Raw genomic sequence first — 115,343 nt, forward strand, 5'->3', positions numbered from 1 at the left:
GATCAGCGCGTAAACGGCTCCTTTGGCAAACAGCGCCCCGGCAACCAGCGGCAGCAGCGCCCCGCCCACAATGCTCATGATCACGAGCGACGACGCAATTTTCGACTCGGCTCCCAGGTTCTTGGTAGCCAGCGCGAAGATGGTCGGGAACATGATACTCTGGAAGAAATACGTGAAACTCAGCGCGATAACGGCCGTCAGCCCGCCCGACACCATGGCCAGAATGACCATCAGTACCGAACCCGCCGAGAACAGGGCCAGCACCTGGTTGGGCCGGATACGCGTCATCATCGATGTACCGACGAACCGGCCGAGCATGAACAGCAGCAGGGCAAACGACGCGTGAAAACCGGCCACCTGGGTCGGCGACAGATCACCCGATGCGCCCCCGGTCAGGGCGTTGATGCCGTTCATGTAGCCCTCGGCCAGCGCCCAGTGCCCATCGCGGGAGAAGTCCAGCTTCAGATCGACGAAATAGCCCCAGAGCGTAGCCTGAGCCCCTACGTTTACGAACTGAGCAATGACGCCCAGCGCCAGCTGCCGATGCCGCAGTACGCTGAAAATCGGAATCTTACCAGCCGCCTGCTCTTCTTCAGCACCGACCTCCGGCATTTTGGTGATCGCAAACAGAATGGTAACGAGCGCAATGATCAGCCCGATGGCCAGATAGGGGCCCTGCACCGAGAGCGCTTCCTGCACCCGAATGGCTTCGGCCTGGGCCGAGTCCATGGCGGTGAGCATTTCGGGGGTGTACTCCGTTTTCGAGAAGATAAACAGCGCCCCGATAATCGGTCCCAGAATGATGCTGATGCCGTTGAACGACTGCGAAAAATTGAGCCGCCATTCGGCCTTGGTCGGATCGCCGAGTACGGTTACGTAGAGGTTGGCGGCTGTTTCGAGAAAGGCAATTCCGCAGGCCATGGTAAACAGAGCGAACAGGAAAAAGCCGTATACCCGTACCTCGGCGGCCGGGTAGAACAGAAAGGCTCCGCCCCCGTAGAGCAGCAAACCGAACAGGATACCCCGCTTGTAGCCAAATCGACGCATGACATAACCGGCGGGTAAGGCCATGAAGAAATAGCCGAGGTAGAAGGCGAAATCGACAATGCCAGCCTGAAAGCGGTTCAGATCGAGCGCAATCTGAAACTGCTTGATCAGCGATCCGTTGAGACTGTTGGCCAGGCCCCACAGGAAAAACAAACTGGTGACCAGCGCAAACGCAATTTTGTAATTACCGGTAGCCTGACCAGGTTTCAGGGTAACGTTTTCGGTTGAAGGTCCGAGTGCCATTGGGTAGGGTTTAGAAATACAGAAAGCAGGAGCGCCGACCCGGCAGCGAGAGCCGCCCGAAGCCGACAGAAACAGTCAAATATAGGTCGGTTTTTGACAAACGCCGTAGCCCGGCCGTTAGTCGGTAATAGCCCGATCCAGGTGCGTATAGCCACCGTCGACGTGGATGAGCTGGCCGGTGGTGTGGCTCGACCGGTCCGAAAGCAGGAACGCCACCGCGTTGGCAATCTCTTCGGTGGTTGTCATCCGTCGCTCCAGCGGAATCTTCGAAACGATCTGTTGCAGCTTCTTATCCGGATCGGGCAGGGTTTTGATCCAGTTGGCGTAGAGGGGTGTCCAGCTTTCGGCCACAACTACGCAGTTGACCCGGATGCCGTACGGGAGTAGCTCAACGGCCCATTCGCGGGTGAGTGCGTTTCGGCCACCGTTGGCAGCGGCATAGGCCGAGGTGCCCCCCTGCCCCGTTTCCGCCACTTTCGAGCCTATATTGACAATGGCCCCTTTAGAAGCTTTCAGCGCGGGTAGCGCATGATGAACAATCAAATAATAGTGGACCAGGTTGCTGTGGAGCGATTTCATAAAAGCCTCGTACGAGCCGTTCTCCAGACTGACGCCGTCATTGACCCCGGCGTTGTTAACAACCCCATCGATCCGGCCGTACTGAGCCAGGACCTGCTCTACCGCCCGCCGACAGTCATCGGGTCGGCTGAGTTCGGCCGCAAACTGATGGGCCTGACCGCCATCGGCCCGCAGGGCGTCAACCATTTTGAGGTTATCGGCTTCGTTGCGGCCAATGATGACCGGAATGGCGCCTTCGGCTGCCAGCACCCGGCTAATGCCTTCGCCTATTCCTTTCGCCCCGCCCGTAACGAGGATGATTTTATCCTGAAGATTTAGGTTCATTACCAAAATGAATTAACAGTCATTCGTGGTCATTAAGTAGCGATTGCCCGTAAACTACTGAATGAGCACGAATGACTGTCCCGGTCAGGAAGGACTACCTGAGGGTGTCCGGCGCCGTTAGGGTACGTACGTTTCCAGCACGGTCATGTCGCCGTCGGGGACGAGCGTAACGTTCCGGACCGAAGCCGGAATCAGCACACACTGCCCCATTTTGAGCGAAACGCTATAGCCTCCGGGTGCATTGACGGTCAGCCCGCCCGATACGCAGATCAGGACAACGAACGAGTCGAGGTGGGTATAGTCGTGCTCGACTTCCTGGCTGAAGTTCAGCACGTTCGTGACGAAATAGTCGCTTTTAACGGCGTTGACGCTCTCGTTCTGCTTGCGCTCGTAGGCGGTCTTGTACTGGTCGTAATGGTGGTAGTCGATGGCATCGACGGCGAGTTCGGTATGGAGCTCCCGTTTCTGGCCGGTTGTGGCATCGACCCGGTCAAAGTCGTAGATGCGGTAGGTCGTATCGGACGTTTGCTGAATTTCGGCCAGCAGCAGTCCTTTCCCAATGTAGTGGACCCGGCCTGCGGGCAGGAAAAATACATCGCCGGCCTGGGCTTCTTCGATGTTCAGCAGGTCCTGAATGGTATTATCGGCAACGGCTTTTACGTATTCTTCCTGGCTGACCTCCCGGTTAAAACCCGAGTTGAGCCTGGCCCCTTCGTCGGCCTGGATGATGTACCACATTTCGGTTTTGCCGTAGCCGCTCCCGCGCTGCTCAGCCAGCTTATCGTCAGGGTGTACCTGAATAGACAGGTCGTCGTTGGCGTCGATGAATTTGATCAGCAACGGAAACCGGTCGCCATACTGTTCGTATACGCGCTGCCCTACCAGTTCTCCTTTATACTGCTGCACCAGTTCGCGCAGCGATTTTCCTTTCAGCGCGCCCTCCCGAACAACCGATACGTTGCCTTCAACGTCGGACACCTCCCAGGTTTCTCCGCAGTTGGGCAGGGGCGAAAAGTCTTTCCCCAAAACCGTTTTAATTTTCTGACCACCCCAGATTTTGTCTTTGAAAATAGTTTCGAACGTAAGCGGATACATATAAATAAGCTATGATTAACGATACATAGTGCGCCAAAGCCCGTCAGGAGATTGTCTGACAGTCGGGCTACCGTTCCTGCGGCCAGGTTTGGCATCAACAACGGACCGGCAAGGTACGGGGTTTGTCGATTCAATGGAAGACGGGCAACTTCAGGGTTAAAAGAATTAGGAAATAGCTACTTTATGACCCCTATTTTGTTGGTTTACCGGGTATTAATTAGCCAAAATCAAGATTTTAAATGTTTGTTTAAAAAAACTATTCAATCTTCTTGCGCGTTGTTTGACTAACACATACTTTTGACTGCCCAATGAAAAAAGCAATGAACTGTTTCCCATCCCAGTCTACCGAAGAGCGTATCAAGGAAGCTGCCCGGCAGGTATTCCTGGAGAAGGGATTCGACGGGGCCACTTCGCGCGATATTGCCGAAGCCGCCGGGATCAACATTGCCCTGACCAACTATTACTTCCGAAGCAAGGAAAAGCTGTTTGTCACCATTTTCGAGGAGATTACCGAGTTCTTCTTTACCGGCATGTCGGCCATTCTGAACAAGCCGATCAGCCTGCGCGAGAAAATTGCCGAACTGATCGAGCATGACTTCCGGATGCTGCGCGAAAACCCCCGCCTGATCAACTTCATCCTCAACGAGGTACATCGGAACCCGGAGCGGATGGGCAAGATGATTGGCCTGCAGAAAGTCCTCCACCACTCGATGCTGGACGAACAGGTTCAGCGGGAAGTGAGACAGGGCACCATTCGACCCATCAGTTCCATGCACCTCATGACCATGATGGTATCCAACATCCATTTCCTGTTCGTGAGCAAACCCATGACCACGCAAATCTGGAACATGACCGAAGACGAGTTCACGAAGTTTGCCGACGCGCACAAGAACCTCGTTATCGATATGGTAACCAACTACTTATTCGAATCAGAAAAGGCATAGCCTTTTTTTTGCCCTAATTTTAAACAAACTTTTAAAACGATTAATTATACGCCATGTTTAAAACAGAATCAAAATCCCGACGACTGGCCCGGTGGTGGCTCCCCGTTGCGCTGCTGGCCGCTGGCTCGTCTGTTCGGGCTCAGGAGTACACCCTCGATCAGCTCCTGGCCAAAGCCCAGACCAGCAGCTTTTCGGTTCAGTCGGCGCGGCTCGACGAGGTTAGAACAGAGGCCCGGATTGCCGAAGTGAAAGCCGGCGCCCGCCCCCAGGTGAACCTGGCCGGCGACTACAAACGGTACCTGAAAATTCCGGGGCAGGTTGTGCCCGCATCGGCCTTTGGCGGTCCGGACGGTACGTATCAGGTGCTGGCGTTTGGTCTGCCCTATAACCTGTCGACAACCGTACAGGCCGTTCAGCCGCTCTACAACCAGTCGCTGCTGATAGCCACCAAAGCCGCCAAAGCCAGCCGCGACCTGTCGGCCCTGCAAACCCAGAAAGTCAGAGAAGACGTCGCCTACAACGTATCGGCTACCTATTATAATCTGCAGACAACGGCCCAGCAGATCGCGTTTCTGCGGAGCAACGTAACGGCTACCGAGCGCCTGATTGGTATTACCGATCTGCTTCGCCAGAACCAGCTGGCCAAAGGCGTCGATGTGGACCGGCTGCGGTTGAGCCGCACCTCCTCCCAGACGCAGATCGAGTCGTTACAGGCTACGTACAATCAGCTGCTCAACACGCTCAAGTTCCTGGCAGGAATTCCCCAAACCGACTCGCTCACGATTCGCACCACCATCGACGAAACCACTCCTGTTGCGCCCGCCAACGAATACACCATCAACCGAACCGACCTGCAACTGCTCGATCAGCAGCGAACGCTGAACAGCCTGGAGCAGCAGAATATCAAAGCGGGCTTCGTGCCGACCCTGACGGCCTACGGCGTTGCCAACAGTACGGTATTTGCCGTGGGGGGTGATAACTCCTACCTCAAAAATGTACCAGGCTACTGGGTAGGTCTTCAGCTCAACTGGAACCTGTTCGACGGGTTGACCCGCAAGGCCCAGCTCAGCCAGAAACGCATCGACAATCAGCAGCTGGATGTTCAGTCGCGGCAGGTGCGGGAATCGATCTCGATGGAGATTGCCAACGCCCGCAACCAGTTTCTGGTGCAGCAGCAGAACCTGAGCACTACCCGCAGTCAGGTAACCCTGGCCGAGCGGGTCTACGCCCAGACCCAACTCCAGTTTAAGGAAGGCACCGTCGATGTTACGGACGTGGTGCAGGCCGAAAACACCCTCCGCGACGCGCAGAACAACTACCTCAACACCCTGGTCAGGCTCCGCACGGCCGAGCTGGACTGGAAAAAAGCAACCGGCAGCCTCGTTAGCCGATAAGCCGACCCGGTTTCTCACTCATCCGTTTTTCAGCACTCTCTTGCTTATACCGGCCGTATGACCAGCACCGCCCGGGTGGCTGCGACTGCCCTACCATCAAATACCACAATCCAAAAACGAAACAGGTTATGAAACGCATACTAACCGTACTGGCCCTCATCTCTACGCTGGGCCTGACCGCCTGGACGCTCCTCAACAACAAAGAGGCTGTAGAAGCCAGGGTCTACAAACCCAATCCCGATCAGAAAGTAGGCGTTCGCGCAGCCACGGCCGAACTACGCAATCTGACGCAGGCCAGCGAATTTCTGGGCTCGTTTTCGCCTAACCGCACCATCGAAATCCGTCCGCAGGCGGGTGGCCAGATCGTTCAGCTCCCCATCGAGGAGGGGCAGACGATAGGCGCCGGCCGACTCATTGCCAAGCTGGACGACGAACAGATCCGGTACCAGATCGAAGCCTTGCAGGTAACCCTCGAAGGGTATCAGAACGACCTCAAACGGTATGAGACCCTGGTGAAAGGCGACGCAACGCCGGCCATTAACCTGGAACGTACTCAGCTCAGCATCCGGGCCACCCAGGCGCAGATCAAGCAACTTCAGAAGCAGCTGGCCAATACCACCGTTACGGCTCCGTTTGCCGGTATCGTGACGGAGAAAATGGCCGAGCGCGGTTCGGTTGTGTCGGTAGGTGCCCCCATTGCCAAAGTAACGGACATCTCCAGCCTGAAGCTGGTCGTCGATGTACCCGAAAAATCGATCAATCAGTTCCGGGTGGGCCAGTCGATAGCCGTCGAAACGGAGGTCTATCCCCAGGTTCGGTTTACGGGCCGGGTCTCGATGATCAGCGCCGAAGGGGATGCGGCCCATAACTACCCCGTCGAAATTACCGTACGTAACTCAGCCGCCCATCCGCTGCGGGCGGGCATGTATGGCTCCATAGCCAACACCAGCCAGCTGAAAAGCCAGACGCTGGCCATACCCCGTCAGGCTATTGTCGGGTCGGAGAAGCAGCCCCAGGTGTACGTAGTTGAAGGAGGCAAGGCGGTACTGAAGCCGGTCAAAATTGGCGCTACGACCAATGACTACTACGAAATCATCAGCGGCCTCACGGCTGGCAGCCAGGTAGTTACCAGCGGTCAGATCAACCTCCAGAACGGCACGCCGGTAGTGGTTCAATAACGTAGCGGGCACCCGCACAGCGCGCTGGCCCTTTCACTCTTCCATCTACGATCATGAATTTCGTTGAAACGATCATCAAACGCCCCTCGCTCATTATCGTGCTGTTTGCGGTACTGACCATTGGTGGCCTGTTCTCCTACAATCTGCTGAGTTACGAGTTGCTGCCCAAATTTTCGGTACCCACCATTACGGTGACGACCGTTTACCCCGGCGCGGCCCCTTCGGAAGTAGAAACCGAGGTCAGCAAGAAAATTGAAGATGCCGTGTCGGGGCTCGACAACCTCGACGAAGTGACGGCCAAGTCATTCGAGAATGCGTCGGTCCTGATCGTGCAGTTCAAGCCCGGTACGGATATCGACGCAGCCATGCAGGATGCCCAGCGCGAGATCGACAAAATGGTCAGCGACCTGCCCGACGATGCCCAGCAGCCCTCGCTGTCGAAGATATCGCCCAGCGACCAGCCCATCATGCAGCTCCTGGCCACCTCGTCGCAGCCGAACGCGGTGTTCTACCAGCAGATGGAAGACCGCTACCTGCCCGTGCTGCAACAGATCAAAGGCGTTGCCGACATCGCGATGGTGGGGGGCGACAAGCGGGAAATCCGCGTGAACGTCGATGACGACAAGCTCAACTATTACGGGCTATCCCTGCTGCAGGTCACCCAGGCCATCAACCAGGCCAACCTCGACTTCCCGACCGGTAAAGTAAAAAACACCGCCGAAAACATGACCCTGCGGCTGGCGGGCAAGTTCACCTCACTGGACGACGTTCGGAAGCTGGTCGTGGCCACGCATGGACCCAGCGGCAGCCCCATCCGCGTCGGCGATGTAGCCAACGTAACCGACGGACTCACCGAACCCACCAGCATCAGCCGCTACAACGGTCAGAACGGGATCGGTCTGTTCATCAAGAAACAGTCTGACGCCAACGCCGTCGAGATCAGCCGGGCCGTGCAGGAAAAACTGGCGCAGATCGAAAAAGACAACAAGGCCGACAACGTCCATTTCGCCATTGCCTACGACAGCAGCGTGTTCACCCTGGCCTCGGTAGAAGCCGTTACGCACGATCTGTTTCTGGCCATTGGCCTGGTGGCGGTAGTGATGCTGCTGTTCCTGCACAGCGTCCGGAATGCCTTTATCGTCATGGTATCGGTACCGGCTTCGCTGATTTCGGCCTTCCTGTTCATGTATGTCATGGGCTACTCGCTCAACCTGATGACCCTGCTGGCCCTGTCGCTGGTAATCGGTATCCTGGTCGATGACTCGATCGTGGTGCTGGAAAACATTCAGCGCCACCTCGAAATGGACGGTCCGACGGGTCGGAAGAACCGCTGGCAGGCCACACTCGACGGCATGAAGGAAATCGGCTTTGCGGCCGTTGCCATTACACTCGTCATTGTGGTGGTGTTCGTGCCGATTACGCTGGTCAACTCGGTCATTGCCGATCTGCTGCGGCAGTTTTCGCTGACCGTAGCCTTCGCCACGATGGTCAGTCTGCTGGCCAGCTTCACCCTGACGCCCTGGCTGACGTCGCGGCTGGCCAAACTCGAACACCTCAATCCTAAAAACCCCTTCCAGGCGTTTCTGCTCTGGTTCGAACGGGGTCTGACCGCCCTCACGGCCTGGTATCACCGGTCGCTCGACTGGGTGCTGAGTCATAAGCTGGCCTTCACGGGCATCCTTGTCGCCATGTTTGCCTTCACGGGCTGGGTGATGAGCCTGGGCATTATCGGGTCGGAGTTCGTCGCCGAAGGTGATCAGGGCAAGTTTCTGCTCACCATGAAACTCGACAAGAGCGCATCGCTCCAACAGAATAACCTGGCCGCGCGGTCGATCGAAGATTACCTGCGCAAAAAGCCCGAGGTGCAGACCATTTTTGCCAACGTAGGGGGCGCCAGCACCGGTCTCAACAGCACCGGACAGGGCGAAACCAACCGCAGTGAGCTGACGGTACAGCTGGCCCCCGCCGACGAACGGCCCGGTCAGCAGCCTACCGAAGCCTATATGATTGCCGTTCGGCAGGAGCTTGCCCAGCGGTTTCCGGCCATCGAATTCAACTCATCGGTGGTGGGTATTGTCAACTCCGGTACGGCACCCATCGAGATTTTCCTCAGTGGCGACGATGTGAACCAGAACCTGGCCGCTGCTGAAGACCTGGCCAATCGGCTCCGCCGAACCCCCGGAGCCAACGACGTCAACGTATCCGTAGAATCGGGTAACCCCGAAGTACGGGTCGACATCGACCGCGAAAAAATGGCCCGGCTGGGTCTGAACATCCAGACCGTTGGCGCCACCCTGCAGAACGCCTTTGCGGGTAACGACGACTCCCGCTTCCGGGACGGTGGCGAAGATTACGACATCCGGGTGATGCTGGACGCTTTCGACCGCAAGAACCCCGACGACGTGAAGCGCATCAACTTCTACAGCCCCGCGGCCAACCGGACGGTGCGGCTGGCCGAGTTTGCCAACGTATCGCTCAGCAACGGCCCTTCGCTGCTGGAACGCAAAAACCGCCGGTCGTCCGTAACGGTAACGGCCAACACCCTCGGTACGGGATCGGGAACGCTCACGGGCGTCATTCAGGCCGACCTCGCCAAAAATCCGCTGCCCGCCGGGGTAACGATCAGCTGGGGGGGCGATGCCAAAAACCAGAGCGAAGGCTTCGGGTCGCTGGGGATCGCGATGCTGGCTGCGCTGCTGCTGGTTTATTTCATCATGGTGTTGCTCTACGATAGCTTCATCTACCCGCTGGTGGTTATGTTCTCGGTACCGGTGGCGGTAGTAGGCGCGTTGCTGGCCCTGGCGCTCACCTCGTCGGACATCGGCATTTTTGCCATGCTGGGGATGCTGATGCTGATTGGCCTGGTTATCAAAAACGCCATTCTGATCGTCGACTTCGCCAACCAGCAGAAAGCGCAGGGTGTGCCCTTCCGGCAGGCCATCCTGCACGCGGGCGAAGAGCGGCTACGGCCTATTCTGATGACGACCATCGCCATGGTTATCGGTATGATTCCCATTGCCACCGCCAGCGGAGCTGGGGCCGAGTGGAAAAACTCGCTGGCCTGGGTACTGATTGGTGGACTAACCAGCTCCATGGTGCTGACCGTCTTTCTGGTACCGATGGTCTACTACCTCGTTGACCGGACGCAGCAGTGGTTCAGCACCCGCTTCAGCCCCTCGAAGAAGAGCGAGCCCGTTGCCGACGTGCTGGTTTCCTGACCGTATCGACCTTGTTCGGATTATATCCGCCCGGTATAGTCCGAACTCATTCATTCTCATGTCCAAACAACCCAGCTAACTCATGACATCGCAGCAAATCGACAATCAGCTTCGTACTATCCTGACCAACACCGGCATCAGCACCACCGCCCTGACCGACCAGGCTCATTTCAGCCGCGACCTGGGCTTCGACTCGCTCGACATTACCGACTTATTACTCCAGGTAGAATCCGGTTTCAGCATACGGATTCCGGACGAAGACTGGTGGCAGCTTCAGACGCTCGGCCAGTTGAAGGATTATCTGAGAAATCAACTGACGTTTGGTGAAACGCAGCTCTTATAAAGCGTGTTAATCAGATGACCTCTTTACACGACCATCCGTTACACTGTGCTTGCCGGCCAACCGGCGGCAAGCACAGCTTTTTCCATCAACTCATATGGAAACGCTTATTGAAGAACCTATACGAAGGGAGCAGTCGCTCCGGTACCAGCTGTCATTCCGTCCGTTTCTCCGCTACCTGAACGCCCAGCGTCAGGCGGCCGGCTCAGGCAGTATGGCCCGGCTGTACACCTACCTCATCGAGCAGTTTGAGCCGGTAGCCACCCTGACGAGTCAGTCGCTCGACGCGCTGCCGGCCGATACGCTCAGCAACTACTTTCAGCTGGCTACCACGGCGGTTCTGCCGCTGGCCGACTCCAGCCAGTCTGTTCCGTACGCCTTTGGGCTTCCGATGCCCCTGCGGCTTTTTCATCATTCGCCCGCGCTGGAACGGCTGATCAGCCAGTTTCCTCAGCTGCTGGTTACCCCGCCCGTTCATGACGACCCGGCCAGCAAACAGCGGTTTCTGTACCGGCTTATCCTTGAGAAATGTTACGACGTATCGATGCCGTACAGTCCCGGCCTGTCGTTCCGGTTTCAGCAGGAAGTAAGCGGCCTGACAAAGTATTACCAGCTGGACGTCAACATATCGTTCGTTGAGCCGTATGCTACCGGTGAGCTGCCCCCTCTTCAGCCCGCCTGGATCGAGTTTGCCCGGGGTAGTGCGCCCCTGCCCGCCCAGGTCCAGCCGCTGCCGCTGGAGGAGTTCACCTTCGAAGGCTTTTCTTTTTTTCGGGTCGAAGACGTAACCGAGTCCGAGTCCATTCAGCAGCTGCGCGACGTGTTTGTGCACCTTACCTCTGCCACCGAGCCCGAATCCTATACCCATTTCGAGACGGCCCTGCGCAACCTTTGCGGTCAGCCCGGCCTCGAAATCGGGTTGTTGCCGCTGCCCAAAGTGAACGGACAGCCGGTCGTTCTGCCCGATAATCACGAGCGGAGCGTTTTTCTGCGATTCTCGGGCCTCCGCATGGACGACTGCGATGAACTCATGACCCAAACGATGGTCAGCGAGCTGAGCTGCAACCCCTGTCCGCACCTGGTCACCGACCTGAGTGCACTCCCCCAACCGGCTTATCAGCTACTGGCCAGCAAAGGGTTCCGCAGCTTTCTGCTCTACCCGATCGTGGTTGGCGGAGAGATGCTGGGGGTTCTGGAGATGGGAAGCCGGCAACCCAACGCCTTCGACGAGACCATGCTGGGGCATATCGAGCGGGTGCTGCCGCTGATTCAGGAACTCATCCGCTACCAGCTCCAGCAGTTTCAGGATAGGCTGGAGACGTATATCCGGACCAAGTTTACCTCGCTGCAACCGGCCGTTGAGTGGAAGTTCTACGAAACCGCCTGGGCCGAGATAAGCCAGCCCACCACCGACCCGGCCCATACGAGTCCGTTGCCGATCCGTTTTCCGCAGGTTTACCCGTTCTATGGGGCCGTCGACATCCGAAATTCGTCTGCCGAGCGGCAGAAAGCCATTCGCCAGGACCTGCTGAATCAGCTGAGCCTGATCGAAGAGATTTTATACCAGGTTCGACAACCGGCCGTCGGCGATCGCCACAACAATTTGATGCTGAGCAGCTACCAATGGCAGACTCACCTCACCAACGGACTTACGCCCGACCAGGAGCAAAGCATTACCCTGTTTTTTCAGGACGAAGTGGCGCCGTATTTACAGCGGCTGCAAACCGAACAGCCGGCCCTGACGGCAGCCATCAGCCAGTATTTTGCGCAGATCGACCCCAAAACCGGATTCGTGAATCAGGCGCTGTCGGCCTATGAACAAACCATGGATCGGCTGAACAACGTCGTCAACAACTACATCAACCAGGAAGAAAAAGAGCTACAGGCGCTGTTTCCCCATTACTTCGAGCGGTATCGCACCGACGGCACCGAGTATAGCATCTACGCCGGCCAGTCGATTGCGCCCGGTACCAGCTTCCCCGAAACGGTTCGGCAGCAGCTCTACCAGTGGCAGCTGAAGTCGATGGTCGATATGGCCCGGCTTACCCATCAGCTGCGTCCCGAACTTCCGTTGCCGCTACAGACCACCCAGCTGATTCTGGCGCATACCCAGGCCGTAGACATCAGCTTCCGGCGCGACGAACGCCGGTTCGACGTAGAAGGCTCCTACAGCATCCGGTACGAGGTGCTGAAAAAACGCATCGACAAGGTAAACATCCGCAACACGAACGAGCGGCTCACCCAGCCCGACACCATCGCGCTGGTATACACCTACTCCGACGAGATCGCTGAATACCTGCCGTTTATTGCCGAACTCCAGCGGCAGGGCAAGCTGAAGCCGGGCCTCGACTACGTTGATCTGGAACCCGTACAGGGGGTTGCTACCCTGAAAGCCCTCCGGGTAGCCATCCAGTATCCTGACTGACCGTCACCCCACCGGCATGAAATCACTACATAACATAGCCTGCGGGCTGGCCGTGCTGATTGGTCTGGTCGGCGGCTACCCACGGGCACTGGCCCAGACGGCCCCGCCCGACTCGGTTCGGCACCGGATTATCCTGATTGGCGATGCCGGTCGGCTTCGGCAGCAGCGCAACCCGGTTGTCGACGCCGTAACGGCCCGATACGACCTCAACAACGCCCGCACCACCCTGCTGTACCTGGGCGATAACGTATATCCGCGCGGACTACCCGACGAAGGCAGCCCCGACTACAGCGCCCAGACCGAGGTGTTGCGGTACCAGGCCCAGCCCGGCAAACAAAGCCGCATCCTGTTCATACCCGGCAATCACGACTGGGGCAAAGGCAAACCCGACGGCTGGGAACGGATCCGGCAGCAGGGCCGCTGGATCGACAGCCTGAAAGCGCCCAACATCCGCCTGCTGCCCGCCGACGGTTGCCCGGGTCCGGAAGAAATACACCTCAGCGATCGGCTGGTGCTGGTCATCCTCGATACGCAATGGTGGCTCCACCCCTACGACAAGCCCGGCACCGATTCCGACTGCGCCTGCAAAACCCAGGACGAGGTGCTGGTTCGGCTCCGCGATATTGCGTACCGCAACCAGGGAAAAGGGCTTATTCTGGCTACGCACCACCCGTTTCGGAGTTACGGTATCCACGGCGGCTACTATACGGCCCGGCAGCACCTTTTCCCGCTGACCGATTTTGCGCCCCGGCTGTTCGTACCCCTGCCCGGCATAGGGTCGCTGTATCCGCTGGTGCGGGGGGTGTTCGGCAACATTCAGGACCTGGCCAACCCGACCTACCGGCAGATGGTCCGTGCCATCGAAACCACGCTGGCCCAGGTGCCGAATGTCGTGTTTGTGTCGGGTCATGATCACTCCATCCAGCACATTGTCGATAACAACCGGTCGTATATTGTCAGCGGATCGGGTATTAACCGGGAGCGGGTGAAGTCCGGGAAACTGGCTCGCTTCGTCAGCCCGGACTGGGGCTACGTGGTGCTCGATGAGCTGACCAGTGGCAGCCTCAACGCCACCTTTCATACCGTCGACGAAGCCGCCACGGCTACCCAGGTCCATGCGGCTCCGATCTTCGGCCGGCTTCCGGCTATTGATTCAACCCGGACGGGGTCGGCTCGTTCCACCCGCTGGCCCGACAGCGTTACCGTAGCCATAGCCCCGGCCTACGACAGCGTAGGTGGCGTTCACCGGCTGCTGCTGGGCAACAACTACCGCCAGACCTGGGCCACCCCGGTTACCTTTCCGGTCTTTGACCTGACCCATACCCTGGGCGGCTTCACCATACTCCAGCGGGGGGGCGGTATGCAGACCAAATCGCTGCGGCTGGCGAATGTCGATGGACGCGAGTGGGTATTGCGGAGTATTCAGAAAGACCCGACCGGTGCCCTGCCGGTGGCCCTGCGCCAGACCATTGCGAAAGACGTGTTGCAGGATGAAATATCGGCCGGGTTTCCGTTTGCGCCACTGGCCGTCGCTTCCCTGGCCGAAGCCGCCGGGGTTCCCCACGCAACACCCCGCCTGGTTTACGTACCCGACGACCCCGCCCTGGGCATCTACCAGGCCGATTTCGGGCAGTCGGTAGCCCTGCTGGAAGAGCGTAATCCGGTCGATGGCAAGTCGGTCAGCACCGCCAAAGTCCTCGAAGCCCTGGCCGACGATAACGACAACCGCGTAGACCAGCGGGCCGTACTCCGGGCCCGGATGCTCGATCTGCTGATCGGCGACTGGGACCGGCACGAAGACCAGTGGCGGTGGGGCTCCCGCAAAACCACCGGCGGCAAAACATACTACCCCATTCCCCGCGACCGCGACCAGGCTTTTTTCAGGGCTGGCGGTCTGCTACCCTCGGTGGCGGCCCTGCCGTGGCTACAGCCCAAATTTCAGGGATTTGCCACGAAGCTGGGCAACGTAAACGGGCTGATGACGAACGCCCGCTACTTCGACCGGCTGTTCCTGCAGGAACTTTCCACGCGAGATTGGATAAACGAGATTACGGATCTGCAAACCACGCTGACCGACAGTGTGCTCCGCCAGGCCATCGGCCAGCTCCCCGAAGCGGTTCGGCAGCAGTCGGGCGATCGGCTGTTCGAGACGCTGCGGGCCCGTCGCGGCTGGCTGCTGCGCGAGGGGCTGACCTACTACCGGTTTCTGGCCAAAACCGTCGACATACCCGGTTCCGATAAAGCCGAGCTGTTTCGCGTCGACCATCGGGACGACGACCATGTAGCGGTTTCGGTGTATAAGATCGGCAAAGACGGGGCCGATGCCCGGCGGCTGTACTACCGCGTTTTCGACACGTCGGTTACGCGCGAGATCCGGCTGTACGGACAGAAAGGCAACGACCGCTTCGAGGTCGGCGGAACGCAGAAGGCCAACGTAACCATCCGGCTCATCGGCGGCAAGGGCAACGACGTCTTCACCGTTACGGGTACACCCGGCAAACCATTCATCTACGACCGGACAACCGAAGCCAATACCCTGCCGGAGCCCGGCCTGGCCCGGCTGCGGCCCGGCACCGACAAAGCCGTTAACCAATTTGATCCGCACGCATTCACCTACGACCGGCTGGCCCCGCTGCTGTCGGCAGGCTATAACCTGGATGACGGCCTGCTGCTCGGCGCGGGGGTGCAATGGAAAACCCACGGGTTCCGGAAAGCCCCGTTTGCGACCGACAACCGGCTCCTGATCAGCCGGGCGCTCGCCACCGACGCCGTATCGCTCCGGTACAGCGGCACCTTCACCGACGTAATCGGCCGAAACGACCTCGTCGTCAACGCCGTGGCGAAAGCGCCTACCAACGTCTCCAACTTCTTCGGCCCCGGCAACGAGTCGGCCTACGACCAGACCCGCCGGATCAGATACTACCGCACCCGTTATAACCTCATCACGGCGTCGGCCCAGCTCAGGCACGCGCTGGGTACGCACGCCAGTATATCGGCGGGGCCCGTCTTTCAGTATTTCAGCCTCGACCTGGCCGACAACCGGGGGCGGTTTATCGAGCGCTATCTGGCCGATCAGGGAACGGCGGCTTTTTTACAGCGGGAAAGTTATGGCGGTATACAGGCTGGTATAACCCTCGACACCCGCACCGATCCGGCGCAGCCGATCGGGGGCGTTTACTGGCACACCACCCTGCTGGGGCTACAGGGTTTCGGGCAGCAGGCCAACACCTTACGCAGCTTCAGTCGGCTTTTCATCTGTATACGCGCCTGGACCCGGCCGGGCGGCTGGTACTGGCCCACCGGATCGGGGGCGGCCTGACGTACGGCAACCCGGCCTTTTACCAACTGCTGTACCTAGGCGGGCAGGATAACCTGCGGGGTTTCCGAAACTTCCGTTTTGCGGGTAACCACATGCTTTACCACAGCCTTGAAGCCCGGCTCAGGCTATTCAGCTTTCAGTCATTCCTGTTTCCGGGCCAGGTCGGGCTTACGGCTTTTCACGACATCGGGCGGGTATGGTTCACCGGCGAGTCGTCGCACCGCTGGCATAACGGCTACGGGGGCGGGCTGTACGTGACCCCGGCCAGTCTGCTGGTCATAACGGCACAGGCCGGTTTGTCGACCGAGGGGGTGTTGCCGTACGTTTCTATGGGTTTCCGATTCTGATTTTTACTTCCAATCCCGCTGCCCTATGCAGGCCATCAATCTTCACCACCTAAAAAACTACGTGCACCGCTTCTTTCAGGAGCACCCCCGCCCCGAACTGGTCTACCATAATCTGGAGCATACCAAAGAGGTGGTCAACGCCGTCGATGAACTGGCACAGCATGCCAGCCTTAGCGAGTCCGATTACCTGGCCGTGATGGCCGCGGCCTGGTTCCACGATCTGGGCTACCTGACAGGCCCACCCGAGCAGCACGAAACCGCCAGCGCCGACCTGGCCGCGGCCTACCTGCGGGAAGCCGGGGCCGACGCCGACCTTATCGACCGGGTGCAGCGCTGTATTCTGGCAACCCAAATGCCGCAATCGCCCCAAACGCTGCCCGAAGAAATCCTGTGCGACGCCGATCTGTACCACCTGGGCTCCGACGCCTATAAAGACCGGCAGAAACGGCTTAGGAAAGAGCTGGAGCAACTGAGCAGGCAGTCGATTTCGGGCAGCTACTGGCGGCAGCAGAACATAGCCCTGCTCGAACAGCATCGGTATTTTACCCCGTATGCACAGCGGCACCTGCAAAAAGGACAGGCCGAGAACCTGGAACGGATGCGCGACAAACAGGCCGAAAAGGCAGCCGTCTCCCCGGCCAGTGCGGTTACGGAAGCCCAGCCGCAGCCAGCCGCTCCGGCCAGTGAACCCGAAAAAGGTCGAAAAAAAGACAAGGAGAATCGCCCGGACCGCGGGATAGAAACCATGTTCCGGACCACATCGACCAATCACCTGCGGCTGAGCGAAATTGCCGATAGCAAAGCCAACATCATGATCTCCGTCAACTCGATTATGGTGTCGGTACTGGTATCGGTACTGCCCCGCCGAATCGAAGAAAACCCGAGTCTGATTGTGCCCACGGCGCTGTTCCTGACCACGTCTATTCTGACGATCATCTTCGCTATCCTGGCCACCCGCCCCAACGTCACCCAGGGCACTTTCTCCCACGAAGACATTCAGCAGCGAAAGGGCAACCTCCTTTTTTTTGGCAACTTCCACCAGATGAGCCTGGGCGAATACGAGTGGGGCATCAGTGAGCTGATGCGCGACAGCACCTATCTCTACAGCTCCATGACGCGCGATATATATTACCTGGGCAGGGTACTGGGCAAGAAATACAAATTGCTACGGGTGGCCTACAACATCTTTATGTTTGGCTTTGTGGTATCGGTGCTGGCCTTCCTCGGCGTCTTTTTCTACTCCGGCAAATAACGACACCCAACCATCAATCGCCCCAACGCAGCCCGGGGGCACCTGCCTGCGTCTGTAAGCAGTACAAAAGCCCTCAGAGGTTGTTTGGGGAAGTCAGTTGAGAAGGTAAAGCCGTGATGAGACCCGATTTTATACCCCCCAGCCCATTCGAGCGGACTAACGTCAGCAAGTATCTTCCCCAAACAATCCCGTCAGGGGGTGATATGTCCATAGCCTCCCCGCAGCCAACGTGATCCATCTCCGGCGGGAGTGACATGTAAAAAGCCCCATGCTCTGCACGGGGCCTGTTTATTGTCGATCACTGACGGGCCGATAGCCGGGCCGTTGTTGATTATTTCTGGCTGATCTCCGCTTCGCTGGCCGATGCCTTGTACACACCAACTTCGGCCAGTTCAACGGGGCCACCGAGGCTCGTAAACGAGAACCGCAACCGCGAGGAACGCACTGCCGGAAACCGCAGCAGCCGCTTGTAGCCCACGGTGGTGAACGATTGCAGCGGCTGCCACGCACGGCCATCCCAGTACTCGACCCGTCCGCCCGATACGCGCTGCCCGCTGGCGATGTTTTCCTGGATGGAAATTCGGTCGAACGACGACTCGCCCGCCAGGTCGACCGTCAGCGACTGGCTGGCGGGCAGCGTCACGAACGTGTTCAGCTTTCGGTCGGTTAGTTTGGGATTCTTCGCCACGAGGTTGGTCCGGAAGGTTTCGTTCAGAATGGTGCGGAACGCTTTCAGACTGGCCACATCCGAATCAGACAGGAGCCCGTCGCGGTTAGGCGGCACGTTGAGCAGCAGCAGGCTGTTCCGCCCGACGGACTGGTAATACAGATTCACCAGATTGGCCCCCGAGCGGACTTTGCTGTCTTCGGCAGGGTGATAGAACCAGCCGGGCCGGATGCTCACGTCGGTTTCGGCCGGAATCCAGCGCTTACCCGCCGGGTCGCCCGTGTTCAGGTATTTCGAGTCGGCCACGCCCGGCGCCATGCCATCGGTATTGATCATCGACCAGCAGGTTTCGCCCGCATTACCGGCTTCGTTGCCGACCCAGCGCACATCGGGTCCGGCGTCGGAAAACATAACCGCGTTGGGCTGCAACTCGCGAACCAGTGCCCAGTAACCGTCAAAATCATAGGTCATGTCTTTGGCATTCTCGCCCTTGGCCCCATCGAACCAGACTTCCGACACCTCTCCGTAGTTGGTCAGCAGTTCGCGCAGCTGCGCCTTGTAATAGTCGTTGTAGGCGGCCGTGCCGTAGCGTGGCTCGTGCCGATCCCAGGGCGACAGGTAAACGCCGAATTTCAACCCGAACTCGCGGCAGGCATCGGCTACCTCCCGAACAACATCCCCTTTGCCACCCTTCCACGGACTGCCCTTTACCGAATGGTCGGTCAGTTTGGTTGGCCACAGGCAGAAGCCATCGTGGTGCTTGGCGGTAATGATGGCCATTTTGAATCCCGCATCGCGCAGGGCCCGCACCCACTGCCGGGCGTCGAGTTGGGTCGGGTTAAAAATAGCCGGGCTTTCGGTACCATCGCCCCACTCTTTATCGGTAAACGTGTTGACCGTAAAGTGCAGAAACGCCGTGGTTTCCAGTTGCTGCCAGTTTAGCTGGCGGGGGGTTGGTTTGGGTTGGGCCTGGCTGACCGTACCCGAAAGAAGGCTCGCCAGCAGGAGGGCGGTTACATACGTCAATTTCATGCAGGGAAACAATCAGTAGTCAATAGTCCTGCAAAGAAGCCAATAAATTGGAATGAGTACTGGTGAACCTGTCAGATTTCTGCGAACGGCCTCGTACCGCCCATCCATTCTACCGGGACAGCTTTCCGGCGACCCCCGGGGCGCTACTGGTTTTTCTTCGCCGACAGCCCGACCGTTTGCCGAACAACCTGCATGGTAGCGGCCTGCCGTTGCCGCACGAAGGCCATGGCTTTGTTCACCCTGGCTTTTGCGGCCGGATAGTCGCGGTGAATAGTCAACAATTCGGCACTCAGGGCTTCGGCGGGGGTCTGGTCGATCTCGAACAGCCAGTTACCCAGACCGATATCGCGGAACATCCAGCCTTTGCGGCCGTGGGCCAGGGGCCGCGCATGAACAACGGGCACGCCCAACGCCAGCCCCATGATGAGCGAATGCGGCTCGATCCCGAACATCGAATGGGCGCGGGCATAAACCGACATGGCTTCGTCCGCATTCCAGTAGGTATCGCGCCAGACCACCTGCCGCTGAATATCGGCGGAGAGCTGGTCGTATACGCCGGTTTTGGCCTGCGCCACTTCCTTGCTCACTTCGGGCGCCAGCAGCACCTTCAGGCCCGTTTCTCTGACCCAGGTCGTAATGAGCTCCCGCACTTTGCCCAGCCGCTGCCGGTCCTGCTCCTGCTGGGCGGGGGTTGGCTGCGCCGGGTTCAGCGGACTGCCTTTGCTTTTATCGTACAGGTGCGGGGTGTTGGTCCGGATCACGACCGTCAGAAATTTCTGGTCCTCCAGCCCATTCTTTTTCAGGAAAGCCATTCCTTTCTCTTCATCACGAACGTCGATGCCGAAGCAGCCGTCGGGGCCGAACTCCAGCTTGCCGGGCCGGAACGCATGCTCGCTCAGGAACGCCCGGGACTCATCGTCGCGGCAGTAGATAAACGCGGCCCGGCTCAGCACGTCTTTAAAGACAGGCATGGCCGGATGCGCGAACTTATCGAACGACTGCCCATACAAGCCGAACGGAATGCCGCGGTCGAGGCAGTAATAAAAAGGCGTCAGCCCTGCCATGGTAGTCCCCCATTCGTAGCCGAACAGCCCGTAATTATACACCATCCCTGAGTTGACTATGTACAGGCTGGCCCGGTCGAAAGCCTCTTTCAGCTCTCCCTCAAAGGGCTTATCGCGGTCGTAGAAGGCACCGCGCACGATTTTCACCTTCGGAAAATGTCGGGTGATGACTTTTTCCGTTTCGGGCCGCGGGTCCTGGTGCCACAGCAGAATCTCGGCTTCGGGTACGTACCGTTCCAGCAGACGCAGCGTACCGGGGGTGTGGCCCTGATCGCCGATGTTGGCATCGTTCCAGGACGACCGGAGCAGAATAACCGGGTTCCTGGGGGGAGCAACGGCGGGTCGATCGGCTACCCCTGGCAGGGATTCGGCTGGCAATATCGCCGTTGCCGACGACAGCGCCGATAGTTTGATAAAGTCGCGTCTTGTTGTCATAAATTAACTGGCGGCCAGGGCCTTCCGGACTACGCCCATGGTTTCCTGCTGGCGTTTCTGTACAAATTTCTGAGCCTGAGCAACGGTTTTTCGGGCGGCTTCAGGGTTCTGGGCCATCTTCAGCACCGTCGGTACAATACGGGCCACGTCGGCCGGCGTATCCATATCGAACAGCCACTGGTCCAGACCAATATCGCGCCACATGAAGCCTTTGCTCGTCTGCTCTTCAAAGCGACAGACTATAGCCGGTATACCGTTGGCAATGCACATAATCGGCGAATGCATCTCCAGGCCGAACAAACCCGCCGACCGCCGGTAGGTGCTGACGGCCTCGTCGGTCAGCCAGTACCGATCGCGCCAGACCACCCGGGCTTTCACATCATCGGGCAGCGGGTCGTACAGCATCTCTTTGCCGATCCTGACCTGGGTTTCGTTTTCCGGCACCAGCAGCACCTTCATGGGCGTTTGCCGCACAACCGCGATGATGGCCTCCCGGATGGGCGCGTTGTCATGTTCCTTCATCTGCTCGTTACGCGCGTGTTTGGCCGGATTGACGGTCTGTTTTTTCTGCGGCAGCTCCCACCAGGGCGAGAACCGGAGCTGCGGAATGGCACACAGAAACCGGCCGTCTTCGAGCCCATGCTGCCGAAGAAACGACACGGCCGCTTCGTCGTTTTTCACATCGACCGCAAAAGCGCCATCGGGGCAGAACTCCATCACCGGGTTGACGACCCCGGCTTTCCGGGCAAAGGCCAACGAGACCGAATCACGGAAATACGCGAACCGGGCCTGGTTCAGCAGCTCCACATCCAGCGGGTTGACCGTTTGCCGGTCGGCAGGCAGGCCGTAGATGCCGGGGAACGTGATGCCGTAGATGCCATAGGGCTTGCCGGTCTCCCGACGCCAGCGGTCCAGGTCAGGACGTGCCACCAGCGAGGGGCCGGAGCCGTGTAACAGAAAGTTGCAATCGGCAAACGCCCGGGCCACATCGGCCGGTGTCTGTACGATCGTCACCCGGGGAAACCGCTTCCGCAGCATCTCCTCCACGCCGTTGTCGACATGCATGGGCCACAGCCGCACCGGTGCGTCGGGCAGGTATTTTTCGAGGAGCGCCAGCACACCCGGCGTGTGGCCAATGTCGCCAATATTTTCGGTCTGCCACGACGACCGGAGCAGTATCGTTTTTTTATCAGCCAGCCGGGCCAGCGCGGGCAGGCTCATCAGCAAGCCGGCCAGGGCGGGCGTTTGCCGCAGAAACGTACGACGGGTTTCCATCTATCAACTAGGCTGTTTTTTTCAGAAGTCCCATGGTTTCGCGCTGCCGCTGCTCAACGAACCGACGTCCCTGGGCGGCCTTGGCCCGGGCCGCTTTGGGGTCTTTGGCCATGGCCAGCACCGTAGGCACGTAGCGGCCGATATCCTGCTCGTTGTCCATATCGAAGAGCCAGTCACCCAGCCCGATATCACGCCACATGAAGCCTTTGCTCGTCTGCTCTTCAAAGCGACCCACCACGGCCGGAATCCCGTTGCCAATACACATGATGGGCGAGTGCATCTCCAGGCCGAACAAACCCGCCGACCGCCGGTAGGTGCTGACGGCTTCGTCGGTCAGCCAGTACCGATCGCGCCAGACCACCCGCGGCTTTACATCGTCGGGCAGCTTATCGAACAGGATTTCCTTGCCCAGCTTCACCTGCGTTTCGTCTTCGGGGCAGATCAGTATGTTCATGGGTGTTTGCCGGACAATAGCCACCATGGCCTCCCGAAGCGGAGCGTTGTCGTGTTCCTTCATGGCCTGGTTACGCGCGTCGCGGGTGGCATCGAAAGCGGTTTTTTTGCTGGGTATCTCCCAATAGGGCGTGAAGCGGTTACGCGGTATCACGCACATGAACTTACCGTCTTCCAGTCCATGCTGCTGCATGAAAGCCAGCGCGGCCTGATCGTTCTGCAAATCGACGGCGAAGGCACCATCGGGGCAAAACTCCATCACGGGGCTGGTTACGCCATTGGATTTGGCAAACGACAGCGACACCGAATCGCGGAAGAGCGCAAAACTGGCGTTGCTCAGCAGCTCTACATCCAGCGGATTGGCCGTTACAGTGGCCCTGGGGTCGGGGCTGTAAACGCCGGGGAAGGTGATGCCGTAGATGCCATACGGCTTACCGGTTTCGTTGTGCCAGCGCTCCACATCCTTACGCGCCACCAGCGAGGGGCCCGAACCGTGGAGCATAAACGCGCACTCCTTCAGCGCCCGCGCCTGATCGTCCGGGGTTTTGAGGATAGCCACCTTCGGGAACCGACGGCGCAGCAGTTCTTCGACACCATTGTCGACGCTGGAGGGCCACAGCCGCACCTCGACATCGGGCAGGTATTTCTCCAGCAGAGCCAGTACACCGGGCGTATGGCCAATGTCGCCGATGTTGACCGTTTGCCAGGACGACCGGAGCACGATCGATTTCCTGGCGGCTGGCTGCGCCAGGGCGGGTATGCTCATCAGCAACCCCATCAGCGATGGGGTCTGCTTCAGAAACTCTCTTCGGTTAGTCATAAACGAGGGTACGGTTAATAGCCCGGGTTCTGGGCCAGATTGGGGTTAGCGTCCCGGTCCGACTGCGGAATGGGCAGCAGCACATGAAAGGGCTGAATGGCGGCATTTCTATTGAAGCTGTTCTCAGCCTTGACGGCTGCGAGCAGACGGCCCGTCCGGATCAGATCGAACCGGCGGCTCCCTTCAAACGTCAGCTCCAGCCGCCGTTCCAGCCAAACGGCCTCCTGAAACGCCTGGTAGCTGAGGCCACTCAGCGGGCTCAGGCCCGCCCGGGTTCGTACCCGGTTCAGCGCGGCAAAGGCGTCGGCCGTTGGGCCGTTGTTGGCTTCGTTGAGCGCTTCGGCGTACATCAGCAGCACATCGGCATAGCGCAGAATGGGAATGCTCGTCCCTTCGCCCCCGTTGGTTTTGGCCGTTCTGTCCCACAGTTTCTGGAAAGCGACCGCTTTGGTCGGGTCCGGATCGGTTATGGACAGGTTGGTCGTAACCCCGTTGAAGACATAGGACGTCAGGAAGGTAACCGCCTTGCGCTGGTCGGCGCTGGTGTAGGCGTTGAACAGGCTCGCCGTTGGCCGCGCAATACCCGATCCGCCACCGGGGTAGATGGGCCCCGACCGTACGCCAAAACCCCGGCCCAGTCCGTGGCCCCGCACGTCGGTCAAGTACTGTACCTCGATGATATTCTCTTTGCCACCCCGGGCCGTCAGGGCGAAGGCTTCGGCAAACGTAGCGTACAGGTCATAGACACCCAGGTCGATTACTTCTTTCGCTTTGGCAGCGGCCTGCGCCCAGTAAGGCGAGTTTTTGGTGGTGCCGGCCCGGGTCAGGTAGACCTTGGCCAGCATGCCTTTTGCCGCGCCCTGCGTCATCCGGCCCGATTCGCTGGCTGGGTACGATTTGGGCAAATCCGCTTCGGCTTCTTTCAGGTCGGTTTCGATCTGTTCGTAGATTTTGGCTACGGGATCCCGCGGTACCGCCAGTCCCTCCAGCGAAGTTGTTTCCTTAATGACCAGCGGCACATCGCCGTAGAGCCTGACGAGGTTGAAATAGTGAATGGCGCGCAGGCATTTGGCTTCGGCTACGTACCGTTTTTTGAGCGCTTCGTCCATCGGAATACCCGGCACCCGGGCCATGACGATGTTGGCGCGGTTGATCCCAGAATAAGCGCCACCGAACCCGCCGATCAGGGTATTGGTCGATACGATGTTGTAGCGCCACAGCAGTGGTCGATCGGCCGCCCCGGTCAGAAACGGCACCCCGTCGTCGGTGGTCGTAACGTCCACGCTGTGTTCGATGGGGGCGTTCAGGGAAGCGTAACACGCGCCCAGGGCCGCCCGCGCATCGTCGGCGGTTTTGAAGTAGGTAGCGTCGGTCAGGTTCGTGACCGGCACCAGATCGAGTTGATTTTCGCACCCCAGCGTCACCAGGGCCAGCAACGGAAGCAGGTATTTGATTTTCATGGGTCAGGCGATGCGTTTAGAAAGAGAGGTTCAGACCAGCCAGTACGGTTTTAGCCGTCGGATAAGCCCCGTAGTCCAGCCCCTGGCTGAGCGATGAGCTGCCAAACCGGTTCACTTCGGGGTCGTAGCCGGTGTAGTTCGTAAAGGTGAACAGGTTCTGAGCCGTCACGTACACCCTGGCGGTGCTCACCGACAGCCGGTCGAGCAGGGTTTTAGGCAGGTTATATCCCAGCGAGATATTCTTGACCCGCAGGTACGAGCCGTCTTCGACCTGGAAACTGGACAGAATCCGCGACCCACCGGCGGCATTGGCGCGGGGAATGGTGTTGCTGGGATTGGTGGGCGTCCAGCGGTCCAGCACCCGCGCCGACTGGTTGTTACCGCCCGTCAGGTTGATGAGGTCGAAGGTGCCGTAGTTCAGTATGCTGTTACCCGATACGCCCTGAATAAAAATGTTCAGGTCGAAGCCCCGGTAGGAGAAGGTGTTGTTAAGCCCTCCGAACAGTTTTGGGTTGGCATTGCCGATCACGTCCCGGTCGAGGTCGTTGATGGTTCCGTCGCCGTTGAGGTCTTTGTAGCGCAGATCGCCGGGCCGGGCCGTTTTCTGAGCCGATGCGTCGACTTCGGCCTGGTTTTGAAAAATACCGTCGGTTACGCGCCCGTAGAAGTTACCCAGCGGACTCCCTACGCGCAGCAGAATCGGGTTGATGGTGGTGGCGAAAATGACGGCATCGGTTCCCGTGGTGAACTCCTGTCGCCCATCCAGCGTCAGAATTTTGTTCCGGTTCAGGGTTACGTTGAAATCCGATGTCCAGCGGAAGCCACCCCGTGCCGAGTTGCTGTTGATATTGACGGTATTCAGCGCCAGCTCGAACCCTTTGTTTTCAACACTACCGATGTTTTTCAGGGTCGCGTTGAAACCCGAGGAGGTAGGTACGCCCACGAAAAACAGCAGGTCAGCGGTTTTTTTGATGTAATAATCGGCCGTAAGCTGAATCCGGTTGTTCAGGATGCCTACGTCAAGGCCCGCGTCGAACTGGGCGCTGCGTTCCCAGCGCAGGTCGGGGTTGGCAATACCGGCGGTGGTGGCGCCGGAGTTGAGTACCCCTCCCAGTACGTGTGAGTAGTTGCCGATGTTGGCCAGGTACTGATAGTTTCCGATTTCCTGGTTGCCCGACAGCCCGTAACTGACTCGTAGTTTGGTATCAGACAATATGTTCTGGTTCTTCAGCCATTTCTCGTTGGCCAGTTTCCAGGCAAAAGCCCCCGACGGGAAGAACCCAAACTTGTTGTTGGTACCAAAGCGCGACGACCCGTCCCGACGGGCGGTAAAGGTCAGCAGAAAGCGGTCGTCGAAGCCATAGTTGACGCGGGCCAGGTACGAAATCAGCCGCCAGTCGTTGGCTCCGCTGCTGGGCGCCAACAGCGACGAACCCGCAGCCAGGTTGTTATACAGCGCAAAGTCGTTCGGAAACGTATTGGCTCTGGCCATCACATCTTCGGTAGCCAGCCCCTGAATGGTGTACCCCAGCAGCGCGCTTACCGTATGGCGGGTGGTCAGTTGCCGGGTGTAGTTCAGCGTATTCTCGTTGAGCCAGCCAATACTCTGCCTCGCGTTGACCGAGGCCGAACCGCCCGAGCTGGACCCGTCCAGCACCAGCCGCGAGCTGTAGCTGTTGCCCTTCGTCGATTGCAGATCGGCCCCAAAGCTGGTTCTGACGGTCAGCCCTTCCGTGATTTTGTAGTCGACGTAGGAGTTGGCCAGCAGGCGAATCAGCGAGCTGAGGTTCCGGATTTCGTTGGCAATGGCAACCGGGTTATCGACGCCGTATCCATTCAGGGTACCCAGGTTCCGGAAGTAAGTGCCGTCGGGGTTATAGACCGGGAACGTAGGCGAGTTACTCAGCGACGCACTCGTTACCCCACCGCCCGCGTTGCCGTCTACTTCGGTCCGGGCACTCCGGCCGGTCGTATAGGCTCCCTGCACGGTAAGCCCCACCCGCAGCCGCGACGATACGTCATTGTCGAGGTTGGCGCGCAGGCTGTAGCGTTTGAAGTTCGAGTTGATGATGATCCCCTGCTGATCGAAATACCCGAACGAGACCGCGTAGCGCGACTTTTCGGAGCCGCCCGATACGCCGAGCTGGTGGTTCTGGATGGGCGCGTTGCGGAGTATTTCGTTCTGCCAGTTGGTGCCTTCGCCCAGGCTGGCCGGTAAGGGCCGGTCGGCGGTGCTGCCGTCGAAATAAGGGCGCCCGCCGTTGTTGGTCTGCGCTTCGTTGACAAATTCGGCAAACTGCCGGGCGTTGAGCAGCGGTATGGTTCGCCGGGCCGACTGCGACCCGTAATACATCTCGTAACTCACCACCGACTTGCCCGCCCGGCCGCGTTTGGTCGTTACCAGCACCACCCCATTCGAGCCCCGCGAGCCGTAAATGGCCGTAGCACTGGCATCTTTCAGGACTTCGATCGATTCGATATCGTTCGGGTTGATGGAGTTGAGGCCCGTTGTCGGAAACCCGTCGATTACGTAGAGCGGGTCGTTGCTGGCGTTGACAGAACCCGACCCGCGAATCCGGATCGTGGCCGCCCCGCCGGGCCGGGCTGAGTTCTGCACGACCTGTACCCCGGCGGCCCGCCCCTGCAGCGCCCGGTCGAACGCCACGATGGGTGTCGCCTTGATGTCGGTCTCCCCCACCCGGGCCACCGCCCCCGTCAGGTCCGACTTCTTGACGGTTCCGTAGCCAACCACCACTACCTCGCTCAGGGTTTTGTCGTCTACCTTCAGCGTTACGGCCAGCGTGGTCCGGCTCCCGACCGGTATTTCCTGCGGCAGGTACCCTACATAGCTGAACACCAGCACAGCCTCGGGGCCCGGAACGCTGATGCGGTAGTTGCCGTTCTGGTCGGTCGATGTGCCCCGTACGGAGCCTTTCACCACGACGCTGACGCCCGGCAAACCAGCCCCGGTTTCGTCGGAGACGGTACCGCTCACGGTTTCGTCGGCCACATCGGCACTGGTCGGGCTGGCCGATACGCCGGCGGTACGCTGGGCAACGGCCGATTCGGCACCAGCGGGAGCAGTCGTACCGGGTTCAGAAAATCGGCTGTTGCTGCCCAGGTCGGGCCGGGCGGCCGGTTTAGCCAGCACGACATAAGACGTTCGGTTAATTTTTTTGTAGCGCAGCCCGTGGGGACTCAGGATGGCCGTCAGCGCTTTTTCCAGTGACGATTCGGCCGCAAACTGACTGGGCGAAACCAGCAGGTTATCCACCGTTTTCAGCTCAAACAGAATGTCGACCTGGTACTTACTTTTCAACTCGGTCAGGACTTCTTTCAGCTGGCGCGACGCGTTGGCTCTGGGCATCTGGCCCTGCCCCGGCTGCGTTTGCCGGGCAATGGCCAGCGCCTGCGACCAGCCCGGTTGCGGCCCAAAAAGCAAAGCGGTTAGCAGCAACCCCCAGCAGGAGGCTTTGGGTAGTCGGTAATTCATAGGAAGAAAGGGTTAGCGGAATGACTGCTTAGCGGGTCGACAGGCGCACGTGATTACCCTGTCGCACCACATTGATATCGAGTAGTTCAGAAATCGTTTGCAGAAGCTGATCGACGTTATCGGCCCGGAACGACCCCATCAGCACGCGGCTGGCCAGCGCCTTATCCCGGATTTCTACCTCCAGGCCGTAGCTTTCGCGGAGCATGTAAGCCACCTCCTGCAGCGTTGTTTCGTCGAATACAAATCGTTTGTCCTCCCAGCCGGGATACAGCTGCGGCTGATCGAGGGCCCGGTGGGTCAGGCGGTTTCGGCGGTCGAGGGTCACCTGGTCGCCGGGCTTCATGAGCAGTTGTTTCGGCTGGTTCCGGTCGGCGTAGTTGACCTGCACTTTTCCTTTCCGAAGCACGACTTTAGCCCCCCGCTCGCGGGTGTAGACGCTAAACTCGGTGCCGAGTACCACCACGTCGAGCCGCTGGTCTGTTCTGACCACGAACCGCCGGTGGTCGGGCAGGTGCTTCACCGCAAAACTGGCCTCGCCCCGCAGCCAGACCTCCCGCGACTGGTTACCAAACCCCCAGCGCGGCACCTGCAGCGTCGTATTGGCGTTGAGCGTTACTCGGCTCCCGTCGGCCAGCCGGACCGTCGAAATCTCGCCGTAGTCGGTGCGGTAGGTCTGATACCGGAGCAGATCCCGAAACAGCCAGCCCCCCAGGCCCAGCAACAGCACCACCGACGCAGCCATGAGCCAGGTCCAGCCGTAACGCCGTTCCCGCGCGGGCCTACTGGTATCGACCGGTGCCGGAGCGGGCTCGTCGGTATGCGGATTACTGGCCAGAAAGCGGCTGTATTGCTGCAGGGCGGCTTCCGTCTGGGCTACGTACTGCGGACCATTGTTTTCCCACTCCTCCAGCCAGACGTAGTACTGCTCTTCGTTGGCCCGCGTCCGCAACCACTGCTCGATCAGCTGCCGTTGCAGGGGCGACGTTTTTCGGGCAAAGTGGTCGAAAATCAGTTCTTTGTTTATTTCTGATTTCATAGCGATGACAGGCGTTTACAGACAAGACACGTTTTTGGCAGAATCACCTTACTGCTGGTCGAAGAATCTGGCCAGAATGGCGGGCAGCATCAGCATCAGCCAGTGGTTTTTCAGCCCCTTTCGCACCAGAGCCAGGGCCTTGACGATGTGAACTTCTACGGTCTTGATAGATATGCCGAGTTCATCGGCCACTTCCTGATACCGTTTTCCTTCGAAGCGGTTCAGCAGAAAGACCTTCCGGCACTGGGGCGGCAGCTGCTCAACGAGCTCTTCGACCTGCTGAAGCACCTCGTCATACTGCATGATCTGATCGGGACGCTGTTCGATACCACCGTCCGTATGGCGGGCTTCGTCGAGATCGTCGAGCTGCTGAAACTCCAGGCGCAGGTGGTTATAGGCTTCGTTCCGAACGCTCCGGAACAAGTAAAACCGGTACGAGGAGGTCACGGTAGCGTAGGCTCTGGTTTTCCAGAACCGGCAGAACACCTCGCTGACCAGATCTTCGGCCACCTCCCTCGAGTATACGAAGCGCACCGCATGGCTGCACAGCGCCTTGTGATACCGACGAAACAGCAGTTCGCAGCCCCGGCTGGGGTCCTGCTCCATAATACGACGCAGAAACAGCTCGGAGTCAGGGTTCTCCGGCTCTTCGGCTTCCGGCCTGCCTACAGGCGTTGCCCGAAGTGGCAACACCCGCAGGCGGAGCGAGTCATCGGCATGGTCGTCTGGCAGGCGTTCTGGCATAATCTTCGGTTCAGACAAAATTTTCTAAAAAATATACTCGAACCTTTCTATAAGACCAGACAACAATTCCGGCATATCACCTTACTCGGCGCTCCTTTTTTTTGAATTATTTTTTCGGACCGTGCTTCCCGCCTACTCAGGCAGCGCCGATGGCATGGCGTCGGCGGGTCGGCTTCCCCAGTTCAGGTTCGGCTGAGGGCCCATGATCAGGCTCAACTCCCCGCCCGCCAGCAGTTCAGCGTGGGTAAGGTAGGTGCGCGCAAACGGTTTGCCATTGAGCGTAGCCGACTGGATGTATACGTTGGCGGGGCTGTTGTTACGGGCGCGGATGGTAAACGGCTTCCCGGCGCCGGACCGGATCGTTACGGCATCGAGAGCCGGACTGCCCAGCACATAATAGGGCGTTCCGGGACAGACCGGGTACAGGCCCGCCATGCTGAACACCAGCCAGGCCGACATCTGGCCGCCGTCTTCGTTGCCGCTCAGCCCACCGGGACCCGTACTGTACTCGTCGGCGATGAGCTGCCGAACCCGCGCCTGGGTCTTGTAAGGCGCACCGGCGCAGGCATACAGATACGCAATCTGGTTGTTGGGCTCATTGCCATGCCAGTAGTGCCCACCGTTGAACAGGGTATCCAGCTTGGCCACCAGCCGATCGCGTCCGCCGACCAGCCTGGACAGCCCCGGTATGTCTTGCGGTACGAAAAACGTGTACTGCGCTGGAGAGCCCTCGGTAATGAACGACGCCCGTAACGCAAACGGATCGAACCGGTCAATCCAGCGTCCGTCGGCGTAGCGGCCCCGCACGTAGCCCGTGGCGGGGTCCAGTACGTTGCGGTAGTTGCGGGCGCGGCTGGACAGGGTGGCCGCATCGGCGGTTTTGTTCAGTGCTTTGGCCAGCTGGGCCAGGCAGAAATCATCGTAGGCGTATTCGAGGGTCCGGGATACCTGCTCCCGCTTATGAAACGCCTGCCAGACCGAGTCTTCGAGCGGAATGTAGTTATAGGTCAGGTACGACGTCATGGCCCGTCGCCCTTTACCGGCTTCGTAGCTGGCCCGGTCGCTGTTGGCCTCGAACGCATTCCGGCGCAGGTATCGATAAGCCGTGTTGACGTCGAAGTTGCGCACCCCCTTCACGTACGCATCTGCAAAGGCCGATTGGGCATGGTCGCCGATCATGGCTGCGGTATAGCTGTTCCAGCAGGGGAAGATGGGCATCCAGCCCCCCTGCTCCGCTTTTTTCACGAGCGATTGCATGAGATGTCCCGATCGTTGTGGATTCAGCAGGGTCTGCAGCGGCTGGCAGGCCCGGAAGGTGTCCCACAGGCTGAAATCGCAGTAGTAGTCAAATCCGTCGGCTTTATGAATGGCTGTATCGTCGGCAAAACCGGGGTATGACCCATCCACGTCGGAGAAGATGCGGGGCGTCAGGTTGGCGTGGTACAGGGCCGTGTAAAACAGCGTCTTGTCGGCGTCGCGGCCGGTGGCCTGCATCCGGCCCAGCTCGGTATTCCAGGCGGCTTCGGTCTGCTGCCGGACGCGCGCCAGATTCCAGTCGGGAATTTCCTGGCGGAGGTTGGCCCGCGCCCCGGCTTCGCTCACGAACGAGGTGCCGACCCGCACCCGCACTACCTCGCCGGGCTTCAGGTTCCAGCGAACGTACGCGCCCACCGATTCGCGTTTGCCGGTGCCTTTGGCCTGCTTCGCCCCCGCGGTCGGCTCGTAGTTGGTCCAGGTACCGAACGACGCCAGCGGCCGGTCGAACTGCACCACAAAATGCCCGCTGAAGCCCGCCGACTGTCCCGACCCCTGGTAAATCCGGTGGGCGGGGTTGTAGCCAACGATTTCGTTCCGCTCGGGATGGATCTCGACAAAGCCTTCGCCCTCGTCGCTGTTGGGCTCGATCAGCAGCGCACTTTCTCCGCCTTTCCCGTAGGTAAACTGCAGGAGCCCGGCCCGCGTATGCGCCGACAGTTGAGCCCGGATACCCGAATCGACCAGCCGAACATCATAATAAGCCGGGGTTACGGTTTCTGCCGCATGATCGAAGCGCGAGCCCCGTTCGGCGGGGCGCAGGGTCAGCGGGCCCGACAGCGGCATGATTGTCAGCGAGCCGTAGTCCTGTACGCAGCTGCCGTTGAGCCAGTGAGTGCCCCGAAATCCGTTGATTTTAGAGTCGTTGTAATAGTAGGGCGCCAGGCATTTGGTCTCGGTGGCCTGGGTCTGCGGGGTCCAGGTCGTCATGGCATGGGGCCGGCCAATGGCGGGTATAATCTGTCCTTTCAGCTCGCTGCCGGCTTCGCTGTGTTTTTTGGCGGTAGGCGTCTGGCTGGGGGCCGAGCCAATCAGGGGATTAACGTACGCAACGGGCGATTTGACCAATCCGGGTTTGGGTTGCCCCAGCAATGGACCGGCCAGCAGGAACAGCAAAAAAAATAGACGCATATTGATCGAACTCAGGCTTTTTATAAGCCTAGAAGCATGATCGACCGCAAAACATAATCATCAACAGGTCAAAATTATGATACTGGATGCGCCCGATACAGCTGCCCGAGCGGAAAAGCGTTGCCAAAGAAGAGTGGGCAGGCGGTCAGGTATACTCGTTATACCAACGCCACCCGTCTGGTTTCAACGGCGGCTATTAGTTCGTGAATCTATCGGCCAGTTTCTGATTTCCTGCCAGCGAGAGCCTTCGGCCACAAAAAGCCTAACCAGCTGTTTATCATACCTATTACAAAAACCAACGGGCAACAGCGCTAAAAGTACTGTTGCCCGTTGGTTTTCACCCCGTCACTGTCATTTGTTTCTGTCGGCAACCGTTGTCGCCATATCATGCGGGGGTTGGCCGGTCTGAACAGCTTCCGTTGCGGATTTTTCTTTCTTTCCTATGTACAGGCCACCGATTACCAACAGTGTGCCCATAACCGTATACGGCGTTATGGGTTCGTTTGTCAATAGGTAAGCGTAAACGAATCCGAATATCGGACATAAGAATAGCCAGAGTGAGGCTTTTGTCGGCTCTGCTTTCAGTAGATATAACCAAAGCTGAACGGCAACAATTGAGATAGGCACAACTAACCAGAGTGCCGAAGACCAGAATAACAGCCCAAAATGATTTTCGGCTCGATCAAACAAAAAAGCGGTAAACGGTAAGAGAATGACACTGCCAAATAAAACCTGCCAGCCATTGATGCATAATCGGGGCAAGGTCCATTGTATACGCTGGTAATAAACGGTTCCTACCGAGTAACACACCATCCCGGACGTCAGTAACAACACGCCCAAGGGTGTGGCATGCGCATTGACCAGTAATGGATACACAGCAATGGCCACTCCGCTTAGTCCGAAAAAAAGGCCCGTCCAAATATTCCAGGTAATTTTCTGCCGCAACCAGATAGCGTTCAATACACTGATCAACAACGGGCAGGTAGCACTCCCCAGCGTTCCGATTCCTGCTGTTACGTGTTTCATAGCGTAAACGAAAACAGTGGGGTAGATGGCCATACTTAATAAACCACATAGCAGCAGAGAAACCCATTCGTTGCCCCTCGGCAAACGGTCTTTGTTGATTAACCGTGAAATACCCAGCATCAATACCGCGGCAAGAATAAAGCGGGTGTTTATAAGCAAAAGTGGCTGCGAGACGGTAATTCCTAATTTTGTGGCTACTGAACCCGATCCCCAAAGCGCTGCGAAAAGTACCCCTGCGAATAGTATTCTCATTTTTTTAGTCGTTCGTAAGCGGTGGGCGGTTCGTTTCAATCCAGACGCAGCGGCATTCAACCAATTTCCCCTATCTGGCTACTGAGCGACAACAGGCATTGATGCTAATTGCAGCGTCTTTCTTCAGGCGGCCGAATAATCCGGAATGATCGACAACCCGGGTGACCAACCTATAAACCAACTGACGAGCTACTGACACTCAGGTATCGGGACCGGTAACGAGCCACCAGCTTCTGGTCGACAAACGGGTGCTTTTTTGCCGTATAGAGGACGGACGAACAGAACCGTTCAGGACTGCCTGCCTATTCTATCGAAAACGTCGAAGCGTAGCCGTACGACCTGCTGGCCCACGACTACGCTTCGACGTTTACTAACCAGAACCGGCTACGGCCTGAGTTTGATTACTTCTGATCCGGCCAGCAGGAACGCGCCGGTGCCGTATACTTCCCAGCTATCTTCGCTGAAGTTCCGGCGCGGATCGGCACCGATGGGCTGCACCCACCCCACCCGCCCATCCGGCGACACGAGTTTTGTCAGAGCTATCCACGCTTTCTCGACGGCGGGCTGGTACGTCTTCCTGGGCAGAACCCCCTGGTTGATGCCCCAGGCCAGCGCGTAGCAGTCGAAACCCGACCCGCTGGCTTCACCACCCGGATACGAGGCCGGGTCGAGCAGGCTGGCGCGCCAGAGTCCGTCGGCCTGCTGAAGCGCCAGCAGCCGCTCGCTCATCTGCCGGTACAGGTTCAGGTAAAACGGGCGGCTGGGGTGTTTGGCGGGCAACTCCTGCAGAACGCGTACCAATCCACCCATGACCCAGCCGTTACCCCGCGACCAGAAGATCTTCTGGCCATTGGCTTCTTTTTTGCCGTTGCCGCTGGCGTCGATCAGGTAACCGGCGTCGCGGGCAAAGAGGTGCTCCTGCGGGTTGTAAAGCAGGTCGTAGGTTTGCTTGAAAAGCGAGTCAGAAAATGCGTTGTACGACGGATCGTTCAGGGTTTTGCTCAGCTGGGCCAGCACGGGTGGCGCCATAAACAGCGCATCGCACCACCACCAGGTCAGGTTGTGTTTGGCCAGTTCGTTACCCGGCACCGTCCGCAGCTTCTGCACGGTATCGATCGTGGGCTGGATCATGCGCCGGTCTTTCCGCAGCCGGTACAGGTTGATGTACGTCTGGCATATGGCGATATCGTCGGCATGATCGTACCGCCGACCGGGCTGCCACTTCATCCGCTCGCCCATGGCCAGCAAAGAATCGAGAATCTCGGGTGATTTGGTGGTTTCGTAGGCGGCAAAGACACCGGCATAAAACGCGCCGTTGGTCCAGTCGGTCGGGCTATGTTTAGGGTGCTGGAGCTGCCATTTCGTCGCTTTCTGGAGTACATCGCGGATGTAGGCGGGTGAGAAAACGGCGTCGCGGGCTGCGGGGCCGGGCTTGTGAGCGGGTCGGGTCGGGGGTTCAGCCAGGGCCGTTCCCAACACGAATGACAGGCCCAGAACGGGCAGCAATCGACGACACTGGCTTAGTAGATTGATCATTGTATCAGCATTCTGTACGCTAAGCAAAGAAGCCGTCAGGGCCGGGCCTACTCATAAACCAGCCAGGTATGGCCTGCTTTATCAAACGAAAGCCCCTGTCAACGCTGACAGGGGCTCCGGATTACGTGGCTAATAGCCGGGGTTCTGACTGATCTTGCTGGGGTTGATATCAATCTGACTCTGCGGAACCGGAAAGACCAGGTTATTTTGTGTCAGGTTCGTTTTGATTCCGATGGCTGCAGCTTTAGCCTGTAATACCGGCAGCGCCCGACCCGTACGCACCAGGTCGAACCACCGATGCCCTTCGAAGGCCAGTTCAACCCGGCGTTCCTGCTCCAGCGCCAGCCGCATATCGGCCTGCGACAGAGCCGTTTTGTCGGCCAGCCCAACCCGTTTCCGAACGCGGTTCAGCAAGGGCAGGGCTTCGGCGGTACGGCCGGTTTCGTTCAGGGCTTCGGCGTAGAGCAGCAGCACGTCGGCATAGCGCAGCACGTAGAAATTATCTTCGGCGTCGCCGTTGACCGTGGGGGCGTCGAGGTACTTCCGGATGTAATAGTAATCGATGCGGGTGCCGCTGCTGTTGACGTAGCTGGTAGCGAACGAAGCAGCTCTGCGGGGGTCGTTGGCCTCAAACGCCTGCTCCAGATCGGGAGTTGGGCGGTTGTTGCCGCCCCCGCCAAACTGAATAACGGCGTTTCCCGAGTTCTCGGGTGCGTAGGTATTGCCGAAGTTACTCCCCTCGCCCAGCGACCCTTTCTTATACTGCACCTCGAAGATCGACTCGCGGCTGTTTTTGTTGGCGGGCCTGAACAGATCGGCGTAGACGGGCAGCAGATCGTAGGTGTTGGCATCCACCACTTCTTTCAGCTTGGTGGCCGCTTCGGCGTATTTGCGCTGGGTCATATAGACCTTTCCCAGCAGCGATTTGGCCGCTCCGCGGGTGGCCCGCCCGATGTCGGCGCCGGTATACCGCTCCGGCAGAGCCGCTTCCGCATCGGTCAGGTCTTTGGTGATCTGCGCGTATACATCGGCCACCGGCGACCGCCCGTACTCGTAGCCCTGCGTGGGATCGGTAATTTCGGTCAGCACGAGTGGCAGATCGCCGAAGGTGCGCACCAGGTTGAAGTACATCAGCGCCCGCAGAAATTTGGCTTCGCCCACCAGCCGCTTCTTCAGGGTCTCGTCCATGGTTACGCCCGCAATCCGGTCAATAACCACGTTGGTCCGGTAGATGCCCCGGTAGCCATCGTTCCAGCGGGTGACCAGAAACGGATTGGTTGTCCGCAGGTAAAACTTATCGAACTCATCCTGATCCGTTACGGAGCCCGACAGAACCGGGGTGGTATCGTCGGAGGGAATTTCGGAGAATACGTAGTTCTGCCCGTACTGACCCGCAAACTGCAGCGCTCCGTAGGCCCCGTTCAGGGTGATGATCATGTCAGACTGCGTTTTGAAAAACGAAGCCGTGTTGGCCTGCGCAATGGGTGCCAGATCCAGAAACTGCTCGCGGCAGGACGCCAGGCTCAGACTGAGCAGACTGGCCAGGATATATGATTTTTTCATGGAAGTCGTGTCTAAGAGTCAAGCGTTAAAAGCCCAGATTGATGCCCGCGGTATAGGTCCGCGCCAGCGGGTATGAACCGTAATCGACGCCCCCCGTCAACGGCCCTTCGTAGCCGCTCACTTCGGGGTTGTAGCCCAGGTATTTGCTGACGGTCAGCACATTCTGCGCACCAACATAAACGCGTAGCGTCTGCATCTTAAACCGGTTGGCCAGCGTTTTGGGCAGGTTGTAGCCCAGCGTGATATTCCGGATGCGGAGGTAACTGGCGCTTTCGATCCAGCGGGTAGACACCTGGTTGTTGTTGCCCGTAGACCGGCTGTTGGCGCGGGGCGTTACCCCATCGCCCGGGTTCTGGGGCGACCGCCAGCGGTTCAGCACCGTGGTGAGCTGGTTGGCGTTTCCTTCGAGATTCTCGAAAAACCGGCGCGACAGGTTCAGGATTTCGCCCCCCTGTACCCCCTGCACCACAATACCCAGATCGAGTCCCTTGAACGAGAAACTGTTGGTGAAACCGTATACGAAGTCGGGCTGGTTATTCCCGATCAGCGTGCGGTCGTCGGCGTTGATACGGCCGTCTTTGTTCACGTCTTCGTACTTGACATCACCGGGGCGGCTGTCGGCAAAGCGCGGGTAACTGTCCAGATCCGCCTGATCCCGGAATACGCCCAGCTGCCGGTAGCCGTAGAAACTGCCCAGCGGCTCGCCAATGACCGAGATGTTGGTTTCGCCGATGCCCGAGCCACTCCGGACGGGATCGCCCGTGGGTCCGAGGGCCAGCACTTTGTTGCGGTTAAACGAGAAGTTCAGATCGGTTGTCCAGGTAAAGGCGCCGGTCAGGTTGCGGCTCGACAGGCTGAACTCCATGCCCTTGTTCTCCACTTTACCAATGTTCCGCACCGCCGAGGTAAAGCCCGTCAGCGACGGCACCTGTACCGACAGCAGCAGATCGGTCGTGATGCGTTTGTAATAATCGACCGTCAGAAACAAACGGTTCTGGAACAGGCCGATGTCGGCCCCGATGTCCGTTTGCCGGCTCTTCTCCCAGGTCAGACTTTCGTTACCTATTGTACTGGTAGCCAGGCCATTGACCAGGACGTTGTTGAATACGTAGTTGTCTTTGGTCAGCACCCCGATGGCCGGGTAGTTGTTGGGACGACCGTCGGGGCCCAGGAACGCATTGTTGCCCGACAGGCCGTAGCTGGCCCGCAGTTTGAGTTCCGAGATGACCGGTATGCTTTTCATGAACGGCTCTTCGGTTACGCGCCAGCCCACCGACGCCGATGGGAACGTACCATACCGGTTGTTGGCCCCAAACCGCGAGGAGCCGTCGCGCCGGATCGACACGTTGAACAGGTACCGGTCCAGTAACGCGTAGTTGAAGCGGGCGAAGTACGATGCCATCGTCCACTGATCGCGGAAGGAAAGCCCACCCGTAATCACCCCCGCGTTGATGGTGCGGACGGCGTCGTTGGGGAAATTATTGGCCGTTACGCGGTTTTCTTCGTAATCGTTCCGCTGGGCTTCCATACCGATGAGGGCTTCGGCATGGTGTTTGGTCCCGATGTCGAGGGTGTAGTTCAGCGTGTGGTTGGTTACCCAGTTGATATTCTGCGAGGTGAACGATGTACCGTTGTTGGCGTTGGGGGGCAGAAGCTGATTGAGCGGAATGGCCGACGTCTGGAACTGGTTCTGGCGGAACGACGACACATCGCCCCCAATGGTGCCGCGGTAGCGCAGCGATTTCCAGATGCTCAGTTCGGCGTAGGCGTTACCCAGCAGCCGGAGCGTATTGGCTTTGTCGTCGCGCTCGGTGATATTGGCCACGGGGTTCGTTATGCCGGGATAGTCGTACGGCGCTGCGATAGACGCCTGCGAGTTGTAGGTGACGCCGTCGGCCTGGTAGATCGGCAGAATGGGCATGGCCGACAGAGCCGCGTTGATGACCCCGTTGTTGGCCCAGTGCCCGTCGGAGTTGACCCGGTTTTCGAGCGTATACGACGGGCTGAAACTCAGCCCTACTTTCAGCTTCGACGACAGCTGCGCATCGATGTTCGACCGGACGGTATACCGGTTCAGGTCCGACCCGCGAATGATGCCCTGCTGTGTCAGGTAGTTGCCCGACACGAAGTACTGCACCCGGTCGGTTCCGCCCGAGGCCGACACCTGGTAGTTGCTGATGGGCGCACGCCGGAAAATCAGGTCCTGGTAATCGTAATACGTCAGACTGGCCGGGTTGTCGAAGTTATAGCCGGCAATCTCGCCCCGCGGGTACCGGTACCGCTGGCCGGAGGCCCGCTGGCTGTTGGGGTCGTTGATCGATGCCCCCGGCACCCGTTCCAGGTAGGCCGTATTCGAGGCTTCTTTCGAATACTCGGCAAATTGCTGCGCGTTGAGTAGCTCTACCTTCTTGCTCACCTCCTGAACGCCCGTGTAATAATCGACATTGATGCGGGGCTGGCCCGACTTGCCGCGCTTGGTGGTGACGAGTACGACACCATTAGCACCCCGCGATCCGAAAATGGCCGTAGCCGACGCATCTTTCAGCACGTCGATTTTCTCGATATCGTTCGGGTTGAGGAGGTTCAGCCCACCCGCATTGGTCTGGGTACCCGAGTTGATCGGCTGGCCGTCGATAACGACCAGTGGCCCGTTACCCGCGCTGATGGAACCCAGCCCGCGTACTTTTATGGACGGCGCATTACCCGGCGCGCCCGTATTCTGCTGTACGAGTACGCCCGGCAGCCGACCCGTCAGCCCTTCAACCACGTTCGTGACGGGCTGGTCGCGGATGGTCTGGGTGTTGATGGACGCGATCGACCCCGTCAGCTCGCGCCGGTTCTGGGTACCGTAGCCCACCACCACAATTTCGCTCAGGGTTTTATCGTCGACGGCCATAGTCACGTTGACGGTGCTGCGGTTGCCCACAGCGACCTCCTGGGTAACGTAGCCAATAAACGAGAGCACCAGCGTAACGGCACCATCGGGCGCGTTGACCCGGTAATTGCCTTCGCCATCGGTGGTGGTGCCCCGGCTGGTTCCTTTCACGACCACGCTAACCCCGGGCAAACCCGCGCCGGTAGCCCCGTCGGTTACCCGACCGCTGATGGTCTGGTCGGCCACGGCGGTCCGCTGTAGCGTATTCGTCAGCGGTGCCGACGGCTCCGTTTCCAGCCGCTGCCCGCTGGCCAGCGCCGTGGTCGGCAGGGTCGTTATCTCACTCGCTTCCGATACTTTGCGGGCTTTGGTCTCGGCCAGCACCAGGTACACGCCGGTTTTCACCTTTTTATAGCGAAGCCCCTGCGGCCGCAGCACGTTGGTCAGATTCCGCTCCAGCGATGCGCCGGGGTCGATAACGCCGGGCAGTATGCGCTGGTCGCTGACGAGCCGGTCTTCGAACAGGATATCGACCTGGTAGCGCACCTTCAGCTGGTTCAGCACGTCGCGCAGCTGAATGGTCTGCGGAGGAGCCAGCTGGTAGGTTGCTCTGGGCAGCGACCGGGCCGTTGCCATAAACTGGGCCAGTCCGGGATAGCCGCTGAACAGCAGCATTCCGACCAGGCCGACCGATGATAAACGTATAGCCATCATGTAGTACAGGATTTAGTAGATAACAGGCAATTAATCAGTGAACAGAACGCGGTCATTATCGCGGATGTAGTTGATCTGGAGCAGCTCAGCCACCAGCGCCAGCACCTCATTGGCATCGCGCGCCGGAAACGAGCCCGACACGGTTCGGCTGGCCAGCTGCGCGTCTTTGATGGTGACGGTGAGGCCGTAGTTTTCGTGCAGTATATCGGCGATCTCGCGCAGGGAGGTCTGCTCAAACGTGAATCGGTGTCGTTTCCAGGAAGCCAGCGCTTCCGGATGCCGGACGGGCGCAATAGCCAGCCGACCGGTTGGGCCGAGGGTGGCCAGATCGCCGGGGCGCATCGTCAGCGAGGGGCGGTCTTGCTGCTGCCGGAGACTGAGCGCCACCCGACCCGAGTGCAGCACCACGCGCGTACTCCGCTCGCGGCTGAGAACGGTAAACTGCGTACCCAGCACCGTTACAACCAGGCCTTTGGGCGTCTGTACCATAAACCGCTGGTGATCGGGCAGGTGCCGGACCGCAAAGTCAGCCTCTCCGGTGAGCTCGACCGTGCGCGGGCCAGCGCCGAAAAGGCTCGGCCCGAAAGTTACTCTCGGAAACCGCAGCGACGAATTAGCGTTCAGGGTCACGACCGAGCCGTCGGGCAAGGTCAGGGTCTTGATTTCGCCGAAGCCGGTCTGCTCTGTCCGGTACAGGAGCTGGTCGCGCAGCAGCCAGCCGCTGAGCCCGACAACTACGCAGACGGAAGCCGCTACGGCCCATACCCGACCCAAACCACGACTCATCCGCTGCCAGACGGGGTTCGACCCGGCGGGGGTATTGACCGGGGTCGCGGAGGTGACCAGGCTAACCCGCCGGGCCAGCTGTTCAAAGGCGGGCTGCCAGTCGGTACCCGCCTGCAGGTGTTTCAGCTCCCATTCGTGCAGCCATTGGTAGTACTGCTCGCGGTTACCGGCTTCGGCCAGCCAGGTCTCTACCGATTTTTTCTGGAGTGGACTGACCCGACCCGAAAAGTAATCGAACAGCACCTCTTTAGTTATGATGTCTTCCATACATGAGCCTTTCTTGATTGGACACGCAACCCGGCGTTTACCCTTAGTAGAGCCAGGCTGCCAGGAGCAGGCCCGCCGACAGAAATACGCGCCGGAGCTGCTGCAAGGCCCGGGCCATATGAGCCTCTACCGTTTTAAGGGCCAGGCCCAGTTCATCGGCGATTTCCTGATTTTTCCGGTTCTCGAACCGGCTCATCAGAAACACCCGCTGACACTGGGGCGGCAGCGCATGAATCACCTGCTCGACCCGCTGAAAGGTTTCGTCATACTCGATCAGCGTCTGGGGGGTTTCGGTCTGGCCGGTGTCGTCGAGCGCGTCGAGCGAAGCGGGGGTTCGGGTGCCAGTCAGCTCGTCGCGGAGGTAGTTGTGGGCGCGGTGGCGAACGGCCGCGTAGAGATAGGTGCGATAGGTATGCTGAACGGATGCGTAACTACCCGTTTTCCAGAGCTGATAAAATACCTCGCCCACAATATCTTCGGCCACTTCGCGGGTGTAGACGAACCGCAGCGCATGGCTGCACAGAGCCTGATAATACAACCGAAATAGGGCTTCGAAGCCCTGTTGGGGCGATTCGGCAAAGGCGAGCCGAACAAAATATTCGTTGTCCCGCACGGGTACCGGCCCATTCGCTGGCCCGGCGGACTGGGGTGAACGGGCCGGGTCCGGTCCTGTTTGTTCGTCGAGTCCGGTCATAGAGTAGTAAGTCAAGTACCAGAATGACACCAATCAGCTGCCTTACCCTTAGCGTACCTTATCGTTTCAATGAAATATTTTCTCTAATTTTTACTAAAAAGCGGGGCAACTCATCCTGATTGACGCTCAGTGGTTTCGTGCCGACCAGGACGACTCCTTATCCAAAAAGTCCGGGACCCGGCTTGTACCGAACGGCTCATTTACGGGACGGACATTGTTTCAGCAGCCAGGTTGCCAGCTCTTTACCAGCCCGAAAATTCTGGTACTCGTTTGGAATGCGCCGACCATCGGTGTATTCGTTATACAGCCACGGATCGCCCACCACGAATACGGTACCTTTTCCTACTTTCGCTGTCGCCATGATGACCCGGCCTTTCGCGTCGGTCAGGGCGGACTGGGCCGGGCGGGTCAACGTCAGGGGCGACAGTTCTTTGATGTAAATGGTCCGCGTGGTGCTGAATATAGGACCGCCGGCCGGGATAGTCAGTTTGCCCCCCTCCCATTGGGTCCCCTGCACCGGATTTACCAGCTCGCTGCCGAAGCGAACGCCGAAGCGGCTAGCCAGTTCGTTAAAATGAGGAATCTCGCAGTTGGCGGTGTCGTTGGCCATCAGCACCAGGACCCCACCCGCCCGCACCCAGTCTTCAACAGCCTTGCTGTCGGTCGGCTGAATATAGCGGGGAGCAGCCGTTTCTTTGGGTGTGTCAGGATCAACGATGATGTACACATCGACGTTTTTGAGGCTCTGGGCCGTGGGCACCACGGGTACGGCAACCGTTTTAGCACCCAGTTCACGGAAGGTATTGCCCCAGAGCCAGAAGCCCGAATGCATACGATCTTCCCAGGTATAATGAAACGGTTCGCGCTCGGGCGCTCCGGGACCGGCATCGCTCTTTCGGAATTCGTGGTTAAAATAGTAGTCCAGTCCCACGTTACGTCCCCGGCCAACCGCCGGCTCATCGGCTATTTCCATTTCGACACTGGCCATAATAAAGGGCCCAACGCCTTTGAGATCGTTCTTTTTAATAGGTTCGCTCAGGTAATATTCGTAGCTGCCATCGCGGTATGGATTACCACCCAGTCCGCCTACGCTTACCGTTCCGTTCAGATGCGGCAGTCCGTTGGTGCCGGTCTCGACAAAGGTTTTCAGGATCCCGGCATAGCCACGCCGGGCGTTATCGAGCAGGGTGGCAGGCAGGTAGCCCATCCGCACGCCTTTGGCCAGGGCGTAAACAAACATGCACGACGCCGACGCTTCGGGATAGTTACCCTTGCGGCTGGCCTGATCGGGTATCTGATACCAGCAGCCCGTGGCTTTGTCCTGATACCGCACCACGATGGGCATCAGCCGCTGCAGGTAGCCTACGAGGTCGGCCCGGCGCGGGTGATTCGACGGAAAATAATCGAGAACATCGACCAGCGCCATGGCATACCAGCCGATTGACCGCCCCCAGAAGTTGGGCGATACCCCGGTTTTGGGATTGGCCCATTTCTGCTGGCGACTCTCGTCGTAGCCGTGATACAGCAAACCGGTTTTGGGGTCGAGCAGATTCTTCTCGATCAGCGCGAACTGCAGGGCAATATCGTCGAAGTTCTCGGGTTGCCGGTAGAGGGCGCTGTACTCCGCGTAAAAAGGTTCGGCCATGTACAGACCGTCGAGCCACATTTGGTTCGGGTACCGCTGTTTGTGCCAGAAGCCCCGCGCCTGGGTGCGCGGCTGGCGGGTCAGCTGGGCACGGAGGGTATCGGCCGCCCGCCGAAACTTCTCGCGACCCGCTTCGGTCTGCTGCGCCAGCGTGAGCAGGGTCCGGCCGGGGGTAATATTGTCGAGATTGTACTCGTCCATCCGGAACGTACGGATGCGGCCATCGGCACTGATGAACCGGTTCATGTCGCGCAGGATATAGGCATAATAGCGACCGTCGCCGGTGCGTTGCCAGACCCGTTCGAGGGCTTTCAGCACGAGTCCCTGTTCGTAATCCCAGCGGGCGGGGTTGCCTTCTTTGGTAACGATGGAATCGCGATGGAGGGTCATGACCGTTTCGGCCATGCGCTCAGACATCGGTTTGGGCTGGGCCATAAGCCCATAGCAGCCAGGTATAAGCAATAAACAGGTCAGGTAAACGGGTAGACGAACGGGCATTGGTTTCGGGGGTATGTATCCTCAAAAGCGTCTACCCCCTCTATTCTTACCTAATGCAGCCCGAGCGGCCGGGGTTACAGCACCTGTTCCAGCATACGGATGTAGCCATCTACCCCTTCGCTGATTTCCCGCAGGTAGATAAACTCATCGGCCGAGTGCGACCGTCCCGAATGGCCGGGGCCGCACTTCAGCGAAGGGCAGTTCAGCACCGCCTGATCCGACGTGGTGGGCGAGCCGTAGGTATGTCGACCCAGCGCCAGCCCGGCCCGCACGATGGGATGATCGGCCGGGATGCTCGACGGTTTGAGCCGAATCGAGCGCGGCTTCACCTCCGACCGAATATTTGTGCGGATGGTATCGATGACTTCCTCGAGGGTATACTGCTCCGTAACGCGCACATCGACCGTAAACGTACAGACATCGGGCACTACGTTATGCTGGCTTCCGGCCTGGATAATCGTCACCGACAGTTTGATGGGCCCCAGCGTTGGCGACTCTTTCGGAAACTGGTAGGTTGTGAGCCAGTTGATGTCCTGTATGGCTTTGTAGATGGCGTTCTCCCCTTCGTTCCGGGCCGCGTGACCGCTGACGCCATGGGCGGTACAGTCGAGCACAAGCAGGCCTTTTTCGGCAATAGCCAGCTGCATCTCGGTCGGCTCGCCCACTATGGCGAAGCTGATCGGTGGCAGGTGCGGCAGCAGCAGCTCCAGCCCGTTGCGCCCCGAAATCTCTTCTTCGGCGCTGGCCGCCATTACGACGTTATGGCTCAGGTCGGGCCGGTCGTAAAAGTAGACGAACGCGGCTATCAGCGATACCAGACAACCACCGGCATCGTTGCTTCCCAGCCCGAACAGCTTATCGTCGCGCTCGACGGGCGTAAACGGGTCGAGCGTCCAGGACGGGTTGGGCTTCACCGTATCGTGGTGTGAGTTGAGCAGCACCGTTGGTTTGGCCGGGTCGAAGAACCGGTTTTTGGCCCAGATGTTATTCTCCAGCCGCTCGTACGGGATCTGCTTTTCCCGAAAAAAGGCTTCGATCAGCGCAGCCGTCTGCTGCTCCTCCCGACTGAACGAAGGGGTAGCAATCAGGCGTTTCAGCAGCGCGAGAGCGTCGGCTGTGAGGGTGGTTTGCAGCGGAGTCGTATCTGAGAGAACGTTCATATGCGTGGTCGTTTACGGCCCAAAGATACGACCAAAGCCCCGAAAAGCGGGCGATATCGGGCCAGCCAGCGCCTTACCGGATAACCGCCTTGATGACAACGGGCTGATGATCGGACGGGTACCGCTGCTGATTGGCGTCGGTCAGAACGGCATAGCTGAGCACATCGATGTCTTTACTGACGAAGATATAATCGATCCGGTCTTTCATGGGCGCGTCGAAGGCAAAGGCGTTGAACGTACCGACCGGCCCGTAAGGTGGGGTAGCCGTTACCCGGTAGGCGTCGTTCAGCCGGGTTTGCATGGTCCGGATCTGCTCCGTATCGGGAGTCGAGTTGAAATCGCCCGTACAGATGACGGGGGCGTTTTTGGCGATCTCGCTGATTTTCTGAACCAGGAGCTTCCCCGACTGCCGGCGGGCCTCGACCCCCTGGTGATCGAAATGGACGTTGAACACATAAAATTCTTTTCGGCTTCGCTGATCCCTGAGTTTAGCCCACGAGCAGATGCGGTTGCAGCAGGTAGCATCCCAGCCGAGCGAGGGTTTATCCGGCGTTTCGCTCAGCCAGAAATCGCCCGATTGCAGCACAGAAAAGCGGTCTTTCCGGTAAAAGATAGCCGAATGTTCTCCGCCTTCTTTGCCATCGTCACGGCCTTTACCGATGCGGGCAAACCCGGGCATCTGGCTCAGGTCGTTCAGCTGATTCAGCAAGCCCTCCTGCGTGCCCATAATGTCGAACTCATGGTAACGAATCAGGCCCTTCACGTTTTCTCTGCGATTGGGCCAGGCGTTGGGACCATCTTTAGGGGTGTCGTATCGAATATTGTAGGTAGCTACGCGGATGGGGTCCATTTTCTGGGCCAACAGGCTGGCCGGGAGCAGGGCAGAAAGCAGAAACGACAGAATCAGTACACGCATGACAGAAAGAGTAACGTTGACAAAAGAAAGAGATACAGCATTTATAACCAGAAACGGATCGACTGGTCAGGCCTCGTAGAACGGCACGCCCCGCTCGCGCAGAAACGCCTTGATAACGTCGACGTGCACACACTGACCCACGTTCAGAAAGGGATAATTGGAAACGCGGCTCCGGCGGCCGTTGACCATAACTTCGCGGTCTTCGATGTCGAAACCCAGGTGCAGGTGCCGCGTGGCCGACTGCATCCCGTAGATCAGCCCGTTCGTGTCGAAGAGCGGTCCCCCGCTTTGCCCGCGCAGGCCGGGGGTACTCATTTCAATCCCCACAATACCGGAGCTGTCGCTCAGCAGGCGGGTAACGATCCCGTCGATCGGAAAACGGGGCGACGTAACCTTTCCTTCGGCGGTCCATTCGATATCGTCACTGCCGGCGTTGTAGCGGTAGTTGGTAAACTCTGGAAACGGGTAGCCCAGACGGCATAAACTGCGGCCAGGTTTCACCCGACTGGTGTCTTGCAGGAAGGTGGCGTGGGATTGATAAAGCAGTCGATTATAGCCCTTGAACCGCAACAGGGCCAGATCCTGCGTCGGGTGCATCTCGATGGTCACTTCGGAAAACAGATCGACGCATCCCACGAAGCTGTTGCGCACCCGGATAATGGTGTCGGACTGTAATTTGAATTTTTCTTCGAGCTGGCTGATGCGCTGGGCCGCATCCCGTTCGCGGAGTACCGACCGTCGCTCACCCTGAAAGTTCAGGTAGTTGTGGTAGATGGTATCGGCTTTGGCAACCAGCTCGGCGACGTGCTTACAGGTAATGGCACAGCCGTATTCGTTCACAAAAAAAAGGGTGGCAGTTCCCGGAATCACTTCATCATGCCCATACAGGCGCACAATCGAATGCAGCGGGCGGGTAAACGGATCAACGCGGTCAATAGCGTCAACAAACATACAATCAGGCGGTCAGGTCGGTGAGTTGGTCAATTCGTTCTCCAACGACGATACGGACGAACGAATCAGGGGGCAAGTTACTAAATACCCGCCGACTCAGCGACCTGACCGGCCTGCTTACTGCTTCGCTTTTACGTTCACTCCGGCAGGCACTACGGCCCCGCCGGCGCTGGCGCTATCGGGGGGCGCCTGCTGCGAAACGCCCGGATCCGATGAATTAAGGGTATCGCCCTGCCGACCAAATACGGAACTGTCCGAGCCGGAAGCCGTATCTGTCGTCATAGTTTCAGTACTGCTTTCGGTGCTGGTTTCCTTATTGCTGCCGGAGCAGTTCCATAGGCTCAGGCTGGCACCGGCCAGCAGGCCCACCAGCAGAAATCGCCGGGTCAGTTGATTCAGGTTGTTTGTCATTGCTTTTCGGTTGTTGAGTAATTATTACTTATTTATGGTCGAATCGCGGATACCGAGCGCACCCGGGGCCGTTGAATCAGCGGTTTGCCCATTGGCATCCTGAATACTCTGTCGCGTAGCCGCCGACGCATCCTCGGACCGGTCTGACTCGACCTGCGCGGTTGAATCGGTACTGATGCCGTCGGCACTGTTCTGGTTCTGGCTGAATTTCTGAACAATGAGCGCAATGACCAGAATAGCCATGGCGACCATAGCCCAGCGCAACCACCGGACGTTTTCGCGCCGACGATCGCCTTCCGCACTTTTCGGAATGTTGGGATTGACAATGGTGCCGCTGAAGTTATCGGCTCCCTGCACCTCGGTTTGCGGTCCGGCGGGGGTTTGTAACTCCTCGAATCCGAGCAGGCTGGATACCGCATCGAGTCCGTCGGGCATGGCTTTGCGGAACTCGCTGGCCTGACCCAGCAGCAGGGTTTGCAGGCTGTGGGCCGTCAGGCCATTTTCCTGCTCCTGCCGGCCCAGGACACCCATTAGTACCGCGCCGGAGAGCCCCAGCACGGTGCTGACCGACTGCGGTTTCGCCCCACTGTAGGCACTCAGTAACTCCGTAGAACGGGCTAATTTATCGTCGAAGATCTGTTGTAGAAACCCGTTTCCCGCCCCGGCAACCGCCTGGGTTTCGGCTTCAGTGTCGAGCGCCTGGCTGACGTCGAAAGGAGTTTTGCCGTAATCGCCCTTATCCAGAAAGCTAAGGATGGACGACGATCCGCCGGTCGACTGTACCCGCCGGGTCAGTCCGCCCAGCAGCGTGGGCAGTGCGCCGGTAACGGCTTTGTGTATGGTGGCTGGCGACTCGTTCAGTTCAGCACCGAGCCGGTCGATAACACCGGGTGTGAACTGCTCGTTGAGAAGCGCTAATAAATGAACGGCCATGTTTCATAACGTTGGTTGACAACGGATAAACCGGCCCATTGGGGGTAATGTTTATGACAACGTTTCGGCAGGCGTGTACGGTCACAGCCAGCCGGCCAACCCTACACGCCTACCGAAACGTCGGACTTTTGCCTGTATCAGGCTTACAGTTGCGGAATCCGCAGCACCTGATCCGGATAGATCAGGTCAGGATCTTTCAGCATAGGCTTGTTAGCCTCGAAGATGATCCCATATTTCGTGGCATCGCCGTAGACTTCCTTGGCGATTTTAGACAGGCTGTCGCCCGATTTCACCGTGTAGAACGTACCGGCCGGTGTTGGCTCGGCAACGTCCAGCTGGTTGTCAACGGCCGATACGCCTTCTACGTTACCAACGGCCAGCGCAATTTTCTCCGCATCCTCCTGCGACTTCACCGAACCGCTCAGGATAACCGTATCGCCTTTGGTCTTCACGGTAAGGGCGTTATAGGCCAGTCCCAGCTGTTTGACGTGGTCAAGCAGGGCCTGCGCCCGTAGTGGCTCAACCTTTTCGGCCTGTGCCGGATCGGCCGGGGCAGCTACCTGCTCCTTGTGAAAAATCTTTTCCCCAACACCCTTGAAAAATGATAAGAGACCCATGAGTTAGTAGTTGTTTAATGAAACATGTACACTTAACGGCTGGCAAGTAAGTGAACCTTTATCATTCAAACAACCCGCTGGTTTTATGTTTGTTTCAGTTTATACCCCCGAAATAATACTAGTATTTATACCTTATAGGCAAACTTCAGGCGCCTGATCGGGTTCTATCATCGTTTTACACCCAATATATTATCATCTATTAGAGAACCCATTTCGGTAAACGCACAATGAAGCAAGTTCAACTCACTGCCCTGGTTTTATTAATCGGCTCTACCCTGGCTATGGGCCAGCAAAAACTGGAAGGCGGGATAAAAGGTGGCCCCACCTTTACGCATGGGTACACGACCATACCCTCCATTCCGCTGTCGGCTAACGTAGCTATTCCGCAACTCGACAACAAAAGCAACGGGATTGGTACCGGCTATTCGTTCGGGATCTGGGGCCGTCAGAATTTTGACCGGTTTTACATCCAGGTCGAGGTCGATTACAACCAGTTTATGTTGAAGCAAAAAGCAAACCTGACGATTCCGGCCGGGCTGGCCGCTGTGTTATCGGGGCTCTCGCTGCCGCCGGCGGTACCGGCTCAGACCCCCGCTACGGTCAACATAACCTCCACATCGACCCTGGAGTCGTTCAACATACCTATCCTGTTCGGGAAACGGTGGAGCGACGGAAAAATACGGGCGTTTGTAGGCCCCAACCTGTTGTTTACCCGCAAAGCCGAAGCCAAACGAAGCACAACGGCCACCATAGCGGGCTTAACGTTCAACGCACCGGAAACAACTTCTGACCTGAAAAATCCGAATCCGCAGAACCCCTCGGAGCGCGCGCTGGAGGTGAAATCGTTTACCTATGCGGCAGAGGTCGGCGTAGGCTATACGTTTCTCAACCGACTCGACGTAGACGCGCGCTATGCCCTGCCGGTTGGCGGTGTGTATAAAGACAAGAATATCAAAGGATACCTGGGCATAGCGACCCTAAGCCTCGGCCTGCGGCTATTTTAATCAAAACAGGCCTGTCCACGCGGTGTGGACAGGCCTGACTTACTGGCGCTCTTCGACAAGGGCAAAGCCCTGACCAACGGGACGAAGCCGGTACCGAAGCATACGAACACCGCCGGTAGGCTCAGCGTTGGCGTCGCCAAACTGATAAACCGGGTATTTACGGCACAGTATGCCCCGCTCAATCCACAAACTGTCGTGACCCATGTAGCCATCGGCTACGGGTAAACGCCAGTTCACGAGTGTCACGTCTGCCTTACGCTCGGGTAAAAACTGCCAGCCATAGACCCGACCAAACGAACCGCTCCCGTTACTGCTACTATAAATATACAGTTCGGGAAAGCGGTTATTATCCAGGTCAGCTACTTCGGCCCCCGTAATGGCGCCGTCTATGCGGATCCGAAAGTTGGTTAGCAGCAACTGCCCGCGGTATGCTTTGATGGCTACCTCACGTACAGCCCCACTGTCCGGTGCGTCGACCGTGAAGGTGTACACGTTGAATCGAAGTGACTGGCTGAACGAAGTCCTTGGTTCGGGCTGGAGTGGCGGCCGGACTGTTCCCAAAGCGAGCGAAGACTTACCGGAAGCTGACAGCAGAGCCCAGCAGGCTATACTAACAATACCGCCAATAAGTCCCCATAGTTTACCGCTCATCAACTTCGTTCGCTTGTAGTTTCCCACCAATAACGAATCGAAGCGCAAATTAGTTGATTGACTAAGGTTCCAGGAACACCTCGCCTACGCTGGTTAACTGATAAAGGGTGGGAAGCACTTTCAATCCTCTGGCGGTCAGGTTGTACTCAACGCGAGGTGGTACTTCATTAAATGATTTCTTCTCTAAAACACCAAGTTCAATCAATGCTTTCAGTTCCTGAATTAGTACTTTTTCACTGATGTCAGGAATCATTCGCCGGAGTTCGCCGTATCGCCGGGTCTCCGTGCCTAGTTGAAAAATGATGAAGAGTCGCCATTTCCCACAAATGATATCCAGTGTTTTCTTTAGAGCTGATTGAGTAGAGGGAGTTAAAGTCTGCTTGAGGTTTTGGTCGTCCATAATGACTGTTTGTACTAACCTAATGGTTCGTAACGTACTGATTAAAAGGGAATTGCGTCCATATGAGCAAAGATATATATTTGTTTGAGAAGAATTACACAAACACTCTATAGGTTAAGATTTTTAAGCTTTTTATTCGGCAAAATAGCGCAATGATTACGAACGTATTTTTTATTTCTGCTACCTACAGCGTTCCGGATGCCCTACTCGCTCCTATCTATACGTCTGATGTATTCTGGTCAACCAGTGCTATTTATCAATACTCTATAAACTCTATAAAATTACTCATTTTATAATTACCTGCTGACACTCTGTATCATTTTTTTTACGGGATTTGGGATTGATGCCCACGGCGTAGCGCAGCGGTGTATTTTTGCCAGTCAGATGGCTACCCAAAAAACAGTACTTGTCATTGCAGGCCCCACTGCGGTTGGTAAAACGGCTCTTTGCGTGCAGCTGGCCAAAGCGCTCGCTACTGATGTGGTGTCTGCCGACTCGCGGCAGCTGTATCGGGAACTCAGCATCGGCACGGCTAAACCAACACCGGCCGAACAGCAGGGCGTTCCTCATCACTTCATCAGCTCTCACTCCATTACCGATCCCGTTAATGCCGGTCGGTACGAACGCGAATGTCTGGCCCTGCTGACTACTCTTTTTCAGAAAAAGGACGTGGTGATTTTAACGGGCGGAACGGGTCTGTACATCAACGCCGTCTGTTTCGGGCTTGACGATATGCCCACGGTCGATCCGGCCCTGCGGGAACAGTTGTTCACCCGCCTGCAAACCGAAGGCCTGGCCGCGCTACAGACCCAACTCCGGGACCTCGACCCGCTTTACGCCCAAACGGCCGACCTGCAAAATCCGGTACGGGTAACGCGGGCGCTGGAAGTATGCCTGGCAACCGGGCAACCGTATTCATCGTTTCGGCGCCAGCAGGTAGCCGATCGCCCGTTTCGTACGGTCCTGATTGCGCTCGACCGACCGCGCGATGAATTATATGCCCGGATCGACGATCGTATGGATGCCATGCTGGCTAACAGCCTCCTCGACGAGGTGCAGTCGCTGCTGCCCTACCGCGATCTGCCCGCCCTGCATACCGTTGGCTACCAGGAGGTTTTTCCGTATCTGGACGGCACCTACGATTACGATGAGATGGTGCGACTGCTGAAACGCAACTCCCGGCGGTACGCCAAGCGGCAACTCACCTGGTTCAGGAATCAGGGGAACTACCAGCCGGTTTCCGTAGCCAGCGCATCACCGACCGACGCGCTGGCTACTATTCTTGACCTACTCAACGAGCCGCACTAACCGGCTCTTTACTGGGCCCGGTAGGCGAGCATCCCTCCGGTCACGTTGCGGACGTTGGTGAAGCCGTTTTCTTCCAAGTACTGTTGCGCCCGGGCACTCCGCGCGCCCGACCGGCAGTGAACGATCACTTCTTCATCCTGCAACCCGTCGAGTTCATCGATCCGGTAGGGCAACTCACCCAACGGAATCAGGGTAGCGCCAATATTATCGGCTTCGTATTCGTTCGGCTCCCGAACATCGAACAGATTCAGCTTTTCGCCTTTGTCGAGCCGTTCTTTCAGCTCCTGTACGGTAATATCCATGGGTATACTGGTTAGTGGTCTTACTGTTGCACAATCAGCTTCTGCACTACGGTTCGCTGCCCGTCCGACAATCGAATCAGGTACAGTCCGGCAGGCAGGTGGCCGATATCCAGCGTTTGCTGGCCACGGCCGGGTTCAACAACAACCAGCAAACGACCGCTCGGGTTCAGTATCTCGAGCCGCCTGAGCTGCGTATGATTCCAGCGAATCAGACCCGTGGTGGGGTTGGGGTATACGCTCAGCGATGAAGCCGGTATGGGCTCGGGCAAAGCCGTTACCACCGTATCAGGCCGACCGCCCATAACGGGCCGGATCATAAAGGCACCCTGTACGTCGAGTGCCGACGACTGCTGATTCTGGGCCCAGCTGGTTCCGCCGTTGTAAAAGATCTGACTCCCGAACAGACTGCCTTTATCAAAACCTATCCGGAGCTGGGTGGTATCGCTGGTCGTGACCTGCTGATACCCGACGTAGAAGGTGTCGGTGACCGATATGCCCCGGTCGAACGGAAAGGTGATGAATCCGTTGCGGGTTGTGGGATACTGGGTCGCAAACGACTTGCGGTAGATTACCTGGCCAGGCAGGCCGTTGCGGTTGTTGTAGACGTTGATAGTAAAAGGCTGGCCGCTCTGGTTGATCCGAATCGGCACCAGACACATTCGAACGCCGGCAATCACATCGGGTTTGTTCAGAATAAACCGAACAGCTACCTGCTCGCGGGGGCCGATCTGCCGGGCAAACTCCCAGCTTCCGTCATCGTAGGCATAATAATCGTCGAGCGTAGCCACGGCCGAGAGCGTATCGTTCCGGCGCAGGTTAACCCCCGGTATAGATGGGTTCTGGTCATCGGTCGTGAGCAGATCGAAGGTATAACGCAGGGAAGCCCGCGTAGCCGAGCCAAATCCACCGGTCAGTCTGGGAACGGCGCGTTTCCGCTGCGAACTCAGCGCCTGAATCAGTTCAGAAGCGGTTGAGGGGTCGTTCTGCAGCACCTGCCCCGTCAGCTCGTCGCGAATGCTGAAGCGGAGGGTGGTAAAGTTGAAGGTATTGAACAGGTTGTTGATATCGGTCGTGACCGAGTCGGCTATTTCGCCGGCTGGATTCACGGCATACTGCGCCAGCGGCATGGCCGTATACCGACGCAGCAGCGGGCTGATCGCCTGCCGCATGGCCACGTCTTTCACGAACCGGTCGGCGCGGGAGCGGCCCCGGTTCAGGTACACATAATCAACGTTCCAGGTATCGAAAGGCCCCGATGCCCGGCCGTAGGATCGGAACCGGAACGCAAAGCCCGCGTGGAAGTAGCGGGTATCGCGAACGGGGATAAACACCTGCGGAAAGTTATTGTTGGGCGATCCGCCCTCGACCCGCCAGACGGTTTGCCAGGCGCCGGTCCGGTCCAGAAACTGAAGCGTCAGCGAATCTCCGGGATCGGGCGACTCGCCCAGGCCCCGAATCTGCCAGTAAAAACTCAGGTAAACCGAGTCGGCTGCCGACAGGCCCGCCAGCGTAACGGGTCGCGACTGCAGGGTATCTGTATAACCCTGCGCCAGCTGGTTGTTCGGTATATACTGCTGATTGTTGGCCCGCAGTCCATCAAATGTAGCCACCCCTACCGTGGGGTGGTTTATCGCCATGGTATTGTTGATATAGACGCCACTCCCGGGCTCCCAGCGGACGGGGTCGGGCCGGTCACGACCGGCCTGAGCCGAGCCGGTTGAAAAGTCGTCGAAAAAAGGCAGCGACAGCGGGGTCTGGGCCCACGTGGCCGTGACCATCAGGCTACTGACTATCAGCAGAACGATACACCGTAAACGTCGACCGGGCGCGTAGTTTGGCTGATCTGGTAAAGCAATTCCCATGTAGTCTCTGTACCGGACACGGTTTATTGATCCGGCTCAATTGGCCCCACAATCCAGAGGTCCATTGTTTCGCCGACGCGGATTCGTTCGCCCGACCGGGCTTCGGGTCGCTGCCGAACTACCGTGCCAACTTCCTTCTCGGGATCGTCAACGGAAATTTTCGTGCCAACTTTGAGGTTTGACCCAACAATGGCCGCTTCGGCTTCGTCGAGAGGCAATCCTACAACGTCGGGAATTGCGAACATCGTATTACCCAGTCCATCGCCAATTTCCAGATCGATGCGCGCGCCTTTCGGTACGGGGGTTCCGGGCACTATTTCCTTGCCGTTATAGAGCTGCCGCAGTACCGCATTTTTTGCCACATCGGGCCGGTACGTTTTCTCCCCTTCTTCGAGACCCATCGATTTCAGCATCAGCACGGCACTCCGGTCAATCATATCGACCAGTTTCGGCATGGGTACCATTGGTGCTACCCGTTTGGTGATGGTGACGTAGATCTTCCGGCCTTCCTTTACTTTGGCATTGGCGCGCGGATACTGCTGGATAACGGTCAGCGGCTGGGCTCCAGCCACGAAGGTACAGTCACTGACTTCGTAGCGCAGGTCGCGGTCGTTCAGGATATTCTGCATCTCATCGAGACTCAGCCGCGTCACGTCGGGTACGGTTATGGTCTGGCCATGGTTGGTCGTGAAGGGCAGATAAATAAAGAAAAACCCCAGAAAAAGCGCAGCGAACAGGGCCAGAATAATGCCAGCATGAACCAGCAGGTCGGTTACTGATCGGGTGCTGATTTTTGTCATTTGTAAAAGTAGGGCGTCAGCGGGTGAGGTATACGGCTACAGGCCTGCCTGCAAAAGTAACAGAATCTCAGACCGGCTGCCGGTAACCGGTCAGCATTTTTTTAATGTACTTCCCCACAATATCGAACTCCAGGTTGACCACATCGCCGGGTTTCAGATCCCGGAACGTGGTGTGCTCGTAGGTGTATGGGATGATGGTTACCCGAAATCGGTCAGCTTCCGAATTGAAAACGGTTAAACTGACTCCGTTGATACATATCGATCCTTTTTCGACCGTTACATTATCGGCCACGCCGGGATCGTACTGAAAATCATACAGCCAGCTGCCATTCAGGTCCTGCACGCTGGTACAAATGCCAGTCTGGTCGACATGGCCCTGTACAATATGACCGTCGAACCGGCCATTAGCGGGCATACACCGCTCCAGATTAACGCGGTTGCCCACGTCCAGCCCACCCAGATTCGATTTGCGCAGCGTTTCATCGACCGCCGTAACGCTGTATCGGCCGTCGGCAACGCTCGTGACCGTCAGGCATACGCCGTTATGACTAACGCTCTGATCGATCGTCAGTTCTGACGCCAGTGACGACTCGATGTGAAAGGTAATATTGGTGCCTTCGGAGACACGGTCGGCAACAAGGCCCGTTGTTTCAACTATTCCAGTGAACATGATTCTTATGTAGGATCGCTCACTGAAAACAGCGAACTGCCAAAGGGGGTTCGGCTAATCAGTTTTTGTTCGGTATGCGCAATCCGATAAAGTGTCTCGTTAACCAGGTTCCCGGGCAGATACACGTCGGAGGTGGGTTCGTCCGGACTGCGCCACCCCAGTCGGAGCTGTAGCCGCTGCCATTGTCTGACCAGCAGGATCAGGGGCGATAGCAGCAGGCTCCAGTAGGTTGTATAACGGAGTCGCAGGCCAGCCATCGGGAACAGCCGCTCCAGGTCGGCCCGAACAAACCGGCGCGTGCTGCCCACGGCCAGGTCGTGCTGCCCCCGAAATACGTCGAACGCATTATTATTGCTGATCAGCACCCCGCCTGGCCGCAGCCGACGACGCAGCTCGGTGAGCAGCCGAACCAGCGCCGGATCGTCGAAGTAACAGAATACATCGTTACAAACGATGGCGTCATAGGTCTGATCGGGCGCGTAGCCCGCCAAATCGTTCAGATCGAGCAGGGATGCGTTTAGCCCGCGCTCGTGGCAAAACGCCACCGCATCGGCCGAGCCGTCGACCCCCCGCAGATCGGTATACCCCTGCCGACGCAGGAAATCGAGCATACCGCCCGTGCCGCAGCCAGCATCTAAAATAACCATGTCCCGACGGTTACCGAACTGCTGACACAGGGCGCGACCAACGGATTCGTGCAGAATGCGGTACCACCACAACTGCTGCTCGATCCGAAACATCTTTTCATACTCTTCTGAGCGACCAATCATAGGTAAAACAGGCAGTGGAAAAAGAGAAAAGGCAACAGCGCCAGCAGGGATGAGCGCGACGCGGGCGAGGCATCGGCCTGCGTCTTTTTCTCGACATAGGGCGGCAGGCCACTATAAGCCATGAATAACTTGCCGATGTACTCGCCCAGTACGCCCAGGCACAAGAGAAGCAGGCCCAGACCGGTGCCAACCGCCCAAAGTACTACGCCCCAGCCCTGCAGCTGCAGCAGGCCCAGCGCCCAGCCCAGCCCGCTCCCGGCCCCGATCAGCAGCCCCAGCCCGAGCAGCGCAGCGCCCAGCATCGTAAATCCCCGGATGGGCCAGAGCGAATAGCCTATGAACACGTTCAGAAACAACCCGATCAGCTTGCGAACCGTGTAGTTGGAGCGGCCCTCCGCGCGGGCATTGTGCGGCACCATAACACTGCCTACGTGTCGGGTTACCCGGAATATCAGCCCATCGATGTACGGGTACGGGCCACGGTACCGGATAATTTCATCGACCACGTCGCGACGGATCAGTTTAAAGCTCGACAAATACAGGTCGCGGGGTTTACCGAGCGAGTAGGTGGTCAGTGTGTTCACCAGCCAGCTCCCCCAGTTTCGGAACCAGTGGTGTTTTTTCTGATCATATCGGCTATACACCACATCGTACTGACCGGTTTCGGCCGTCTCGAGCAGGGTCAGGATCGTTTCGGGCGGATTCTGAAAATCGTCGTCGATAATGGCTACGTACTGTCCCCGGGCATGGTTGAGCCCACAAAGCACGGCGTTGAACTCCCCAAAGTTTCGACGCAGCGAAATAAACTGCACCTGAGGATGAGCTTCGGTCAGTTGCCGGCAAACCGCTTCGGACCGATCCACACTGCCGTCGTTGACCAGTACCACCTCGTAGGACCAGGCGGCCAGGCAGTCGTGCAGACGGGCAATCAGCGGTCCAATGGTTCGCTCGCTGTTGTAGACCGGTATAACAACGGAAAGATGCATAAGCCAGTAAGTACAAGGGAAACGGGGTCCTGTTACCCTTCCTGTTTGTTAATAACGTCGATAATATAGGAAACGTCGGCTTCGGTCATGGCCGGGTTCAGGGGCAGGCTTACCACCTCCCGATGCAACCGCTCGGAGATCGGCAGCGACCGATGCGACTCCGACGCATACGCCCCCTGCTGATGCGGTGGGATTGGGTAATGCACGTCGGTTCCTATGCCGTGCGCGTTCAGATACGCCCGCAGGTCATCGCGACGGGGGTGCCTGATCACGAACAGATGCCAGACATCCTGATCGATCTGGTCGGCCGGGGGCAGCGTCACGGCCGGGTTGGTGATGCCAGCCAGATACAGCCGCGCCAGCGCCCGGCGGTAGTCATTATCGGCGTCGAGTCCCGGCAGTTTGGCCGATAGCACAGCCGCCTGCAACTCGTCGAGCCGACTGTTGTGACCGATCCGATCGTTGACATACTTCTTCGCCGAGCCGTAGTTCCGCAGCGCCCGCAGCCGGTCGGCCAGTTCATCGTCATTGGTGGTTATCGCGCCGGCATCGCCCAAAGCGCCCAGGTTCTTGCTCGGGTAGAAACTCCAGCCGGCCGCATCGCCCAGATTACCCGCTCGTTGGCCCCTGTCGATCGCCCCGTGGGCCTGGGCGGCATCTTCCAGTACCTTCAGCCCATACTGAGCCGCCAGTGCCATAAGGGCCGACATGTCGCAGCACCGGCCATACAGATGAACGGGGAGAATAGCCCGGGTTCGGGGCGTTATCAACCGCTTCACAGCCGCCGGATCGAGGAGGCAGGTAGCCGGATCGGGTTCTGCCCAAACCGGCACCAGTCCAGCCAGCGTCACGCTCAGCACCGATGCAATGTAGGCGTTGGATGGTACGATGACTTCACTGCCCGGCGGGAAATCCCAGGCTTTCAGCACCAGCGTGAGCGCATCCAGTCCATTAGCTACGCCAATGCAATGCCGGGTACCACAGTAAGCAGCAAAGGCCTGCTCGAACCGACCCACTTCGCGGCCCAGAATGTACCAACCCGACAACAAAACTCGTTCAGTAGCTTCGCGCAGGGCTGGTTGATAGGGTTTGTTGATGCGTTCTAAATCCAGAAACGGGATCATTCCGACTCAGCCAGCACCGACTGTGTAACGTTCAGATTGTTGGTATACGGTTCGTAGATATAGTCATCTTTGTCGTACCGTTGGTTGGAGACGACCAGCAGGATGGCATTGTCGGTGAACTCGTCCATAGTGTGCCAGTCTTCCGGATGCAGTACCAGACACTGCCGGGGGTCGTTCAATATAAAGTACTGTTCCTCCTGACCGTTGTTGGTATAGATCCGGCAACTGCCACTCACACAGATCAGAGCGTTCCAGGCCAGGTGATGCCGATGTCCGGCCCGGGCATGCTGACCAGCCTGATAAATGTAAAAGACCCGTTCTATGGTACCAGGTATAATTCCCTCAAAAACGGTTAGATTACCTTTGTCAGACGCAAAGGTTTTGAGTTCGTACAGTTGGGGCATTTTATAATGTTTTAGTTTATTGGGCCATGATACGCTGAATCGTGGCCAGAACACCATATTGACTTTCAGAGGTTAAATATATTAAAAAGGGATTAAATCCTCTATGAAGTTAGTGGGAAGTCAGTACAGCCTTCGTGCTTAGTTTAGTAATATTGACATTTGAGCATTTACGAAAATTAGATTTTTAATACATGAAAACTACTCAGTTGCTGTGGATAGGAGTCTGCTTGTTGGGAGCAATACTACTCTATCTGGCTCTGTCCGACAACGGCACGGGTGCAAAATCGTCGCATTCATCGGCTGCAGTTGATCCGGTTTTGTACAAAAAGGAAGTAGAATCTGACAGAACCAAGAAAAACGACTACATGCGCACCAACGCGGAGTCGCCTATTTCGGACAAAACAAAGTTTACGGGATTGTTATATTTTCCGCCCGATCCGGCGTAGCGCGTGCAAGCCCGGCTCGAACCCTTCGCCGATAAAACCCAAAAAATTATCGTACGGATGAGTGATGGCAGCGAGGAAGTCTACAGCAAGTACGCCCATGCGGTCTTCAGCCTACAGGACGAAGCCTGCCGACTCCTGATCGTTCAGGCAACCGACGGTACGTATTCGATCCTGTTCCGCGATGCCACCTCTAGTAAGGAAACCTACGGTGGTGGGCGCTACCTCGATCTCGAAGCCGACGCCCTAACCGGAACCCAGACCGTAATCGACTTCAATACGGCCTACAATCCCTACTGCGCCTATAACCCCAGCTACGCCTGCCCTATTCCACCTGCGGAGAACACATTACCCGTTGCCGTGAAGGCCGGAGAGCGGTATCAGGAACACGACTAACCCTGCCATACTCTTCTGCTTTTTTTGTCAACTGCCTACTGCCCACTGCGTACAGGCAGTTATCTTTGCACCATTTTTAGCCTGAATTTGTCCCTCCATGGAAGTTTCCTATAAATGGCTGCAAGCGTACATTGACTTGCCCGAATCGCCCGAAGAAGTTGGCAAACGACTGACGGCTACGGGTTTAGAAGTAGAAGGAATCGACACCATCGATGCCGTACCGGGCGGCCTCAACGGCGTGGTCATTGGCCAGGTACTGACCTGCAACAAACACCCCGACGCCGATAAGCTCAACCTCACAACGGTCGATGTGGGCGCGGCCGAGCCGTTACCGATCGTATGCGGAGCGCCCAACGTAGCCGCGGGTCAGAAAGTGGTGGTGGCTCTGGTGGGAGCCACTCTGTACCCCCGCTCGGCAGACGGCAGGCCGGCAGAACCCTTCCAGATCAAGAAGGCCAAAATTCGGGGAGCCGTCTCCGAAGGCATGATCTGCGCTGAAGATGAGATCGGGCTGGGTCAGTCGCATGCCGGCATCATGGTGCTCGACACCGATCTGCCGAACGGTACGCCAGCCGCCCGGTATTTTAACCTCGAAGCCGATTATCAGATTGCCATAGGCCTGACGCCCAACCGGATCGATGCAGCCTCCCATTTTGGTGTAGCGCGCGACCTGAAAGCAGCCCTCAACCGGCCGCTTCGCCTGCCGTCTGTCGATGCCTTTACGGTGCATAGTACCGACTTCACCCTCGACGTACGGGTAGAGGATACCGAGGCCTGCCCGCGCTATACGGGACTGACAATAAGCGGTCTGACCGTTCGGGAGTCGCCCCAGTGGCTGAAGCAGCGGCTGATCGCTATTGGCCTGAAGCCGATCAACAACGTTGTCGACATCACCAATTTTGTCTGCCATGATCTTGGTCAGCCTCTGCATGCCTTCGATGCCGACCAGATTGCGGGCAATCAGGTGGTGGTCAAAACGTTACCCGAAGGAACACCCTTCGTTACCCTCGACGGGGTTGAGCGTAAGCTGTCGGCCACCGACCTGATGATCTGCGATGCCGAGAAACCCATGTGCATTGCGGGGGTGTTTGGCGGTCAACAGTCGGGCGTGACCAGCCAGACTACCCGTATCTTCCTCGAATCGGCGTATTTCGCCCCTACGTCGGTGCGCAAAACGGCCCAGTACCACGGGCTGAAAACGGATGCTTCGTTCCGGTTTGAGCGGGGTACCGACCCCAACATGCCGGTATTCGCGCTGAAGCGGGCCGCGCTGCTGATTCTGGAAGTAGCCGGTCCGGACGCCCGGGTCACGTCGGCCATTACCGATCTTTATCCGTCGCCGATCGCCCCCTTCCGGGTGCTGGTTCGCTACCGGAATATTGACCGGCTCATCGGAATCCGCATCGACCACACGGAGATTCACCGGATTCTGGACGCGCTCGACATCACGGCCGATGAGCAGACCAGCGAGGGCTTCGTAGCGGTCGTACCCCCTTACCGCGTCGATGTAACGCGCGAAGCCGATGTTATCGAAGAGATCCTGCGCATTTACGGCCTGGATAACGTACCGCTGTCGCCGGTGCTGGCCGCCGACTCGCTTTCGGAGTTTCCTAAAACCGACCCCGACCAGTGGCAGAACCGGATTGGGCAGCTCCTGGCGGCCAACGGTTTTTATGAGATACTGACCCTGTCGCTCACCCGGCCTGCTTACCACGACGCCATCCGCCAGACACTTCCCGGCGCTGACGTGACCCTGCTCAACCCCCTGAGCGATGATCTGTCGGTGATGCGGCAAACGCTGCTGTTCTCGGCCCTCGAAACGCTCGTCTACAACATCAACCGTCGGCAGCGCGATCTGAAAACGTTTGAGTTTGGCAAGGTCTATCATAAAGCCACCGCCGACGACGGCAGCGTGAAATACGTTGAACGGATGCGGCTGAGCCTGGCGCTGGTCGGTAACCAGCAGGCCGAGAGCTGGCGCCAGAAGAACCAGCCCGTCGAGTACCATGATCTGGCAACGGCTGTGCAGCGGGTTCTCAACCTGTTTCGGGTCAAATCGGTCGATACCCAGCCGGCCGACCCGACCTTGTTCCAGTACGGGCTGACTTACCTGGTGAACAAAAAGCCACTGGTCAGTCTGGGGCTGGTACAGCCTAAACTTACGAAGCTGGTCGACCTGAAGCAGCCGGTTTTCTACGCCGACTTCGACTGGAGCGCCCTGCTGAAACTGGCGGGCAGCAAGACCCGCTACGAAGAGGTATCCCGGTTTCCGGAGGTTCGACGTGACCTCTCGCTGGTGATCGACAAAGCCGTTACGTTCGAGCAGATCAGTCGGCTGGCGAGTCAGACCGAGCGGAAGCTGCTGCGTTCGCTCAACGTATTCGACACCTACGAGGGGGCTAACCTAGGGGCTGACAAGAAATCGTACTCCGTTAGTTTTATTCTACAGGACGCTACCCAGACCTTAACTGACGGCGCCATTGATAAAACGATGCAACGGCTCATAACCGCTTTTGAGCGGGATCTGGGTGCCGTTATCCGGAAATAAAAGCAACGTAGTCGCTTCCTTCACGCCTAACCCCTGCTATGACCGTGGCCAGTGAGCATCAGATCATCGCCCTCGTTGAACAACTGACTCATAAGGTTCAGATACTGAAGGGTATACTGGATAATGGCAAGCAGGAAATCAAGCGGCTGGAACAGGAAAATGCAACGCTGAACGAGCGCCTTAAGGAACAACAATCGCTCGTTAAAGAGTTACAGAAAAAACAAGTTAATTCTGAAAAAAAGACGCCAAAGTCAAAAGATTTTGGTAAACTTGTACAAAACAATCTGTCTGGAACAGATACGAATGCCGCGTTAAAAAAGCAGCTCGACGAGTATATCCGGGAATTAGAACGGTGTATTGCTCATTTGAGTAGTTTGTCATAAACCCAAATTAGCTCCGGGGTTTTGGCCCCGCCTGAGCCGACCGCAGCGATGGAAGAATTGCCAGTTCGCGTAAAAATAGCCGACCGAACCTACAAGCTGTTTGTAGAGCCGGAGTCGGAAGCTATCGTGCGCGAAGCCGCCAAGCTGATTCAGGAAGAACTGAAACAATACCGGGAAATGGGCATCAATGAAACTCAGGACGCCCTGGCTAGGATCGCCTTCGACTGCTTAGTGACTAAGCTCAGAGGAGAACGACATATGCAACGCTTACAGCAAATGGTATTTGACAAAATAACTCAATTAGATCAGGTCGTTACACCGGCCATAACAACATAAAGAAGACCAGCGGGCTACCCCACCCCAAACGCCGAGTTAAGATTGAAGGCACTCGTATCGGGACAGGTTGATGGTTATTTGTTCAACCCTAACGATATCAGTCCAATGAACACAACAAACTGGCTAATGCTCTTTCTTGACAATATTGTCATGATCGGCATTGGCATATACGTGGGCCGCAAGCTCTTGTCCCGCGTGTCATCGAAGCGTCAGAAAGAAGCAGAAGATCAGGCAGCCATTATCCTGAAAAATGCGGAAGCTCAGGCCGAAACGATTAAGAAAGACCGCATACTGGAGGCCAAGGAAAAGTACCTGAAATTAAAAGCCGAATTTGAGGAGACGACCAATCAGAAACGAAATATACTTCAGCAGAACGAGAACAAACTCAAGCAACGCGAGCAGCAGCTCAACCAGCAGGCCGAACAGCAACGCGCCCGCGATGGCGAGCTGAACCAGCAGCGTAACGAGTTAAACCAGCAGAAGAACAGCCTTCAGCAGCAAATCGATGCACTCAACCGTCGTCGGGAAGAGGTAGACCGCCGGCAGCAGGAAGCCGACCGGATGCTGGCCGACCAGGTAGCCCAGCTCGAAAAAATAGCCGGTCTCTCGGCCGACCAGGCGCGGGAGCAACTGATCGATACCCTCAAGGCCGAAGCCGAAACCCGCGCTAGCTCCTACATCAAAAATATCGTTGAAGAAGCCAAGCTGACGGCTACCAAAGAAGCCAAAAAGGTAGTCATCGAAACCATTCAGCGCACCGCTACCGAACACGCCATCGAGAACTGTGTATCGGTCTTCAACATCGAATCTGACGACGTAAAAGGTAAAGTAATCGGTCGGGAAGGCCGTAACATCCGCGCGCTCGAAGCCGCTACCGGCGTTGAAATCATCGTAGACGACACTCCCGAAGCTATTATCATCTCGGGCTTTGACCCGGTTCGTCGCGAAATTGCCCGCCTGAGCCTCCACCGGCTCGTGCAGGACGGCCGGATTCACCCCGCCCGTATCGAAGAGATCGTGGCCAAAACCCGCAAGAACATCGAAGATGAAATTGTGGAGATCGGCGAGCGAACCGTTATCGACCTTGGCATTCATGGCCTGCACCCCGAACTGATCAAGATGGTAGGGCGCATGCGTTTCCGGTCGTCGTACGGCCAGAACCTGCTTCAGCACAGCCGCGAAGTAGCCAAGCTCTGCGCTACGATGGCCGCCGAACTGGGCCTGAACGCCAAACTGGCCAAACGGGCGGGTCTGCTCCACGACATTGGTAAAGTCTGGCCCGAAGAAGCCGAACTGCCCCACGCGATCCTGGGCATGGAGCTGGCCAAGAAATACAAGGAGAACCCGGAGGTAATCAACGCCATCGGGGCTCACCACGACGAGATCGAAATGACGAGCATGATCTCCCCCATCGTGCAGGTGTGCGATGCGGTTTCGGGGTCGCGCCCGGGCGCCCGCCGGGAGATGATGGAGTCGTACATCAAACGGTTGAAGGAGCTGGAAGAGCTGGCCGGCAACTTCCCCGGCGTTACCAAATGCTACGCCATTCAGGCCGGGCGCGAGTTGCGGATCATGGTCGATGCCGACCACGTATCGGACGAGCGCGCGGGGGTACTGAGCTACGAAATCTCGCAAAAGATCGAAAAGGAAATGCAGTACCCGGGCCAGATCAAAGTAACGGTCATTCGCGAAATGCGGGCCGTAGCCTACGCCAAGTAAGATACCCTTCGTGAATACTGTCTGATGGACAGTAAGTAATGGGAGCCACCAGCCTCATTATTTGCTGTCCATTATTCATTATCCATTTTTCCGTTTACATTTAGGCCGTATGGATTTTCTGACAACGGTTCTTTTGCTGCTCGTTGGAGCAGGCGGAGGGGTAGCGCTGGCCAACGCCCTTCGTACCCGCGCTGGCGTTACCGATATCCGGCGTGATTCGGTGCTCTTGCTGGAACGCATCGAAAAAGTATGTAAGGTCGTTATGGCCGAGGGTTATTTCTCGGAGATTTACAATTACCAGGATCAAAAGAAAATCCTGTATCTGGTGAACGATCCCAAAAAAGCCATGATCATCGCCAAGTCGAAGGTACTGGTCGGGTTCGATTTTGCGAAAGTACGCTTCCGCCTGCCCGAATCCGGCGAGAAAAAGCTCATCATCGAATCCTTCCCGGAGCCGGAGGTCCTCTCTATCGATACCGATTATAAGTTTTACGACATTCAGGCCGGTTATCTGAATCACTTCAACAGCGCCGATTACACCAAGATCCTCGACGATGCCAAGCAGGCTATGAACGAGCGGGCTTTGCAGAGCGACCTGCCCAAGATTGCCAACAACCAGATTCAGTATATGATGTACCAGCTGGCCTCATCGATGGGGTGGCAGCTCCAGCTCCCCGAAGCCGATCAGCGTCGGCTGGACGCGCTGAAAGCCAGTGCCGAAGAACCCGCACCCGCACACAAACAACTACCCGGCGGCTCATAACTTTCTGCCGTTGCCGTCGTTGTTGTGCTGTATCTGCTCAACAAACGGTATTATGCGCGTCCTCTACCTGCTTATTCTAGTTCCTTTTCTGGCAATGGGCCAGACCCCCGAAGAGGCCTCCTGCCAATCGGGTAAGGTGCGTTACTTTGGGCGGTTGGCCACCAACGCCCGGGCGCGGGTCGCCTACCCCGGCGACGCCACCATCGATATTACTTATTACGGCCTCGACCTGCGCCTGACCCATACGCCCAATTACCTGCGCGGAGCCGCTATCATCCGGCTCAAAAGTACCGCTGCCAGCCTGAATCAATTTTTCCTGGATCTAAAACCCCAGCTCACCGTCGATTCGGTAACCAGCGCCGGCCGTCGGCTCAGCTTTACGCGATCAACGGATCGGGTCACCATTACGAGCCCGCAACCGCTCAGCCTGGGGCAGGCGCTTAGCCTTACCGTATACTACCAGGGCAACCCCGCCAGCCAGAGCGGGTTCGGCAGCTTTGCCTTTTCGGCCCACGGCCCCAACAACGCGCCCGTTATCTGGACTCTGAGCGAGCCCTACGGCGCCAGCGACTGGTTCCCCTGCAAGGATACGCCCGCCGATAAAGCAGACTCTTCGGCCGTCAGCATCACCGCCGACAAGCGATTTGTTTCGGTATCGAACGGCCTCCTGCTCGGCACCACCGACAACCCCGACAGCACCCGCACCTACCGCTGGCGCAACAGCTACCCCATTGCCCAGTACCTGATTTCGCTGGCCATGACCAACTATACGCGCTACGACACACCCTTTACCTATCAGGGGCAAAGCATGCCCGTTACGCATTACGTCTATCCGGAAACCCTGCCCAGCATCCGAACCAACCTCGACCGGACCACCGATATGCTGCGGGTATTCTCGGAGCTGTTCGGCCCCTACCCGTTTCTCCGGGAGAAATACGGACATGCTCAGTTTGGCTGGGGGGGCGGCATGGAGCATCAGACCCTTTCGTCGATGGGAGCCTGGAGTACCAGCATTATTGCCCACGAACTGGCTCACCAGTGGTTTGGCGACAAAATCACCTGCCGCGACTGGCAGAGTATCTGGCTGAACGAAGGCTTTGCCTCCTACGCCGAAGCGCTTTATGCCGAAGCCAGCGGGGGGCGCAATTCGTATAACACGGCTATGAACAACTTCCTGCGCGGTGCCCGCAACGCCCGGGGGAGCCTCTATGTCCAGGATATTTCATCGGTGGACAATATTTTCGACGGCAACCGAACGTACTCCAAAGGAGCTACCGTGCTGCATATGCTTCGGTGGGTCCTGGGCGACGATCGTTTTTTTCGCACGCTCCGCGCGTATGCAGAGGCCCCTAACCTGGCGTATAACACGGCCGTAACGGAAGATTTTCAAGCAATAGCCCAACAGGTTTCAGGGCAAAATCTGGATTATTTCTTCAGGCAGTGGATTCGTGGCGAAGGCTACCCCACCTACCGCGCTACGGTCAGTGCGGGCACCTCGGCCAGCACGATAACCGTACGGCTGGAACAGCGAAACGCCACCGCCACCAACCCCGCTTCGTTTACCATGCCGGTACAGATGCGCATTCAGTCGGCCGTAGGCGATACTACGGTTACGGTGCTGAACGACCGGGCCGACCAGACCTATACGCTGCCCACCCGGGGGGCGGTTACGGGGGTGGTTATAGACCCCGACAACTGGCTGCTAAAGTCAACAGAGGCCACGGTGCTTCCCAATCTGGTTACGGCCCTTCCGGAATCGACTACTTCGGAACTGCGCGTTTACCCTAACCCCACCTCCGAATCGCTCACCGTCGATTTCGCCACCCCGGTTGCCGGGCCGGTTACTTTATCCCTGACAAACCTGCTCGGCCAGCTCGTACGAACCACGCCAACCGAGCGGTTACCGCCGGGCGTACATAGCCGGGCCATCGGTGTACGAGGCCTGTCGGCGGGGTCGTATACGATTCGCATCAACACCGAAGCGGGTAGCCAGAGCCGGGTAGTTCTGATTCGTTAGGCGCTTTCCTGACTATGAAAAAGCTGTTGTTTATTTTTCTGGTTACGACCGGTACCGTACTCGGTCAGGATAAGCTTGGTATCAGCCGGTTCAATCACCTGGCGCTGCATGTGAAAGACATTCCGGCAAGCGCCACATTTTATCGGGAGGTGCTGGGCCTGAAACCGGTGCCTGTTCCGGACAACCTGAAAGCCACCCGGGCTTGGTTCGATTTGGGCAATGGTCAGATGATTCACCTGCTCGACGGCCGTACCGAAACCATCACCCACGATCGGAACGGTAGCCACTTCGCCCTGTTTGTCGATAACATTGGTCAGTCCGAAGCCTTTCTGAAGGCCAAAAACATAACCTACCACCGGCAGGTCCGCTTCGACGGCGTGGTTCAGCTTTACTTCGCCGACCCGGACGGCTACCTGTTCGAACTGAACGAAGGCAAAAAACCAGCAACGGGCTACTGATACAAACAAGGGGTTGCTGACTCATCAGCAACCCCTTCTCGATACCCTACTTCTTCACCAGCTTTCTGGTATAGACCCTGCCGCCGGCTTCGATCCGGATCATATAAACCCCCGCTGGCCAGGCCGACAGATCAATGTCGGCGTTAACGGCCGAGAGCAGGCGGGTGTCGTTCCATTGGTGAATGGTCCGGCCCTGCTGATAGACAATAGCACCGCTGACCGACGACGGCCGGGGTAGTGTCAGAGTCAGCCGGGTTGGCCCGTCAGATGGGTTGGGCATCACGAACAGACCGGCGTCAGGCTGGCCAAATTCCAGGGCCGGGAGTCGACCCGCCCCAGCCCGTAGGGTTGTGCTCAGCGTGGTTCGGCAGTTTTCCGGCGTACCCGACCCAACCGTAACCGAATAGACGCCAGCCTGGGTAGCTGTCAGGGAGCGTCCGGCTACGCCGGTTACTACAGCCCCGTCTTTAGCCCAGGCATAGGTCGGGTACTGGTAATTGGCGCTGGTCGCGGTGAGCGTCACCGACTGGCCCGCCGTTATCGCCGAACTGCTGGCCGCCAGGGTGGCCATCGGTGCCGGATACACCGGAATAAGCACATCGTCGGAAAGCACCTTGCGCCCGTCGGCATCGGTAATCTCGGCGATGTAGGATGTGTAGTCCGGATTCACCACCGCCGTTTGGGAGGTAACGGCAGTATAGGTCGGATTCAGCCCCGACAGCCCCGACACCACCTGCCCGCGTACCAGCCACCGAACCGTATAGGGCGCTTTGCCACCGGTTACCGTAGTAGACAGAGAGACCAGGCTACCCGCACAGGCTCCTTTTCGATCGTAGGCCGAGCTGGCATCGGCGTTGAAACCCACCGCAGCAGCATCGACCGTCAGCGTAGATACGGCCGTGCTGGTTGCATAGTCGGTTACTTTCAGGCTGTAGGTTCCCAGCTCGCTGTCTTTGATGCTGACATTGCTCAGCTCGATACCTTTACCGGCCGCGTACACCTGCCCGCCCGGGATTGGCTTCACCGCGCCGTCGGGAGCCGTGTACTCCCATACGCTGTTGTAGTACGGGGTAGTGCCGTTGACGTTGAACGGGTAGCCACCCGATACGGTAGCCACCAGATAGGCTCCTCCTCCGCTGAAGGGAGAACTCCGGCGCTGTATCTGTACTTTGGGTAGGTCGTTATACACCTGAAAGGTGCTGTTGGCAGAGCATCCGTCGGCCACGCCCCGCAGGCTGAGCTGGTAGATGCCCGGCTGCCGTACCCGTATCGAATCGACTAACCCCGACTGAAGCACGACCGTACTATCGCGCACCCACTGGAGCGTATGGTAATAGATCTGGCTGATATCGCCCCGGTAGCCACTGGTGCTGGCCTGTCGTTTCAGGGTCATCAGACTATCCTTACCCGGCGCCAGAACGATAACCCGACTGTTCCAGTTGTTGAGCCGGTCGCGGCTACTGGTCGTCGGGAAAGCCGTAATCAGGCATTGGCGGGGTGACGCAGCCGCATCAATGGCCAGCAGGTTGTCGCCATTGTATCGCTTCCCGATCTGAATGCCGTTGATCGTACCCAGCAAACTGTTCACAGACTCGTTGTTGACCTGAACGGAGGTTATTTCTCCGTAATTGCGAACGTCGGCCAGCCGCCGGATACTATCGGCTGGCGCCGATGTAAGTTTCAGGATCGTTCCACTCAGCCCGTAGAGCGTCCCATTACGCGACACTACCGTACCTACCCCACCCGGGTAGTTATTGATCTGACCAACCCGCACAGTGCCTGCCGCGGTACTGTCCAGCTGCCAGACGTCGACTTTATACCCGATCAGCTTGCGGTCTTTATCGTAATTCGAGATATAACCGACGCCGAACAGACCCGCGTCGGTCGGGTAAATGGCCGGGCCAAAATCGTAAGCCCCTACCGACTTGATAACCTGTTTGGTACGTCCGTCGGTTAACCAGACCGTATAAGGATCTCTGGTCCCCTTACGGCTTACGATCATCCACTTGCCACCCGTACCAGCGCCCTTCCCATCGGGCCTGAGGGACTGGATGGACCACTGCGAAAGGTTATCGTCCAGCACCTGCAGCGCTCCGGTACGGTTGTCGAGCGCCGAAATCGTAAACCGGTTGAACGGACCACCGGTTGAGTCGGCCGTCTGCGTAACAATAAGCTTACTGGCCGGGCCGTCATAGAGGGTGTAGAACCGTTCGTCTCCTTTGGTAAAGGCTTGTGCAGACAGCTGATTGAATTCATATCGCTTCACCTGGCGGATGCTGTCCGTAGCCGGATCGGCCCGCCAGATCTCGTAATACCCTTTACCGGTGGCGGGCGAGCTGGGCAGGTCATAAACGAGGAACAGACCCTGTCTATCAGCCGTATTCATGTTATAGGCATACTGGCTGCGGCTCCCACTAGCCGGCCGGGGCAGCACTATTTGCCGCAGTACGTTCGGGTTACCGGACCCATTGGTGCGGAAAAGGGTAAAAGTACTCTGCTTCGTGTCGCTTTTAAACGTGCTGTAGATAACTCCCCGCGCGCTGGCCGACACGAAAGTCGGATAATCATTACTGCCGGCAACCAACGGTACAGGGGCCGCCGTTCCGTTATCCTGAAGCAGGGAGTAGTAAGACCTGCCTTTGTCATAGATGGACGACAGCGTATAGATCTGGTTGTTCTGCACCAGCATCTCATTCAGGCTATTGACCCGGTACCTGACAGCCTGATAGTTTATTTCGCGGGTGCCGGCTGCGGTACCGTCTGTTTCCCAGGCTACATTATTGACACTGTTGGAAGAAAACAGCAGCTTGTTCTGATTGGCCGTAAATCGACTGCTAAAGTAACCACCGCTGGTAGCTCCTCCGTTAACGCCCCCCAGATACCCCCCGCTGCCAACCAGAATATCATACTGACTGCCGGTGCTGATGGGTCCGGGGATCAGATCAGCGACCAGGCGGGTACCAGCCTCGGTACCATCTGACCGCCAGAGTTCAACCCCACTCACGCCGTCGTCGGCCCAGAAGTAAAGTATATTGTTAAGCACAAATGGCCGAAAGGCTCTCAGGCTGTTTTTTAGCTTGGTCAGACTGATATCATAGCGTCCTGTCGAGCTGTTGTAATCCGCATAGTAGTAAAATGTCGAGTCCGAGATAAACGCACTCGACTTACCCGCCCGGATATCTTTCACGAGTTGGGTACCGGAGGTAGTCCCATTGGTTCGCCAGAGTTCGTAGCCGGTTTTGCCATCGTCGGCCAGGTAGTAGATAAACCCGTTGACGGATACGGCGCCCTGAAACGGTACAATGACATCGGCTTTCGTCATCAGCGAATCGACCCGCTGTGCGTGGGCCCATGCGGTAGCCAGCCAGATAGAAGCTGCTGTGAGCAGCAGACAACGTCGTGTACGTTGGTATAGGTTTTTCATAAAAGCTTGGTGTAGATAGAATGAACTCCTGGGTGAGTCACCGCGACTCCCGGGTTAATATACACAGAAGCAAAATACTGTATAGTAGTAAATTACGGCCGCCTTTCGGTTAATTTACCAGACGGTTATTTACCCTCCGTTCAATAAAAAAAGCGTCATCAACAACCATTTGTCACGCCCTGCGACCGTTTTCTCAAATGGACGGCTTTGTTGATTGTACGGTCAGTAGCGGTTGTTTATCTTTAAGAGGAAAATTATACGAAATCAGTAAAACTGATAGTTGTACTGATACGTACCTCTCTTCACAACCAACCGTAACCTTCATGACTCAATCAATCTTTACCTCTAAAACGGCCCTGCCCGATCTGCCCGATGCCCGCGGCTTCGATCGCTCTACCCCCGACGAAAAAGCCGATATCTGGCAGCAGGTGCTCAATCATTCTGTAGAAGGACTGGTTGGTCTGGTAGCGGTCCGGAGTGGCGATTCAGATCAGGGAGCCATTGTTAACTTTCGCTACAAATTCATCAACCAGATTGCCCTGCGCGATACGTTCCGGCGTCATCCCGAGCAGCTTCACGATATTACAGGGCGGCTACTGACCGATTTTTTCCCCTCCATCCGTGATACGGCTCTCTTTCATACCTACGTTCATGTCATCGAAAGCGGCAAACCGCAACGGGTTGAGCAACATTATAACGTAGACCACCGCGACATCTGGGTTATTCAGTCGGTAGCTCCCTTCGGGCAGGATGGTGTGATGCTGTCGTATTCCGAAACCAGCGATCTTCACCAGGCCGCCCGTCGCCTGTCCCGCCAGACCAACCTGCTCAACGGCGTGCTGAACTCGTCGCCCCATGGCATCGTGGTGTTTGAAACCGTTCGCGACGGCCTCGGTCAGCTGACGGGTTTTCAGATTACGCTGGTCAATCAGATGTTCGAGCTGCAGACCGGCCGTACCAGCAGTTACTTTGTCGGGCTTTCGCTCAACGACATATACCCCATCGGTCCGGGGCGGGTCGAACAGTTGAAACGGCTGCTGGAAACCGGCCAGCCGATCCATTTCGATGAGTTCATCCCGGCGCTCGGCCGCTGGTTCAACATCACCCTGACCCGGCTGAACGACGGCTTTGTGGCTACGGTTCAGGATATTACAACTGAAAAGCAGGTTCGGCAGCAGCTCGAAGAAACCGTTCAGGAGCTTCACCGATCGAACCGGAATCTGGAGCAGTTTGCCTACGTCGCCAGCCACGACCTGCAGGAACCCCTCCGCAAAATCGTCGCGTTTGGCGATGTGCTCAACAGCCAGTTTGCCAGCCAGCTGAGCGAGCCAGCCAGCGATCTGATTCGGCGGATGCAGCGCTCGGCCGGCCGGATGCGTTCGCTGGTACAGGACCTGCTGACCTATGCCCGCCTGTCGGGAAGCCGCGACACGTTCGGGCTGGTTGACCTCAACCAGTTGCTGGCTTCGGTCATGGATGACCTCGAAATAACCATTCAGGAACGAAACACCCGGGTAGACATCGGCATGCTGCCGGCGGTTTGGGGCGATGCGGCCCTGCTCTGGCAGTTGTTTCAGAATCTGATGAGTAACGCGCTGAAGTTTCAGAAGCCCGGTCAGCATCTCAGCGGACCGTTGCCTCACATACGGGTACAGGGTCGGGTTGCCACGGATACCGAGTTGCCCGCCGGACTGTCCGCTACGGATGTGTCGCAGTCGGGTCGGCGGTACGCCATCGTTGAAGTGATCGATAATGGTATCGGATTTGACGAGCGCTACCTCGACCGTATTTTTACCATTTTTCAGCGCCTGCACGGCAATCTGCACTTTAGTGGCACGGGGGTGGGTCTGGCCATCTGCAAAAAAGTTATCGATCTGCACGGGGGCACCATCACCGCCTTAAGCCGTGAGGGTGAAGGAGCCACGTTTGTGCTGTATCTACCTATGCAGTAACCCCTTCACTCCATTCCATCACTATTCATAGCGTGGCCCCAACATTTTGGGTGTAGCCGGGTTCATAATATACGCTCGTACAACACATTTGTGCGCCTATCGGGCTATATCCCCAATCCTCTACAAACGTTTATGGCAGTAATTAACTCAGCGTCCTCATCACGTGAACTAAGCAATAAGCACAACCGACCAGTTAACTCACTTCAGTCGCCTGTTCTGCCCGAAACCGGCGATGTTCGTGATCTGGTTTGCTTTTCACATTTGCGGTGGAACTTCGTATACCAGCGCCCGCAGCATTTACTCAGCCGGGCCACCCAGCATTATCGGGTTTGGTTTATTGAAGAGCCAATTTATGATAACAGTGGTTTGCGCATGAGCGTATGCCGGCAGGACGACCAACTCCACGTGCTGGTGCCGCACCTGCCCCACGGAACTACACCCGCCGATGCACTTCGTCTGCAACGGCAGCTGGTTGATCAGTTTCTGGCCGACGAACGCATTGCCGACTTCATTGCCTGGTATTATACCCCCATGGCCCTGCTGTTCAGCGATCACCTGCAGCCACAGCTGACCGTATACGACTGCATGGATGAACTGTCGGCTTTCTGGGGCGCTCCCCCTCAGCTGCTTGAGCAGGAGAAGCGGCTTTTGCAGCGAGCGGGCGTTGTCTTTACCGGCGGCTACAGCCTGTACGAAGCCAAGCAGCATCGGCACCCCAGGGTGTTTGCGTTTCCGAGCAGTATTGACTTCTCTCACTTTTCAACGGCGCGTCAGAATCAGACCGACCCGGCCGATCAGCAGGCGATTCCTCATCCCCGGATTGGATTTAGCGGGGTCATTGACGAACGGTTCGACTATGACCTGATCGGTGAGGTGGCCCGTCGTCGGCCCGACTGGCATTTTGTCCTGATCGGCCCGATCGTAAAAATCGATCAGGCCCTGCTGCCCAAGAGTGACAACGTTCACTACCTGGGTATGAAAGCGTATAAAGAATTACCGACCTATTTGAGCAACTGGGACGTAGCCATGCTGCCCTTCGCGCTGAATGACTCGACCCGGTATATCAGCCCTACGAAAACGCCCGAATACCTGGCGGCTGGCCTGCCGGTAGTGTCTACCCCCATCCGCGATGTTGTCCGGACGTACGGCACCGAAGATTTTGTCCTGATTGCGGAGTCGGCCGACGCCTTCGAACAGGCTATCGAGCTGGCCCTGGCGGGCAAACATCCCGGCGACTGGTCGGCTATCGACACCTTCCTGATCGAGAACTCCTGGAACCGGACCTGGAACGATATGCACCGGCTTATGGTCGCCGAAATGAACGTAGCGGTAGAACAGTAAGTCGGGTCGTAGAGCAGCGGTTAACTAGCCGCTGCTCTACGCTTACCCCCTCGGTTCAACCAGCACGACGTCTTCTTTCTCGACAACAACCTGCCCTTCGGCCAGTCCTTTGGGCTTTCTGACGTACTTTTTAGGGGTTACAATAACCGGGCACAGGCTATCGGTCCGGCGTTTCGAATACCAGGCTGCCAGCTCGGCCGCCCGTTCAATGACCGTTTTCGGAAAGGGTTTCCCGGCCCGGTATTTAATCAGCACATGCGAGCCCGAAACATCCCGGGCGTGGAGCCACAGGTCATCTTTATACGAGAATTTCTGGGTGAGCAGGTCGTTGTTTCTGGCATTGCGGCCAATCAGGATTCGAAACCCGTCTACCGTAACTTCCTTGAAAAGCGGAGCCGCTTCATCGTCGACGGCCCCCGTTTCCGAAGCCATCAGGTGGTGCTGCTTGATAAAACGACGTAATTCTTTCAGCGTCCTGATGTCGGTCAGCGCCTGTTTGTACTGATCGATCCGAACCAGTTCGGCCTCCCGGTCGGCAACCTGGCCCGTCAGGTGCTCCTCCTCTATTTTCTCGTTTTTGGCCTTCCGGTAGAAATTTTCGGCGTTCTTCTGCGGGCTCAGGTCGGGCTTGAGTTTAAGCGTAACCGGCTGGTCGCGGTAAAAATCGTATAAGGTTATTCGTTCAGGTGATCGACCGCCCTGCCCCTCCGGAATGTCGTGCAGATTGGCCATCAGGATATGTCCCATTTCCTCGTGCGAAACCCCTTCCTCGCGCGCAATGAGTCGCTGCATGGTAGCCTCAATCTGCGCAGCGGCCCGGCGCCGTCGTTTGTCCAGCAGCCGCAGCAGCTCGGCTTTCTCCCGCTCAAAGGTGTTAAGCCCATTATAGGCAATAAAAAACCGATTGGCGGCTTCGATCGGATCGTCGAAGACCCGCACGGGAACCTCCGGTTCCGGCCCATCGATAGGCAGTAAACTTAAGGCCGGCTTGTAATTGAACCGGGTCAGGTAGTAACGGGGTTCGCTCAGTTCCCGTACCGTTTCCTGAACCAGCGCCCACAGGCGGTCGGGCTCCGTGGCGCTGTCGATCCCCAATCGCTGCTGCTGTTGACCGATGTAGTCATTGACCACCTTGCCAAACGTAGGAAACAACGGGCGATAGGTATAGCCAGCCCGCTCAAACGCCTGGTACGACTGATCAATAGGCCGATCCATAGTGCTGAGCAGCAACTGGTTATCCGTAGCCAGGTTCTGGTTAAACAGATCCACCACCTCGTTTCCCTGAAAAGCCAGCAGGTTAGGGCGGTTACCAAAAAACTTAAACAACAGGGTAAAGTCATCCTCGAGTCGGATAGCCAGGCAGCGTTCGTTGAGAAACGATGTCACGGCTTTTACTGCCCGCCCGGCGCCTTCCTCACCCACCAGCGACTCGAACAGGTTGACGCTGTTGGTACGGGCCCGCTGCACTGTTTCGGGGAAAAGCAGTCCCGAAAAGTCGGGTCGGAGCGTTGCCTTGATGAAGAACGGCTTGTAGTAGTTGATCTTACCCCGCGCCTGCGCAAACACCAGCACCAGTTCATCCCGATCCTGGCTGAAGCATTCCATGAATTTCAGGCCCACCAAGTGCGGCTCGAGCGCAGGCGCCAGCTGACGCAGAAAATAATAGTTTGTGTGCATTACTGTGTGAAGATACAGGATTGGCGGGCAAGCCTATCCGATACATAACCGTTTGCCATCATTTTATCGCTATTTCGGCGGGCTGTCGTATATACACCTATACATCCAGACGTTGCTCATCGATACATACCTAATGCGCAGGGCATCACCGGCTTAAGCATCTGATTTTCTCATCCCGTATACATCGGCCAGGCACCCCTGGCTGATTGTATCAAAAAAGTCCAATAAAGAGCTTCTGTAATCAAATAAGCTATCTGATGACAACTCCTGCTGACATTAATTTTTTTTAATTTCTCATCGCTAATCACATTTATACACTAAATACCTAGTTTTTATAGGTATATATACTTAGAAATTGTACTCTAACAAGTTAGATAGCGTCAAATTTCTATTTTTAGGGCTTTGCAATATGATTTAACAGATATAATATTTGTGGGATTTACAGCCCAACCAAATTAATCACACAAATAATCCAATCCCGTTAACCTCATGAAGACAAGGCTACTCAGGTTTTTACAGCCTGCACTCCTGAGCGCATTTATGCTGCTCTGCGTTCTGAGCGTGCAAGCTCAGGACCGTCGGCTTACCGGCGTAATCACTAGTGCAGAAGGTGCTGTACCTGGTGTCAATGTGGTGCTGAAAGGTACGCAAACCGGTACAGCTACCGACGCTGAAGGCAAGTTCTCGATCAATGTTCAGGGGTCTAATCCAGTACTGGTCGTTTCGGCCATTGGGTACAAAACCCAGGAAGTCCCCGTAGGCAATCAGAGTACCATCAATATCACCCTGTCCGAAGATGCCACGGCTCTGCAGGAAGTGGTTGTAACGGGTTACTCGACCGAAAACCGTCGTGACGTAACCGGTGCCGTTTCAACGGTAAAGCCGGCCCAGTTGCGGGTTGTTCCGTCGACTAACGTCGAGCAGCAGTTACAGGGCCGAGTGGCGGGGGTAACCGTCATCACCAACGGGCAGCCGGGAACGAGCAGCCAGATTCGGGTGCGGGGCTTCGGTTCGTTCGGGGGTAACCAGCCGCTCTACGTAGTGGATGGCGTACCTACCCAGACGGCGCAGTTCATCGCTCCTGACGACATCGAAACCACAACCGTGCTGAAAGATGCGGCTTCGGCTTCGATCTACGGAGCCCGGGCCGCTGCCGGCGTTATCGTCCTGACCACCAAGAAAGGACAGCGCCGTGCGCAGAAGCTGAGCGTCAGCTATGACGGGTTGTTCGGCGCTACCGATCCCGGTAAAAGCCTGCCTATCCTGAACCCGCAGGAGCAGGCCGACTGGACCTGGCAGGCGCGTCGGAACGACATTTTCCAGGCCGGCGGCACGGTAGGGCCCAACAGCTTTACGGGTATTGCCAACGGCCAGTACGGATCGGGCCAGACCCCCGTTCTTCCCGACTACCTCCTGGTAGGCAATACGGTAGGCGTGGTTGGCTCGGTTGATCTGGAAGCCGAACGGCTCAGATACAATACCGACCCCAACAACACCTACCTGGTTATTCCGGCTAATAAAGCAGGCACTGACTGGTACCGGGAAATTACCCGGGTAGCTCCGCTGCAGCGGCATACGCTGGGTTTCCAGGGCGGAACCGAATACAGCCGGTACTACCTGAGCCTGGGCGTACAGAATCAGGCGGGTATCATTACGAACAACAACTTCTCGCGCTACACCTTCCGGGCCAATACCGAATTTGACGTTACCAAGAAAATCCGGTTTGGCGAGAACCTGCAGTTTGCCTACGTTTCGGCGACTGGTCTGCAGGGTGGTACCGGCAGCTCGCTGGGCAACAACACCAACAACAACTCCAGCGTAGCGTCAGACGAAAACGACGTACTGCTGGCGTTCCGGATGCCTCCCATCATTCCGGTATACAACTCGTTTGGTGGCTATGCCGGTACCAAAGCTCCTGGTTTCAACAACCCGCGTAACCCTGTTGCCAATCGCCAGAGCTCAGCCGACAACCTGAACTATACGCTGTTTGGCTTCGGTAACGCCTACCTCGAGTACGACGTGATTCCGGCGTTGACGCTCCGCAGTAGCCTGGGTGGTACGTACTTTGCCAACTACAACAACTTCTACAGCCGCGCCCAGTACGAAAACTCGGAGAACAACACCAACTACACCTACGGCGAAGGCGCCAATACGGGTCTGGCCTGGACGTTCACCAATACGGCTCAGTACAAGAAGACGTTCGGCATCCACGACATCAGCGCGCTGGCCGGCATCGAAGCCCTGAATACAGGAAGTGGCCGGGGCATCAACGGTACCGGTATCAACCCGTCAACCACGGATCCGAACTACGTGACCCTGAGCACCACAACGCCGGGTTCGTCGCGATTGGTGAACAGCTACTACGGCCTGGGTAACAACTTCTACTCGCTCTTCGGTCAGGTTCGGTACACCTACAACGACAAGTATATTCTGACGGGCGTTGTTCGTCGCGACGGGTCCTCGCAGTTTGGTGCCTCGAACCGCTACGGCGTATTCCCGGCCTTCTCGGCCGCCTGGCGTATTTCGTCGGAAGAGTTCCTGAAGAGCATGCCGTGGATCTCGGACCTGAAAATCCGGGGTGGTTACGGGCTCATGGGGAACTCCAACTTCCTGAGCTCGACCAACCAGTATAGCCTGTACGCGTCGAACCCTGGCAACGGCTACGACATCAACGGCGGTAACACGGCCATTGCCCCCGGCTTCTACCGGAGCCAGATCGGTAACCCGAACGCCAAATGGGAAACCAGTGTATCGTCGAACATCGGTATCGACGGTGCGTTCTTCAACAACAAGCTGGAGGTTGTGCTCGACGTATGGCGGAAAGATACCAAAGACCTGCTGTATCAGCTGGCCCTGCCCGGCGTTGTGGGTACACTGGCCAGCGCTCCGTTCCTGAACCTGGCCGGTATGCGGAACCAGGGTATCGACCTGCTGATCACGAATCGCGGCACTATTTCGGGCGATCTCAGCTACGAGGTTACCGGTATTGGTAGCATTCTGGACAACAAAATTACGGCCATCGACCCATCGGTTCCTTACTTTACCGGTGGTGGTACCCGTCTGCCGGCGGTAGTGCGGAACCAGCCTGGCCACGCGCTGTCTTCGTTCTACGGTTATAAAGTAGTTGGCCTGTTCCAGAGCCGCGAAGACGTGTCGGGTTCGCCCACGCAGAGTGGGGCGGCTCCGGGTCGATTCAAATATGCCGACACCGACGGCAACGGAACCATCGATGATAACGACCGGCAGTTCCTGGGCAGCCCGATTCCGAAGTTTACCGGTAGTATTACCCTGACCCTGAAATACAGAGGGTTCGACCTGAATACCAACCTGTACGCATCGCTGGGCAACCAGATCTTCAACAACGCCCGCTGGTTTACCGATTTCTATCCGTCGTTTACGGGAGCCGCCGTTAGCGCGCGGGTGAAAGATTCGTGGACACCACAGAACACGAACACCACGATCCCCATTTTCGAGTCGGCCTCCAACTTCAGCACCAACACGCAGATCAACTCCTACTACGTAGAGAACGGATCGTACGCCCGGATGCAGTACCTGACGGTTGGCTACACGTTCCCGAACGCGCTGCTCGACCGGATCAACCTGAGCCGCCTGCGGTTGTCGCTGTCGGCTACCAACCTGTTCACCGCCACGAAATACAGCGGTCTCGACCCGGCCGTAGGTGGCTCGGCTGATACCAACTTCGGTATCGATGTTGGTAACTACCCGGTTACCCGCGGCTACAACGTTGGACTGAGCTTTGGTTTCTAACCCTAACAGAGTCATGACAGGCGGAGTTGGCCCCGCCAGACCCCGCCTGTCAGCCTATAAACGTCTGTAAAATCTGATCATGAAAAAGCCGATTATAAAAGGAATAACCCTAACGGCCATGCTATCGCTGGTCACGTTCGCCTGTAGCGACAAATTTCTGGACCTGTCCCCCACCGGCACGTTGCGCGGGGGAGACAGCCAGCTCTTCAGCAAAGCCGGTATTGAAAGTACGCTCGTTTCCACCTACGCCCAGCTGAATGGACGCGGTTTCTCGCGGGCAGCCAGCTCGTTTAACTGGGTACGCGGCAGCGTATCGGGGGGCGATGCCAACAAAGGCTCCAACCCCGGCGATGCGGGCGGTAACAGTAACTTCACCACCTTCCAGCGGTTCGAGCTGCTGCCCACCAATGGCGACGTGAACGACAAATGGCGGGGTATGTACGAAGGAATCAGCCGGGCCAACGCCGTACTGCGCGCCATTCCGCAGGCCGCAGCCGATGTGTCGGACGACGATAAGAAGCGGATCTCGGCCGAAGCGCGCTTCCTGCGGGCCCACTACTATTTTGAGCTGAAGCGCTCCTTCAACATGGTACCGTACATCGACGAAACCGTCGATTACGGATCGGGTATCGAGAAAGTACCGAACAACACCGATATCTGGCCCAAGATCGAAGAGGACCTCAAGTACGCCCAGACGAACCTGCCCGCTACCCAGAGTGCGGCTGGCCGGGCTAACAAGTGGGCAGCTACCGCCTACCTGGCCAAAGCCTATCTGTACCAGAAAAAATACACCGAAGCCAAGCCCCTGTTCGATCAGGTTATTGCCGAGGGCGTAACGGCCAGAGGAACCAAGTACGATCTGGCCGCTAACTATACCGATGTGTTCAACGCAGCTACGGAGAACAACGCGGAATCGATCTTCGCTACCCAGTCGGCCGCCAACACGGGTTCGGTGAGTAACTCGGCTCAGGAGCTGGACCTCAACTTCCCCTACAACACGGGATCGAACGGTCCGGCGGGCTGCTGCGGGTTCTTTGCGCCCAGCTTCGAACTGGCGAACTCGTTCCGGGTGAACGCCAACGGGCTGCCGCTGCTCGATGGTTCGTACAACACCGGTGCCAATCAGCTGAAGAACGACCAGGGTATCGACTCAAAAACGCCTTTCACCCCCGACGCTGGCCCTGTTGATCCGCGGCTCGACTGGTCGATCGGACGCCGGGGTATTCCCTACCTCGACTGGTCGATCCACCCCGGTCTTGACTGGATTCGCGATCAGAGCTTTGCCGGTCCTTACTCGCCCAAGAAGTTTATCTTCTACAAATCGCAGGATAAAACCCTGACCGACGTAAGCTCCTGGACCAACGGCTATTCGGCCATCAACTACAACATCATCCGCTTTGCCGACGTACTGCTGATGGCCGCCGAGGTTGAAATTGAGGTAGGAAGCCTGGAAACTGCCCGTACCTACATCAACCGGGTTCGGACACGGGCCGCCAATCGTACGGCCTGGGTAAAAGCACCGGATGGCAGCAATGCCGCCAACTACGTGATCAGCAACTATACGACCCCGTTTGCCAGCAAAGAAGCCGCTCGTACGGCCGTTCAGTTTGAGCGCAAACTGGAGCTGTCGGGCGAAGGCCACCGTTTCTACGACCTCGTTCGCTGGGGTAATGCCGCTCCGGTGCTGAATGCCTTCATCGCCTACGAAAGCCAGCGGCTTCCGACGGGCTATGCCGGTGCCAGATTTACGGCGGGTAAAGATGAATACATGCCGATTCCGCAGACCCAGATCGACTACCAGGGCCGCGACGTGCTGAAACAAAATCCGAACTATTAAGTAACGGAGCATCCGTACCCACGAAGACGCCCCCGCTGATGGTCAGCGGGGGCGTCTTCGTATAAACAATACCCGCCCGGCCTCAGTTGTTATCCTACTAAACAACTCGACTAACAGCATGGCTAACAACAAAACCACCGACCAGCCCGGCTCGAATGACAAACGGCCGCATGGCGAGCATACGCGCAACCACGAAGCCCGCGACACGAGCGGCCTGCGCCCCAACGCCGAGCAGACAATGACCAACGCGAATAAAAGCAAGCAGGGGCCCGAAGACGAGCACGACCCGGCGCTGCATGGCAAATCAAAAGCCGAACTGGCCGAAGAACGGGGTGGCCACGGGCACTCTGGCCACAGCAGCAGCCGCAATGGCAGTAGAAAGTAAGCGATATTGAGTTATGCATGATGGGCGACCAGCACGTATCGAGTGGAGGGCGCTCATCATGCATGACTCATCAATCGGTACCGATGGACTTTTCCCGACTCAGAGCCGAACTCAGGCAGGAACACAAGGATATTCTGGCCTACTGGCAGCGCCACGCGCCCGATCCGGTCAACGGCGGTTTCTACGGCCGGGTCGATTATCAGAACCGCCCCGATCCTGATGCGGAGAAAGGCATTGTGCTGAACAGCCGGATTTTATGGACGTTTTCGGCCGCCCTGATCCACACGCAGCACGACGATTACCGCCCCATTGCCGACCAGGCCTTTCAGTACATCAGGCAGCATTTCGTCGATCCGCAATACGGCGGAGTGTATTGGTCGGTCACCGCCAAAGGCCAGCCCAAACAACCGATCAAGCAGCTCTACGGGCAGGCTTTTACGCTCTACGGGCTGAGTGAGTACGCCCGCGCTACCGGCTCCGCGCCTGCTCTGGCGCTGGCTAAAGAGATCTTCCAGACCATGGTCCGGCACGCCCATGACCCGAAGAAAGGCGGTTTCCGCGAAGCCTTTGCCCGCGACTGGTCCGCTACGACCGACTATATCCTCAGCAAGTCCGACAGGCAGGAAACCAAGACTATGAACACCCACCTCCATATTCTGGAGTCGTTCACGGCCCTGTACCGCGTCTGGCCCGACAAGACCGTAGCCGATCAGATACGGGGTATGCTGGCCGTCTTCACGAACCATATCGTTGACCCCAAAACGTACCGCATGAACCTGTTCATGGATGACAACTGGCAGGTACGCCGAACCGCCGTTTCGTATGGTCACGACATCGAAGCCTCCTGGCTCCTGCCCGAAGCCGCCGACGTGCTGGCCGCCAGAAACCCCGCCGATAAACCCCTTCAAAAGCAAATCCGGACTCTGGGTATAAACATGGCCCGCGCGGCTGCCGATGGCTACGCGGCCGACGGAGGTATGAACTACGAATACGAGCCCGACACCCGACACCTCAATCAGGAACGCTCGTGGTGGGTGATGGCCGAAGCTATGGTTGGCTTCCTGAACGCTTACCAGCTCACCAATGAGAAACCCTTTCTCGACAAATCCATAGCCAGCTGGGAGTTTACCAAGAAATACCTGCTCGACACCAAAAACGGCGAATGGTTCATGGGCGTCGACGCGAACCACAAGGTGCTCGGCAACGACAAGATCAGCATGTGGAAATGTCCGTATCACAACAGCCGGGCCTGCCTGGAAATGCTGGACCGGCTGGAGCACCTGCGCTAGCGAATCAATACCGGTACGACACCGTCAGGGTGCCCCGCGCTCCGTTGCCTTTGATGTAGTCAGCGTCGCGGGCTGCCCACTGCGAAATGGCGGGGAAGTAATCCCGGTTCAGCAGATTCTCGACGCCCAGCGCCAGCGACCAGGCGGGAGTAAACTGATACGACCCGCTCAGGTTCACAAGCGTGTAGGCCCGCACCGGCGCCTGCGCATAGGCATAAACCCCGCTGGCGTTCGGCCGGAACCGATCGCGGCTTCCGGCGGTCAGCGTACTGATCGAGAGCATCCACGCTGCGCTCGGTTGCAGCCGAAGATAGGCCGTTGTTTTGGGCGATGCGATCCGGTCGTTACCCAGGTAGGTTTCGTAATCGCCGTCGGCATTCCCGTCCGACTTTCCTTCAATGTAGGCGTAGCTGCCGCCAATGGCCAGCCAGCGCAGGGGCGTAATGTCCAGGGCGGCTTCGTAGCCACTCACCCGCTCCGGTGCCCGGATAATCTCGAACACCCCCGAGGGCAGCTGCCGGTACGACGCGCCCAGTTCTGAGCTGCTCTGGTACGCATTCAGCTCATACGAGACATAACGCCCCAGTTGCCCGGCAATCCCCGCTTCGTAGTTGTTGACAATAATCGGCTTCGTTTCCAGCTGGCTCACCACCGACCGCTGCGACGTTCGAAGAATACGGCCCAGTTCGTTGATCGAGAATGCCTGCGAGAAACTCACGAACGGCTGTATCGCCTTCAGCCCCGAGTACCGCAACCCTACGTTACCCACCAGCGCGTTATAGGTCAGGTCGCCCCCCTGCACGGCCAGGCCACCGTCGTATTTTTTAGTCGTAGCGTTGTAGGTTTTGAGGGTGGTAAAGTCGGACACCCGAACGGCTATATTTTCGTACCGAATACCGGCTTTCAGCGTCAGCTGATCGAAGAAATCTGTTTTTAGCTGGGCGTAGGGGGCCAGGTTACGCATGCGCATGTCGGGTGTCCAGAACCGGCCATCCTCCAGCTTTTGAGCCGTCTGGTCGTTGAGCGCGTCGAGTCCGTAAACAAGATTACCGCTTACAGCACGCCCCAGCCGGTACGGCGTGTACAGATTCAGCCGGACGCCGTTCTTGTTGGACACCACGTTGGACTGCCCCCCGTTTTCGAAGAACTCAGCCTCGTACCCGTATACTGTCCGGAAGCTCTGCAGATAGGCTACGACCTCCAGGCCCGTCTTGCCAACCAGGTCGTTGTGCATGTACCGAACGGTGGCGTTGTGGTTGTAGGGGGTTCCCTGCGGCCGGCCCGGTACCGATTCGGTGGGGACGCCAATGGTAGGTGTAACCCCAAACTTGCCGAGTTGCTCGCGGTAGTTCAGCTTCGACTCACTCCCGAAGTAGTTGTACATCACCTCAACCCGCTGCCGGTCCGACAGGCGGTAGCCCGCTTTGGCCAGCAGGTTGTAGCTGTTCATCTGGCCCAGGTTGTAAAACGGCGAAATAACCGCGCCCGTGGCATCCTTGAAAAGGCCCGTACGCTCAACGGTTCCGTTCAGCACGTAATCGATCCGGTTTGTTTTTCCGGAGAACTGCTGACTCAGCCGCCAGCCCTGCGTATCGGTAGCGTTGCTGAGGCCGCTGGTCAGGCCGACCCAGGTCTGCCCCGAGAACGGTTTGTTGCCAGCCGGATTCTTCGTGATGTAGTTGATAATGCCGCCGTCGGCCCCGTTCCCGTAAATAGCCGTTGCCCCCTTGATGACTTCAACCCGCTCCAGCGCCGACGGATCGATGGTGCGGATATCGCGCCCTCCGTTACGCAGTGGCGTCGACTGCGGCACCCCGTCAATCAGCACCAGTACCTGCCGGCCCCGCAGCGTCTGCCCCGTATTGCTGGTCCGGTTCGTGAAATATCCGAAGCCGGGCACCGTATTCATCAGTACGTTGGTGATGTTTGTGTTGATAGCCAGTTGCTCGGTGATCTGCCGGGGCGTTACGATGCTGACCGCCGACGGAACCTTACTCAGACTCTCGGCCTGCCGACTGGCCGTTACGACTACTTCATTCAGCGCGCGGGCGTTTGCTTTCAGGGTTATGAGTACGTCCGATGCCGGTTGCCCGTCAACCTGAACCACCTGCTCGATGGGATCGAACCCTACCGCCGATACAACCAGCGTTTGCGGCCCTACCGGCAGCGAACCCAGCTGGAACGTACCCGTCTCGTCAGCCGTTGTACCCTGAGGATATCCTTTGAGACTGATTGACACGAAAGCAGCTGGCTGACCATCGGCGCTGACGACGCGACCACGAATGGTACCGGTAGCAACCGGCTGTGCAGTACTGTTAAACGACAGAAATAGAATAGAAAAAAGAACGAATACGTTTCTCATGAAGCGAACAGTGTCGACCGGCAGGCAGGTTGGGCAAACCGCCCGAAAAGCGGATTACTGCTCAACGAATCCCCGGAGCGACCTCAGTACGACGTCGGTTGTCCGGGGGGCTGATCCGATAGACAATTGGTTAATTATACGGCAAACCTAAGGCTTGTTTAGAATCGGTCCAAACAAATGTCCGAGTAATTTAAAACAAGTCTAAACAACTTGGGGTAAATCGACGGCGGGTGGGTAACAGAAAAGCCCCTCCGATTGCTCAGAGGGGCTCTAATACGTTTATAGCGTTGTCGGTAATAAATACCGGCAGTTGTGCCTTAGTAAAATTACTTCGCGCTATCCGACGACATGGTCGAAGCAGAATCGGTAGCCATGGTCGAATCCGTAGCCATCGTAGATGACGAATCAGACATCATGGTCGACGTGCTGTCGGTTGTCGTCGTTTCGGTTTCGGTCTTTTTCGAGCTGCAAGAAGTAGCGAGGGCGATCATAGCCATGAAAAAGAAGGCAGATTTCGTGATTGCTTTCATAGTTTTGGAATGTTTTTGTTTACAGATGAAAAATGAATGAATGTCAACGTTAATACCCTACCGGGTAAAAGGTAACCCAACTTTTTTTTATTTTTTTTTGGGTTACGTCTCCGGCGTTTCCCGTATTAAGTAATGAACCAACGCGATGAAGGAAAGCAGGCAGCCTGCCTTGACTGATGATGAACTGCTGACGGGCCTGGCCAATGGGTCCGATCATGCGCTGACTCAGTTATATCGACGGTATTTCCCGATGGTGCTGCATCTGGTTACGACCAACAGCGGTACCGACGACGATGCCAAGGATATTTATCAGGAAGCGCTTGTGGTGCTGTATGAGAAAGTTCGCTCCGGTTCGCTGGAGTTGCACTGCCAGCTGAAAACCTATTTGTATTCGGTATGTAGACGACTGTGGCTGAAGCAGTTGACCCAGCAGAGCCGCTATATGGTACGCGATGTTGACGCAGCCGCAACGGACCAGCAGGCCGTTAATCAGTTAGATGATGATCTGACTGATCACGAAGAGCGAAACCGTCAGTTCGATCTGATGGCCGACTCGCTCGACCGGCTCGGTGAACCCTGCCGAACGTTGCTGGACGATTTTTACATCCAGCACCTGAGTATGCAGGACATCACCGAAAAATTTGGCTATACCAACGCCGACAACGCCAAAACGCAGAAGTACAAGTGTCTGATGCGGCTGAAACGGCTGTTTTTTTCGGAGTACAAAGTATAGGGTCCCCCCCTGCGGACACCCTGTCAACTGATCATCCCATCTGACTCGAACGAGTCTGCACAACAAATATGGATATGAACGAACACAATGACATTGAAAACGCGCTGCGGGCCTATGGCGACCGCATCCGGTTTCGGCGCAGACTGGCGGCTATCCATGCCGACATGAACCTCGACGACGTACGTGAAGAGGCTCGTATGTACCGTTCAGACGCCACCCAGTCGGGCCAGATCCGCATGTTGTGGCGTACGTATCGCACTACGCTGGCCGTTGCCGCGTCGGTAGCCGTCATTACAACCTTTGGCTCTATTTTCCTGTATCGGGCCTATCAGCAGAGCCACAAGCAGCAGGAGCAGCAGTACAGCCAGTTGAGCAAGGAGATCCAGGCGGTAAAGTCGTCGCAGCGGAAACTCATCAATGATTTCACGGGGCGGAGTCGCTCGCTGAGCGTCAACCCGGCTCAGATTGCCGGGTCAGGTTTTCTGCTGACCCCCGATGGCTACTTCGTCACCAACAATCACATTGTTCGGGATGCCGACTCGGTTTATGTGCAGAGTGCCAAAGGCGAGATCTACAAAGCCCGGATCGTTCATACCGACCAGGCCCACGATCTGGCTATTCTGCAACTGTGCGACGATACGGCTTTCCGAACCATGCCACCGGTTCCGTATAGTTTCGAGGCACATACGTCCGATCTGGGCGAACGCGTTTTCACCCTGGGCTATCCCCGCGAAGAGATTGTTTATGGCGAAGGCTATTTAAGTTCGGGAACCGGCTTCCGGGGCGATTCAACGGCCTATCAGGTAGCTATCGGTGTGAACCCCGGTAACTCGGGCGGCCCTTTACTCGACGAGAAAGGCAATGTGATCGGCATCATCAGCGGCAAACAGACTACCTCCGAGGGGGTTAGCTTCGCTGTGAAGACGTCCTATCTGCTCGAAAGCATCAGCAGCATTCCGGCCGACTCGCTGAAGGGCCTGCCACTGCGGCTAAACCGGAAGAATACGCTGGTTCGTCTGCCCCGCAAACAGCAGATCAAACGGATGCAGGATTACGTCTATCAGGTAAAAGTGTTCAAACATTAGTCGGCTAACGTAGTTGTATACGTAGTGTAAACACTCGACAACTATGAAAAAGCTCACTATGCTGGCCTTTGCGCTGGTACTCACAATGGCTGCGGCTTCGGCGCAGGACACGAAGGAAAACGCAAAAGAAACGGCTCGTCAGGCTGGCCGTACGGTAGATGCAGCCGGCGGCAAAGCCGCCCGCGAAACGCGCAAAGCTGGTCGCAAAATTGACAGAGCTGCCAAAAACACCAAAGAAGACGTGAAAGATGGCACCAATAAAGCCATGGATAAAACAGAGCGCAAGCTGAAAAAAGCCGAGCGCAAACTGGATAATTCGAAATAATACGCTCTTAGCACAGACAAAGGCGTTGGGGCATAGCTCCGACGCCTTTGCTTTTTTGCGGATCGCTCCGTTGCCTGCTACCCGTATATCTCTTTACTTTGACCTCATGAACTCAACCGTATCTGTACTGCTGTTCGGTATTACCCGCGACCTGACTGGCCAGTCGGCCCTCTCCATACCTATCCAGACCGAAACCCGTGTTGGCGATCTGCTCGACCAGGTTCGGCAGCAATACCCGGCCCTGGCGGGTGTGCGCTCCTTGCTGGTTGCCGTAAATGGCGAATATGCCGAAGTAGACCAGACGTTAACCAGTAAAGACGAAATTGCGCTGATTCCACCCGTGAGTGGTGGCTAGAAACTATGATTGCTCTGACCACCGACCCCATTGATGTGGCTTCGGCCTTGAAATACCTGCAATCGTCGCAGGCGGGTGCCATTGATCTCTTTCTGGGCGTTGTCCGCGATAATACGCAGGACCGCCCCGTTGACCGGCTCGAATACGAAGCCTACGACCGGATGGCAATCAGCGAGATGCAGAAGATAGCCGACGAGGCCCACCAGCGCTGGTCGATCCTGCGCTACACCATTATTCACCGGAAAGGCACGCTGCTCACCGGCGAGATAGCTGTACTCATCGGCATCACCACCGCCCACCGGGCCGACGCCTTCGAAGCCTGCCGCTACATAATCGACACCATCAAGCAAACCGTGCCTATCTGGAAAAAAGAAATATTCACCGATGGCGAGGTATGGGTAAACGCCCATCCATAAACCAATAGGCTCTACAGGCCTGCGATTTACAAATGGGCGTTTGCTTATTGGAATGAACCGGGCGAAACTCTATCGCCTGTTGCTGCGAAATGGCTGATCAACCGGTACACGAATGGGTACAAGATTACGCTGCTGCGCGTTCGGCATAATTACCGGCCGAAAGATCCGGTCAGCCAGATGGCTCCAGTTGACCACTTGCATGTATTGACTAATCTGCTTGAGTGCGTTGTACATATGGGGAACAAGTTAACTGGTAAGAAGTTGTATATCAGCCAGAAATGCAACCACCCGGGCCTGGCTTGCCGCCAAATTACCAGTGGTAACACCGACTCGTTCTGGTTGTATATGTAGTAAACGAATTTGTAGGCAAAATGCTTTAAAATTCCTGCTATTCATTTATTTAACCGCCCTGGCTGCTGCCGTAAGCTCCGCAGATAAAGGAAGTTTTCTCCTGCTTCCCGAACTAAATTCAGCCTACTTTTCTCCGACAGCGTCCCCACCTGACGCGTGCTATGTGGCGTTGTGGCAATCCGAATTGGGTTAGGTTCTGCATGTACACCCGCTTTTCTACATACCTGGCACCACGGACCCTTAGCCGTAAAAATGCTTAATCTATAAGCAAATATATACACTTGTATGCAAATCTTACTTGGAAGAGTGTACCTCGATATTGTGTAAAATTACCTACACTGTTACACCATCCTTAAGTATACTCAGCTACCTAAATAACTATCAATCAATATATTGGTTACTCCCCAGAGTTGTTGGCACAGTTTTTCCAAATGGAATGTCGTGTTTATCACAGTCAACTTTAATACATCACTATTATGTTGTTTGAAAGAAGAAAGCATCCACAGGACTACCTCACAGACCAAACCTTTCTGACTGGAGTACTGACCGGACTGGTCACTGGCCTGACAATCGGCTTTCTGTTCGCTCCACGATCAGGCAAAAAGCTGCGCAAGCAGATTGCGAACTCACTGAGTGACCAGAGCTGGGATGCCCAGCGCCAATGGAACAGAACGAAGGAGCAAGCTCGGGAAACCGTAGATACCATCAAGGCGAACGCAGGCTACGTTGCCGATAAGGCAAAAAATAAAGCCGAACACCTGGCCGACGATGTTCGCTCGGGTGTCGATCATCTGAAAGATGCAGCCAGAATCGGTTAATACAGTTCGGCTATTCTGATTTACTCAACAAGTATGAAAGAATCCCCGACTCAGACTGAATCGGGGATTCGTTTTTAACCGCCCAGCCTTTATAAGTCGATGCAGCGCTGTGCTAGGCCCCGACGGGCCGTCTTTACTTCTGTAGTCACATTAATACTCAACGTCAATTAGCAAAACAATGGAACGCGAATTTTCCTACTCGACAGATCCAGTCTACGGACGGGCTAGTTTTATGAAACGAATCTCCTGGAGCGCTGTCTTCGCCGGCGTACTGGTAGCTATTGTTAGCCAGATGTTGCTGACCCTATTGGGGCTCGGCATCGGCCTAAGCACCATCGACCCGGTATCAGAACGCAACCCAACTGCCGGACTGGGAACCGGAAGCGCCATCTGGTACATCATAAGCAGCCTGCTTTCTTTATTTATGGGAGGCTGGATTGCCGGTCGGCTAGCCAGTACCCCCCGTCTGTTCGATGGTATTGTTCATGGCGTACTGACCTGGTGTCTGGCCACACTGATCACGATCTATTTCCTGACAACGACCATCGGCAGTCTCATTGGCGGGGCTAGTCGGTTGGTAGGCAGTCTGGTAAGAACAGCCGGAACGGCGGTTGCTGCAGCAGCCCCGAGCATCGGTAACGCCGTAGAGGGTGAGCTCAAGGATAACGGAATCGATCTGAAAAACCTGGATCTGGGCGATCTGAAAAAGGAAGCCAACCGGCTGTTGCGACAAACCGGCGATGCCAATCTGAACCCAGCTACGCTGGAGCGCAAAGTAGAGCAGGCAGGTCAGCAGGCAAAAACGGCCGCCGATCGGGCCGCGACGGACCCGGCAGCCGCCGACGATATTGCCGGGGGGTTATTCGACCGGCTGTTCAAACAAGGACAGACTACGGTAAACAGCGTTGACCGGGAAGACGCGGTAAATGTGGTTATGAAGCGTACCGGAAAAAGCCGGGCCGAGTCTGAACAGATTGTCGACAACTGGATCAGTACCTACCAACAGGCAGTTGCCAAACTACAGCAAACTCAGAAAGAAGCCGAAGCCACCACCCGCAAGGCCGCCGATGCCACGGCTTCTGCGGCATCCAAAGCGGCTATTTTTGGCTTCCTCGGCCTGTTGATCGGGGTCGTAGCGGCTGGCTACGGTGCTAAGATGGGCACCGACTCTAAATACAACCTGAGTTCACTGGATCGCCCAATGGGGTCCGTCCGCTAATTATCCTACCCACTACACGCCAGGCCGGGTATCTGCTTTCAGAGCAGATACCCGGCTTTTTTGGTATCACTTTAAAACTACGGAGCTTGCGGTTTACCCCCATAGGATACCGTTCTTTTTGCGCGAGCTATCAGGTAATGCGCGGAATGGGTTTAGTAGAAGCCATTCTAATTATCCTTACGATGTGACGCTCCGTTACAGGCTACACAATCACGGCCTGGTGTAACCCGGTAACCTGATGATCTCTCCCGCTTTTTCCAGACGACTGAACATAGCTACGCTGGCTACCCTGGCCATGTTAGGCCTGTGGCTGCTCCTCGATTCTACGTTGACGGCCACGATCTGGGACGGCATGACCATTAGCCAGTCGGCCGTACAGGTAGAATATTGCGAGTTTAACCATCCGCATCGCGTCTTCCACCAGCCGATTAATACCTACTCGAACTTAGCCTACCTGTTCTTTGGCGTTTTTATTCTGCTCGTTGCTTATCAGGACCAGCAAAACCACGGGCTTCCGGTCACTAATCGGATGGCTGGTTTTCCGCTGCTCTCGGGCCTGATGGGCGCCTGCTTTGTTTATTTATGCCTGGGCAGCGCCTTTTTTCATGCCTCGCTGACTTACGTTGGCCAACGGGTAGACATGAACGCTACCTATAGCATCCTGCTCACCCTGGTGGGCATTACGATCTATCACGTTTTCCATAAACTACAGCTGACGCCAACTCAGCAACGACTCTGGGTTGTGGTGTTGCTGGCGCTGATTGGCCTGTGGGCTCCGCTGGCCCTCCTCGTGCCCAGTTCCCGACTGGTGCCAGCGCTGATTCTGCTCCTGAACGTGGGTATGCTGGTGAACTATGTTCAGTTCAGGGCCCGGCGTTCTATCGGGCTGGTGCTGCTCAGCTTCGTGCTGATTGTGCTGGCTATTTACATCCGGACGATGGATGTACGAAAAATCAACTGCGACCCTTATTCGTATTATCAGGGACACGCGTTATGGCACGTCCTGACGGCCCTGAGCAGTTTTTGCAGCTACTGTTTCTTTCGATTCGATAAAGCTTCGAACCCTGGTCGGCCCTGACGTTTTCTCTGCGCAGGTATCCGGCTTTTATACCGCCAGCACTTCCTTAACGGTCTGTTTGGCCTGCCACCAGCCCAAGCCTGGCGGAACGAGCGTATCGACAGGTCGGCCAAGAGCCAGCTGGCGCACCATGTCCGTTAGCTCAGTCGGCTCCGGGCGCCCGCTGCTCAGGTCGAAGACGCCGGGTTCGTGGCGGTTTTCGACCCGGGTCAGCAGATTGTGCCAGTCATAAAGGCCCAGTAGCGCCCAGGCCGTAACCGCCCGGATATCGGCCCCCGCCCGCCGGGCTGCCTCGGCCTGTTGCCATACTTCGCCCAGCCAGCGCTGTTGCTCATCGACGGTACAGCCCAGATGAGCTTCGGTAATGGCCATCGGCAGTCGGTACCGTTCCCAGGCCTGACAGAGCAGGGCAGCAATGCCCAGCCGCTGCGCCGGGTTGGCGCGCACAATCTCGGTATCGGCGTATCGATGACGTCCGTTACTGCCGTGGGTCCAGGCCCCGTGACGAGTCAGATCCTCGTCCAGGTATCGTTCGCTGGTTACGTAATGATTGATACCGAGTAACGAGGGCGGACAGGGGTTCTCGACGTGAAACCACAAGTCGCGTTCCGACGCACCCGATCTCCGCAGATAGCCCCATAAGGCATGGCCAGGCGTGACGCGACCGCTGAGCAGATCCCAGGTTAGCCAGCGCCTTTCGTTCTCAAAATCAGCCTGATAGCGCAATTTCGGGGTACTATGGGTGTAGCCCAGATCATCGGTCTGAACGAGCTGGGCCGCGGGTTGAACAGCCCGAATCTGAGCCATAGCCAGCACAGTGGCGCGTAACTGCCTTAACAGAATAGCGACAAACTGTTTGTCCGACCGGCCGTGTGGATACCATATGCCGTATAAGCCCGAGAAGCGGGCCGTGGTAAGTGGTTCGTTGACGGGCGTGTAGGCTTGCACCCAGGGGTACCGCTCAGCTACCTGCCGGGCATAGCGGGGGAGCTCCCGGTCGAAAGCGGGCGTATCGAACGTGGCGTAACGCGGTCCGCAGCCGTGGTGAACCAGACCCACTATGGGCCGTATCCCCAGCGCCCTCAGTCGGTTCAGCCGCTCGTCGGGCCAGCGCCAATCCAGCGAGTCGGGGTGGTCGGGGGCCGTGCGTTCCCAGAGTACAGGGTAGCGCAGCGTCCGAATGCCCAGCTCAGCTACCGCATCCAGATCCGAAAGCCGGTCGTGGTGACCGCTGCGGCTGATCTGATCCTGATATACATCCCCTACCCGATTGACGGTGCATTCGATTCCGCCCCAAAGGGCTACTTTGGCCGAAGCTGGGGTGGCATCCACCGTCTTTTTCTGTATCCGTATACTCATCTGATTGTGTATAACAAACCGCTCCGTCCGTTCGAATGGCCGCGACAGGGATTGATCTTTGGCAGCATTGCCTATCTGTATCGAATCCGGTCACTCGGTTCTGTAGTGGCAACTCCTTAATTATCAGAAAGCCCCTGAATCAGCAGCAGTCCGGTGAGGCAACGGCCGTTTTCCGTACCGGACTACCGATATCGGGTTCTGGTTGATCGACAGCAACGACGCTACCAGGGAGTCTGGCCAAGCGCTGCCTCCGGACCAAATGTTCCTGATGACTATATATAGTACTAGTTTTGGCGCAGTTTGTTGCAGATCACAGCCGGTAGAGTTACTTTCCAGGTCCATACTCCTGTACAGCAGCTGCCTGTAAAGGGGCTCCTACTGAGCATCGTCTCGTCGCCCACGCTACGGATAGGAAGGCTGATGTAATACGTGTAAAGCTGAGTTACTGGTAGAGCCACCGGGCTACCCATCGTACATAGCGTGGCATGATAACGAACGTCATCAATCCAACCAGTACCATACTCGTCATCAGCGGTTTAACCAGGGGCGCTAACCAAGCAGGAAGGGCCGACAAAAAGGGCGATAGCAGCCAGGGAATAAGAATGGATAAGGGAAAAATAGCCGACCATGTCAGCAGAAACTGCTTGTAGGCCGGAGCCGCTTTTCGGGAAGCCGGTGGGGTGAACCAGAACTCAAGCCCTGTTTTCACATCTATCTGTTCGTCGGCGTGCAGCAAAGGCCGCACCTTCTCGATCATTTGCCGGCGGATGTCCGACTCCAGCCAGTTATGCAGGTCAGCTTCGGAAGAAAAATGAAGAACAATGGTGTATTCGTCGTTCTCGCCATGGGGTCGGATTACATTCACCCCCCGATGCCCCGCAGCCCGTTGCGCCAGGGGCACCATTTCCTTCAGCCAGTTTTCATAAGCGTGAATCTGCTGTTTGATGGGCCGCTGGAGAATAATCGTCGTCACGGCGCTGTCAATTTCGATCGGCATACTGGCTGACATGGCGAGAGTCACTTGGTGATACGGTCTGACGGATATAAGCAGTTAGTTGTAAAAATACTTTCGGAGCCGGCTCAACCTCTTTTACCAGCTGTAACAAATCCAGTAAGAAGTTATTCGTACCGGCAACCGAGCGGGCCTTAGGCCGGCAGATACAAGCTGAAGGTAGCTCCCTGGCCGGGCTGACTGGTGGCGGTAATGGTGCCGCCATGGTTGGCCGCTACTTTCTGACAAATAGCCAGCCCAATGCCGGTACCCGCAAATTCGCCCTTACTGTGTAGCCGCTGAAACACCTGGAAAATACGATCGGCATACCGGGCGTCGAACCCGATGCCGTTATCGGCCACCTCAATGCAAAAATACACGTCGGCCGTTCGGGTGGGCTGAATGGCTGGCGGCAAGGCAGCAGCCACCACCCGTTCGCACCTGATCCGGATCTGCGGAGTCGCGTCTGGCCGGCGGAATTTCAGCGCGTTGGAGAACAGATTACTGAAGAGCTGCCCCAGCTGCGATGTATCGCCTGCTACCGTCGGTAGTGGGTCAATCGTTACCTGGGCTTTGGTTTCATCAATAACCATCTCCAGGTCCAGCAGTACCTCCTGCACAACCGCCGTTAAGGAAACCTGCGCCTGATCTTCCTGCTGGGTAGAAATGCGGGAGAAGCTCAGCAGATCTTTAATGAGCGTCGACATCCGGCTGGCGGCTGCCTGCATCCGCTCCAGAAAGTTCACCCCCTCGCCCAGGCCGTCGGCATACTGCGGTTTCAGGATATCGCCAAACGATTGGATCTTGCGCAGCGGTTCCTGCAGATCGTGGGAGGCTACGTAGGCAAACTGCTGCAGGTTCTCGTTAGACCGGCGCAGATCACCCACCAGCGCCTGCAGCTGCTGGGTACGCGCCTGTACCTGCTGCTCCAGATCGGCCGATAGCTGCCGGTAACGGGCTTCGCTTTGTTGAAGATCCTGCTGCGCTTTGATCTGCTCAGTGACGTCGATGGCAATGTCGAGGATGGCAAACACCCTGCCCTGCTCGTCGCGCAGGGGGGTGTAGGTGATGTTGTAGAAGTTATCCGTCATGACCCCATTGCGGACAATTTTCACCTGCGAACCGAAGCTCTGGAACATCTGCCCCGAGGTGTAGACCGTATCCAGAATTTGCAGAAAAGGCTGGTTTTCGGTTAACAGTTCGGGCATTACCTCCCGCAGCGGCTTCCCGACGATGTCGGGGCCTTTCCCGACAATATCGATGAAGGCCTGGTTGGGTAGCTCGACCACCAGATCGCGCCCCATGAACAGCCCCATGGCCGCAGGTGCACTGGCTATGACCGAACGAAGCCGGGTTTCGCTGGCCTCAACCGCCCGCCGGGTATGCACATGCTGGGTCATATCGACGACAACGACCAGCACGTGGGTAATCTGACCGGTCGAATCCCGCTGGGGATGGTAGGTGTGATCGATATAGATCGTTTCCAGCCGGTCGCCATGCCGTACAACGACGGGCACCTCATGGTTGCGGTACGACTCGCCGGTACTCATCACCTGACGGAGCAGCTCGTCGAAACCCTGCCCCGCCAGTTCGGGGAGGGCCGTCAGGAGGGGCTTCCCTACCAGTTCGTGAGGGGGGCGTCCTGCCAGCCGTCCGTAAAAGGGGTTGGCCATCTGAAAAATCAGCTCTTTCCCGCTGATGAGGGCGATCCCGACGGGGGCATCTTCAAACGAAGCCAGAAGCCGCTGCTGGCTTTGCTCGATTTGCTGACGGGCCAGCCGCTGCTCGGTTACTTCATTGGCCACTACCATAACCCGATCGATGCTCCCGTCCGGGTTGGGCAGCGGCTCGTACACGTAGTCAAAAAAGAGTTCTTTCAGTTGCCCGTTACGAACCAGCCGGACCGGTTGCTCCCGGCCAATGAAGGGCTGCCCGGTTTCCCGTACGGCTTCCAGCTGGCGATCGAAGCCCTGCCCGGCTAGTTGAGGAGCAGCTTCGAGCAGGGGCCAACCCGTTACCTCTTCAGCGGAGTGGTTCCAGAGTTGAGACAAGGCCGGGTTAGCCCGCTCAATCAGGTTATTGGCACCCCGGAAAACAGCCACCCCGAGCGGGCTGCGCTGAATCATGGCATCGAGCAGCTGCTCGTTGGCTTCTACCTGCCGACGGGTTAAAACCTGGTCGGTTATCTCGGTAGAGATAACCAGTACCCCCGAGATAACGCCATCGCTCTCGTAGAAGGGTTCGTAGACAAAATCAATGTAGGTAGGCTCCAGCTGGCCATTACGCTCCAGCATAACCTTGAGTTCGTTGGCTACAAACCGTTTGCCGGTGGTATAAACGCCCGTCAGCAGCTCTTCAAAGCCCTGGCCGGCGGCTTCGGGTAGGGCGTCGAAAAGGGGCTTGTTGATGACTTCTTCTCGCGTACGCCCCCAGTAGTCGAGTACCTGTTCGTTGGCGAGGCTGATGACAAACCGGGGACCGCTGAACAAAGCCATGGCTACGGGTGCCTGTTCAATCAGTCGGCTAAACCGCTCTTCACTTACCGCCAGCTGCTGTCGGCTTTCGACGGCTTGGGTTGTTTCTGTGCAGGTGACCAGCACCCCGCTCACCGCCCCGGCATCATCGGCCAGCGGACTGAAACTGTAGGTCCAGTAGGCATACCCCATCTGCCCCTCGCGGTAAATGGGCAGTTTCTGATCTTCGAACCAAACGGCGTCACCACCGCCCATAATTCCCCTGATCATCGGGCCAATTACCGGCCACGACTCGGCCCAGCTTTCTTCACCCCGCTGCCCTAACGAAGAGGGGTGCTTGCCGTCATTCCCCAAACTGGGCCGAAAAGCGTCGTTATAGAAGGTAATCAGGTCGGGTCCCCAGAAGATGAGCATGGGAAAGCGGGACGAGAGCATCATGTGGACCAGCGTACGCAGGCTGAGCGGCCAGCGGTCTGGGTGCCCCAGCGATGTGTTCGACCAGTCGTAGTGACGGGTGAGCTGCCCCATCTCTCCGCCCCCGGCTAAAAACGGGAAAGAAGCGTTATCGGATTGTTCGGGTACCATAATCCAGCGTAGAGCCCGGGAGCTTTGCTTGTAAACAATCGGAACGAAAACGGCCGACCACGCTGGTCAACCCAACAGGCGTGTACGCGTTGATTTACGAAGACTGGCAGAAGCTGACAAGCCTGCTTTTCGGTCGGGTCAGCTCCCCGGCTTGCCTTACTGTACTTGGCTCACCGGTTAGCCGGCAGCCGGGGTATAGCGTGGCAAATACGTCTTCTGAGCCGGTACAGCCCCTCGTCAAAGCGCCCCGTATGAGCGGCCCCGTCCTTCACAAACATAGCTTTTTTGCCGTATAATCAGCTATAAAGCCCCTAAAACTGACCGCACGACCCAATCAGGCGCCGATGCTGAGCCCGATCCGGACGACCGGCCCTACGGGTCATTACTGCGGGCTGGCCTGCATCAGTTTGAGGGCCTCTTCGTCTTTGTACCTGACAATCTGCTCTTTTAACTGGGCTTTGAGCCTAGCCGTCACGTTCTCGTAGCCTTTCTGCCCGTAGAGGTTTTTAAGATTCTGGGGATCTTTCTGAATGTCGTATAGCTCCCAGAAATCATCCGGGCCGTAGAAGCGGGCCAGGGTGTACTGGTTCGTGCGTAATCCGAAATGGGGCGATACCCGGTGCGGCTGCGGATACTCGTAGTAGTGGTAATACGCCTGGTTTCGCCAGTTTTTCTGACCTCCGGTCAACAGCGGCATAAACGATTCACCCTGGATATAGGCCGGAACGCGGGTGCCGGTCAGGCTGAGCAGCGTGGGCGCCCAGTCGACGTTCGATACGATCTGCCGCACCTGGCTGCCCGGTTTGATAACCCCCGGATACCGAATCACGAAAGGCGTTTTCAGTGATTCTTCGTAGATCCACCGCTTATCGAACCACCCGTGTTCTCCCAGATAAAAACCCTGATCAGAGGTGTAAACGACCACCGTATTTTTGGCCAGGCCACTTTTATCGAGGTAATCGAGCAGTTTGCCGATGTTCCGGTCGAGCGAGTTGGCCGTCGACAGATAATCTTTCAGGTATCGCTGGTATTTCCACTCGGCCAGGGCTTTACCCGTCAGCTTTTTCTCCTCAAACTCGCGGCTGATTTTCTGATAATAGCCGGAGAACGCCTTTTTCTGCTCCGGGCTGAGCCGTCGGTAGGCGCCCTCCCGAACGTAGGTATCCAGCTGCTTTTCCTGCTCGGGCGTTGGTTGGTTCGATCCGTACAGGGCTTTCCGGAACTTGGCCTTTTCCTGATCGACGGTAGCCTCGTTGACCTCATAGGCGACGTTCACTTTAAGGTCGGCCATGAGACTCATCGTCTTGTCGATGCTCATTTCCTGTTTCTGAGCCGCCAGCCGGCCTTCGTAGTTGTCATAAAACGTAGCCGGTATCGGGAACGTGACCTTGTCATAAGCCCCCAGATCCTCCAACGCGGGCATCCACTCGCGGTGGGTTGCCTTATGACCAACCACCAGGAAAAAAGGCCTCTTCGTATCCCGCCGGTCCAGCCAGTCTGTCGACAAGGTCGTTACGACATCGGTCACGTAGCCCGGGTAGCGTTTGGTCTCGTTGTTGGAGTTGACAAAATCCGAATTGTAATAACTGCCATGCCCCGGCAGGATATTGAGGTAGTCGAACCCGTGGGGCAGGCTACCGAGGTGCATTTTGCCGATCCAGGCGGTCTGATAGCCGTTTTTCTGCAGCTCTTCCGTAAATACCGGCTGGGTGATGTCGAAGACTTTCTCGTTGAACTTATAGCCATTCCGGTGCGAATACTGGCCGGTCAGTAAGGTGGCCCGGCTGGGTCCGCAGATGGAATTAGCTACCACGTTGTTGTACAGAATGGCTCCCTCCCGGGCAATCCGGTCAATATGGGGCGTTTTGGCCAGTTTACTGCCATAGGCGCTGATAGCCTGGGAGGTATGGTCGTCCGAGATAATAAAAATGACATTGGGGCGCTGCGGCCCGGCCTGGTCCGGCAGGCGGTTATCCAGCTGAACGGACATGTAGCTGGGGATGGCCAGCAGCGCAGCCAGGGCAACAGCTCCCGGTACGGAGCGAAAAAGCGTCTTTCTGTTCATAGGGTCAACGATTGTGGCTGCGCTATCGATACCGGCCTGAGCCAGCTCGCAAACACCGCCGAAACGATTATCTGGATGTTACGCACCGAAAGCCGAGGTTGTTACTCCCACTCGTTACTTCTCCTTTGCCCCGGCTCCCGGCTTTGTATCGAATACAATATTGATCACTGCACAGAAACGAGCCGCCCCGCTGCACCCGCTTTATGGCGCCAGGCTCGTCGGGGTCGTAGCTATCAGTGGGTCCCTGCGGATTCTGAGCCGGCGACGCAGCGTAGTAATCGGGGCGGTAAAAGTCCTGACACCACTCCCACACATTACCGTCCATGTCGTACAGCCCGTACGGGTTAGGTGGGAACGTTTTGACCGGAGCGGCTTCGGCGTACCCGTCTTCTTCCGTGTTTTTCTGCGGAAAATTGCCCTGGTAAATGTTGGCCATCCATTTGCCCGCCGGCTTCAGCTCGTCACCCCAGTAGTAGGTAGACGGCTTTTTGCCACCCCGTGCAGCCAGTTCCCATTCGGCTTCGGTAGGTAGTCGTTTGCCCGCCCACTGCGCGTAGGCGGCCGCATCTTCGTAGCTGACATGCACAACCGGCTCGTTGTCGCGCCCCTGTAGGGAACTGCCCGGCCCCTTCGGATGCCGCCAGCTCGCACCGCCTACGTACCGCCACCACTGCAGCGGATCGGTGAGGGATACGGCCTGGGCGGGGGGCGTAAACACCGCAGAGCCGGACACCAGCTGATCGACGGGAACGTCCGGGAAATCGGCTGGCTTCAGCGGTCGTTCGGCTACGGTGACATAGCCCGTCTTGCTGACGAAGCGGGCAAACTCGGCATTGGTCACTTCGTGCTCGTCCATCCAGAAACCAGCAACGGTCACGTTATGAACGGGCCGGGCATCGGGAAACTCGTCGGCGCCCATCAGAAACGTAGTACCGGGTATCCAGACCATCCCGTCGGGGTGGCCCGTACCGGCCGCCTGACGAATTGTGGAAGGGTCGGCAGGTTTTTCGCTGGCGCGGCCGGGCGAAGCGTTCGTGGCCGACTCCGATGTTGACTGGCATCCGCCCATGACGGCGCTCCCCAAACCGATCAGCACCGAGGCTACGCGCGTAACGGTTAGCACGCCCCGAAATCGTAACGCTGGGTGAACGGAGCAATCGATAAGGCGGCTAATTTTAGGGGTCATAGCTGCGTCTGGCCAGTGGCTCACTGGCTAAAGTTAGCGACATCAGCTAAACTACTAGTCCAGATGGGTTAGTAATAACAGACGGATTTTTGTCCTTATAGGAAAGTGTGTTCAATTTCTATACTACTTTAGTCTACTTTACCCCTACCCCATGAATCTCCCCATCGAACCGGGTTTCCCGAACCGACGAACCTTCCTGACCAGCGTTACGGCGCTGGCAGCAACGCCACTCCTGTCGGCTTTACCACGCGTTGGCCCGGCTCATTATCCCGGTCAAACCAGCGCGGCTTATACCGTTCAGCAGGTTATCGATCTCATCCTGCGGGAGATTCCGGGCGCGCCCTTCGCCAAAACGGTCGATCAGCTGCGGGCCGGTAGTCCTGACCAGTCGGTAACGGGTATCGTTACGACCATGTTTCCCACCCTGGAGGTCATCGAAAAGACGGTAAAAGCCGGAGCTAACTTCATTATTGCCCACGAAACCCCGTTTTACAACAACGAAGATCAGACCGACTGGCTGCAGCAGGACGATGCTTATCGGTACAAAGTAGACCTGCTGACGAAGCACAAGATTGCCCTGTGGCGATTTCATGACTACTGGCACACCCACAAGCCCGATGGTATCCTGTTCGGCAACTTGCTCAGGCTCGGCTGGGACAAACTCTACGACAGCGCGAATCCCCGCATCATTACCCTGCCCCAGGCCATGCCGTTGCGGTCGATCGTTCAGCAGGTGAAGCAAAAGCTGGATATTCCCTCCGTACGGGTAGTAGGCCGGTTGCAACAGCCCTGCCGCAGTCTGTACCTGGCGTTTGGCTACATGGACAGCAAGCGTCAGATAGCCGCCATTCAGGCGTACAAGCCCGATGTGATCCTGAGTGGAGAAACCAGAGAATGGGAAACGGTGGAGCGGGTCAGAGACGGCCTGCTGATGGGCCAGAAAACATCGCTGGTCGTGCTTAGCCACGCCGTCAGCGAAGAAGCCGGCATGGCTTACGCAGCTACCTGGCTGACGCCCAAACTGGCGGGTCTGCAGGTTACCCACATACCCAGCGGAAGCCCGTTTCAGTTACTCTGACCCGCGGACTGGCAACCTGCCAACAGCGTATAGACCACTTACCACCAGGCCGGCTACAGTTACGGTTGCGCCCACGACCGTTTGCAGACCGGGTATTGGCAGGTTAGCCATAAAGGCCACATCCATCAGCCCGTGAAAAAGCGCACAGGCCAGTATACTGCCCCGGCTTCTGCTGAAAAGAAACGTAAACAGGATCGAGCCACACCACAGACTAACAAGCCAGCCCGCTAGGCCAGCCTCATCCAGGCGACTAAAGCCGGACCTGGCATACAGAAACAATGGCCAGTGCCAGACTGCCCAGCCCAGCGTAAGCCAGCCCGAAGCGCCGAGTGCGGTATGTTGATTCAGGAGCCGGGGCAGGGCGTAGCCTCTCCAGCCCGTTTCTTCACCCAGGCCGACCCAGCCCAGCGTGAGCAGCAGGTACGGGACAGGCCTGATGGCTGGCAGCTCGGACGTGCGCCAGACGGCCATCCAGTCTACCGCGATCCCCTGCCAACGGGCACTGACCCAGGCTACGCCCAGCACCAGCCCCAACGGAAGCAGGGGAACAACCAGCCCGTAAAACAGCGGCCGGCGGGGTATAACCATGCGCTGCACCAGCTTTTGCAGCCCCGCCTGGCCCCTCTCTCGCCAGGTCAGATACAGGCCTGCCAGCATGGGGCCCGCCAGACCCAGGTAATGAGGCACCGCCGACAGGGACCAGCCCGGAAACCACAGCGGCTGAATGTAAGGAAGCCAGCAGGCCCACGAAAAAGCGCACGCCAGCAGATAAAAACGTCCGATTGAATACATAACCTACCCGGATTAACTCCCCCGCAATGTCTGCCCCAACGCTGGCTGACGGTATGAGAACCCTCAGGCAGCGCGCCGATAAAACTCAGCGTGCAACTGGCGTTGGGCAGGTGCTGACGGTGCTGCCCCTACTGACCTGCCGGTATTCACTGTTTTTTTTCGGGCCGATGTTACGCAACAAAAAATAGTATTAACTTTGAACCACAAAGTACTTTATATGACACAGCATCAAGAGCAACTCGAAGCCTTGCAGGAGATCCGCAGCCTGATGGAACGCTCCTCCCGCTTCACGTCCCTGAGTGGGTTCTCCGGCATTGTTGTCGGTCTGCTGGCCCTGGTCGGGCTCGGCGTCGTATACGGCATCCTGAACCAGCAGCATGTATCCTACTCGGCTGTCTGTCAGGGTCAGCTTCCGGCAGCAACCGGCCAGCTCCTGATGCTGACGGCGCTGGCGACGCTGGTACTGGCCCTTGGCTCGGTGGTCTTTTTCAGCTGGCTGAAGGCGCAGAAAGCCGGGCAGTCGATCTGGCAGGAGCCGGGTCAGCGGGTTTTCGGCAACCTGTTCATTCCGCTGAGCGCGGGCGGGGTATTTTGCGGAGTTTTGCTCTACCACCAGATCCCGTACCTGGTAGCACCGGCGATGCTTATCTTTTACGGACTCGCGCTGATCAACAGCAGCAAGTACACGTTTATCGATATCCACTACCTGGGTCTGGGGCAAATCGCCCTCGGGTTGCTGGCCAGCTTTCAGGTCGAGTATGGTCTGCTGGCCTGGGGAGCTGGCTTTGGAGGGCTAAATATCCTCTACGGTACGCTGATGTACGACAAGTACGAAAAAGACAGGTAAAGACTGTATCAAGCCATCGAACGTCCTGACTATCGAGATGTGAATGATTACATAAACCATATCAACAAAGACTTCGAGAGTCGGGTCCGGCTGGGCATCATGTCGGTGCTGATGGTGTCAGATCCTGTCAGCTTTACCGTTCTGAAAGAAAGTCTGCACCTGACCGATGGCAACCTCGCCAGCCATTTGCGAGCCCTGGAAGAAGCCGGGTATCTGCGGGTCGAGAAGCAGTTTGTGGGGCGGAAGCCGAATACCGTTTACCAGGCCACGCTGGCAGGAACCGAGGCCTTCAGAAACCACTTGAACGCGCTGGAGCAACTGGTTCTGAACACGAAAAGCAACTAATTTTTTTCATCTCTTCACTTTGAATAACAAAGTACTTTACTATCTCATACATTACCGCCATGCGTGACGAAATCCTGTTGAACCTGCAGAATCCCGGCCAGCTCGAGAAGTTGTACCGGGCCAACAAACCGACCTTCAAAACGGTCTTTAACAGCCTGTATCCTCAGTTGCAGAACAACCCTGTGGCCGAGAGCTGGTACCATCGACTCAACTACGGCCAGGACGAATCTGTCTGGGGCACCCGCAACGACCGAATCGTTGTGGTTGGGGCATCGCTACTGGCGGCCCTGCTGGCCAAACTGCCAACCCTGCTGTCGCTGGATAAGGAGTTCTTTTACACCCGGAACATAGGCTTCATCGTTTTCCCTATCCTGATGGCCTATTTTGGCTGGAAAAACAACCTCTCCCGCCTGACCGGACTGTGGCTGGCCGGGCTCATCCTGATTGCCATCGGGTTCATCAATGCACTGCCTCAAACCAACACCAGCGACACCCTGATTCTGGCCTGTATCCATCTGCCCTTATGGCTCTGGTCGCTGCTGGGGTTCACCTTTGGCGGGGGGCGGTTAAGAAGCGGAATCAACTGGCTGGGTTTTCTGCGGTATAACGGGGAGCTGGCCGTGATGATCGCCCTGCTGCTGATTACCGGCGGCCTAACCACGGGGCTCACCATTGGGCTGTTCAAGCTGATTGGGTGGAACATTGAGCAGACATACTTCGAGTACGTGGTCGTTTGCGGACTGGCTGCCGTACCGATGGTGGCTACGTTTATCACCCAGTCTCAGCCGGCTCTGGTCGGCCGGGTTTCGCCCGTGATTGCGAACCTGTTCAGCCCCGTTGCGCTGGTTATGCTGGTGGTTTATCTGGTGGCTACGGTTGTCTCGGGCAAAGATCCGTATCACGATCGGGAGTTTCTTCTTCTCTTCAACGCGCTGCTGATCGGCGTTATGGCGCTGATTTTCTTTTCGGTGGCCGAGGCCACACCCGCCAGCAAGAGCCCGGTTCAGCTTCTTATCCTTTTTCTGCTTTCGGCGGTGACCATCCTCGTAAACGGCATCGCGCTGTCGGCGGTCCTGTTCCGGATTGCCGAATGGGGCGTAACGCCCAACCGGATTGCCGTACTGGGCGCCAACCTGCTAATGATCACTCATCTGGTTTATGTAGCGTTCAGGCTGCTGGGCGCCGTAACCCGTCGAACCGACCTCTCGCTGGTGGGCCAGTCGATGACCCTGTTTCTGCCGATCTACAGCCTGTGGACCGGCATCGTGACCTTCCTGTTCCCGCTGCTCTTTGGGTTTAAATAAGACATCGACCCGGTCAGGCGCCACAGACACTTCTCTGACGGGCACCGGCTCCGTGGTCGTCAGAGAAGCTTATATCCGATCGGCCAGAAAATAAATAAGGACGCCTATCCCGATCAATATCCAGCCGATTAGTCGTAACGTTCGGTTTCTGCTATAGGGATTCATCATCAATCTGTATGGCCTGCTACCCTTATTTTCGTTCGGAAGCAGGCCATGCTATCAAGCCGAACATCTATCGTGAAAGACCAACCCTTACTTGATAAAATAGCCCTGGTTACGGGGGCATCCCGGGGCATCGGGCAGGAAATAGCCCTGCGTCTGGCGTCGGCGGGAGCCACGGTGGTTGTCAATTACAAAAGCAGCCGGCAGGAAGCCGAGTCGATTGCCTCGCGGATCACAGCAACCGGCGGCAAAGCGCTGGCTCTCCGGGCCGACGTATCGGACGAGACCGACGTGCGGAATCTTTTCGACCAGATCAGCGACCAGGCCGGTCCCGTAACCATTCTGGTCAACAACGCAGGCATCAACCCGACCAGGCCGTTGCTGGACCTGACCCTGGCCGATTTTCAGCAGTCGCTGACGGTAAACCTCACCTCGGCCTTCCTGACGACTCAGGCGGCCCTGCCGGCCATGATTGAGCAGCGCTTTGGCCGCATCATCAACATCTCCTCGGTGGCGGCTCAGCTGGGGGGCGTGGTGGGCCCCCATTACGCAGCGGCCAAAGCCGGTATGCTTGGCCTGACACATGCCTATGCAGGGATGCTCGCCCAGTACGGAGGCATCACCGCCAACGCCATAGCTCCCGCCCTGATCGAGACCGACATGATCAAAAACAACCCCGCTATCAAACCCACGATCATCCCGCTGGGGCGCTTCGGCCAGCCCGAAGAAATTGCGGACGTGGCGCTGCTGCTGGCTACCAATGGCTACATAAACGGGCAAACCATCAACGTCAATGGCGGCTGGTACATGAGCTAGTCCCGTAACAGGACTAGACTCCGGGTTGGCCTCAGGGCAGCGAAAACACGACATACCCGCCCTGGGGAGCCGATGTGGCGTTGTCGGGGCGCCCTTCGGCCCGGCCCCATCGGAGCGGGGTGGTAGCGGGCACCACCAGATACTGCCGTCCGTTTACCGCGTACATCGACGGCAGCCCTTCGGTTCCGGTGGGCAGCTGTCCGGCCCATAGCTCCTTGCCGGTATCAGCATCCAGCGCGTAGATCTTTCCATCCCGGGCCGTACAGAAAAGCAGTCCGGTCGAGGTAACGATCATCCCATGGCGCTGGGAACGCAGCAAACCCGTGTTTTCTGTAGCGCCCTGTTCGGCCACCTCCTTGTCGCGCCCGATGGGTATTCGCCATTTGATGACGCCCTCGTTGAGGTCATAGGCAATGATCGACGACCAGGGCGGGCTGATGATATAGGGCGAGCCAAGGCCCCAGCCCGGCGGAACGAAGTAGCGGGTTTTGGGAGCGCTGGCACCCGCCGGGTAGGGTGCCCCGTACGAGTTGAATCCCATCCGGGAGGCCGCCCGGGCCGATTCGGCAATGTCGCGCAGCTGCTGCCCGCCCGGCGCTCCGCCCGAGGCCACGACTGGTCCGCTGAGCGGTTCGAGCTTGCGGTTCCCGCCCGGCCGGGCCATACGCGGATCGCCACCGGTCTGGCTGGTCAGAAACGTGTACAGCTTCCGGAGGGTGCTTTCGTCGAGGTGCGGAAAAGCGGGCATCTCCCCCTTACCGGCCACGACGACCTGCTGAAACTTCTCAAAGTTGAGTCTCGTCGCCACATCCAGCAGCTGCGGCCCCACCAGTCCTTTCCGGTCGGCGCCGTGGCAGACCTGGCAGTTTTTGGTGTACAGCTCCTGCCCCATCTCGGTCAGCGCCACCGACGCCGACTCATCCTGCCCGGGTATGTCGCGTTTTTCTATCTTCCCGTATACCGAAGGCCAGTCGATACTACGCACGTATACCAGTCCCCGGGCGGGGTTGGCGGCCGTACTACCCCAGCTGGCTCCGCCCACGGCGCCCGGTATCGACAGGGTTTCGCGGGTCATGGACAGGGGCGTATACAGGCCCGTACCCATGCTGTCGATGCGCTGCTTCCAGTCGGCGCGTTCCTTGTCGGTGAGCAGGTAGGGATTAATATCTTTGGAGGTCATGTTCTGCCGGCCAAACGGGGGCAGCACTGTTGGGTAAGGCTGCGTAGGCCACGACTGCTCGCCGGGAATGGTGCTGGCCGGCACGGGGCGCTCTTCGATGGGCCAGAGCGGTTCGCCGGTAACCCGGTTGAACGCAAACAGAAACCCGTTTTTGCCGGCAACGGCTACCGCATCGATTCGTTTGCCTTTGTGGGTTACGGTGATCAGCTGCGGAGCCGCTGACAGGTCATAGTCCCACAGGTCATGGTGAACCAGCTGAAAATGCCACAACCGTTTGCCGGTGCGGGTATCCAGAGCCAGGATGCAGTTGCCGTACAGGTTGCTGCCAATGCGGTCGCCCCCGTAGTAGTCGTAGGTGGGCGAACCCAGCGGGAAATAGGCAATGTGCCGTTTGGTATCGACGGATATTTCGCCCCAGGTATTGACGCCCCCGATGTACGTATAGGCGTCTTTGGGCCAGGTGTCGTAGCCATACTCGCCCGGATGCGGAATGGTATGGAACGTCCAGGCGCGTTTGCCCGTAACGACATTAAAGGCCCGCAGGTGCCCCGGCGACGAAATGTAGTTTTCGCCCGTAGCCGACCCCAGCAGGATCAGATCGTCCACTATTTTGCCGGGCGTACCGGACTGAACCCGAACAATCGTTTTGGGATCGCGCCCGAGTCCTTCGCGCAGATCGACCAGCCCGTTCTGGCCGAAACTCAGGATCGACTTGCCGGTACTGGCGTCGATGGCCTGGAGGTAATTGTTCATCTGGAACAGCAACCGCCGGTCCTTACCATCTTTGCTCTGCCAGTAGTTGATGCCCCGGATGGCCATACCCTGGAGGTGGGCATGAATCCAGATTTCCTTACCCGTTGTTGCATCCAGCGCCACCAGCGAATTATCCTTGGCCAGCACGTACATGGTATTGCCAACAATGAGGGGGTTGAACTGGTAAACGTTCTTATCGTTTGTCGGATAAAACCAGGCGACTTTAAGCTGGCTGACGTTAGCTTTGGTGATGCCGGTCAGCGCCACAAACTTCGACTGGTCGGGGCCACCGCCATAGTCTTTCCAGGTTGTGTGCTGGTCATCCGGCTCGTCGGCCGCGGCAAAGGGTAAGTCCTGCCGGGTCAGCAACGCGCTACAGGCCACCCAGGCAATCAGTAACAACCCACACCAGATCACCGGCTGGTATGGTTCGGAAACTCGTAGTTTCGATGAAAACGTTTTCATGAGTTAGGGGCAGTTAGGTACCTTTCGGAATAAGGGGCACGCGGTAGGGAAGCAGCGGAACCGGGTCGTTTGGGGGCGTGGTCAGTCCGGAAAATCGACAGCCTCGAACATCCGGTAGTTGTCTATACTGGTAGCGGGGGCGAAGAAGCAGATCACCTTCATCTCTACATCGCCGGTGTTTTTGAGCATGTGTACGTTGCCCTGCTCGAAGAGTATGGCCGACCCCGCCCGCACGCTGCCTACCTCGTTCTCGATCATTACTTTTCCCGAGCCGCTGATGATGTAGATCAGCTCTTCGCTGTTGGGATGCGAGTGGGCGGGTCGTACGGCTTCGCCCGGCAGCACCCGAATGACGCATACCGACAGGTTCTGGGCGGGCAGGGAGTCGTCGCTGGCCAGCCAGCGCATGAATCGTCCCGGATGTTCTTTTTCCGGTACGTCGTCTTCGTGAAGTATGGTCATTGGGGTACCTGGTTTAGGATGTCTGCAATTCGGTGGCTGAGGTGTTCGGCATCCAGCCCGTAATGGGCCGCCAGCTCGGTATACGTGCCCGAGTGGATGTAGTGGAGCCCTTCGTGGCTAGCCGTGTTGATGGGGTACAGGCGCCGGGTGTTCAGCTCGGACTCGCGCTCGAAGAGCACCTTTCTGAAGTTGGTCCAGAGGTAGCCGTTGTTCTGCTCGGCAATAAAGACAGGGGTTCCGGCGCGGTACAGGGCTACGATGGTGTCGGGATCGATCGACGGCATATCGACCACGTTGACAGCCAGCCCTTTGGCGGCCAGCGCATCGGCCGCGTCGAGGGCTTCGTAAACGCCACGGCCGCTCGTAACGATGGTTGCCCGGGCCGCATCGGTCTGCCTCACCGGATAGGCCCGGCCAAACTCGAACCGGAAATCCGCGTCGTACAGGGCCGGAGCCGGGGCCCGCAGCGTCCGCATGTACACAATTCCTTTGTTGCCTTCGGCAATCCATGTCAGCACACCAAGCAGTTGCTGCGGACACGACACGTTGATAATCCTGACATGGGCGGCTTCGTTGAGCAGCAGCGCGTCGTCGTTCCCCATGTGCGTGGCTCCGTTCGACTGGGTTTCCAGATCGGCCGCCGTAGCTACCATGGTCAGGTCGATGCCGTGGCCTTCGGATAGCCAACCACCGGCCGCAATCACCTCCAGCCGTTCCTGATGCCCTACGGCAATCCGGCGGAGTACTTTCCAGTCGTAGAACGGGCAGAACGTGCTGATCCAGGCGTTGGCACCCAGTATGGCAAAGGCTTCGCCAATCAGCATCATGTTGGCCTCGGCCACGCCCACGTTCAGCGCCCGGCCTTTATCGACAAAGCCCACCCCGGCCTGCAACCCGCTGGTCGACGCCAGATCCGAGTCGACCGATACGACCCGCTCGTCCTGGGCGAAGGCGTTCATGGCCTGCTCGATCACCTTGTGCGCCCCGTAGGCTTTCCCTTTTTCGAGCCTGGGCAGCCGTTGCGGATCGTACTGCACCCGTTTGTCGCGGACCGGCGCTTTTCGGGGCTTCACCGAGGCCGGTACCGTAGCTACGCCCACCACCCGGCCTTCTGCCTGGGTCAGCGTAAACCCCATGGCCCGGGCCTGCTTCCCGAGCAGGGAGACGATATCGGCCGAGGACTCATCGGCCGTGAGCTGGTCGACGAACTGACAGAACTCCCGCTCGGCAGCCGCCCGTCGCTGGGTCTGCATCCCCGACTCCTGCCGCAGCAGCTCATCAGCAATGGACACCTTGTGGTTGGTCATGTACTCCGAGAAGCCGCCGTAGCCCTTCGTTGATTTGCAGATAATGACCGTGGGCCGACCATCGCGCGGGCCGTACTTGAACGTCTGCAGAGCGGCATAAACGGTATGGTACTTGGTGGCGTCGACCTCCAGCACCCGCCAGCCAAAGGAAGCGAAACTACCGGCCAGCCCCTGGTACGGAAAATGAAGCACATTGACCGTATCCAGCTGACCGCCGTTGTTATCGACCAGTACGCAGAGGTTATCCAGTCGCTTGAACCCGGCATACATCACGCTTTCCCAGATCGACCCTTCCTGCAGCTCGCCGTCGCCGGTTACGGCATACACGTCGAACCGGGGCGATCGCTGGCCGGCGATGGCAAAGCCCTGCGCCACGCCCATTCCCTGCCCCATAGGACCGGTAGCCACGTGAACACCCGGCAGCAGCGGACCAGGGTGGCCGTTGAGCAGGCTGGTGATCGAGCGCGAATTATCCAGCATGGCCGGATCGATGTAGCCCAGGTCGGCATAGATCGACGCCAGGGTGGCTACGGCATGCCCCTTGCTGAGCACAAACATATCCTGATCCGTGGCCGTGGGTTCTTCGATATTCAGGTCGATAATACCCCCGTAGAACAGGCTGACCATGGGGATCGTAGCCGAAAAGGCGCCCCCGATATGGATGGCCTTATCCACCGCATGGGCACACTGATACAGGCTCAGCAACCGGATATCCGCGTCCTTAATGGCCAATAGCTGGACAATGCCCCGGTCGGCCAGGGCTTTCTTGTCTTCCAGATAAATCAAGGTAATAAGTTGGTTAGTAAGTCCTTAAAACGGTTTACAAGGTATTGTCACCTGCCATCGCAGACGCGGGGTTCGCCCGCTACAAAATAGACCAGCCGCCATCGACAAAGTAGGTGGCCCCCGTCACGAACGAAGCCTCGTCCGACGCCAGAAAATACATGACGTTGGCTACCTCGGCGGGTTGGCCCATGCGGTTCAGCACGCTCTTCGCGTTCAGAAACTGTTCGGTACCCGCCGGGTCGGGCGAGTCGTTGATCGAGCCGCGCAGCAGCGGGGTGTCGATAGCCCCCGGCGCTACGCAGTTGACCCGGATCTGCTCGCTGGCCAGGTCGTAGGCCATACTCCGCGTCAGGGTATCGATGGCCCCTTTTGATGATGAATAGGCTGCCCGCTCGCCTACGGCCCTGTAGCCCAGGATAGAGCCGGTATTGATCACATTACCCCCACCCTGCTCGATCATCATCGGCACAAAGGCGTTGCTCATGTAATAAATGCCCTTGAGGTTGATGTCGTAGGTGCGGCTCCAGTCGGCCTCGCTGCACTGCAGAATACTACCCCGGATTTCAAGCCCGGCATTGTTGATCAGCACATCGGCCCGGCCAAACCGCTCGCGGGTTTGCTGGGCCGCCTGCTTCACCTGCCCGTTATCGGATATGTCGCACTGGCAAAACAGGGCCTCGACGCCCATCTCACGGATCTGTTGTTCAGCCTGTTCGCCCTTCTGGGCGTCGATGTCGATCAGTACGATGTTGTACCCGTTGCTGGCGAACTTAACGCCTGCGGCCAGCCCCAGTCCAGACGCGCCCCCACTAACAACCATGACTTTCCTACTCATATAGATCGTTGTTAAAATCCTCTGTGTTAATTCATTCCATTGGGCTTCGTCGCCACCTTGATAGCACCGTCTTTCCGGTTTTCGTAGGTATCCAGCGCGGTTCTGAAATCGGTCAGTGCGTAGCGGTGGGTCATCAGCGGACTCAGGTCGATCCGGTTGTTGATCAGCAGTTCGATCGTTGGCTGGGCCGTATTCGGGTTGGCGCGGTTGCCCACCAGTTCGACTTCATCCAGCACCATCCGCTTGATGGGGATCGACGGGTCCGAGTGCGGAATCCCGATCACCGACACTACGCCCCCTTTGGCAGCGGCCAGGCAGGCCTGGGTCAGCGACTGGGCCGTACCCGCGCACTCCAGCACCGCCGGAACGCCCCGCCCGCTGGTCAGCTCGCGTACGGTCGTGACGACGTCGCCCTCTTTGTAATCGATCGGTATGGCGCCCAGCTCCTGCGCTTTGGCGAGCCGCTCACCGCTACCGGCCGCGTATATACGGGCCGCCCCCAGCGCCTTCGCACAGAGAACGGCCATGAGCCCCTGCGGGCCGGTACCGATGATCAGGATGTCGTCGCCGGGCTGCATGCGCGACCGCTTCACGGTATACAGCGCAATGCTGAGCGGATCTACGCAGGCCGCATACTCCAGCGACATGGCATCCGGAATTTTGAAGATGCTTTTCACGGACGTACGCATGTACTGCGCGTAGGCCCCCGGCGTATAATGACCATATTGCCGGTGTCCCCGCTCTTCGTGGCCGTAGTTGAGGCAGATGTTGTAGCGACCTTTCAGGCACATCTCACAGTAGCCGCAGCCGCAGTGCGAAATACCACACACCCGGTCGCCCTCGCGCCAGCCCAGACTGGCCGCCCGGGGGCCGGTTTGCACCACGGTTCCTGACCATTCGTGACCCGGTATGAACGGAAACCGGGTCGGCCAGAAATTAGGGAAGTCGCCCGCTACGATATGCGGATCGGTACCGCAGATAAAGGTGGTGTCAACTTTGCAGATCACTTCGTCGGTATCCGGTACCGGCACCGGCACGGTCTCTATAGCAAAATCGCGAACACCGTTGAGAACCAGCGCATCCATGTGTTGAGGCAAACTCATAATCAGTCGATTAGCTTATTATAATTGAGATTCGGGCACGATAGCGACGCCCCGGAACGGCGAGCCGGAGCCCCCTTTAATTTTGAGCGGCAGGCCCACGAACCAGAACGCGTGGGCGGGAATTAGGTCGACCTGGGCCAGGTTTTCGATGTTCAGGATTTCGCGCTCGCGGCATACGATATGGGCCGGCTGCTCCCTGACAACGGCCACTTCATGATGGCTGTCGATACTAGGCGCGTCGGCCCCTACGCTGATGGCACCCAGGTCGTTGAGGTATTCGATGGCGCTACGATCCAGGCCGGGATAGCCCCGGATGTAGTCGAACGGCTGTTTCCACTTTTTGTACCAGCCCGTATGGTAGAGCACCACCGACTGGGGTTTGATCGTAACTCCCGTTTTGTCCAGAGCCTCCTCGATATCAGCCCGGGTGATGTAGCTGGCCGGCTCCTTATGCGAAAAGTCAAACCAGACGCCGGGGGCCATAAACCACTCCAGCGGCAACTGATCGACAGAGCGGGCGTCGGGCTCGTTGACCACGTGGTTGATGGCATCGACGTGGGTATTGGAATGGTCGCAGAGGGTGAACCCGACTACCTTGTACGAATAGGGCGGTTTGGTGAGCCCCATCTTCTGGGTTTCTTCGTGCGACAGGTGATTCCAGATCAGGGTGCGCTGGTGGCCGATGA

General features: G+C 57.4%; 90 protein-coding genes (2 of these 90 cut by a window edge). 39 read left to right on the forward strand and 51 right to left on the reverse strand.

Translation table 11 applies throughout. The features are described from left to right. From fucP to B1C80_RS11375, 3 genes are all read right to left on the reverse strand, one after another. Positions 1-1,290: the 5' portion of an L-fucose:H+ symporter permease gene (gene fucP, locus B1C80_RS11365; protein WP_077921218.1), read on the reverse strand. It extends 93 nt beyond the left edge of the window; 1,290 of the gene's 1,383 nt are visible here — the first part of the coding sequence; the start codon lies at positions 1,288-1,290; its stop codon lies beyond the left edge, outside the window. A 117-nt stretch (positions 1,291-1,407) separates the two neighbouring features. Further along, entirely contained in the window at positions 1,408-2,193 is a 786-nt protein-coding gene (locus B1C80_RS11370; protein ID WP_077921219.1) for an SDR family oxidoreductase, read from the reverse strand. A 117-nt stretch (positions 2,194-2,310) separates the two neighbouring features. After that, a complete protein-coding gene (locus B1C80_RS11375; protein ID WP_077921220.1) occupies positions 2,311-3,288 on the reverse strand; it encodes a type I phosphomannose isomerase catalytic subunit in 978 nt (325 codons plus the stop codon). Between the two features lie 308 nt (positions 3,289-3,596). Between B1C80_RS11375 and B1C80_RS11380 the strand changes: the two genes are divergently transcribed. From B1C80_RS11380 to B1C80_RS11415, 9 genes are all read left to right on the forward strand, one after another. Beyond that, positions 3,597-4,232 carry a TetR/AcrR family transcriptional regulator gene (locus B1C80_RS11380; RefSeq protein ID WP_077921221.1) on the forward strand — a complete coding sequence of 212 codons (636 nt, stop codon included), beginning with the start codon at positions 3,597-3,599 and terminating at the stop codon, positions 4,230-4,232. A 53-nt stretch (positions 4,233-4,285) separates the two neighbouring features. Further along, positions 4,286-5,626 (forward strand): TolC family protein, encoded by a 1,341-nt coding sequence (locus tag B1C80_RS11385; RefSeq protein ID WP_077921222.1) that lies wholly within the window; start codon positions 4,286-4,288, stop codon positions 5,624-5,626. Between the two features lie 128 nt (positions 5,627-5,754). Next, on the forward strand, positions 5,755-6,804 hold the full coding sequence (locus tag B1C80_RS11390) for an efflux RND transporter periplasmic adaptor subunit (protein WP_077921223.1): 1,050 nt from the start codon (positions 5,755-5,757) through the stop codon (positions 6,802-6,804). Positions 6,805-6,857: 53 nt separating this feature from the next. Beyond that, positions 6,858-10,022 (forward strand): efflux RND transporter permease subunit, encoded by a 3,165-nt coding sequence (locus B1C80_RS11395; RefSeq protein ID WP_077921224.1) that lies wholly within the window; start codon positions 6,858-6,860, stop codon positions 10,020-10,022. 82 nt (positions 10,023-10,104) lie between these two features. Next, on the forward strand, positions 10,105-10,365 hold the full coding sequence (locus B1C80_RS11400) for an acyl carrier protein (protein WP_077921225.1): 261 nt from the start codon (positions 10,105-10,107) through the stop codon (positions 10,363-10,365). Positions 10,366-10,459: 94 nt separating this feature from the next. Beyond that, positions 10,460-12,787 (forward strand): GAF domain-containing protein, encoded by a 2,328-nt coding sequence (locus B1C80_RS11405; protein WP_077921226.1) that lies wholly within the window; start codon positions 10,460-10,462, stop codon positions 12,785-12,787. A gap of 16 nt (positions 12,788-12,803) precedes the next feature. Continuing rightward, positions 12,804-16,106 (forward strand): metallophosphoesterase, encoded by a 3,303-nt coding sequence (locus tag B1C80_RS11410; protein WP_236648729.1) that lies wholly within the window; start codon positions 12,804-12,806, stop codon positions 16,104-16,106. Next, on the forward strand, positions 16,073-16,453 hold the full coding sequence (locus B1C80_RS28700; protein ID WP_236648772.1) for a BamA/TamA family outer membrane protein: 381 nt from the start codon (positions 16,073-16,075) through the stop codon (positions 16,451-16,453). The genes B1C80_RS11410 and B1C80_RS28700 overlap by 34 nt, the downstream gene beginning before the upstream one ends. Before the next feature lie 25 nt (positions 16,454-16,478). After that, positions 16,479-17,705: a Pycsar system effector family protein gene (locus B1C80_RS11415; protein WP_077921227.1), complete on the forward strand. Its 1,227-nt coding sequence runs from the start codon at positions 16,479-16,481 to the stop codon at positions 17,703-17,705. A 331-nt stretch (positions 17,706-18,036) separates the two neighbouring features. Here B1C80_RS11415 and B1C80_RS11420 read toward each other — a convergent pair whose 3' ends face one another. From B1C80_RS11420 to lysM, 22 genes are all read right to left on the reverse strand, one after another. After that, positions 18,037-19,404 carry an alpha-L-fucosidase gene (locus B1C80_RS11420; RefSeq protein WP_077921228.1) on the reverse strand — a complete coding sequence of 456 codons (1,368 nt, stop codon included), beginning with the start codon at positions 19,402-19,404 and terminating at the stop codon, positions 18,037-18,039. Between the two features lie 143 nt (positions 19,405-19,547). Further along, positions 19,548-20,903: a polysaccharide pyruvyl transferase family protein gene (locus tag B1C80_RS11425; RefSeq protein ID WP_077921229.1), complete on the reverse strand. Its 1,356-nt coding sequence runs from the start codon at positions 20,901-20,903 to the stop codon at positions 19,548-19,550. Between the two features lie 3 nt (positions 20,904-20,906). Then, complete coding sequence (locus B1C80_RS11430; protein WP_077921230.1) at positions 20,907-22,178, reverse strand: polysaccharide pyruvyl transferase family protein; 1,272 nt, start codon at positions 22,176-22,178, stop codon at positions 20,907-20,909. Between the two features lie 7 nt (positions 22,179-22,185). Beyond that, on the reverse strand, positions 22,186-23,451 hold the full coding sequence (locus B1C80_RS11435) for a polysaccharide pyruvyl transferase family protein (protein WP_077921231.1): 1,266 nt from the start codon (positions 23,449-23,451) through the stop codon (positions 22,186-22,188). A gap of 14 nt (positions 23,452-23,465) precedes the next feature. Continuing rightward, positions 23,466-24,911 carry a RagB/SusD family nutrient uptake outer membrane protein gene (locus B1C80_RS11440; RefSeq protein ID WP_077921232.1) on the reverse strand — a complete coding sequence of 482 codons (1,446 nt, stop codon included), beginning with the start codon at positions 24,909-24,911 and terminating at the stop codon, positions 23,466-23,468. 16 nt (positions 24,912-24,927) lie between these two features. Then, positions 24,928-28,404: a SusC/RagA family TonB-linked outer membrane protein gene (locus B1C80_RS11445; RefSeq protein WP_236648731.1), complete on the reverse strand. Its 3,477-nt coding sequence runs from the start codon at positions 28,402-28,404 to the stop codon at positions 24,928-24,930. 28 nt (positions 28,405-28,432) lie between these two features. Further along, positions 28,433-29,440, reverse strand: coding sequence for a FecR family protein (locus B1C80_RS11450; protein ID WP_077921233.1), 1,008 nt, complete (start codon positions 29,438-29,440; stop codon positions 28,433-28,435). A 48-nt stretch (positions 29,441-29,488) separates the two neighbouring features. Beyond that, the gene (locus tag B1C80_RS11455; protein WP_077921234.1) at positions 29,489-30,184 is read right to left on the reverse strand and encodes an RNA polymerase sigma-70 factor; all 696 of its coding nucleotides are present in this window, start codon (positions 30,182-30,184) and stop codon (positions 29,489-29,491) included. Positions 30,185-30,316: 132 nt separating this feature from the next. Beyond that, positions 30,317-32,629 (reverse strand): GH92 family glycosyl hydrolase, encoded by a 2,313-nt coding sequence (locus B1C80_RS11460; protein WP_139361643.1) that lies wholly within the window; start codon positions 32,627-32,629, stop codon positions 30,317-30,319. 351 nt (positions 32,630-32,980) lie between these two features. Further along, positions 32,981-33,907, reverse strand: coding sequence for a DMT family transporter (locus tag B1C80_RS11465; RefSeq protein ID WP_077921236.1), 927 nt, complete (start codon positions 33,905-33,907; stop codon positions 32,981-32,983). 384 nt (positions 33,908-34,291) lie between these two features. Beyond that, complete coding sequence (locus B1C80_RS11470; RefSeq protein WP_077921237.1) at positions 34,292-35,443, reverse strand: glycoside hydrolase family 105 protein; 1,152 nt, start codon at positions 35,441-35,443, stop codon at positions 34,292-34,294. 129 nt (positions 35,444-35,572) lie between these two features. Beyond that, positions 35,573-37,006, reverse strand: coding sequence for a RagB/SusD family nutrient uptake outer membrane protein (locus B1C80_RS11475; RefSeq protein WP_077921238.1), 1,434 nt, complete (start codon positions 37,004-37,006; stop codon positions 35,573-35,575). Between the two features lie 25 nt (positions 37,007-37,031). Further along, on the reverse strand, positions 37,032-40,595 hold the full coding sequence (locus B1C80_RS11480; RefSeq protein WP_077921239.1) for a TonB-dependent receptor: 3,564 nt from the start codon (positions 40,593-40,595) through the stop codon (positions 37,032-37,034). A 30-nt stretch (positions 40,596-40,625) separates the two neighbouring features. Beyond that, a complete protein-coding gene (locus B1C80_RS11485) occupies positions 40,626-41,648 on the reverse strand; it encodes a FecR family protein (RefSeq protein ID WP_077921240.1) in 1,023 nt (340 codons plus the stop codon). Between the two features lie 43 nt (positions 41,649-41,691). After that, positions 41,692-42,342 carry an RNA polymerase sigma-70 factor gene (locus B1C80_RS11490; protein ID WP_077921241.1) on the reverse strand — a complete coding sequence of 217 codons (651 nt, stop codon included), beginning with the start codon at positions 42,340-42,342 and terminating at the stop codon, positions 41,692-41,694. A 196-nt stretch (positions 42,343-42,538) separates the two neighbouring features. Continuing rightward, positions 42,539-44,485, reverse strand: coding sequence for a glycoside hydrolase family 88 protein (locus B1C80_RS11495; RefSeq protein WP_369822691.1), 1,947 nt, complete (start codon positions 44,483-44,485; stop codon positions 42,539-42,541). 74 nt (positions 44,486-44,559) lie between these two features. After that, complete coding sequence (locus B1C80_RS11500; RefSeq protein WP_077921243.1) at positions 44,560-45,645, reverse strand: M20 family metallo-hydrolase; 1,086 nt, start codon at positions 45,643-45,645, stop codon at positions 44,560-44,562. 73 nt (positions 45,646-45,718) lie between these two features. Further along, positions 45,719-46,561 carry an endonuclease/exonuclease/phosphatase family protein gene (locus B1C80_RS11505; protein WP_077921244.1) on the reverse strand — a complete coding sequence of 281 codons (843 nt, stop codon included), beginning with the start codon at positions 46,559-46,561 and terminating at the stop codon, positions 45,719-45,721. Between the two features lie 66 nt (positions 46,562-46,627). After that, positions 46,628-47,512: a trypsin-like peptidase domain-containing protein gene (locus B1C80_RS11510; RefSeq protein ID WP_077921245.1), complete on the reverse strand. Its 885-nt coding sequence runs from the start codon at positions 47,510-47,512 to the stop codon at positions 46,628-46,630. A gap of 117 nt (positions 47,513-47,629) precedes the next feature. Then, positions 47,630-47,923 carry a hypothetical protein gene (locus tag B1C80_RS11515; protein WP_077921246.1) on the reverse strand — a complete coding sequence of 98 codons (294 nt, stop codon included), beginning with the start codon at positions 47,921-47,923 and terminating at the stop codon, positions 47,630-47,632. 24 nt (positions 47,924-47,947) lie between these two features. Continuing rightward, entirely contained in the window at positions 47,948-48,856 is a 909-nt protein-coding gene (locus tag B1C80_RS11520) for a DUF937 domain-containing protein (protein WP_077921247.1), read from the reverse strand. 143 nt (positions 48,857-48,999) lie between these two features. Beyond that, positions 49,000-49,473 carry a peptidoglycan-binding protein LysM gene (lysM, locus tag B1C80_RS11525; protein ID WP_077921248.1) on the reverse strand — a complete coding sequence of 158 codons (474 nt, stop codon included), beginning with the start codon at positions 49,471-49,473 and terminating at the stop codon, positions 49,000-49,002. A gap of 227 nt (positions 49,474-49,700) precedes the next feature. Here lysM and B1C80_RS11530 point away from each other — a divergent pair, with 227 nt between their 5' ends. Next, entirely contained in the window at positions 49,701-50,477 is a 777-nt protein-coding gene (locus B1C80_RS11530) for an outer membrane beta-barrel protein (RefSeq protein WP_077921249.1), read from the forward strand. A gap of 39 nt (positions 50,478-50,516) precedes the next feature. On the opposite strand, the gene B1C80_RS11535 is transcribed toward B1C80_RS11530, so the two are convergent. Both B1C80_RS11535 and B1C80_RS11540 read right to left on the reverse strand, forming a co-directional pair. Next, on the reverse strand, positions 50,517-51,128 hold the full coding sequence (locus B1C80_RS11535; RefSeq protein WP_077921250.1) for a hypothetical protein: 612 nt from the start codon (positions 51,126-51,128) through the stop codon (positions 50,517-50,519). A gap of 61 nt (positions 51,129-51,189) precedes the next feature. Continuing rightward, positions 51,190-51,528 (reverse strand): helix-turn-helix domain-containing protein, encoded by a 339-nt coding sequence (locus B1C80_RS11540; RefSeq protein WP_077921251.1) that lies wholly within the window; start codon positions 51,526-51,528, stop codon positions 51,190-51,192. A 384-nt stretch (positions 51,529-51,912) separates the two neighbouring features. Here B1C80_RS11540 and miaA point away from each other — a divergent pair, with 384 nt between their 5' ends. After that, positions 51,913-52,836, forward strand: coding sequence for a tRNA (adenosine(37)-N6)-dimethylallyltransferase MiaA (gene miaA / locus B1C80_RS11545; protein WP_077921252.1), 924 nt, complete (start codon positions 51,913-51,915; stop codon positions 52,834-52,836). An 8-nt stretch (positions 52,837-52,844) separates the two neighbouring features. On the opposite strand, the gene B1C80_RS11550 is transcribed toward miaA, so the two are convergent. The 8 genes from B1C80_RS11550 to B1C80_RS11585 form a co-directional block, all read right to left on the reverse strand. After that, the gene (locus B1C80_RS11550) at positions 52,845-53,138 is read right to left on the reverse strand and encodes a rhodanese-like domain-containing protein (RefSeq protein WP_077921253.1); all 294 of its coding nucleotides are present in this window, start codon (positions 53,136-53,138) and stop codon (positions 52,845-52,847) included. A gap of 20 nt (positions 53,139-53,158) precedes the next feature. Further along, positions 53,159-54,916, reverse strand: a complete 1,758-nt coding sequence (locus B1C80_RS11555) for a T9SS type A sorting domain-containing protein (RefSeq protein ID WP_236648733.1) — start codon at positions 54,914-54,916, stop codon at positions 53,159-53,161. A gap of 107 nt (positions 54,917-55,023) precedes the next feature. Further along, positions 55,024-55,800 carry a PASTA domain-containing protein gene (locus tag B1C80_RS11560; protein ID WP_077921255.1) on the reverse strand — a complete coding sequence of 259 codons (777 nt, stop codon included), beginning with the start codon at positions 55,798-55,800 and terminating at the stop codon, positions 55,024-55,026. A 67-nt stretch (positions 55,801-55,867) separates the two neighbouring features. Next, positions 55,868-56,470, reverse strand: coding sequence for a riboflavin synthase (locus B1C80_RS11565; RefSeq protein ID WP_077921256.1), 603 nt, complete (start codon positions 56,468-56,470; stop codon positions 55,868-55,870). A 5-nt stretch (positions 56,471-56,475) separates the two neighbouring features. Beyond that, on the reverse strand, positions 56,476-57,240 hold the full coding sequence (locus B1C80_RS11570) for a class I SAM-dependent methyltransferase (RefSeq protein ID WP_077921257.1): 765 nt from the start codon (positions 57,238-57,240) through the stop codon (positions 56,476-56,478). Then, entirely contained in the window at positions 57,237-58,226 is a 990-nt protein-coding gene (locus tag B1C80_RS11575) for a glycosyltransferase family 2 protein (protein ID WP_077921258.1), read from the reverse strand. Before B1C80_RS11575 ends, B1C80_RS11570 begins: the two co-directional genes overlap by 4 nt. A 32-nt stretch (positions 58,227-58,258) precedes the next feature. After that, positions 58,259-59,350 (reverse strand): DegT/DnrJ/EryC1/StrS aminotransferase family protein, encoded by a 1,092-nt coding sequence (locus B1C80_RS11580; RefSeq protein ID WP_077921259.1) that lies wholly within the window; start codon positions 59,348-59,350, stop codon positions 58,259-58,261. Continuing rightward, on the reverse strand, positions 59,347-59,754 hold the full coding sequence (locus B1C80_RS11585; protein WP_077921260.1) for an FdtA/QdtA family cupin domain-containing protein: 408 nt from the start codon (positions 59,752-59,754) through the stop codon (positions 59,347-59,349). Before B1C80_RS11585 ends, B1C80_RS11580 begins: the two co-directional genes overlap by 4 nt. 191 nt (positions 59,755-59,945) lie before the next feature. On the opposite strand from B1C80_RS11585, the gene B1C80_RS28985 reads away from it, so the two are divergent. The 9 genes from B1C80_RS28985 to B1C80_RS11625 all read left to right on the forward strand — a co-directional run bounded on the left by B1C80_RS28985 (position 59,946) and on the right by B1C80_RS11625 (position 68,817). Continuing rightward, positions 59,946-60,200, forward strand: a complete 255-nt coding sequence (locus B1C80_RS28985) for a hypothetical protein (RefSeq protein ID WP_369822692.1) — start codon at positions 59,946-59,948, stop codon at positions 60,198-60,200. Between the two features lie 3 nt (positions 60,201-60,203). Next, on the forward strand, positions 60,204-60,593 hold the full coding sequence (locus B1C80_RS28990) for a DUF1684 domain-containing protein (protein WP_369822693.1): 390 nt from the start codon (positions 60,204-60,206) through the stop codon (positions 60,591-60,593). Between the two features lie 97 nt (positions 60,594-60,690). Further along, complete coding sequence (pheT, locus tag B1C80_RS11595; protein WP_077921261.1) at positions 60,691-63,141, forward strand: phenylalanine--tRNA ligase subunit beta; 2,451 nt, start codon at positions 60,691-60,693, stop codon at positions 63,139-63,141. Between the two features lie 38 nt (positions 63,142-63,179). Further along, entirely contained in the window at positions 63,180-63,524 is a 345-nt protein-coding gene (locus B1C80_RS11600) for a hypothetical protein (protein WP_236648735.1), read from the forward strand. A 48-nt stretch (positions 63,525-63,572) separates the two neighbouring features. Beyond that, entirely contained in the window at positions 63,573-63,860 is a 288-nt protein-coding gene (locus B1C80_RS11605) for a cell division protein ZapA (protein WP_077921733.1), read from the forward strand. A gap of 105 nt (positions 63,861-63,965) precedes the next feature. Beyond that, on the forward strand, positions 63,966-65,579 hold the full coding sequence (rny, locus tag B1C80_RS11610) for a ribonuclease Y (protein WP_077921262.1): 1,614 nt from the start codon (positions 63,966-63,968) through the stop codon (positions 65,577-65,579). A 109-nt stretch (positions 65,580-65,688) separates the two neighbouring features. After that, entirely contained in the window at positions 65,689-66,342 is a 654-nt protein-coding gene (locus B1C80_RS11615) for a DUF4230 domain-containing protein (protein WP_077921263.1), read from the forward strand. A 52-nt stretch (positions 66,343-66,394) separates the two neighbouring features. Continuing rightward, positions 66,395-68,359: a M1 family aminopeptidase gene (locus tag B1C80_RS11620; RefSeq protein WP_077921264.1), complete on the forward strand. Its 1,965-nt coding sequence runs from the start codon at positions 66,395-66,397 to the stop codon at positions 68,357-68,359. Positions 68,360-68,373: 14 nt separating this feature from the next. Then, a complete protein-coding gene (locus tag B1C80_RS11625; protein WP_077921265.1) occupies positions 68,374-68,817 on the forward strand; it encodes a VOC family protein in 444 nt (147 codons plus the stop codon). Between the two features lie 46 nt (positions 68,818-68,863). Here B1C80_RS11625 and B1C80_RS11630 read toward each other — a convergent pair whose 3' ends face one another. After that, complete coding sequence (locus tag B1C80_RS11630; protein ID WP_077921266.1) at positions 68,864-72,241, reverse strand: T9SS type A sorting domain-containing protein; 3,378 nt, start codon at positions 72,239-72,241, stop codon at positions 68,864-68,866. A gap of 323 nt (positions 72,242-72,564) precedes the next feature. On the opposite strand from B1C80_RS11630, the gene B1C80_RS11635 reads away from it, so the two are divergent. Together B1C80_RS11635 and B1C80_RS11640 are read left to right on the forward strand one after the other, a co-directional pair. After that, positions 72,565-74,193 (forward strand): ATP-binding protein, encoded by a 1,629-nt coding sequence (locus B1C80_RS11635; RefSeq protein ID WP_161492751.1) that lies wholly within the window; start codon positions 72,565-72,567, stop codon positions 74,191-74,193. A 132-nt stretch (positions 74,194-74,325) separates the two neighbouring features. Next, positions 74,326-75,534, forward strand: a complete 1,209-nt coding sequence (locus tag B1C80_RS11640; protein ID WP_077921268.1) for a glycosyltransferase family 1 protein — start codon at positions 74,326-74,328, stop codon at positions 75,532-75,534. 42 nt (positions 75,535-75,576) lie between these two features. On the opposite strand, the gene B1C80_RS11645 is transcribed toward B1C80_RS11640, so the two are convergent. Beyond that, entirely contained in the window at positions 75,577-77,211 is a 1,635-nt protein-coding gene (locus B1C80_RS11645) for an NFACT RNA binding domain-containing protein (RefSeq protein WP_077921269.1), read from the reverse strand. A 489-nt stretch (positions 77,212-77,700) separates the two neighbouring features. Here B1C80_RS11645 and B1C80_RS11650 point away from each other — a divergent pair, with 489 nt between their 5' ends. From B1C80_RS11650 to B1C80_RS11665, 4 genes are all read left to right on the forward strand, one after another. After that, on the forward strand, positions 77,701-80,979 hold the full coding sequence (locus B1C80_RS11650) for a TonB-dependent receptor (RefSeq protein ID WP_077921270.1): 3,279 nt from the start codon (positions 77,701-77,703) through the stop codon (positions 80,977-80,979). Positions 80,980-81,058: 79 nt separating this feature from the next. Then, on the forward strand, positions 81,059-82,816 hold the full coding sequence (locus B1C80_RS11655) for a RagB/SusD family nutrient uptake outer membrane protein (protein ID WP_077921271.1): 1,758 nt from the start codon (positions 81,059-81,061) through the stop codon (positions 82,814-82,816). 118 nt (positions 82,817-82,934) lie between these two features. Further along, on the forward strand, positions 82,935-83,201 hold the full coding sequence (locus tag B1C80_RS11660) for a hypothetical protein (RefSeq protein ID WP_077921272.1): 267 nt from the start codon (positions 82,935-82,937) through the stop codon (positions 83,199-83,201). A gap of 83 nt (positions 83,202-83,284) precedes the next feature. Beyond that, positions 83,285-84,490 (forward strand): AGE family epimerase/isomerase, encoded by a 1,206-nt coding sequence (locus B1C80_RS11665; RefSeq protein ID WP_077921273.1) that lies wholly within the window; start codon positions 83,285-83,287, stop codon positions 84,488-84,490. Positions 84,491-84,494: 4 nt separating this feature from the next. Here B1C80_RS11665 and B1C80_RS11670 read toward each other — a convergent pair whose 3' ends face one another. After that, the gene (locus tag B1C80_RS11670) at positions 84,495-86,852 is read right to left on the reverse strand and encodes a TonB-dependent receptor (RefSeq protein WP_077921274.1); all 2,358 of its coding nucleotides are present in this window, start codon (positions 86,850-86,852) and stop codon (positions 84,495-84,497) included. Positions 86,853-87,178: 326 nt separating this feature from the next. Further along, complete coding sequence (locus B1C80_RS28520; protein WP_170315661.1) at positions 87,179-87,382, reverse strand: hypothetical protein; 204 nt, start codon at positions 87,380-87,382, stop codon at positions 87,179-87,181. Positions 87,383-87,527: 145 nt separating this feature from the next. On the opposite strand from B1C80_RS28520, the gene B1C80_RS11680 reads away from it, so the two are divergent. The 8 genes from B1C80_RS11680 to B1C80_RS11715 all read left to right on the forward strand — a co-directional run bounded on the left by B1C80_RS11680 (position 87,528) and on the right by B1C80_RS11715 (position 93,762). Next, positions 87,528-88,115: an RNA polymerase sigma factor gene (locus B1C80_RS11680; RefSeq protein WP_077921276.1), complete on the forward strand. Its 588-nt coding sequence runs from the start codon at positions 87,528-87,530 to the stop codon at positions 88,113-88,115. Between the two features lie 68 nt (positions 88,116-88,183). Next, entirely contained in the window at positions 88,184-89,200 is a 1,017-nt protein-coding gene (locus tag B1C80_RS11685) for a S1C family serine protease (protein WP_077921277.1), read from the forward strand. Between the two features lie 43 nt (positions 89,201-89,243). Next, on the forward strand, positions 89,244-89,525 hold the full coding sequence (locus tag B1C80_RS11690; RefSeq protein WP_077921278.1) for a hypothetical protein: 282 nt from the start codon (positions 89,244-89,246) through the stop codon (positions 89,523-89,525). 106 nt (positions 89,526-89,631) lie between these two features. After that, positions 89,632-89,880, forward strand: coding sequence for a molybdopterin converting factor subunit 1 (moaD, locus tag B1C80_RS11695; protein ID WP_077921279.1), 249 nt, complete (start codon positions 89,632-89,634; stop codon positions 89,878-89,880). Positions 89,881-89,885: 5 nt separating this feature from the next. After that, positions 89,886-90,296 (forward strand): molybdenum cofactor biosynthesis protein MoaE, encoded by a 411-nt coding sequence (locus B1C80_RS11700; RefSeq protein ID WP_077921280.1) that lies wholly within the window; start codon positions 89,886-89,888, stop codon positions 90,294-90,296. A gap of 827 nt (positions 90,297-91,123) precedes the next feature. Further along, on the forward strand, positions 91,124-91,465 hold the full coding sequence (locus B1C80_RS11705) for a YtxH domain-containing protein (RefSeq protein WP_077921281.1): 342 nt from the start codon (positions 91,124-91,126) through the stop codon (positions 91,463-91,465). Positions 91,466-91,697: 232 nt separating this feature from the next. Continuing rightward, positions 91,698-92,684: a hypothetical protein gene (locus B1C80_RS11710; RefSeq protein ID WP_236648736.1), complete on the forward strand. Its 987-nt coding sequence runs from the start codon at positions 91,698-91,700 to the stop codon at positions 92,682-92,684. Between the two features lie 238 nt (positions 92,685-92,922). Next, positions 92,923-93,762 carry a ceramidase domain-containing protein gene (locus B1C80_RS11715; RefSeq protein ID WP_077921283.1) on the forward strand — a complete coding sequence of 280 codons (840 nt, stop codon included), beginning with the start codon at positions 92,923-92,925 and terminating at the stop codon, positions 93,760-93,762. A 27-nt stretch (positions 93,763-93,789) separates the two neighbouring features. Here B1C80_RS11715 and B1C80_RS11720 read toward each other — a convergent pair whose 3' ends face one another. The 5 genes from B1C80_RS11720 to B1C80_RS11740 form a co-directional block, all read right to left on the reverse strand. Beyond that, positions 93,790-95,121 carry a family 1 glycosylhydrolase gene (locus B1C80_RS11720; protein ID WP_077921284.1) on the reverse strand — a complete coding sequence of 444 codons (1,332 nt, stop codon included), beginning with the start codon at positions 95,119-95,121 and terminating at the stop codon, positions 93,790-93,792. Positions 95,122-95,563: 442 nt separating this feature from the next. Further along, a complete protein-coding gene (locus tag B1C80_RS11725) occupies positions 95,564-96,130 on the reverse strand; it encodes an antibiotic biosynthesis monooxygenase (RefSeq protein WP_077921285.1) in 567 nt (188 codons plus the stop codon). Positions 96,131-96,267: 137 nt separating this feature from the next. Then, positions 96,268-99,171: a PAS domain-containing protein gene (locus B1C80_RS11730; protein ID WP_077921286.1), complete on the reverse strand. Its 2,904-nt coding sequence runs from the start codon at positions 99,169-99,171 to the stop codon at positions 96,268-96,270. A 382-nt stretch (positions 99,172-99,553) separates the two neighbouring features. Then, on the reverse strand, positions 99,554-101,236 hold the full coding sequence (locus tag B1C80_RS11735) for a sulfatase (protein ID WP_077921287.1): 1,683 nt from the start codon (positions 101,234-101,236) through the stop codon (positions 99,554-99,556). Between the two features lie 67 nt (positions 101,237-101,303). Then, complete coding sequence (locus B1C80_RS11740; protein ID WP_077921734.1) at positions 101,304-102,305, reverse strand: formylglycine-generating enzyme family protein; 1,002 nt, start codon at positions 102,303-102,305, stop codon at positions 101,304-101,306. Between the two features lie 268 nt (positions 102,306-102,573). On the opposite strand from B1C80_RS11740, the gene B1C80_RS11745 reads away from it, so the two are divergent. Further along, positions 102,574-103,500: a Nif3-like dinuclear metal center hexameric protein gene (locus B1C80_RS11745; protein ID WP_077921288.1), complete on the forward strand. Its 927-nt coding sequence runs from the start codon at positions 102,574-102,576 to the stop codon at positions 103,498-103,500. Here B1C80_RS11745 and B1C80_RS11750 read toward each other — a convergent pair. Then, positions 103,492-104,292: a CPBP family intramembrane glutamic endopeptidase gene (locus B1C80_RS11750; protein ID WP_077921289.1), complete on the reverse strand. Its 801-nt coding sequence runs from the start codon at positions 104,290-104,292 to the stop codon at positions 103,492-103,494. The genes B1C80_RS11745 and B1C80_RS11750 overlap by 9 nt on opposite strands. Positions 104,293-104,509: 217 nt before the next feature. Here B1C80_RS11750 and B1C80_RS11755 point away from each other — a divergent pair, with 217 nt between their 5' ends. The 4 genes from B1C80_RS11755 to B1C80_RS11770 all read left to right on the forward strand — a co-directional run bounded on the left by B1C80_RS11755 (position 104,510) and on the right by B1C80_RS11770 (position 107,766). Beyond that, positions 104,510-105,139 carry a hypothetical protein gene (locus tag B1C80_RS11755; RefSeq protein WP_077921290.1) on the forward strand — a complete coding sequence of 210 codons (630 nt, stop codon included), beginning with the start codon at positions 104,510-104,512 and terminating at the stop codon, positions 105,137-105,139. A 39-nt stretch (positions 105,140-105,178) separates the two neighbouring features. Beyond that, complete coding sequence (locus B1C80_RS11760) at positions 105,179-105,484, forward strand: transcriptional regulator (protein ID WP_077921291.1); 306 nt, start codon at positions 105,179-105,181, stop codon at positions 105,482-105,484. A 59-nt stretch (positions 105,485-105,543) separates the two neighbouring features. Then, a complete protein-coding gene (locus tag B1C80_RS11765) occupies positions 105,544-106,788 on the forward strand; it encodes a hypothetical protein (protein ID WP_077921292.1) in 1,245 nt (414 codons plus the stop codon). A 237-nt stretch (positions 106,789-107,025) separates the two neighbouring features. Beyond that, on the forward strand, positions 107,026-107,766 hold the full coding sequence (locus B1C80_RS11770) for a 3-oxoacyl-ACP reductase family protein (RefSeq protein WP_201723563.1): 741 nt from the start codon (positions 107,026-107,028) through the stop codon (positions 107,764-107,766). A 31-nt stretch (positions 107,767-107,797) separates the two neighbouring features. Here the strand turns inward: B1C80_RS11770 and B1C80_RS11775 are convergent, their stop codons facing one another. The 6 genes from B1C80_RS11775 to B1C80_RS11800 all read right to left on the reverse strand — a co-directional run. Beyond that, positions 107,798-110,164: a PQQ-binding-like beta-propeller repeat protein gene (locus B1C80_RS11775; RefSeq protein WP_077921294.1), complete on the reverse strand. Its 2,367-nt coding sequence runs from the start codon at positions 110,162-110,164 to the stop codon at positions 107,798-107,800. Positions 110,165-110,245: 81 nt separating this feature from the next. Further along, on the reverse strand, positions 110,246-110,626 hold the full coding sequence (locus B1C80_RS11780; protein ID WP_077921295.1) for a cupin domain-containing protein: 381 nt from the start codon (positions 110,624-110,626) through the stop codon (positions 110,246-110,248). Next, positions 110,623-112,719 carry a transketolase C-terminal domain-containing protein gene (locus tag B1C80_RS11785; protein ID WP_077921296.1) on the reverse strand — a complete coding sequence of 699 codons (2,097 nt, stop codon included), beginning with the start codon at positions 112,717-112,719 and terminating at the stop codon, positions 110,623-110,625. Before B1C80_RS11785 ends, B1C80_RS11780 begins: the two co-directional genes overlap by 4 nt. A gap of 79 nt (positions 112,720-112,798) precedes the next feature. Then, the gene (locus B1C80_RS11790) at positions 112,799-113,554 is read right to left on the reverse strand and encodes an SDR family NAD(P)-dependent oxidoreductase (protein ID WP_077921297.1); all 756 of its coding nucleotides are present in this window, start codon (positions 113,552-113,554) and stop codon (positions 112,799-112,801) included. A 26-nt stretch (positions 113,555-113,580) separates the two neighbouring features. Then, positions 113,581-114,657, reverse strand: coding sequence for a zinc-binding dehydrogenase (locus B1C80_RS11795; RefSeq protein WP_077921298.1), 1,077 nt, complete (start codon positions 114,655-114,657; stop codon positions 113,581-113,583). A gap of 18 nt (positions 114,658-114,675) precedes the next feature. Beyond that, a protein-coding gene (locus B1C80_RS11800) for a cyclase family protein (RefSeq protein ID WP_077921299.1) crosses the window boundary here: on the reverse strand, positions 114,676-115,343 show its 3' portion. The gene runs 121 nt beyond the window's last position; only the last 668 of its 789 coding nucleotides appear in the window; the start codon falls outside the window, past its right edge — the gene reads right to left on this strand; the stop codon is at positions 114,676-114,678.

The sequence above is a fragment of the Spirosoma sp. 209 genome (assembly GCF_002006735.1).
Lineage (GTDB): Bacteria > Bacteroidota > Bacteroidia > Cytophagales > Spirosomataceae > Spirosoma > Spirosoma sordidisoli.

What these genes read in the sequence shown, in the direction of transcription:
- B1C80_RS11370 (WP_077921219.1), bottom strand. Translation starts at nt 2,193, where the DNA reads ATGAACCTAAATCTTCAGGATAAAATCATCCTCGTTACGGGCGGGGCG.
- B1C80_RS11375 (WP_077921220.1), bottom strand. Translation starts at nt 3,288, where the DNA reads ATGTATCCGCTTACGTTCGAAACTATTTTCAAAGACAAAATCTGGGGT.
- B1C80_RS11380 (WP_077921221.1), top strand. Translation starts at nt 3,597, where the DNA reads ATGAAAAAAGCAATGAACTGTTTCCCATCCCAGTCTACCGAAGAGCGT.
- B1C80_RS11385 (WP_077921222.1), top strand. Translation starts at nt 4,286, where the DNA reads ATGTTTAAAACAGAATCAAAATCCCGACGACTGGCCCGGTGGTGGCTC.
- B1C80_RS11390 (WP_077921223.1), top strand. Translation starts at nt 5,755, where the DNA reads ATGAAACGCATACTAACCGTACTGGCCCTCATCTCTACGCTGGGCCTG.
- B1C80_RS11395 (WP_077921224.1), top strand. Translation starts at nt 6,858, where the DNA reads ATGAATTTCGTTGAAACGATCATCAAACGCCCCTCGCTCATTATCGTG.
- B1C80_RS11400 (WP_077921225.1), top strand. Translation starts at nt 10,105, where the DNA reads ATGACATCGCAGCAAATCGACAATCAGCTTCGTACTATCCTGACCAAC.
- B1C80_RS11405 (WP_077921226.1), top strand. Translation starts at nt 10,460, where the DNA reads ATGGAAACGCTTATTGAAGAACCTATACGAAGGGAGCAGTCGCTCCGG.
- B1C80_RS11410 (WP_236648729.1), top strand. Translation starts at nt 12,804, where the DNA reads ATGAAATCACTACATAACATAGCCTGCGGGCTGGCCGTGCTGATTGGT.
- B1C80_RS11415 (WP_077921227.1), top strand. Translation starts at nt 16,479, where the DNA reads ATGCAGGCCATCAATCTTCACCACCTAAAAAACTACGTGCACCGCTTC.
- B1C80_RS11420 (WP_077921228.1), bottom strand. Translation starts at nt 19,404, where the DNA reads ATGAAATTGACGTATGTAACCGCCCTCCTGCTGGCGAGCCTTCTTTCG.
- B1C80_RS11425 (WP_077921229.1), bottom strand. Translation starts at nt 20,903, where the DNA reads ATGACAACAAGACGCGACTTTATCAAACTATCGGCGCTGTCGTCGGCA.
- B1C80_RS11430 (WP_077921230.1), bottom strand. Translation starts at nt 22,178, where the DNA reads ATGGAAACCCGTCGTACGTTTCTGCGGCAAACGCCCGCCCTGGCCGGC.
- B1C80_RS11435 (WP_077921231.1), bottom strand. Translation starts at nt 23,451, where the DNA reads ATGACTAACCGAAGAGAGTTTCTGAAGCAGACCCCATCGCTGATGGGG.
- B1C80_RS11440 (WP_077921232.1), bottom strand. Translation starts at nt 24,911, where the DNA reads ATGAAAATCAAATACCTGCTTCCGTTGCTGGCCCTGGTGACGCTGGGG.
- B1C80_RS11445 (WP_236648731.1), bottom strand. Translation starts at nt 28,404, where the DNA reads ATGAATTACCGACTACCCAAAGCCTCCTGCTGGGGGTTGCTGCTAACC.
- B1C80_RS11450 (WP_077921233.1), bottom strand. Translation starts at nt 29,440, where the DNA reads ATGAAATCAGAAATAAACAAAGAACTGATTTTCGACCACTTTGCCCGA.
- B1C80_RS11455 (WP_077921234.1), bottom strand. Translation starts at nt 30,184, where the DNA reads ATGCCAGAACGCCTGCCAGACGACCATGCCGATGACTCGCTCCGCCTG.
- B1C80_RS11460 (WP_139361643.1), bottom strand. Translation starts at nt 32,629, where the DNA reads ATGCGTCTATTTTTTTTGCTGTTCCTGCTGGCCGGTCCATTGCTGGGG.
- B1C80_RS11465 (WP_077921236.1), bottom strand. Translation starts at nt 33,907, where the DNA reads ATGAGAATACTATTCGCAGGGGTACTTTTCGCAGCGCTTTGGGGATCG.
- B1C80_RS11470 (WP_077921237.1), bottom strand. Translation starts at nt 35,443, where the DNA reads ATGATCAATCTACTAAGCCAGTGTCGTCGATTGCTGCCCGTTCTGGGC.
- B1C80_RS11475 (WP_077921238.1), bottom strand. Translation starts at nt 37,006, where the DNA reads ATGAAAAAATCATATATCCTGGCCAGTCTGCTCAGTCTGAGCCTGGCG.
- B1C80_RS11480 (WP_077921239.1), bottom strand. Translation starts at nt 40,595, where the DNA reads ATGATGGCTATACGTTTATCATCGGTCGGCCTGGTCGGAATGCTGCTG.
- B1C80_RS11485 (WP_077921240.1), bottom strand. Translation starts at nt 41,648, where the DNA reads ATGGAAGACATCATAACTAAAGAGGTGCTGTTCGATTACTTTTCGGGT.
- B1C80_RS11490 (WP_077921241.1), bottom strand. Translation starts at nt 42,342, where the DNA reads ATGACCGGACTCGACGAACAAACAGGACCGGACCCGGCCCGTTCACCC.
- B1C80_RS11495 (WP_369822691.1), bottom strand. Translation starts at nt 44,485, where the DNA reads ATGCCCGTTCGTCTACCCGTTTACCTGACCTGTTTATTGCTTATACCT.
- B1C80_RS11500 (WP_077921243.1), bottom strand. Translation starts at nt 45,645, where the DNA reads ATGAACGTTCTCTCAGATACGACTCCGCTGCAAACCACCCTCACAGCC.
- B1C80_RS11505 (WP_077921244.1), bottom strand. Translation starts at nt 46,561, where the DNA reads ATGCGTGTACTGATTCTGTCGTTTCTGCTTTCTGCCCTGCTCCCGGCC.
- B1C80_RS11510 (WP_077921245.1), bottom strand. Translation starts at nt 47,512, where the DNA reads ATGTTTGTTGACGCTATTGACCGCGTTGATCCGTTTACCCGCCCGCTG.
- B1C80_RS11515 (WP_077921246.1), bottom strand. Translation starts at nt 47,923, where the DNA reads ATGACAAACAACCTGAATCAACTGACCCGGCGATTTCTGCTGGTGGGC.
- B1C80_RS11520 (WP_077921247.1), bottom strand. Translation starts at nt 48,856, where the DNA reads ATGGCCGTTCATTTATTAGCGCTTCTCAACGAGCAGTTCACACCCGGT.
- lysM (WP_077921248.1), bottom strand. Translation starts at nt 49,473, where the DNA reads ATGGGTCTCTTATCATTTTTCAAGGGTGTTGGGGAAAAGATTTTTCAC.
- B1C80_RS11530 (WP_077921249.1), top strand. Translation starts at nt 49,701, where the DNA reads ATGAAGCAAGTTCAACTCACTGCCCTGGTTTTATTAATCGGCTCTACC.
- B1C80_RS11535 (WP_077921250.1), bottom strand. Translation starts at nt 51,128, where the DNA reads ATGAGCGGTAAACTATGGGGACTTATTGGCGGTATTGTTAGTATAGCC.
- B1C80_RS11540 (WP_077921251.1), bottom strand. Translation starts at nt 51,528, where the DNA reads ATGGACGACCAAAACCTCAAGCAGACTTTAACTCCCTCTACTCAATCA.
- miaA (WP_077921252.1), top strand. Translation starts at nt 51,913, where the DNA reads ATGGCTACCCAAAAAACAGTACTTGTCATTGCAGGCCCCACTGCGGTT.
- B1C80_RS11550 (WP_077921253.1), bottom strand. Translation starts at nt 53,138, where the DNA reads ATGGATATTACCGTACAGGAGCTGAAAGAACGGCTCGACAAAGGCGAA.
- B1C80_RS11555 (WP_236648733.1), bottom strand. Translation starts at nt 54,916, where the DNA reads ATGGTCACGGCCACGTGGGCCCAGACCCCGCTGTCGCTGCCTTTTTTC.
- B1C80_RS11560 (WP_077921255.1), bottom strand. Translation starts at nt 55,800, where the DNA reads ATGACAAAAATCAGCACCCGATCAGTAACCGACCTGCTGGTTCATGCT.
- B1C80_RS11565 (WP_077921256.1), bottom strand. Translation starts at nt 56,470, where the DNA reads ATGTTCACTGGAATAGTTGAAACAACGGGCCTTGTTGCCGACCGTGTC.
- B1C80_RS11570 (WP_077921257.1), bottom strand. Translation starts at nt 57,240, where the DNA reads ATGATTGGTCGCTCAGAAGAGTATGAAAAGATGTTTCGGATCGAGCAG.
- B1C80_RS11575 (WP_077921258.1), bottom strand. Translation starts at nt 58,226, where the DNA reads ATGCATCTTTCCGTTGTTATACCGGTCTACAACAGCGAGCGAACCATT.
- B1C80_RS11580 (WP_077921259.1), bottom strand. Translation starts at nt 59,350, where the DNA reads ATGATCCCGTTTCTGGATTTAGAACGCATCAACAAACCCTATCAACCA.
- B1C80_RS11585 (WP_077921260.1), bottom strand. Translation starts at nt 59,754, where the DNA reads ATGCCCCAACTGTACGAACTCAAAACCTTTGCGTCTGACAAAGGTAAT.
- B1C80_RS28985 (WP_369822692.1), top strand. Translation starts at nt 59,946, where the DNA reads ATGAAAACTACTCAGTTGCTGTGGATAGGAGTCTGCTTGTTGGGAGCA.
- pheT (WP_077921261.1), top strand. Translation starts at nt 60,691, where the DNA reads ATGGAAGTTTCCTATAAATGGCTGCAAGCGTACATTGACTTGCCCGAA.
- B1C80_RS11600 (WP_236648735.1), top strand. Translation starts at nt 63,180, where the DNA reads ATGACCGTGGCCAGTGAGCATCAGATCATCGCCCTCGTTGAACAACTG.
- B1C80_RS11605 (WP_077921733.1), top strand. Translation starts at nt 63,573, where the DNA reads ATGGAAGAATTGCCAGTTCGCGTAAAAATAGCCGACCGAACCTACAAG.
- rny (WP_077921262.1), top strand. Translation starts at nt 63,966, where the DNA reads ATGAACACAACAAACTGGCTAATGCTCTTTCTTGACAATATTGTCATG.
- B1C80_RS11615 (WP_077921263.1), top strand. Translation starts at nt 65,689, where the DNA reads ATGGATTTTCTGACAACGGTTCTTTTGCTGCTCGTTGGAGCAGGCGGA.
- B1C80_RS11620 (WP_077921264.1), top strand. Translation starts at nt 66,395, where the DNA reads ATGCGCGTCCTCTACCTGCTTATTCTAGTTCCTTTTCTGGCAATGGGC.
- B1C80_RS11625 (WP_077921265.1), top strand. Translation starts at nt 68,374, where the DNA reads ATGAAAAAGCTGTTGTTTATTTTTCTGGTTACGACCGGTACCGTACTC.
- B1C80_RS11630 (WP_077921266.1), bottom strand. Translation starts at nt 72,241, where the DNA reads ATGAAAAACCTATACCAACGTACACGACGTTGTCTGCTGCTCACAGCA.
- B1C80_RS11635 (WP_161492751.1), top strand. Translation starts at nt 72,565, where the DNA reads ATGACTCAATCAATCTTTACCTCTAAAACGGCCCTGCCCGATCTGCCC.
- B1C80_RS11640 (WP_077921268.1), top strand. Translation starts at nt 74,326, where the DNA reads ATGGCAGTAATTAACTCAGCGTCCTCATCACGTGAACTAAGCAATAAG.
- B1C80_RS11645 (WP_077921269.1), bottom strand. Translation starts at nt 77,211, where the DNA reads ATGCACACAAACTATTATTTTCTGCGTCAGCTGGCGCCTGCGCTCGAG.
- B1C80_RS11650 (WP_077921270.1), top strand. Translation starts at nt 77,701, where the DNA reads ATGAAGACAAGGCTACTCAGGTTTTTACAGCCTGCACTCCTGAGCGCA.
- B1C80_RS11655 (WP_077921271.1), top strand. Translation starts at nt 81,059, where the DNA reads ATGAAAAAGCCGATTATAAAAGGAATAACCCTAACGGCCATGCTATCG.
- B1C80_RS11660 (WP_077921272.1), top strand. Translation starts at nt 82,935, where the DNA reads ATGGCTAACAACAAAACCACCGACCAGCCCGGCTCGAATGACAAACGG.
- B1C80_RS11665 (WP_077921273.1), top strand. Translation starts at nt 83,285, where the DNA reads ATGGACTTTTCCCGACTCAGAGCCGAACTCAGGCAGGAACACAAGGAT.
- B1C80_RS11670 (WP_077921274.1), bottom strand. Translation starts at nt 86,852, where the DNA reads ATGAGAAACGTATTCGTTCTTTTTTCTATTCTATTTCTGTCGTTTAAC.
- B1C80_RS28520 (WP_170315661.1), bottom strand. Translation starts at nt 87,382, where the DNA reads ATGAAAGCAATCACGAAATCTGCCTTCTTTTTCATGGCTATGATCGCC.
- B1C80_RS11680 (WP_077921276.1), top strand. Translation starts at nt 87,528, where the DNA reads ATGAAGGAAAGCAGGCAGCCTGCCTTGACTGATGATGAACTGCTGACG.
- B1C80_RS11685 (WP_077921277.1), top strand. Translation starts at nt 88,184, where the DNA reads ATGGATATGAACGAACACAATGACATTGAAAACGCGCTGCGGGCCTAT.
- B1C80_RS11690 (WP_077921278.1), top strand. Translation starts at nt 89,244, where the DNA reads ATGAAAAAGCTCACTATGCTGGCCTTTGCGCTGGTACTCACAATGGCT.
- moaD (WP_077921279.1), top strand. Translation starts at nt 89,632, where the DNA reads ATGAACTCAACCGTATCTGTACTGCTGTTCGGTATTACCCGCGACCTG.
- B1C80_RS11700 (WP_077921280.1), top strand. Translation starts at nt 89,886, where the DNA reads ATGATTGCTCTGACCACCGACCCCATTGATGTGGCTTCGGCCTTGAAA.
- B1C80_RS11705 (WP_077921281.1), top strand. Translation starts at nt 91,124, where the DNA reads ATGTTGTTTGAAAGAAGAAAGCATCCACAGGACTACCTCACAGACCAA.
- B1C80_RS11710 (WP_236648736.1), top strand. Translation starts at nt 91,698, where the DNA reads ATGAAACGAATCTCCTGGAGCGCTGTCTTCGCCGGCGTACTGGTAGCT.
- B1C80_RS11715 (WP_077921283.1), top strand. Translation starts at nt 92,923, where the DNA reads ATGATCTCTCCCGCTTTTTCCAGACGACTGAACATAGCTACGCTGGCT.
- B1C80_RS11720 (WP_077921284.1), bottom strand. Translation starts at nt 95,121, where the DNA reads ATGAGTATACGGATACAGAAAAAGACGGTGGATGCCACCCCAGCTTCG.
- B1C80_RS11725 (WP_077921285.1), bottom strand. Translation starts at nt 96,130, where the DNA reads ATGTCAGCCAGTATGCCGATCGAAATTGACAGCGCCGTGACGACGATT.
- B1C80_RS11730 (WP_077921286.1), bottom strand. Translation starts at nt 99,171, where the DNA reads ATGGTACCCGAACAATCCGATAACGCTTCTTTCCCGTTTTTAGCCGGG.
- B1C80_RS11735 (WP_077921287.1), bottom strand. Translation starts at nt 101,236, where the DNA reads ATGAACAGAAAGACGCTTTTTCGCTCCGTACCGGGAGCTGTTGCCCTG.
- B1C80_RS11740 (WP_077921734.1), bottom strand. Translation starts at nt 102,305, where the DNA reads ATGGGCGGATGCCAGTCAACATCGGAGTCGGCCACGAACGCTTCGCCC.
- B1C80_RS11745 (WP_077921288.1), top strand. Translation starts at nt 102,574, where the DNA reads ATGAATCTCCCCATCGAACCGGGTTTCCCGAACCGACGAACCTTCCTG.
- B1C80_RS11750 (WP_077921289.1), bottom strand. Translation starts at nt 104,292, where the DNA reads ATGTATTCAATCGGACGTTTTTATCTGCTGGCGTGCGCTTTTTCGTGG.
- B1C80_RS11755 (WP_077921290.1), top strand. Translation starts at nt 104,510, where the DNA reads ATGACACAGCATCAAGAGCAACTCGAAGCCTTGCAGGAGATCCGCAGC.
- B1C80_RS11765 (WP_077921292.1), top strand. Translation starts at nt 105,544, where the DNA reads ATGCGTGACGAAATCCTGTTGAACCTGCAGAATCCCGGCCAGCTCGAG.
- B1C80_RS11775 (WP_077921294.1), bottom strand. Translation starts at nt 110,164, where the DNA reads ATGAAAACGTTTTCATCGAAACTACGAGTTTCCGAACCATACCAGCCG.
- B1C80_RS11780 (WP_077921295.1), bottom strand. Translation starts at nt 110,626, where the DNA reads ATGACCATACTTCACGAAGACGACGTACCGGAAAAAGAACATCCGGGA.
- B1C80_RS11790 (WP_077921297.1), bottom strand. Translation starts at nt 113,554, where the DNA reads ATGAGTAGGAAAGTCATGGTTGTTAGTGGGGGCGCGTCTGGACTGGGG.
- B1C80_RS11795 (WP_077921298.1), bottom strand. Translation starts at nt 114,657, where the DNA reads ATGAGTTTGCCTCAACACATGGATGCGCTGGTTCTCAACGGTGTTCGC.